The following is a 112,786-nucleotide window of genomic DNA, read 5'->3' as shown; positions in this document are numbered from 1 at the left end:
ACAACCAAAGACCACTGTCATCACTCATGTGCTGGCCACCAGGAAGGCAATTGCGAGGGCTTCGATGATCGTACCTGCGGTCAGCGCCGCCAGCAGCATCTTCCACTGCTGCACCGGCACGCTGCCCATGGTTTCACCGGTCCGGCCGTTCACCGCGATGTAGTGCAGCATGCCGCCGTTCCTGCCGGGCTGGTGGTACGAGTACAGCCACACCGGCAGGTACATGGCCACCCAGCGGGTGCCGTGCACTTCCAGTTGCTCCTGTTCCCAGCGCACGCCACGGTCGTAACGGCGCACCGTGCCTTCCACCTGCGCGCGGGCGATCGACAGCAGCTGGTCTTCCAGGCGCGGCCGCAGCTTTTCGACGTCCAGGTTGCGCTTTTCCGAAGTGAACCCGGCCAGGTACGATGCGTTCCACTTCACCGCGTTCTTGGTGTCGAACGGCAGAATCGTGTTGATGATGTTGTTGGTGTTGGCGCGCGTGTCCAGGTTGCCGCGCTCGGCAGAGGATTCCAGCGGCAGGTCGTCCACGGTGAAATCGACCTGGCGTTCCACCTGGTAGACATCCGCGTCGTAGTAGGTCTGCTTGTTCTTCTCGGTGCCACGGGTGTACTCGCGGGTCTTGATCTCACCCTTGCCAGCCACCGCTGCGCTGACATTGCCGTCGACGATCATGTAGGGCAGGTACACGCCCACCACGTTCTCCGGGGTGAACTGTTCCTTGAACGCCTTGAGCGCGAACATCCGGCGCTTGTCGACGAACTGGCGGATGCGCGCGACCGCATCCTCCTTCTTGATATGGAACGGCAGCACGGCGTCGGGCACCGCGCCGTTGGCGATCTGTTCGTTCACGCCGAACACATGCCGGCACCAGTGGCAGCGCGCTGTCATCGTGCTTTCGGTGTTGACCGTGACTTCGGCGCCGCAACCGGTGCACTTGAAGGTCATCAGTGCCGAGGTGTCGGCATCGATATCGCGTGCGCCCGATGCGATGACGGTGCCACGCAGCTGGTCGATGGCTTCGCCCAGCCCGAATTCCTCCTCCACCCGCGCGCCATGCCATTGGTGACGGCAGTACAGGCAGACCAGGATGTCGGTGCCCAGCTTGGGCCGTATGTCGGTGGCGCCGCACTTGGGGCAGCGGTTGAGGCCGTCTTTCAGTTCGGCCGCAGCGGTGTCGATGGCGACCGGGTCGGGCGCCTCGACTTCGTTGCGGATGGCCTCAGGCAGCTTGGAAGTATCCAGCGGGAAGCTGCCGGGCAGGGGAGGAACATCCTGCGGCGAACCGGGGCCGTCCAGCACCGCCGCCGGCAGGGGCGGGGGTGCTGAAGCGGAACCGGGCAGCGGCGGAGGCGTGTTTCTGGGATCGGACATGGCGGTTGCGCGTCCTGCGTCTTCTTACAGTCCCAGCGCCTTGGCCTTCAGCGCGTCGTAGTCGGTCTGGGTGATCAGGCCCAGGTCGAGCATTTCCTTGGCCTTCTTCAGCTTGGCCACCGGGTCGTCGGCGGCAGGGGCGGCCGGGGTTGCCGGCTGCTGCAGGTTGCCCGCGCCGAACATGCCCGATGCCATGCCGACGCCGACAAGCCCGGCGGCACCGCCGTTCTCACCGGCGGACTGGATGCCCTGGGCGACACTGGCCTGCAGGTTGGAATTGCCACGCGAGCCGGACAGCGCATCGGCGCGCTGCACGGTCTTCAGCAGCTCGCGGGTGTTGGCGTCGTACTCGATCGAGACGATGGCGGTCTTGACGATGGCCAGGCCACGATCGGACTTCCACTGGTAGCCCTGTTCGACGGCGGCCGACAGGCTCTGCGCAAAGCCCAGCGAATCCTGCTGCAGCTTGGTGATGCGGTTGCCCTTGCCCGGATCGTTGGTGTACAGGCTGAACGCCGGTGCCAGCGAACCCACCACTTCATTGAACAGCTGGCTGGCAGCAGCATTGTCCAGGTCGGTGAAGTCGAACACCTGGCCCGGCCGCAGGTAGCTGGCCGGAACGAAGTTCTTCACGAACAGGATCGGGTCGACGATCTTCAGCGTGTACGAACCACGGGTGACCGCGCCGACCTGGGTGTTGAGGAAACCGTCGTCCCAGTAGATTTCCGACTGGGTGCCGAACCGGTTGTCCGGCAGTTCCTTCAGCGAAACAAAGAAGGCGGCCTGCTGCGAGCCCGGCTGGCCGCCGAACTTGAAGCGCTCCCAGCTCTGCTTGATGAAGGTGCTGACCAGGCCGTCGCCGGCGAAGATCGACTGCGAGTTCAGATCGTCCGAACGCCACTCGTAGCCACCCGGCTCGGCCACGAAGGCAGTGATCGCGCCATCCTGCAACAGCAGCAGGCCGTAGCCCTCGGGTACGACGATCTTCGAACCGTTGCTGATGATGTTGGAGGAGCCGCTGGTGTTCGAACCGCGCCCGGCATTGGTGCCCTGCGGCACCGCCGCGAACAGGGCTGCCGTGGACGGCAGGCCGGTCGGCACGGTGTAGAAGTCCTTCCACTGGTCGGCCAGCACACCGCCGACTGCACCCTTCACCGCTTGTACCAGACCCATGACCCACTCCCTGTAGTTGCCGGACAGGCACCACGCCTGTCGTGCTCGGCTGACTATAGAGGAGGCAGGCTGCATGCGGCTAGCCGCCGGGTGGACCCCCATTCATCTCGCGTCACAGGCCAGGGTGCGGTTGATCAGGCCTGGGCCGATCAGCGGCACCCGTTCCGGAGCCATCGCCGCAATGCGACAGTCCGGCCTGGGCACGGCCCCGCAGCGACTCAAGCCTGCACAGTGCTGGCAACCCGGGGTTCCGGAGCCGGTGCCGATGATTGCTCCATCACACATTCCAGGCCTGAAGCATCTGTGTCCAGCAGGCAGGTGGCGAACAGCAGGAAGCGATACGCATCGGTGAAATTCGATCCCAGCCCGAACGAAATCCTGACCGCACCGCAATCACCCTTCTCCAGGATCTTCTCGTCGAATGTGGTGCAGTCGAGAATCTTCCCGGTCTTGTCCAGTTCACAGTGCTCGGCGCCTGCGGTAGCGTAGGTCGCCTGCTGGACGGCGCCCAGGTTGCAGAAGCAGCCATTGCGCAGGGTGATGCCGAACCGGTCTGCGGCGCGCTTGATGCGGGCGTGCGGCAGGATGGAGCCATAGCAGTCGAAGAAGTTCAGCATCAGCGTCGCGCCCCGCTGCGCAGCCGGCGGACCATAGATCTGGCACAGCGGCAACGCGCCGCCGATGTGGTGGCGAAGCGATGACAGCTGCGCCTGCAGCCACTCGGCCAACGCACGCGAGCGCAACGCGACCGCTTCCACTCCGCCCAGCGCGGCCACGAATTCGAAGCCTCTGGCGATGGCCGGGAAGGCGGCGTAGTTGGGCGTGCCGACTTCGAATCGCTGGCCCGCATCGCGGTACAGCAGGCGATCGGTGGGTGACCATGGCCCGGAGTAGTAGCACACGCCACCACCGGCAAACGACGGCGGTTTCAGCAGGTCAAGTGCGGCCCGCCGGGCGAGCAGGCAACCGGCGCCGGTGGGGTAACCGAAGATCTTGTAGAACGACGCCACCACGAAATCGGGATGATGACGGGAGCAGTCAAGCCGGTATTGCGGCACCAGGGCCGCCGCGTCACACAGCACCGTAGCGCCATGCGCCTGGGCCCGCTCGATCCAGGCCAGATCGTGCCGGGCGCCGGTCGCATTGGATTGCGCGGGAAAGGCGAGCAGATGCGGCGCGCCGGGCTGCAGCCGCTGCAACGCGCGCCACATCAGCCCTTCATGCAACAGCAGCTCGTCATCCAGCGGAATGTACTTCACCTGTGCGCCCTTCGCCGTGGCGTACTCGCGCAAGCCGTGTACCGAGGTGTGATTGTCCTTGGTCAGCAGTGCCTGCGACCCGGCCTGGAACGGGAATGACTCGGCCACCAACCGGATTGCGCTGCTGGCATTGGCGGTGAACAGTATCTCGTACTCCTCCGGCGTGGTTCCGAAGAAGGCGTGGATCTGCTCACACGCCCCATGAAGTGCGTCCTGGGATGCTTTCGATCCGCTGTGCGGATTGCCGAGAATCGTCCGCTTGAGTGCCTGGTAATCCTGCTCAAGCAGGCTGTCGGGTGGCAATGTTCCGCCCACGTGATCCAGATAGGTCACCTGTTGCTCATCCAGCCGCGCATATTCCTGCTGGCGCATGGCCTCGACCTGATCATGGGGATAATCGGGGTGGTCTGCGAGGAACTGTGCACGAGCGCTTTCGAAGCCGCGCATCGCGCGCGCATCCTGCTGCAGCGGCAGGTGGAACGCCAGCAGGGGTGAGAAATCCGGCGCCCGGAGGGCGGCCTGCGCAGGGGTGTGTGCAGCATCGACACAGCCGCGCAACAACCAGGCTTCCACCTGGTAACGCCGGTCTGGCACTGCTGCATGCACGGCGTCCAGCATCGCGTCCAGATAGCGCTCCCTGCTGGGGGCGTCGCACTGGTTGAACTCCTCCAGAAGGATGCAGGCGTTGAACAGGAACTCGCGCACATCGGCGTCGCCCATGGCAAACGCGAGGGGCCGCAGTTCAGCCATCTCGCCCTCGCGCGGGGAAAGTCCTTCGATCGCGAACGCGCGTGTGATGGGCGACGGGTCGGTCAGGCTCAGGGCTGCATCCATCAGCCGCGAGGGCATGCCGAAGTGCTGCCGTGACTGCTCGCGGGCCAGCTCGAACAGCTGGTTGTAGTGGAATGCCGTGGCGTAGACCCGTCCGCCAGGGCGGAGCACACGCCTGAACTCACGGGCGACGCGCGCCTTGTCCGGCGGGAACATCAGGCCGAACCCGCAGACGATGACGTCGAAGCTGGCGTCGGCGAAGGGCAGCTCCGCCATGTCCACATCGGCAAGGAGGGGCACGTTGCGCTGCACCTCATCGCTCAGCACGCTGCGTGCCACGTTCACGGCGATCGCCGACAGATCGGTGGCGACCAGCCGTAGGCCGAGCGGCCTGCTCAGGTGCTGGTAAAGGTTTGCGGTGATGACCCCGGTGCCGCAGGCGACCTCCAGGACGTCGGACGCGTTGAAACCGGCCCGGATGTCGCCAGCGATCTCCTCGGCCAGCAGCTTTCCGTAGGGACCGAAAATGCGCTGGCTCAGTACGCGCTCATAGAACTCCATGAACGTGCTGAGCGACCATTTCCGTTCGGATACAACCTTGCACTGATGCGGCGCGACATCCTGCATGGCACGCTCCCTGTGGCCGGAGGCCGGTGAATCTTCGCCGCCTTTATTGCATGGGAGTAAATGTCTTTAAGTGATATTAATCACATAAAGCAGGATTGATAATCCGTGAAAGGCCGGGCAGCCCCATACTCCCCCATTCATGGGGCAACGGCCCGATTCGGCGCTTGCGACTTTCTGTTCTGCAACATCACCTCGCGCGGGCTCAGCGCACCGACTGCGGCACACGGCGCAGCTTGCCGGTGTCGTAGCCCATTGCCTTGATGCGGGCGACCGCCTGCTGGTAGTCCGCCTCGCTCACCTGCGGCGTGCGCGCCATGTACCACACGTAGTCACGCTTGCTGCGAGCCACGATGGTCTGGGTGTAGCCCTCATCCAGCCAGGCAATCAGGTATTCGGCCTGGATGGGCCAGATGAACTGCATTCCCCAGACCGCACCATTGCCGTGTTTTTCCACACGGCCCACCGGGTGCATCGACTTCTGTGGCGACTGGAAGCTGCCCTTGCGATAGGTGAAAGTGGTCTGGATGCGGCCATCGGCCTGCAGCGCGTAGCTTTCCACCGCGTCGAAGGCCTCGCGCTCGGGCCGGGACGGAATATGGGCGATGACGTACCAGTCGCCCATGAAGCGCGGCACGTCCACCTTCGGAGGCAGCGGGATGGGGCGGGTGTCGTGGCTGCTGCAGCCTGCGCCGAACAGGGCAACGGCCAGCAGCGGGAACAGCGATGCGATACGCATGAGGGCGGTCTCCTTCAACGCGGGCGGAACAGGTAGTGGGCGACCAGCCATTGCTGGCCGTCGTCGTAGCCGAACAATTCGGCGCAGGCCATCCAGAACATGCGCCAGCGCTGCCACCAGATGCGTGCCGCCGCTTCGTCGCCATAGGTCTGTGCCAGCACCGGCAGCAGCTGTTCACGGGCGGCATCCTGGTTGGCCAGCCAATGGTTGGCCGTGCGCTGGTAGTGCGTGCCGTCCAGCAGCCAGCGCTGGTCCAGCACCAGGTCGCGCTGGAAGTGCAGCAGCGTGTCCGCTGCCGGCATCAGGCCGCCGGTGAAGAAATGCCGGCCCATCCAGTTGTCGTCGCCCTCGGTCTCGAACGGATACATCAGCGTGCGATGGGCGAAAATGTGCACGAACAGCGCACCGTCCGGCTTCAGCCAGCGGGCAATGCGGCCCAGCAGGCGGTCGTAGTTGCGGACATGCTCGAACATCTCCACCGACACGCAGCGATCAAATGCAGCGGCAGGCAGCTCCAGCTGGTTGACGTCCCGGGTGAGTACCTCGACGTTGCCGAACCCGCGCGCCTCGCACTGCGCCAGGATATGGCTGCGTTGGCTGTGCGAGTTGGACACCGCGGTGATGCGCGCGTTCGGGTAGCGCTCGGCCATCCACAGCGTCAGCGAGCCCCAGCCGCAGCCCAGCTCAAGAATGCCCTGGCCGTCGGCCAATCCGGCGCGCTGCCCGTACAGCTCCAGCATCGCATCCTCGGCCTGGTCCAGCGTCTCGCGGCCGGTGCGGTAGTAGCAGCTGCTGTACTTCAGGCGACGCCCCAGGCAGCCCTGGAAGAAGGCGGCAGGCACTTCGTAATGTTGGCGGTTGGCCGCATCCACGTGCAGTGCCAGTGGGCTGCCAGCGAGCTCGGCGATACGGCGGCTGAAGCGCTGCGCCTGCTCCTCCATGCTGCCGCTCGACTCCTCGGCCAGGCGTTGCGCACACAGGCGGCGTATGCCCGCGCGCAGCGCCGCATCGGGCAGCCAGCCACGCTCGGCCCAGCCGGTAAGGCCGGCTTCGGTATCGACAACCGGAGCGAGGGACGGGGTGCTGTTCATCGGGATCACTCCTTGGGGCTGCGCGGAAACCAGGGGAAGAACATGGGGGTGCTGCGCTGGTAGTCGCGATAGTCATCGCCTCGACTGCGCAGCGCCTGTTTCTCGGTGAAGGGAACGCCACTGAGGTAGCGCAGGAACACATACATCAGCACCGGCCCGGACCAGGCCAGCCACCACAAGGGCGAGCCGGCTGCCAGCAGTACATAGGTGAACCAGTGCAGCCACTCGAAGAAGTAATTGGGATGGCGCGTGTACCGCCACAGTCCTTGGCGGCAGGTCCGGCCTCTGTTCGCCGGGTCGGCACGGAAGCGCGCCAGTTGACGGTCGGCCAGTGCTTCGCCGCCCACGCTGAGCAGCCACACGACGACCGCCGCTGCGATCCAGCCAGGCATGTCGCTGTGGGGATTGCCGGCCACGGCCGTGAACGGCAGCGCAAACAGCACCACCAGCAGCGCCTGTGCCATGAAGAAGCCGAAGATCCTGCCCTGGTGGCCGCGCCAGTGTTCGCGCAGATAGCGGTAGCGACCGTCTTCTTCCTCGCTGCGTACGCGGCGCCATAGATGCAGGGCGAGACGACTTCCCCACAGGCCACCCAGTACCGCCAGTGCGATGCGTGGCTGCAGCGCGCCATCGCCCAGCCATGCAAGCAGCAGCGCGCCTGCCGCCACGCCCTTTGCCCACAGCACATCGACGATGCCGATGTTGCGGTGCCTGCGCTGCCAGGCCCAGCCCCAGGCCATGATCAGCACGGCGTACAGCAGTACCCACCACAGAATGTTCATCAGGCGGCTCCGATCAATGGGGTGTCACGATTGCTGGGCGTTCCGCGACGGGCGACGGCGCACAGCAGCGACAGCGCCACGCACCAGCCCAGCGCCAGCGTTGCCACGCCCAGCCAGGCCGGGGCGGTGAAATGTACGGCCTGGAAACCCCGCGCCGCGGACAGATACGCCAGCGGCGCCAGCAGGCCCAGGGCCACCGGCAGCAGCCAGTGCCGCTGCAGGAACGCCATCGACGCCGTCAGCGTCATCGCAAAGGCCGCCCACAGCGCGAAAATCCACGGTGGCGGCACCCATCCAAGCGGTGCGGCGGCGTACTGCACAGCACCGCTGGCTGCAGCGCTGCCATCCACCAGCCAGGCACACCCCAGCGCGAGCAACAGCAGGCGCAGCTCCAGGCGTGGCCGAGGTGAGGCAAGCAACTGGCTGCCTACATACAGCGTGGCCGACAGCAGGGCCGGCCATTGCCAGCCGCGGCCGGCACCGGCAACGGCGCACAGCCATACCAGCTGGTTGCCGATCACGTTGACCCAGGTGCGGCGCATGTCAGCCGTCCCGTTGGCCATGGACGTCCGTTTCGGGACGGTAGCCCGGCCGTGCCAGCAGCAGATGGGACACGCCGATCGAGCGCTCCAGGAAGCCACCCTCGCAGTAGGCCAGATAGAACTCCCACAGCCTGCAGAAGCGGTCATCGAAACCCTGCGCACGTACCGCCGGCAACTGCGCCAGGAAGCGCTGCCGCCAGGCGCGCAGGGTGAGGGCATAGGAGTGGCCGAAATCCTGCTGGGCGATCAGCTGCAGGTCGCAGGCCCGGGTCTTGGCGGCCAGGATGGCGTTGATCGAGGGAATGAAGCTGCCGGGAAACACGAAGCGCTTGATGTAGTCCACGCTGCGACGCGCCTGCTCGTAGCGCTGGTCCTCGATGGTGATGGCCTGCAGCAGGGCCACACCATCGGGCTTCAGCAGCCGCTGCAGGGTGGCCATGTAGGTGTCCAGATACTCGGCACCGATGGCCTCGATCATCTCGATCGACACCAGCTTGTCGAACTGGCCCTGCAGATCCCGGTAGTCCTGCATCAGCAGGGTCACGCGCTCCTGCAGGCCCGCCTCGGCCACGCGCTGGGCGGCAAGCGCGTGCTGTTCGGCGGAGATGGTGGTGGTGGTCACATGGCAGCCGTAGTGCTGGGCGGCATGCAGGGCGAACCCGCCCCAGCCGGTACCGATCTCGACGACGCGATCACCGGGTTGCAGCTGCAGCTGCTGGCAGATGCGGTCCAGCTTGCGGCGCGAGGCGGTTTCCAGCGAGTCGTCGGCACCGCTGAACACTGCCGAGGAGTACATCAGGTCCGGCGACAGGAACAGCGCGAAGAAGTCATTGCCCAGATCGTAGTGAGCGGCGATGTTGCGGCGACTGCCTTCGCGGCTGTTGCGCCGCAGGCGGTTCCAGCCGCGCAGCAGCCAGCCACCGATCCGCGCCGGCCCGCGTTCCATGCCATCCAGCAGGTCGCGGTTGCGTACCAGCAGCCGCACCAGGGCCACCAGGTCATCGCAGCGCCAATCGCCGTGGATGTAGCTCTCACCCGCGCCGACGCTGCCCTGCGCGGCCACCTTGCGGTAGAACGCCATATCGCTGATGGTCACCGTGGCCTGCAGTGCGCCCGCACGATCACCGAGGATGACCTCGCCCAAGGGGTCGCGTACCCGCAGCCCGCCTTCGCGCAGCGGCGCCAGTACCGCCAGCAGCCTCCGGCGCAGGAATACGTCCACCGCGCCGGGGCGGGGCAGGGCAACGGAAGGATTCAGCTCGTTCATCGCGGTTTCTCGGCAAGAGCGGGGTGGTCATGCACGGGATTGCGCTTCAGCCACAGGCGCAGTGCCTGCCAGTGGATGGCGGCTACCACCTGCACGGTCATCAACGGGTAGAACGCCAGTACCCGGGCCAGGCCGCGGCCATCGAGCGGGCGTCGCTGCAGGGCTTGGGTGGCATCGAACTGTCGGACACCGTCGCGCCAGACCTGCATATGTACGCGCAGATCATCGCCGGGCGCGGTGAAGCGCCAGTCGTAGCGGCAATCCATCGGCATGAAGGGGGAAACGTGGAAGGCTTTGTCGAACTGCCAGCGCAGGGCGCGCCCCTGTGGCTGTGCACTTTCAACAGGCAGCACATAGGCGTGCCGTTCCTTCCACGGTGTGTTGGTGATGTCGGCGACGATGCAGTCCAGGGTGCTGCCATCGGCCCGGTAGCAGTAATAGAAGCTGACCGGATTGAACACGTGGCCACCGAAGCGCAGGTGCGCCAACAGCCGCACCGGGCCGTCCGGGCGCCGCCCCAGCACGGTCGCGGCATGGTCACGCACGGCGTCTGCAAGCGATGTCTTGGGATCGCCGAGATAGTCGCTGCGGCGGAACTCTGCCAGGTTGCGGCGCCCGACCGACCACAGCCAGCGCCCGGCAAATACCTGGTCCAACTCGTCCAGGTCCAGCAGCAGCTGCGCGATGGGGTAGCGGAAGGCATGCGGATGCGGATGGTGCCGGCGGTGCACCACCTGCCCGAAGTAGAGGGCGCTGGCGCTCATGCAGCCACCTCCACCTGCAGGGGAGGCGGCGCGCCGGCGTCGCGCATCTGCAGTGCATCCACAACGCGGCGGGCACTGCGGATTCCATCTTCATGGAAGCCCCAGCCCCAGTACGCACCCGCAAACCAGGTATGCCGCCGGCCCTGCAGTTCGGCCCAGCGCCGCTGCGCGTCCACCGCAGCCGGATCATGCACCGGATGCGCGTAATGCAGACGGCGCAGCACCTTGGCCGGATCGATGGCCTCGCTGCGGTTGAGGGTCACCACCAGCGGCTTCTCACCGGGCAGCCCCTGCAACAGGTTCATGCAGTAGCTGACCGTGCAGGGTGCGGTGGGGTCGCGCGGTACATGCGCGTTCCAGGCCGCCCACGCCTTGCGGTTGGCGGGCAGCAGGGAGGCGTCGGTGTGCAGCACGGCCTCGTTGGGCTGGTAGCGGATCGCGCCGAGCACCGCATGCTCGATCGGATCGGCGTCGGCCAGCAGGGCAAGGGCCTGGTCGCTATGGCAGGCCAGGATCACTTCATCGAAGCCTTCAATGCCGGTTGCGGTGTGTACGCGTGCGCCCCAGGGCATGCGCTCGACCGCATGCACCGGGCATTCCAGCCGCTCATGCACCCGCCAGCGCGCACGCAGGGCGTCCACGTAGCGCGCCGAGCCGCCCTTGACCACGCGCCAGGGCGCGCGCCCGGTCATCTGCAGCATCTGGTGGTTGGCCATGAACTGCACCAGGTAACGCGCCGGGAAGTCCAGCACCTGCGCGGTCGGCGAGGACCACAACGCCGAGGCCATCGGCAGCAGATGCTCCTGCACGAACGCTTCGCCATAGCGCTGGCTGTGCAGGTACTGGCCCAGCGTGGGGCCGTGCTCCTCGCCCAGCAGCAGGGGCGCGTCGCGATAGAAGCGCCGCAGGTCGGCCAGCATTCCCCAGAAACGCGGTGAGAGCAGGTTGCGGCGCTGGCAGAACAGGCCATCGAGCGATGTGGCGTTGTACTCCACGCCGCTGCGCTCGCTGTGCATCGAGAAACTCATCGTGGTGGGCTGCGAGTCCACGCCAAGCTCGTCGAACAACGCCGACAGCAGCGGGTAATGCTGCGGATTGAAGACGATGAACCCGGTGTCGACCGCCATCCTGCGGCCGTCCACTGTCACCTTGTGGGTGTGGGTGTGGCCGCCCAGATAGTCGTTGGCCTCGAACAGGGTGACGTCATGCTCGCCGTCCAGCCACCACGCGCTGGCCAGACCCGCGATGCCGGAACCGATGACCGCGATACGCATGTCAGTGCCTCGCCTTGGCCAGTACCCAGGCCGGGATCGGCTTGAGGCCCTTCACCAGGCCCAGCGCAGCCATTGCGCGCAGGCCATACCAGCTGATGTCGATCTCCCACCAGCGGAAGCCCTGGCGGGCGGTGCCGGGAAAGAAGTGATGGTTGTTGTGCCAGCCTTCGCCGAAGGTCAGCAGCGCCAGCCAGAGGTTGTTGCGGCTGTCATCACGGGTCTCGAAGCGGCGCCGGCCGAATCGGTGCGCCAGCGAATTGATGGTGACCGTGGCGTGGAACAACACCACGGTGGAGATGAAGAAGCCCCAGACCAGCAGCTGCGGGCCGGAGGTATGCAGGCCCGGCGCCACACGCTCGAGCACCGCACCCACACCATACAGCGCAGCGGCCAGCAGCACCGGAACCACGGTGTCGAACCGATCCAGCCAGCGCAGCTCGGGGTAGCGGACCAGATCGGGAATGCGCTGCAGATCGGTGGCAAAGGCGCTACGGGTGAGGAACCAACCCATATGGCTGCGCCAGAACCCGCCCTGGCGCGGGGAATGCGGGTCCTGCGGTTGATCGGCGTGGCGGTGGTGGTGGCGGTGGTGCGCTGCCCACCAGAGGGGGCCACGCTGCACGCTGGCGGCGCCGATGACCGCGAACACGAACTGCACGGTGCGCGATGCCTCGAACGTCCGGTGCGAGAAGTAGCGGTGATAGAACGCGGTGATGGCGAACATCCTGATCGCGTACAGGAACACGGCGACGGCAACCGCTGTCCAGGATACGCCCACCCAGATCACCCCGAGGCAGGCCACGTGCAGCAACGCGAAGGGCAGGGCGCGCAGCCAGTCGATGCGGTCGCCCTGGCTGCCGTCGATCGGCGCTTCGCTTCCGGCATCGGTGTCGAACCAGCGCTGGAAGGTGCGCAACAGGCGCGAACGTCTGCGGAGTCGGGGCGCTGCGGATGCCATGGACGGAAGCCCGAGGGAGTCGATTGCCTACCTCTACGCGTTGCAGTGCAGGTTGGATGCAGTGGATTGCAACCGGCTGCATGTTCACCTGGCCGTAACACCGCAGCTCGCCACCAGTGGTCGCTGCAGCTCAGTGCGCCAGCGCTGCTCCGGCTGCTCGCTTGCGGGCGCGGCGAAGCGCACGGTCACCTGCGGATAATCGCCACGTGCATCGCGCAGGTTGCTGGTACCACGGAACTCCAGCAGGCGGCGATCGGCATCGGCGTAGACCAGCGACAGACGTGGGGCCACCGCGCCGAACCAGGTATCAAGGCGGACGTTCACCGCATGGGCGGAAAGCCCCTGCCAGCGCACCTGGCCCTGGTACTGCACCTGCACGGGGTAGAAGCGTTGCCGGCCGGGCACCAGGAAGGGCAGGCTGACCGGTGCTCCACCCTGCAGCGCGCGCCAGTGGGCCCGCACGGCGGCATCGAAGCCGGCATCGATCACGGCATCGGCCGGCAGCGGCAGCTGCCTGGTTCGGGAAGGCGTGGACGTGTCCTCCTTCCAGTCGACCCGGACCACGCCGGGGTCGACCCTCACATCGGCCGCTTGGCCGCTGCGGGCGTCCTGCAGCACATAGCCCCGCATCTGCGGCCGGGTGGCGGCGGGCATCCGCTTGCGGGCGAAAGGTTGGCCCGCAGGGCAAAGGTATTCCACCCAGCGTTCGCTGCCATCGCCGGCGCCGCGCTGCCAATGCACTTCGCGGTAGGCAATGACTCCGTTGGCCAGGGTGGCCACGCCCTCCGAACGCAGAAGAGGGGCGGCCGAAGCGGCGCAGGGCATGCAGAGCAGCAACCAGGCAAGACGCATCGGGGCGATCCATGGGAGGCTTGCGGGCCTGTACGCGCGACGGCGCCGGCTGGATGCACGTTGGCACCCATCCCGGGTGCATCCAACAGGCGCCACCGTGCGTAGAGGGAAGGACTCCTCTTCACCCAACGGCAGCCCCCGCCGATGTACCGTCCTCCCGCCAGTCCCTCCCATCCCTTCGACACCGCGCGGATCGTGTCCAGTTCACAGCAGCCCAGCAACGAGCCAACGAACTGGAACGGCGAGATGGATGGCGTCGCCCGGCTGCGCGATCGTGACTGCTTCATGCGCATCTACGACCATTTCATGCCGCGCCTGTGCATTTATCTGCGTGGCCTTGGCGCACCCGCAGCGGTTGCCGAGGAGCTGGCCCAGGAATGCCTGCTGCGCCTGTGGCTGCGCGCGGCCGAGTTCGATCCTGCCCAAGGTGCGCTGAGCACCTGGTTGTATCGCATCGGCCGCAACCTGCACATCGACCGCGTGCGCCGCGAACGCAGCTGGATGCAGGTGCAGGAAGCGGTGGAAGACGCCGCTGCCGCCTACGTCGGCGAGCGCAGCAGCGCCGAGCAGTTTGCCGACCATGCCCGCCTGCGCCAGCGCATCAATGAACTGCCGGCCACGCAGGCGCGTCTGGTTCGCATGTCCTACTTCGAGGCCAAGAGCCACAGCGAGATCGCGCAGGCGCTTGGGATGCCGCTGGGCACGGTCAAATCACACCTGCGACGAGCGTTCCTGCAGTTGCAGTCCAAGGTCGGGGGTGCACCATGAATCCGCACCACCACCTGCATGAGTCGACGCTGATGAGCTACGCCGCCGGTGCTCTGCCGGCACCGTTGAGCATCGTCGCCGGCACCCATCTGGAGCAGTGCCCGCACTGCCGCCAGCGGCTGCGCGAAGCGGAGGCCATCGGAGCCGCACTGCTGGAGCAGACCCAGCCCGTGGCGGACGAGGCGCGGCGGGCGGGCCTGCGCGAAGCGATGCTTGCGCAGCTCGTCGAGGTCCAGACCGACGCGGTGCCAGGCCCGCTACGGTCGATGCCGCGCGAACGCCCCGAGGCGGATCCGGATCATCTGCCGACGTCGCTGCATCCGTACTTCGGCGATTCGCTGGGCCGGCTGCACTGGCGCTGGATGGCGCCGGGAGTGCATTGCATCCGTGCCGAGCAGATGCCGTCGCTGATCATGCTGAAGATCGCGCCGGGCAAATGCCTGCCGATGCACAGCCATGGACGCAGCGAACTGACACAGATCCTGCGGGGTTCCTACAATGATGCGCTGGGGCTTTTCGCGCCCGGCGATGTTGCGGACCTGGACGAGGACGTCGAGCACCAGCCGGTAACGGCGCCGGGCGTACCGTGCATCTGCGTTTCCGCGCTGGATGCGCCGCTGGTATTCAGTGGTTGGCTGGCCCGCCGGATCCAGCGCTTCGTGAAACTCTAGGCTTCCTCAAGGTCAACGCATGTACGAAACACGCCCGCTGCGGATTCTGCTGACCGGCGCGACCGGACTGGTCGGGCAGGGTGTTGCCCGTGCCTGCCTCGCTTCGCCGCAGGTGGCGCGCACCGCCGCCCTGGTCCGCGGCAAGGCCCCCCTTGACGCGCGTATCGAGCAGATCGTGCTGGCCGATTTCCAGCATGCCCGTGGTTTGGGCCCGCAGCTGGCCGGATTCGATGCGTGTTTCTATTGTGCCGGAGCACCGCCGGTCGGCACCGCCGAGGACGAGTATCGGAAGGTGACGCTCGATGCCACCCTTGCCGTGGCTGCAGCATGGGCCGAGGCGAATCCGGACGGCCGGTTCCTCTATGTCTCCGGCGCCCATGCCAATCCCCACAGCCGGATCATGCCCCTGCGCATCAAGGGCGAGACCGAGGCCGCGTTGGCGCAGCTCGCGGTGCGCACCGTCATGCTGCGTCCCGCCGGGGTGCGCCCGGTGGCGGGGACCGGCACCCGTCATGCGGCGTTGAAGCCGCTGTATCGCTTTGGCGGTCCCCTGATGGCGGCGGCGGGCCGCGTCCTGCCCTCACTGGTGACCAGCAACGAAGCCATCGGCCGCGCGATGATCGTGCTGGCGACGATGCCGGAGCCGCCGCCGGTGCTGGAATGTGCGCAGATCAATCGGCTGGGTGGCGCTGCTGCAACCTGATGGGTGCGGTGCACATCTGCTGCACATCGCGCCTACTACAGTCGTCGCTCATCCTTCTGTGACGCATCGACGTGAACCTGCAGCCATCGTCTTCCCTGCTTCGCCCATCGCGCCCAGCGCCTGAAAACGGCCGTTTCGACCTGCTGGATGTCAATGCACTGCAGGATCCCGGCAGCGGCCGCATCGTCCATCTGTATTCGCTGGTGGCGCGTTGCCTGTGCTGCGAGGTCGTATTCAAGGCGCAGGAGGGCGATGGGCTTGTCAGCACGTCTGCCGCGCGTGTACTGCGCTGCCCGACCGGCTGCGGTGAGCAGGCCTTCAGGGGCAGCGCGCTGCGCCAGTGGCGGCCCGCAGCGCAAGGCCCTCAGGCATTGCCCGGCTAAAGCACGGCCGGATTGGCCTGCCACACTGCGTAGTTGAGCGCGCAGGCGAACGTCACCCATGCCAGGTAAGGCAGCAGCAGCCATGCCGCCGCCGGACGCACGCGATGGAAGGCGACGATCGTGGCCACGATCAGCGCCAGCAACAGTGCGATGTCAGCGAACGCCAACGCCCCCTGTTTCCAGCCGAAGAACAGCCAGCTCCACAGCACGTTGAGGGCCAGCTGCAGCAGATAGAGTGCCAGCGCAGGCGCGGCCGCGCGCCATCCGCCCTGGCGCCATACCAGCCACGCCGCCAGCGCCATCAATGCGTACAGCACCGTCCACACCGGACCGAACACGCTGCCAGGCGGTGCCCATGCCGGCAGCGCCAGGCTGGCGTAGAAATCCGCTGCCGAGATCGAGGCACGCGCGCCCAGTGCGGCCGCCAGAAAAGTGACGATGGCCCAGCCCAGAAGGCCAACTGCTTGCCTGCGGACATTCACGGTGTCTTTCCTCCTGCACTATCGCCAACTGCGGTAGTGCGTTGTACGTAAAGGCGTCGCAACTGGATGCAACCTGCGGCTCAGTCGGCCGTTCCGCCGACGCCAGCCTGTGCCGGGGCCGGCAGCAGAGCGGGCCGACCGTCAAACCATTCCCGCGCGCCGGCCAGGTGCCACTGCCGGCGCTGCCCATCCAGCTCGATGCCGGCACCCAGCAGGCCCCAGCGAAGGTAGAGGTCGCCACGCTTGCGCTGGTCCAGCAGATCCAGCCGCGCACGCAGCGAAAGGCGCTCGTTCTCAGCCTGCAGTCCATCCAGTACCAGATGCCCGGCGCGCCAGCGCAGGCGGGTATGCGCATCCACCTGGCCGGAGTCGAGCAGCGACAATGCCCAGCGCGGGTAATCGCTGCGCTCGGCAAACAGCGCCAGCAGCGGGCCCGCGTCGCGCATGGCAAGATCCGCGCGTGCGTCCACCTGGAAGGGTGACTGCGCATCGATGTCACCGCGGGCGATGGTGACCCGGCCCCACCACGGCTGTGAACGCTGCTGCTCACCCACCTGCACGTTGCGCAGCTCGATCACGCTACCGCCCAGATCGAAGCGGCGCTGGCTGAAATCGCCACGCCGCAGCCTGCCATCAACGCGGGCGTCGCCCTGCAGGCCAAGCCCGGCCACCTGCAGGCGTGCGCGTTGGCTGCGCAGGCGGACACTGCCATTGCCAACCCGGCCCTGGGTATCCAGTTCAACGTCGCCGCTCACCTGGCCAGCGCCTCCCAGCAGCCGCACCTGGCCGTTGCCCAGGTAGCGGTTGTAGGCGGTGAGGTCTGGAATGCTTGCGTCATCGAAGCGCAGCTGCGCGCGTACGCCCTTGTGCAGCTCGCGCAGGCGACCGTCACCGGTGAGCGTCAGTGCCAGGTCGCGCCCATCGAACAGCGTGGCACCCTTGGCGCCGCCTGCACGCGCATTGAACGTGGGAAGCTTCACTGCCAGTACGGCGTGCGTCGGCGTCCCGGCCTGCAGTTGGCCATGGGCGCTGGCCGTTCCCTGCATGTGCACGCCGGCCACTTCGGCCACCGCCCGCGCTGCAGGAATGTCGACGCTGCTGCCAGCGGCCAGCTCGCCGTTCTGCAGGCGCAGGTCGGCGCGCAGCACGCCACCGCCCTGCAGCTGGAACCAGGGTTTCTGCACGAACAGTGCGGGAATCCAGTTGAGCGAGGTGAAGGTCCATTCGCCCTTGACCGTTCCGGAGGTACGGCCCAGCATCTCGCTGGGTTCGGCGAATGGAATGTGCCGCCCGGTGATGGTCAGATCCGCGTCCAGCGCAGCGCCTGTGCCCTCGCGCTGCGGCAACCGCGCCTGCAGGCGGATGTCGCGGGCGGTATCCAGCTGCACTGCCAGCGTTCCGCGGTCGGGGGCGCCAGCTCCCATCTGCAGGGGAACGCGCCACACCGCATGGCTGCCGGGCTGAAGCGCGCCCTGGTCCAGGGTGATCGAGGCCTGCAGCTGCCCCGGCACTGCGGCGCTGGCAATGGAAGGACGTTGCGTGTCCGTATCCAGGCGCAGGCCCTGGCTGCGTGCCTGCACCTCCAGCACGGCATGCAGCAGCCCCAGCTTTGCCAGCCCGGGTGCCTGGTCGCGGTAATGCCGTGGGTAGGAGAACTGCGTCTTCAACTGCATGTCGCCGAGCAGCTGGGTGCCGTCAAGGCTGACGTCGGCATCAGCGAACGCCACCTCCGAGTCCAGCAGTTCGGAAGGGCCACCACGCAGCTGCTTCACGAAACCGACCGTGCCGCTGCCCTGGCCAACGATCAGCAGCTTGCCCACGCGGACGCTGCGGATGGTTTCGCTATGAATGGCATCGAACCGCAACGTCCAGCCGCGATCGCCGCGCGGTGGTGAGGGAATGGCCTCCTCCACGCGCGCGATCTCGGCGGCCACCCCGGTCGCGTGCAGCGACGGCACGCGCACCTCGCGCTGGAACAGCGGCAGCAATGCCAAGCGTGCACTGGCGCGGTCCGCGCGCAGCACATACACCGTGTGATTGACGTGGCCGCGCATCTGCACATTCCAGGCGATGACATGCCCCGGCAGCAGCGTGAACGCCGGGCCAGTGGTCATCACGAACTTGTGCGGTTTGCGATTGGTGACCTGATCGAACAGCGGCGTATTGAGGAAAACATTGCCCGCCAACAGGTACAGCAGATACAGGCCCAGCAGGTACGGCAGCAGCTTGCGGCCGTGACGGCGCCATCGCTGCGGGCGGGCGAGGGAGTGGGGCATGGACCCTCGGCATGGAATGGGATGGCCATCACTATCGTAGATGCGGCTGTGGCGCGATGTGAACGTGCTGCGCGGGCCGCGCCTGTAATGAGCGTGTCTTTGCCAAAGCAGGTCCTGCCATGCTGATTCTTGCTCCGGCCTGGACAGGCGCCGGCCTACCTCTGGGTCCTGCCCGGCGAGGTGATGCTCTCGATCTCGATCTTGTCTGGCTCAGGCATGGACCTCTCCTTCAATGCGGATATCCGGGCTGCGCAGGCCCATCGCAATCCAGGCCTTCATCAACCGGGCATAGAAGCGCAGCGAGTGTTGCTTGAGGTTGGGTACATCGGCGGGCAGCACGGAGGGATCGGGCAGATCGCCCACCATGGTGCGCATCTGCAGCGGCGGCCGGGCATCCTCCGGCCACAGCCCGCCATACAGGCTAAGCCAGTGGCCGCCGGTCAGTTCAAGAAACAGTGGCGTGCTGCAGCAGGTGGCCAGCACGCGACGGGTGCCGGCATCGGCTGAGAGGCGGAACGCGGCCAGGCGCTCCACTCCTGCCAGGAACTCCACCCGGTCCTTGCGATACATGACGAACCGGGTAGTCCCATGCGGTCCGAGCAGCCGCTGGGCGCCGGGCAGGCGCTGCAGGCGCAGGCCTGCGGCGCGGCAGCTGTTGCAGCAGCAGTCGACGCAGGCGATGGGTGTGCCGGTCAGGTTCAACGTCACTTCGCCACAGCGGCAGGCAACCTGTTGTGCGGAAGGCATGTGGATGCTCTCTTCGGGGTCTCTTTTTCTATCGACGAACCGGGGGCCCCGGAATCGACAGGGACGGTGGCAGCCGATAGCTCACCCGGTACAGGTCCAGGCTGGCGCCATCGCCGCGACGCGCTGAATAGGTGAGCGTGCCAGGGCGGGACCAGTCGAGCATGGCCCCATAGCTGTCGCTCGCACCGTCGTTGACGGGTGCGGGCAGTCGCATGCCGGGCGCGTAGCGGTCACCGAACGCGCGTGCCGCGAACTGCTCGACCCGCGAACTGCCGAAGTCCTGTGCACGTGCGAAAACGAGGGTCCGGCCATCGCCCAGGAAGGTGGCGTCGAATTCCTGCGCGGCCGTGTTGACCGCGCCTGCCACCGGCTGCGCAGGTTGCAGTTGGCCGTCGTCCACCCGCGCGACATACAGATCGTGGCCACCGGCGCCACCTGCTCGGTCGCTGGAGAACAGCAGGGTGCCACCGTCGGGCGCGAGCATCGGCGCAAACTCGTTGGCGGGACTGTTGACGGCAGACCCGAGATGCTCGGCGGCACCGAACTGCAGGCCCTGCACGGGCACCCTGTACAGGTCATCGCCGCCCAGGCCACCGGGGCGATCGGAGCAGAACAGCACGAAGCGGCCATCGGCGGTGAACGCAGGGTCGAAATCGCGGCCGGGTGTGTTGAACGGAACCGGGCGCGCGGCACTCCACTGGCCGTGCTGCAGATGCGAAACCCAGATGTCATGGCCACCTTCGCCGCCAGGCCGGTCACGGCTGAACCAGAGCGCTGTGCGTCCATCGGGGCTCAGCGTCAGGCGGATTTCGCTGTATCGGGTCGACGCGATGCCTGGTGCGAAACGCTCTGCGTGAGGGTCCAGTGCCAACGCCTCCCGGCTGGCATCACCCCCCGGCAGTCCAGCGACCGCGACCGCAAGCGCGACCAGTGAGGCAAGCGCGTTCATGCCTGCCGCTCGAAATCGCTGATCCAGTTGGTCTCCCAGGTCGCTCCGCCGTCTGCGGATGCCGCCTGTTCCCAGCGTGCGGAACGCGGGGTGATCCGCGACCAGATCACCCGCGTTCTGATCGGTTGTCCCCGCAGCTGGTCGTCTCCCATGAACGTGCCGACGCCATCGACGAAACCGCCGCGGACCGGTGCGCCGATCCGCGTGGGATCGCGGCCATCCAACCACCAGCTCGACCACTGGCCACTGCTGGCATCCCATGCGCGGATGCCCATGCCGCGTACGGTCGCAGCGGGGAAGTTCATGACGTTGTCGCCAACGTTGCCGAAGCCGCCCAGCACCGGCCAGTTATGCAGCGTGCCATCGAAGTGGTCCCAGCGGTTGCTGCCAGACAGGCGTTCGCGCAGTCGCTGATGCTGCACGCTCCAACGGCCGACCAGGAAGTCGAAGTCGCGGGGTGCATCCGACTGCAGCGGCAACGGCGAGGGTATCGCTGCCGTGCGGGTGAACCAGTTGCGCCAGTTCACTTCCCAGTGCACGCCGTTGTCCGCGGAGAAGGCCTGCTCCCACCACGGCTGCGCAGCGTGGATGTCGTGCCAGCGGAACCAGACCTGGATGGGCTGGCCCTTGAAGGAATCCGCGCCACGGAAGCTGCCGCCTGTACCGCTGAAGCCGCCACGCACCGGTGCTTCGAAGCGGCTGGGAGCGCGGCCATCCAGCCACCAGATTGCCCAGGTGGCGGAGGCCGGATCGAAGGCACGTACACCCAGGCCGCGGTAGGCGCCACCGGGCAGCTGCATCAGGTTGTCATCGATCGTGCCCAGCCCGCCCAGGGTCAGCCAGACCGCACTGGTGCCAGTGAAATCCACCCAACGCTGGTCGGCCACCAGGCGTTCCTGCAGCCGGCGGTGACGCACGTTCCAGTTGCCCTGCAGCCAACGCCAGTCATTGGCATGGTCTCTGCCGGCATGGGCAGGGCTGGCGCCCAGCGGCAGGCACAGCCCGAAGGCGCCGGCACCGTACAACGCGGCAAGGCCGCCCAGAAATCCACGTCGCTGCATGTCTGATCCCCGTTGTCCGAGGTCTCATCCTCGGTGCCGCACGGGGGATTGACCACGCGGATATCGAGGCTCAGGCTAAGCCACACTTATGGTCGCCCACCGCCACCTGCCGTCGCTCGTTGCCATCCGTGCCTTCGAGGCCGCGGCGCGGCTGGGCAGCTTTGCGCGGGCCGCGGAAGAACTGGACACCACGGCGGCATCGGTCAGCTATCACGTCCGGCGCCTGGAAGAGCAGACCGGTGCACGACTGTTCCTGCGCCACGCCCAGCACGTCGAACTGACCGAGGCCGGTGCCAGCGTCGCAAAGGAGGCTACCCGCGCCTTCGATGCCCTGCGTGCCAGCTTCATGCGTGCCGCCGACCTGGATGCCACCCGCCTGCGCCTGACCGCACTGCCTACGTTGGGCACCAGTTGGCTGACGCCGCGGCTGGGTGGCTTCCGCGCCCGGCATCCGCAACAGGTGCTGGAGCTTGATCTGTCGGCGGAGCCGCAGGACCTGGCAGGCGGGCGCTTCGATGCGGCCATCCGCAACGGTCACGGCGACTGGCCGGGGCTGCACGCGGTGGAGCTGTTCCCCAGCGTGTTCACGCCACTGTGCGCGCCCGCGCTGCTTGAAGCCGCCACCGGCCTGGGCGGCGCGCGGCTGCCGGATGTGCCATTGCTGGGGCGTCCGGACTGGTGGGCGCTATGGTTCCAGGCATTCGCGCAGACACCGGCACCTGGGGCGGAGCGCTTCGCCACCAACTTCGCTGCCGAGCATCTGGACGTAGCCGCAGCGATCGCCGGCCAAGGCATTGCCATCGGCTCGCCGATCCTGTTCAAGGCCGAGCTGGATGCGGGGCGCCTGGTGCAAGCCCACGAAGGCGTGGCCAGCGATGGCCGCAGCTTCTGGTTTGCCAGCCCGGCAGGACGCAGCAACGCCCCGAAAGTCGCGCACTTCCGTGAGTGGCTGTGCACCGAGGCAGCGGCGGCCCGGCATGCTGCACGACCCTTGCTGCGCAGGGTGGCCACGCCATGACCCAGAGCCCGGAACTGCTGCGCCGCCTGCTGCGTGCAAAAGACCACATGGACCGGGCCAGCCATGAAGACTGGCCGGTGGCGCGGCTGGCCGGGATCAGCGCAATTTCCGCGGCCCATTTCGCGCGCTCCTTCAAGGACGCCTTCGGGGTGCCGCCGCACCGCTATCTGCTCAGCCGCCGCATCGAGCGCGCTGTCGCTCTGCTGCGCGATACCGACCTGCCGATCACCGAGATCGCACTGCAGACCGGCTGGACCAGCCTGGGCACCTTTGGCCGCATCTTTCGTGACATCACCGGCGACAGCCCCGGTGCCCTCCGCGACCGCGAGCGGACCGATGCCCCGGCGCAGGGTCCGGTGCCGGAGTGCCATGCGCGTGCCGCACGGCGCCCGGACCTGAAGATCGCAGTTTTGGAGAAGCGCCGCCGCACCGGCCTTGTTAGCGTAGATCGCACCTGAGGGAGGATCCTATGACTGGCATGGTGAATGTGGTCGGCCTGTATGTGCACGACCAGGATGTGGCACTCGATTTCTACGTCAACACGCTCGGCTTCCAGGTGCATACCGATGTCGGCAACGGCGACTATCGCTGGCTCACGGTGCATTCGGGCGGCGAGGGCGGTTTCCAGCTCGGCCTGTTCAAACCGGGGCCGCCGGTACACGATGCGGCCACTGCGCTGACCCTGCAGCAGATGGTGGCCAAGGGTGCGATGCCGCCGCTGGTGCTGGCGGTGGACGATTGCCGCGCCAGCTACGAACGGCTGCTGGCACGTGGGGTGGAATTCACCCAGGAGCCGGTGGAGCGCTATGGTGCAGTGGATGCCGGATTCCGTGATCCGTCCGGCAATGGCTGGAAGATGATCGAGCGCCCGGCGAAGACTGCCGCGAGGACGCGGCAGTGAGGGTCGGCAGCTGGACGCGTCCGGTGCACCGCTGGACGTCAATCGTCTTCACCCTGACAGTGATCGCCAACTTCGTGGCGCGCTGGATGGGGCAGGGCGAACCAGCGGACTGGCTGACCTACTCGCCGCTGCCGCCGTTGTTCCTGCAGCTGTTCAGCGGGTTGTATCTGTTTGCGTTGCATTACCGCCGCAGGCCGGATGCCGCTCGCGCCGGCGTCGCACCCTGACGCGGGGCGCGCTGGCACATCAAGCGAAGGCGTGGGGGCTGTGGCCCGCCAGCAGAGCGGGAAGCAGCTGCATGGATTCGAAGATCACCTGGGCGCCAGCGGCGCGCAGTGCCTCTGGCGAGCTGTGGAAAGGCCCACCCGGGCTGAAGCCGAAGACGGTGGCCCCGGCGGCAACGCCTGCGGTGGTGCCGGTCACCGTGTCCTCGATGACTGCACAGCGTGTGGGATCAACGCCCAGCGACGCTGCGGCGGCCAGATACACACCCGGGTGTGGCTTGGTCTGCGGTAGATCCTGGCCGCTGAACATGCGTCCTGCGAAGACCTCATGCAGGCCGATCCTGCGCAGTTGCAGTTCCACCTTCAGCAGGTCCGCGCCGGATGCGCACGCAATGCGCCCATCAGTGGCAGCGTGGATGTCGCGCACCGCTGCAGGCGCGCCAGGAATTGCAGTCAGATCGCGCTCCAGCGCGATATTGCGGCGTGCGCGGAACTCATCCAGCCACGCCGGCGTAAACGGCTTTCCCGTGCGCGCCTCGATCAGGTCGGCCTGGGCAGCCACGGACTTGCCGAGGAACACTGCACCGGCCTGGCGGGCCGTCAGTGGCCAGCCGCGCTCGGTCAGCATCTCCGCGAGTACGCGGGAGGTCAGAGGTTCGGAATCGACCAGGACGCCGTCACAGTCGAACAGGACAGCGTCAAACGGGAAGCGTGACATGTTCCGTCCCCGCATCAGTTGTCGCGCACGCGGGCCGCTGCCGCGTTGGCGCGTTTCAGGCGCTCGTTCCGGGCCTGGCGGTCATAGGCATCCCTTGCCTGCATTGCTTCGCCTGCGGCACTGATCCATCCGCTGGTGCTGCATCCCGAGGCAAGGGTGGAGGCTGCGAGGGTGGCGGCGACAAGCAGTGATTTCATGGATGTTCCCGGGGGTGCGGACGACAAGCGTCGAATACAAGAATGGTGAATCAGGCTGACGACCTTATCCACCCCGCACTTAATAGGCCTCGACCGGCCCTTTTTGTATATGCATGACAGAAGGCGGTGGGGGAGGGGCAGCGGCTTCATGCGCTCGCCACGCACCGAAGACAGCAACGTGACCGCCTCCGCTCTACGTTCTGCAGGCCCCCTCCGTTCGGCCTGACATGCTCGATACCGTTTCCACCCCTCCACTCGCCGACCGGGCGCGCCACGCGCTGCTGATGCAACCTGCGCTGCCACAGCCCGGCGGCGGCAACACGTTGCAGCGATGGCGCGCGCTGGCCCGGCTGGGCGCTGAGGATCTGTGCCTGGCCAAGGTTCTCGAAGCCCACTACGATGCCGCCGCCATCCTGCACGACCTGGGTGCACCGGCACCGGCCGACGGCACGCTATGGGCGGTGTGGGCGGCCGAGGGCCCTGCCTGCACCGTGCGCGCCGATGCGTTCAACCGCCTGCATGGCGACAAGCCGTGGTGTTCGGGCAGCATGTTCGTCGATGCCGCCCTGGTGACGGTTCGCTCGCCCGATGCAGCGCAGCTGTACAGCGTTGCCGCTGCGGATTGGCAGTCGCTGGATGCCGATCCGTGGCCAGCAGCAGGCATGGCCGGAATCCGTTCCACCACCGTCCGTTTCAACGCCGCACTGGCGCAGGTGGTGGGTGGGCGCGATGCCTATCTGCAGCGGCCCGGCTTCTGGCATGGCGGTGCAGGCATCGCGGCCGTCTGGTTCGGGGCTGCAACCGCATTGGCCGAACGCATGCAACCTGCCTGCGCCGAGGGCCTGCGTGCGCGGCTGCTGGGCAAGGTGGACCTGGCATTGGCACCGGCGGCGGCGCTGCTGCGCGAGTTGGCAGTGAAGATCGACCAGGCACCTGATCTGCCACATCGCGAGGACGTCGTCCGTGTCCGCAGCGTCGTGGAACGTGCCGCCAGCGAGGTGCTTGACCTTGCAGGCCGTGCATTGGGCCCGGCGCCCATGTGCATGGAGGCCACGCACGCGCAGCGATGGGCGGATCTGACCGTCTTCCTGCGGCAGAGCCATGCAGACAAGGACTGGGCCTGGCTGGGCGCACAACGGGCGCTCCAGGAGGGACCGTGGAGCCTGTAGCCACTATCCACGGCACCGGGTCGGACGAGCACGCATGGCAGCAGTGCGACTGGCTGTGGAAGCAGCCCAGCATCGGCCTGGCGGACCTGTGCGGGGATGCGGCCCGGATTGTCGTGGTGGCGCCCCATCCCGACGACGAGATCCTCGGGTGTGGGGGGCTGCTGTGTGGTGCCGTCGAGCGTGGTGTGGCCGTGCAGGTCGTTGCCGTGACCGATGGCGAGGCCTGTTATCCGGACGAGCGCTGGTGGACGCCCCAACGTCTTCGCAACGCGCGCCGCGAAGAGCTGCGCGCGGCGTTGGCCGAGCTGGCGATCGGCGCCGATGCGATCTGCCATCTCGGCATCGACGATGGCGCCGTAAGCGCACACGAACAGGAACTGGAAGGCTGGTTGCAGCGCACTCTGCGCGACGACGATCTGGTGCTTGCGCCGTGGCGGTTCGATGGCCACCCCGATCACGAGGCCGCTGGCCGGGCCGCATGTCGTGCGGCTCACGCGGCAGGCTGCGCGCGCCTGGAATATCCCGTATGGGGCTGGCATTGGCTGGAGCCTGCGCATGCTCACATGGCGTGGGAGGCGCCGAAAGTGCTGGACATCTCCAACGCCATTGATTGCAAGGCACGGGCCATCGCCCGCTTCCGCACCCAGATCGGGAGCGTCCCCCGCCTGCGCGCGGAGCCGATCCTGCCAGCCCACATCCTTGCCCGATTCTCCCGGAAAAACGAGGTATTCCTGGCATGAGTGCGCAACCCTATTTCGACCAGCTGCATGCCGCTGAAGATCCCTTCGGCTACCGCAGCCGGTGGTACGAAGAACGCAAACGCGCGTTGCTGCTTGCCAGCCTGCCGCGTGCCAGGTTCAACCGCGGCTGGGAGCTGGGCTGCTCCAACGGGGTGCTGACCGAGGCGCTGGCGCCTCGCTGTGAACGCCTGCTCGCCACCGACATCAGCCCCCGTGCCACGTTCCAGGCGCGCCGCAACCTGGCCCACCTGCCGCATGTCCAGGTGCACTGCGCCAGCCATCCGCAACAATGGCCCGCTGGGCGCTTCGACCTGATCGTCTGCGGTGAAATGGGCTATTACCTTGCACCGGAGGCACTGCCCGCGCTGCGCAGCGGCATCCACGCGGCGCTGAAGGATGAGGGCCTGCTTGTTGCGTGCCACTGGCTGCCTGCCTTCCCCGGACGCTCCAGCGCCACGGCACTGGTTCACCAGCACCTTGGGCAGGGGCTGCAGGAAGCGTTCTGCTATCGCGATGCTGATTTCGTATTGCAGGGCTGGATGCGCCGGCCGCTGTCGCTGGCCCGGGAAGAGGCGCTGCGATGATCGGCGTGCTGGTGCCCGCGCATGACGAGGCCGCCACGATCGGCCGCTGCCTGCGCTCACTGCAGAAGGCGGCCCGGCACCCTGGCCTGAACGGATGCGAGGTACGCATCGTAGTGGCACTGGATGCCTGCAGTGATTCGACGGCGGCCATCTGCAGGGAGCTGCAGGTGGAAACCATCGAGCTGCAGGCGCGTTGTGTCGGCGCTGCCCGCGCTGCTGCAGCTGCGCGGCTGCTGCAGCAGGGAGCGCGGTGGCTGGCAAGCACCGATGCCGACGGCACCGTGCCGCCGCAGTGGCTTGCGGCGCAGCTGGATGCCCGCAGTGATGCGTTCTGTGGCGTAGTGGACGTGGCCGCCAGCGGCCGCCGCAGCCGCCATCTGCGCAGGCTGTTCCGGCGCAGCGAGCGCTGGGGCGATGGCCATGGGCGGGTGCACGGCGCCAACCTGGGCGTTTCGGCGCAGGCCTACCGTGCTGTCGGCGGTTTCGCCGCGCTGGGCTGTGGCGAAGACGTGGACCTGGTACGTCGGCTGTCGGCGGCGGGCGCCAGCGTGCGCTGGGCCGGGGCCCCGGTCGTGACCACCAGCGCCCGCCTGCTGGGACGGGCGCGCGGCGGTTTCGCCGACTATCTTGCCGGGCTGACGCTGGAACAGCAGAGCGCCCCTGCCGTCTGTCAGCTGACCGGCACCGGCTGATCGCTGCCTGCGCGCGGCTCAGTCGCCGGTCTGCGCGTGCGGGGCCTGCACCGGTTTCGACTGCGGCGAGTCCTTCTGCCGCAGGAAGATGGTCAGTACCACCAGCGACAGCACGGCCAGGAATTCACTCTGCCAGTTCTGCATCGACTCGAACCAGAACGTGCTGCCCAGCACATGCTCAAGGAAGCCCGGTGCCGGCAGCCCCTGCAATTGCTGCTCAACGCACTGCGAGCGCCAGCTGCCGATGGCGTGCAGGATGAAGCTGAGCAGGAACATCAGCCCGAATGCGATGGCCAATGAGTGGCCGTACAGCGCCTTCCACACTCCGCCACGTCGCACCGGCCAGGGCGTAGGGCCGTCTTCCACGCGCGCCTGTTCCTGTGCCGGGTCAAACGGGCGCGACTCGGCAGAGCCCCGTTGACGCAGGGAGACGGTCAACAGCACGTACATGCCCATCTGCAGGAATTCGCTTTCCCAGTTCTCGAACGTGGCGCTCATGAAGTGACCGCTGTGCAGGTACTGCCACAGATCCAGCGGCGTCCTGCCATGCTGCTGCAGTTCCTCGTTGTGGACCTGCAGTCCCGCAGCCACCTGTCCCCCCAGGAACAGCAGCATGAGCGCCAGCAACACCAGTGACAGACCATTGCGTTTCCACATGCCCTTGCTCCGCTTGCCTACATGCCGCGTGAGAGCCTGCGCGGAAGACGTCGAAACGACTGTGAACGATCTGCCTGATGGATGTGAGGGGCCCGGCGCTTGACGTGGTGTTGCATTGATATGGACAGGACGCACACCGGACAGTCACCGCCTGCGAGCGCGGCGCGTGTGAGTCTGGACGCTCCGCAACGGCAGGAGACAGAAGATGCAGGCACTGACCTATCACGGCCGCAAGGACGTCCGCGTGGAAACCGTTCCCGACCCCGTGCTCGCCGCCGACGACGACCTCATTCTGCGGGTGACCGCCACGGCCATCTGTGGATCGGATCTGCATCTGTACCGAGGCAAGATCCCTGACCTGCACAGCGGAGACGTGCTCGGCCATGAGTTCATGGGCGTGGTGGAAGAGGTGGGCGCGGGTGTCACCCAGGTTCGCCCCGGCGACAGGGTGGTCATCCCGTTCGTGATCGCCTGTGGCGACTGCTTCCACTGCCGCCTGGCGGAGTACGCAGCCTGCGAGACCACCAACCCTGGAAAAGGCGCGGCCATGAACGCCAAGGGCATGCTGCCGCCGGCAGCGCTGTTCGGATACAGCCACCTGTACGGCGGTGTGGCCGGTGGCCAGGCCGAGTTCGTGCGCGTGCCCAAGGCCAACGTCGGCCCGCTGCGCATCCCCGATGGCGTCGCCGACGAGCAGGTCCTGTTCCTGTCCGACATCCTGCCAACCGGCTACCAGGCGGCGCTCAATGCCGGGGTGAAGCCTGGCTCGACCGTTGCGATCTTCGGCGCAGGCCCGGTAGGCCTGATGAGCGCGGCGTGCTGCCGCCTGCTGGGCGCCCAGACGATCTTCATGGTCGATCATCTTGCCTATCGCCTGGACTTCGCCCAGCGCACCTACGGCGTGACACCGATCGATTTCAGCAAGGTGGATGATCCGGCCGACTACATCGTCGGTCAGACCAGCGGCCGCGGCGTGGACGCCTGCATCGAAGCGGTCGGCTTTGAAGCGGAAGGCAGCGCACTGGAAAGCGCGTTGACCGCTGTCAAACTGGAAGGCAGCAGCGGGGTCGCGATCCGTCAGTGCATCGCCGCCGCCCGCCGAGGTGGCGTGGTCAGCATTCCCGGCGTCTATGCAGGTTTCATCCACGGATTCCTGCTGGGCGATGCCTTCGACAAGGGCCTGACCTTCAAGATGGGCCAGACCCACGTCCAGGGGCTGATGCCGGAGCTGCTGACCTCGATCGTCGAGGGCAGGCTGGACCCGGGCAACATCATCTCCCACCGGATGCGCCTGGCGGACGCGGCACAGGGCTATGCGATGTTCGATGCGAAGGATGATGAATGCAGGAAGATCGTGCTGACCCCATGATTGCGGCGGCGTGTTTCGTACCTGCCGCCAAGGGGCGCGCCGGTCCGGACGGCGTGCCACCGGGCCTCCCGCTGTGCCTGCACGCAACGGCCATCCATTCTTGACGGCGCCTTGGCGCCGGACGTGGATACTTCCGCCGTCATTGGCCGAGGAGGACTGAAAAATGGGTAGCACCGAGACCACCAGGGCGCCGCGCATTCTGCGCGTGGAAGTGATGCCGCTGGACTGCGGGGAAACCGCGGTGGTGGTGGAACTGGCATCGCCCCCCGGCAGGGCCTGGGAGAAGGCGCTGAAGCGCGTGATTGCTGAAACCGAGGGGCTTGAATCGGCGCAGTCACGCTGTGACGGCCGCTTCGTCTACATCATCGGTATCGAGCCCGGTGGCCGTGGCATGCTCCATCGGGTGAACCAGGTCTTGGCCGCCACCCAGGAACGCGTTGCACCGCGCGACGGGCATTCCATGCCGATGCCACAGCAACGGGCAGGCGGCATGGTCAACGCCAGCCTCTGAGCAGCGATGGCCGATACACGGCAACCGGCCGGCTGCAGGCCCGCCACGCCCGGCGGCACAGGCTTCACGCCGCAGCCAACGTATGTTCACCATGTTGCTACGAGCCTGTCGCCACCGTAGCGCCATGGCACGTGAACTCCGTCATCCGCGACCGGGCCACCCGGTCGCCGTGGGCTGCGCAGGGTGGTCGCTGCCCACGGAGATCGCCCACGCGTTTGCGGCGGGAGACAGTGCACTGCAGCGCTATGCATCGCGCTTTCCGATCGTGGAGATCAATTCGTCGTTCTACAGACCACATCAGCCCGCCACGTATGCGCGCTGGGCGGCCAGCGTGCCCCACGGTTTCCGTTTCTCGGTGAAGATGCCGCGGGCCATTTCCCATGACGCGCGCCTGCGCGGTGCTGCGCCGTTGCTCGACACGTTCCTGCACGCGGCGGCGCATCTGGGTGATCGGCTGGGCGCCCTGTTGCTGCAGCTGCCGCCGAGCCTGGCCTACGATGGCCGCACGGCCTCGGCCTTCTTCCGGGCGCTGCGCCGGCGCAGCGCCGTGCGGGTCGCCTGCGAACCACGCCACCCGAGTTGGTTCGACGACAAGGCCGACGCGCTGCTGGATGACCACGGCATTGCCCGGGTCGCGGCCGATCCCGCCCGGGTTGCAGGGGCTGATCAGCCGGGCGGAGCCAGACACTGGAGCTACTGGCGGTGGCACGGGCAGCCGCGCATGTACTACAGCGCCTACCAGCAACCGCAGCTCTCCAGTCTGGTGGCGGCCGCAGTAGAGGCCGCCCAGGCGGGGGAGGCGTGGATCATCCTTGACAACACGGCGCACGGCCACGCTGTGCCCAATGCACTGCAACTGCAGTCGATGCTGGAGCACGCCAATGCCTGAAGGTCCTTCCATCGTGCTGCTGCGCGAGGCCGCCGCCAGGTTCAAGGGAAAGACCGTCCGTGGCGTCAGTGGCAACAGCACGCTCGACCTGGCCTGCCTGGAGGGACGCCGGGTGCGGGCCGTGCGCAGCTGGGGCAAGCATTTCCTGCTGGAGTTCAGCCACGTCAGCCTGCGCATACACCTGATGATGTTCGGCAGCTGGCGCATCGACGAACGCAAGGAGACGCCAGCGCGGGTATCGCTGCGCTTTGACAACGGCGAACTGAACTTCTACACCTGCTCGGTGAAGCTGATCGATCAGCCGTTGGACGAGGTCTACGACTGGCGCACCGACGTGATGAGCGACCTGTGGGACCCCCGGCTTGCCCGCCGTCGCCTGAAGTCGATGCCCGATGTCCTGGTCTGCGATGCCCTGCTGGACCAGACGCTGTTCTCCGGTGTGGGCAACATCATCAAGAACGAGGTGCTGTTCCGCATCCGGGTCCACCCGGCCAACCCTGTTGGTGATCTGCCGCCGCGGAAGCTTGCCGAACTGGTCAAGCAGGCCCGCGAATACAGTTTCGACTTCCTGAGGTGGAAGCGCGGGTTCGAGCTGAAGAAGCACTGGCAGGTGCACACCCGGCGGACTTGTCCCTGTTGTGGTGGTCCGGTCAGCAAGGTCTACATGGGCACCACGCATCGGCGCACCTTCTTCTGCCCGGTATGCCAGGTCGATTATCGCGCTGGGACGCCGCGGCCGCCGGCGAAGAAGCGCACGCTGGCGAGAGGCCCGGTTCAGCGCGGTGGTGCCAGGCCCGTGCGTTGACATGAGGGCGTGGATGACAGCGAAGCGATGATCTGGCGGTTGCTGAGTACTTCGACGGCGCCCGATCGCTGTAGGGTCTGCAGGGCCGGCTGGCGGCGTTCCGGCAGGGCGGCGACCGCTTCCCGGGCGACCACCGTCGCGTACTCGCGCGAGTTGGCATCGATGGCAGTGGCCAGCACGCACGCGTCCAGTGCCATGCCGGCCAGCACCAACCGCCGGGTGCCGAGCTTGGCCAGCAGCACCGGCAGTGGCGTGGCGAGGAAGGCGGAGTGCTTCGGCTTGAGGATGAAGTAGTGTTCCTTGCTGGGGGCAAGGTACTCGACGATCCGCGCCGAGGCTCCGCCCTTCTGCCGGCAGGCCTCGACCAGCTGCGGGAAGTCGCGCTGCCAGTTGCCGAAATTGTCATTGGCGTAGATCACCGGGCAGCGGTGCGCGTCGAATGCAGCACGCAGGCGGACGGTGCGCTGGGCTGCACGTACGGCGTACGGAGCCAGTTGCCGCCCCTGTGGAAAGTCGAACAGGCTGAAAAGATCGATGATGAGCAGGGCGGTGGGCTGTTCCATGGCGGGCTCCGAGGTGTCAGGCCTCCACTGCCTGTTCGTCTTCGGCACCACGCACCAGCGCGCCGGAGCCGCCTGACGGGCGCGGGCTGCCCGGCCCCCTCGGCGGGAGCGCAGGCCCGATCACTGGCCAGCTCCGTCGTCCCCCTCACCCTTGTCGTGCCGAGCGGGCGCCACGCGCTTGCCAAGCCGTTGCGCCTGCTCATCCGGCGTGGCGGCGGCGACGAAGGGAGAGATCGGATCGCTGGCCGGGAACGTCTCCGTCAACGCCTGATCATGATTGGCACTGTTGTGGGCCTTGGCCTGTCCAGCGCTGGCAGCAGGCACCGCAGCCGTGTCGTCATCCGGATGGGGCAGGTCTTTCTGATCGCGCTGCATGACGTTTCCTCATTGATTGGACCGCATGGTCCGGGGGGCATTGCAACGGTAAACGTGAACGCGTGAGTGCCCGCATCAAGCCGGCGTGGACGCAGCGTCAACAATCAAGGCGTCCTTCCAGATGAGCTCGAAGCCGTTGCACGGTTGCGGCGCCACGCCAGCAGCTGTCCGATCAGCGCGGTTGCCAGCAACAGCAGGTTGGTGACCACGAACACGGTGGCACCCAGCAGCGCGCTGTAGATCGTGAACAGCGTAGACGCGGTCATCTGCCCGATGAAAAGCCACTTCGAGACGGTTTCCGGGTGCGGCGAGTGCCATTGCTTGACCATCTGCCTGACCAGCGTGGCCATCAGTACGGCTGTGGCGGTCCATCCAAGTAGATCAGGATGCATACGTCATCCTCGTGCAGAAGCGCGCCGCCCCCTGGGGAGCGACGCGTGGGCTGATCTGCGGTGCACCTGCGATCACGCGGCCTGGGCGGCCTTGGCGTTGCCGCCGCTCTTGGCCAGCAGGGTCAGCTTCTCGTCCGTGGCCTTTTCCTCTTCCAGCGTTTCCAGCAGCAACGGCACAGCGTCCTTGTATCCGAGCTGCTTGGCCAGCGCGGCGATGGTGCCGTAGGAAGCGATTTCGTAATGCTCGACTTTCTGCGCGCCGCCAATCAGTGCTGCATCGCGCACCGGGCCCTTTTCAATGCTCTCGATGACTTCCTTGCCTTCTTCCACCAGGCCTTCCATCGCCGCGCACTTGATCCGCTTCAGGCGGATGCCCAGCACCTCCACCACCTGGTCGATGCGCTCGATCTGGCCCTGGGTCTCCTCAAGGTGTGTCTCGAACGCGGCGGCAAGTGCGGGGTTCTCTGCGGCCCGGGCGAGGCGCGGCAGGGCCTTGGTCAGCTGCTTCTCGGCACTGTAGATGTCGGACAGTTCGTGGATGAAAAGGTCTTCAGCGGTCTTGATGGCCATGGTGCGCTCCAGCAGGGAAGGAGCGACGAGGCTATCCCGGCCAGTGTTGGGGTGCGGGGTAGATGCAGTGAACGGCGGATGCGCATCGAGCGCGCAGATGCATGCATTCCCCTCACGCCGGGCACTGGGCGCGCGTCGGAACCAGGCTCAGCGTGGGTCGGCCGCTGCTGCAGAGTGGCCGGTTGCCGCCAGATGTTCGCCGTCCACCAGGCGCGCATTGCTCACGGCCTGGTGCGATCCGCATTTTCCACAGGCCAGCAGCGTACCTCCCGTCATCCGCTTGAGCTCCGCGTCGGCGCGGGACACGTGGTGGCACTGGTTGCAGCGGAAGGCGATAGCGGTGACCTGATCGATGCAGCCTCGCGCATCGGTCGCGTAGTCCACTGAAAAGACGTAGAAGAGTCCGGTGTCAGGCATGAAGTCGATCTCGCGGGCGGATCTGATTCATGCCACGGTTCAGCAGTGCATGGCGTGAACCCTCTTCGGGTTCATTTTCACATTTCACTGAACTGTTCTGTTTCAGGCTGCGCCTGCTGCGCTGCCTCAACCGGCCTTCTGCTAGGGTTGGGAGCCCAATGCAGGGAGGTCGAACGTGCCCATCAGAGCCGTTGTGTATACCAGCGAGGCGGCAGCGGATATTGCTGCCAGCCGGCTGGGCCAGACCGGGGGCAGGCTGTGCGGAATCGTGGATGACGCAGCACGTTTCAACCGTGATGCCGGCGTCACCGGCGTACTGCTGTTCGATGGCGCGCGCTTTGTGCAATACATGGAGGGCCCGGAAGATGGCCTGCAGGTGGCATATTCCCGGGTGCTGGGTGCCAGCAGCCACAGCGGCCTGATCGAACTGCAGCGCGGCAGGGTGGGGCAGAGGCGGCTACCTTTCTGGCCCATGCGTTGGCTGCCGGTGGAACCGACGGAGCTGAGGCGGGTGGCCGGCGCGGACTGGACCGGTTTCGTCCAGCGCGAAGGCACCGGCGCGTCCACCAGTGCCACGGGCATGGAGCTGCTGCGCGCCCTGGTTGAACCCTATACCGCAGCGTTGTGAGTACACTCCGCATCGGCACGCAATGGATGGTGGAGGGCACGGCACCCGACGAGGTGGCAGCCGTATTGCCGGAGGCCACGGAAAGCGGCAGGCTTCGATTGCAGCCTTCCGCCAGCATCGGTCCCTCCACCTCACCCCGTACGGAGTCGCCATGACACAAGCCACTTTCCACAGCGGACACCACCGCCGGCTGGACGTTCTTGCCGGAGCGTGGGAGACCACCCTCATCGCGCTGCAACCCGACGGCAGCACGGGCGGGGTGTCGTTCGCATCGGACGTCTACACGTGGATGCCCAATGGTCACTTCCTGGTGCATGAGGTCGACGCGATGATGGACGGGCAGCGTGTGCGCTCCATGGAAATCATCGGCGTCGATGTTGAATCCGGTGGTTTCTTCAGCCGCAGCTACGACGCTGATGGTGGCACCAGCGATTTCACTTCACGACTTGATGGCGACAGGTACACCATCCAGGGCCAGTCCCAGCGGTTCGACGGCGTGATCAGCAGCGACCGGCAGTTGCTGACCGGGGAATGGGAGCATCGGGTCGGCGATGACTGGATCCCGTTCGTCCGCATCGTGCTTGAACGGGCCAAGTAGATTCGCTTGTTCCGCAGGCGCCCCCGGATCGGGGGCTTCGCGGCTGGCCGCCCCTAGCGCTTGGGCGGCGGGGGCGCGCCTTCTTTCCCACGTTCGGCCTCCGGCCCCGAGGCCTGGTCTTCGGAAGCGGCGGTGCCGCTGCCGCCGCCGGGCACGTTGCGCGCCGGCGCGCTGGCCGCTGGTGGGGTTTGCCGAACCGCATCGGCATGTTGTGCCTTATCGGTCGGTTCGCCTTGGTTGCAGGCCGACAATGCCATCGTCGCCACGGCACACAGCAGCAGTAGCCGCATGGCCACCCTCCAGAGTAGGAAACCCCTTGTTTCTAGCGTTGAGCGCGTTGTGCCGGCGTGACGGGGGCGGCAGCGCACCGGCTGAAATCTACCTCTGCTGGTGCCGGGAAGAAGGGCGCTTCGCCGCGCAGCGGCGCTTCCTGCTCACTCCGCGACGACGTTCAGGTGCGTTAAAGTTGCCCGCGTAGGTGCCCCCCGCGTCGCGGTCAGGGGCAGCCGAAGAAGTGACGCATCAGGAGTCCACATCATGAGTGTTCCCGAGGGATTGGAAGGGAGTGGGCAAGGCCTGACGCGCAGAACCTTCCTGCTGGCCGTTGGCTCCGCTTCGCTGCTGGTTGCCTGCAACGGCAAGGCGCCAGCAACTCATGCCGGTGCCACGCCAGCGAAACGGACGGACGGGCGCTTTCTGCAGCTCTGCCAGGCACTGACCGGCAAGTCCGACCTTGATCCGGCAACCGCCGCGCGCATCGAAGCGGCCTTCGCCAAGCTGCATCCCGACATGCACGCCCAGTTCCCCGCACTCGCGGCGAAGGCGCAACAGGTGCAGGGCGCTGAAGCACTGCTGGCGGCTGTTGGCGATGCACGGCCGACAGCGCTGGCCATCATCACTGCCTGGTACACCGGCAGCGTAGGCAAGGGGCCGCAGGCCATCACCGTTTCCTATCGCGATGCGCTGATGCAGCGCCCGGTGGACGATGGCCTGTTCCCGCCCACCTACGCACAAGGCGGTCCCGCATGGTGGACGGCCGAACCGCCGGCGGCGGTACGCGCGCACGGCTGAGCCTGCGCTTCCAGCTCTTTCCCGTAATTGTTATGGATTCCCCTCATGAAAGCTCCGGTTTTCCGTGATGGCGACGCCGATGCCGATGTTGTGATCGTCGGTTCGGGCGTCGTCGGCGCATTGATCGCCCACCAGTTGGTTCGTGCCGGGAAATCGGTTCTTGTGCTGGAGGCGGGCCCCCGCCTGCATCGTTCCGACGTGGTCGAGAACTGGCGCAACGTCAGCTTCGAACGGCGCATCGGCAGTGATTTCCAGGGGCCGTATCCGCAGTCACCGCTTGCCACCGCGCCGCTGTACTTCCCGGCCAACGACTACGTGGGCCTGACCGGCCCCGACGCCAGCAGCTTCCATCAGGGCTTCATCAAGGCCGTCGGTGGCACCACCTGGCACTGGGCCGCCTCCTGCTGGCGCCACCTGCCGGTGGACTTCAGGATGCAGAGCACCTACGGGGTGGGGCGCGACTGGCCGATCAGCTACGACGACATCGAACCTTATTACTGCCGCGCCGAGGAGGCGATGGGCGTCTCCGGGCCGAATGATCCGGACAAGCAGAGCCCCTCCGAGCGATCCAGGCCCTACCTCGCCGACATGATTCCCTGGGGCAACGGTGACAAGGTGTTCGCCGAGGTGGTCAATCCGCACGGCTACAACCTGGTGCCCATTCCGCAGGGTCGCATGGTCACGCCCTGGAATGACCGGCCCGCCTGCTGCGGCAACAACAACTGCCAGCCGATCTGCCCGATCGGCGCGATGTACAACGGCATCCATACCATCGAAGCGGCCGAGAAACTGGGTGCGCAGGTGCTGGCCGAAGCAGTGGCCTACAAGATCGATACCGACGCGCAGAACCGGGTCACGGCCATCCACTGGTATGACAACAACAAGGTCAGCCACAAGGCCACCGGCCGCAGTTTCGTGATTGCGTGCAACGCACTGGAGACGCCGCGTCTGCTGCTGCTTGCCGCCAATGAGCAGAACCCGAACGGCATCGCCAACAGTTCCGACCAGGTGGGGCGCAACATGCTCGACCATTCCGGTTTCCACTGCTCGTTCATTGCCGACAGGCCGATCTGGCTGGGCCGTGGACCGGCGCAGTCCAGCTGCATGGTTGGCCCGCGAGACGGCGCTTTCCGCTCGCAGTACTCGGCCACCAAGATCATCCTCAACAACATCAGCCGGGTGGCGATCGCCACCGACCAGGCGCTGAAGAAAGGCCTGGTCGGCGACGCGCTGGATGCGGAGATCCGCCGCCGTGCGGTCTTCGGCGTGGATCTTTCGATCAGCCTGGAACCTTTGCCGGATCCCAGCAACCGGTTGACGCTGTCGAAAACGCGGGTGGATGGCCACGGCCTGGCCTGCCCGGATATCCACTACTCGCTGGGCGACTACGCCCGCAAGGGCTATGACGAGTCCTGCAAGCAGTTGCGTCACATCGGCTCGCTGTTCAACGCCGAGGAATTCGTCATCACCACGGCGCTCAACGCCAACAACCACATCATGGGCTCGACCATCATGGGCGCTGACCCGCGCGATTCGGTGGTCGATGGCGATTGCCGCGCACACGATCATCCCAACCTGTGGCTCCCGGGCGGCGGCCCGATGGTGTCGGCCAGCGTGGTCAACAGCACCTTGACCATGGCCGCGCTTGCGCTGAAGGCGGCAGATGCCATCGAGCGTGCCGCATGAAGACCTTCGCCTCGGCTCTGCTGATGCTGCTGGCCGCAGCCAGTCAATCCGCGCGCGCCGACGAGGTTGCCGAACGTGGGCGCTACCTCTCGGTCGCTGCGGACTGCGTGGCATGCCACACCAGCCCCAGGCAGGGCAAACCCTACGCAGGCGGCTACGCGATTGCCTCGCCGCTGGGTGAGATATGGGCAAGCAACATCACGCCCTCCAGAAGCCATGGCATCGGCCTCTACAGCGAAAGTGATTTCGCCAGGGCGGTACGTGAAGGCGTGCGCAAGGATGGCGCCCATCTTTATCCGGCGATGCCCTATACCTCCTATGCCAAGCTGACCGACGAGGACATCCACGCGCTGTATACCTACTTCATGAAGGAGGTGGCGCCGGTCGATGAGGAAGCTCACGCGACCGAGCTGCCGTTCCCCTTCAGCATCCGCCAGTCCATGGCGGTGTGGAACCTGCTGTTCCTGGACAAGGAAACGTTCACCCCCGATGCGGGCAGGAGCGCGCAGTGGAATCGCGGCGCCTATCTGGTGGAGGGCCTGGCGCATTGCTCCAGCTGCCACAGCCCGCGCGGGCTGATGATGCAGGAGGTGGACGGCAAGGCCTTCGCCGGCGGATCGCTGGGTGACTGGTACGCCCCCAACATCACCTCCCACCCCACCAGCGGTATCGGGGGTTGGAGCGATGCCGAGCTGGCCCAGTACCTGAAGACCGGCCGCGTCGACGGCAAGGCGCAGGCCGGCGGCGGCATGGCCGAAGCGGTGAGCAACAGCCTGTCCAAGCTGCAGGACGAGGACATCGCCGCCATCGTCGACTACCTGCGCACGGTGCCGGCCGTGGCCGATCCTGAGGCCACCCGGCCAGCCTTCGCGTGGGGAGACGCCGCCACGGCGCCGGGTGAGCAGCCGGTACGCGGAACGAGTGCTGCATTGGCCTCGGGCGGTGTGCTGTATTCGGGCCTGTGTGCAAGCTGCCACGGTTCGCGCGGCGAGGGCAGCAGGGACGGGTACTACCCCTCCCTGGTGCACAACACCACCGTCGGCATGACCCGCCCGCAGAACCTGATCGCCACCATCATCGGCGGCATTGACCGCGATGTGCACGGCGAACACGCGTTGATGCCGCACTTCTCGAAAGGCTCGTTCGTACAGGACCTGAGTGACGCCGATATCGCAGCCGTTGCGACCTACGTGCGCACGCAGTTCGGGCCAGGCGACCAGGTCACCGAGGCGCAGGTTGCGCTGACCCGTGCCGGCGGCGAGAAGCCACTTCTGGCGAAGATTGCACGCTTGTGGCTGCCGATGCTCATCCTTGCCGTGCTGGCGTTGGTAGGCATCGTGCTGCTGGTGCGACGCGCCTGGAAGACCCGAAAGGCACGGAGGGCGGTCGCATGAATTTCGTATCCTTGACCGGCATCGGGCTGCTTGCCTTCATCGTCAACGGGTCGGTGTCGGCTGCCGAATCCAGTGCCACCGCCAAGCCCAAATCGGTCGACAGCGTCGCGCAGACGCCGCTGAGCGCAGATTGGGCGGCGCGCCTCTGGCTGCAGGACCGCGGTGTCACGCCGAGTGCGCGCATCGTGATCGGCAGCGGCGTCAACAGCGATGGATACAAGGGCAGCGGCTGGTCCACCGCCGAGCACATCGACCTGGGCGCGACGATCGACACCGGCAAGGCATTCGGCTTCGACGGCACCCTGCGCGTGGTGTTCTCCGATCGCTTCGGCAACGCCATCAACGAACGATCCACCGGTTCCTACATCCAGAACCAGGCCTTCTATGGCCAGGGCCAGAACCTGCGTTTCAACGAGCTCTCCTACGAGCGTTTGCTGCTGGGCAAGCGGTTGAGCCTGAAGGGTGGCTTCTACTCGATGGGCAACGACTTCGGTGGCTTGCCCTACACCTGCAATTTCAACAACAACGGCCAGTGCGGGCATCCGCTGGGCCCGATCTACAGCTCCGGGTGGCTGGACAACCCGACGGGCCAGTGGGGCCTGCGGGTAAAGTGGAACGATCCCTCGGGCTGGTACGCACAGACCGGCATCTACGACGTCAACCCGACGCGCAAGCAGGCCAACAGTGGCTTCCGTGTTTCGACGAAGGGAAAGACCGGCCTGTTCCTGCCGGTCGAGCTGGGCTACAGCCATGGCAAGTCCGGCGAGGACTATGGCGGTACCTACAAGGTCGGCTACTACCTGGATACCTCCAACGCCGATGACATCGGTGACCCGACGGCACCTCGCGCTTCGCATCGCAGCGGTTCGTACGTGCAGGCCGCACAGCGGGTGTGGAAGCCCGAGGGTGACACGGTGCGCGGCATTTCGGTGTTCGGCGTGGCTACCCGTGCCGACGCAAAAACAGGGCTCATGCGCTACTCGTGGGAAGCGGGCGTGAGCTGGCGTGGCGTGATCGCATCGCGCGAGGATGATGTGCTCAGCCTCGCCTGGAACCGGCTGGACATCTCCGACCGGCTCGCCCGCCATCAGCAGCTGACCGGAAAGGATGTGCAGAGCAACGAGCAGTTCGTCGAGCTGAACTACGGCGTGCAGGTCGCCCCGTGGCTGGTGCTGCGGCCGGCGGTGCAGTACGTGGCACGGCCCGGCGCCTATGCCAGCCGACCCGACAGCTGGGTGTTCACCCTGCAGGCGCAGGCAACGCTGTAGGCGCATCTGGGCCTGCAGCATGGGGTGCCGAACGTGCGCCCCATGCTGCAACGCAAGGTGTAAGCCACCATTCGCACTGGTACGGTCCTGCCCGTTGCACCACCAACGACGGGGAGAGACGACGATGCGCAAGGTATTGCTGCTGTTGATCCTGCTGACCGGACTAGCGCCCACCGCCTGGGCTGCCACGGTCAAGACCACCCACCGCACCCTTCCCAGCTGGGACGGCACGCCCCTCGGGGTCTTTGTCATCGAACCCCAGGACGCAGGTGGCGGCAAGTACCCGCTGCTGGTGATGCCCAGCAGCTGGGCCGTTCCCAGCGTGGAGTACGTGGGGGTGGCACAGTCGCTGGCCAAGCGCGGCTACGTGGTCATCAGTTACAGCTCGCGCGGCTTCTGGGAGTCCGGCGGGGCCATCGATATTGCCGGGCCGGCCACGGTCGAGGATGTCAGCGCATTGATCGACTGGGCGCTGGACAACACCCAGGCCGACCCGGCGCGGATCGGCGTCTCGGGCATCTCCTACGGCGCCGGCACCAGCCTGCTGGCGGCGGCACGCGATCCCCGCATCAAGGCGGTGGCCGCCCTCAGCGGATGGGCCGACCTGCAGGCGTCGCTGTACGCCAACGACACCCCCAGCGCACAGGGAATCGCGCTGCTGGTGGCCGCCGGCCTGGTCACCGGCCGACCCGGGGCAGAGCTGGCCACGATCAACCGCAACGTGGTGGTCGGCAACTACCAGGGTGCAGTGGAATCGCTGCTGCCCGTGGCCGCCATCCGCAGCCCCGCTGCGAGCATCAGCGAGATCAACGCCAACCAGCCGGCCGTGTTCCTGGCCAACGCCTTCAACGACAGCCTGTTCCCGCCGGGTCAGCTGGTGGACTTCTTCAACCAGCTGAAAGGCCCCAAGCAGCTGCAACTGCGCCACGGCGACCATGCCCTCAACGAGGCCTTGGGCGCGCTGGGCATTCCCAACGAGGTCTACGACTCGGCAGGCGACTGGTTCGACCACTACCTCAAGGGCGTGGCCAACGGCATCGACCGCGAACCGGCGGTGCAGCTGAAGTCGCAGAACGGCAGCTGGAGCAGCTACCCGAACTGGCAGGCCACCAACAGTGGTGCGGTCAGCTACGCGTTGACCGCGCCCGGCGGCCTGCTTCTGCCCACCGGGGGGCTGGTTGAGAATGGGCGCAGCAATGGCTGGAACTACCGCATCGGCAGTGGCCTGGCTACCGCCGCCAATTCCGGCGTGGCGATGGTGTCCGGCTCGCTGCAGATGATCAACCTTCCGCCGGGTGCGTACGTGCCTTTCATCGGGCGCAACGCCGCAGGTGTCTGGCAGGGGCCGGTGTACTGGAACGCACGCCGCCTGGACGGCGCGCCGGAAGTACGGGTGACCGTTACCCCCAGCCGCGCCAACACCACGCTGTATGCCTATCTGTACGCGGAAGATGTGCTGGGCAATGGCCAGCTGATCAGCCACAAGCCCTACACCCTGCGAGGCGTTGCGCCGGGCCAGGCGACCACCCTCGATCTGCGCCTGGAAGCGAGCAGCTGGAACATTCCGGCGGGCAGCCGGCTGACGCTGGTGGTCGATACGGTGGACCTGCGCTATGCAGGCATCAGCCAGTTGGGCGGGGCGGTGACCTTCAGTTCGCCCGCGTCCGCACCATCTGTGCTGAAGGTGCCGTTGCATTGAATCCATGCCGCGCCCGCGGATGCGGGCGCGGGCACTCCCTGTGCGCACGGTCGCCACCACGTGCTGGAGTCAACGCTTGCCGGCCGTCCTGTATCGGGACGCTCCTTGTCCGCTCAGCGTACTCCTCAGGGCTGCACGTGCCGTGTCTGCACCATCTGCACCACCACCTTGCCCTTGGCGCGGCCGCCGTCCATGTAGGCCAATGCTCTGCCGGTTTCCTCGAAGGGAAAGACCGTGTCCACCACCGGGCGCAGGGCGCCTGACTCGACCATTGCCGTGACCTGTTCCAGCTGTTGCCCATCAGCACGCATGAACACGAAGCTGTACCGGATGTTCCTGCGCGCGGCCTTGCGGCGGATGCGAAGACTCAACAGGCGCAGCACCTGCCGCAGCGGCCAGGCCAATCCTCTTGCCGCACCGAATGCCGGCGTGGGTGGCCCGGAAATGGAAATCAGGTGCCCGCCGGGCTTGAGGATGCCGAGGGATCGATCGAGTTCCTCGCTGCCGAGGCTGTTGAGGACCACGTCGTAGTCACGCAGCACGGCAGCGAAGTCCTGCTGCCGGTAATCGATGACGACGTCCGCACCCAGTGCCTTCACCCAGGCAACGTTGGCCGTGCTGGTGGTGGTGGCGACGAAGGCGCCCAGGTGCTTGGCAAGCTGGATCGCAATCGTGCCGACGCCACCGGAGCCGGCCTGGATGAAGACCCGTTGTCCCTTCTTCAATGCTGCGGTTTCGACCAGCACCTGCCAGGCGGTCAGTGCCACCAGTGGCAGGGAGGCCGCCTCGACCATGCCAAGGTTCTTCGGTATTGGTGCGACCGAGGAGGCCTTGACCGCGATGTACTCCGCAAATCCGCCGATGCGATCATCGTCCGGGCGGGCATACACCTGGTCGCCCGGCTTGAACCGGCCTGCGCGATCGCCGACCCGCACCACCGTCCCGGCCACATCGTTGCCCAGGATCAACGGAAAGCGATAGGGCAGGATCTGTTTGAACTCGCCGTGCCTGATCTTGCTGTCCAGTGCATTCACGCCTGCGGCATGAACCCGGATCAGGACATCGTCGTCGCCCACATGCGGCTCGGGCACGTCGGCGATGCGGCCGATGTCCTTGCTGCTGTAGCGGTCAATGATGAAGGCTTTCATGGCGGGCGGTTCCTGCAGTGATGGGGCCGGGTGGATGCAACGGAGGCCGGCCTCAGGCGCCGGTGCGGTAGCGCTCTGCGGCGTGCGCCTGGCGGATGTCGCCGAGCAGGGCCTGACGTGCGCCATCCAGCGTGTCCCAGCGTTCGGCCACGTGCAGCGGCGGAATGGTCACCGTTTCGCGACGATCGAAGCCGACCAGCGCTGCATCGACCAGTTCGCCCACGTCCATCACTTCAGCAAGCGTGGTGATGTCGATACCGGCGCGTTCCCAGATCTCGGTGCGCGTCGCAGCGGGCAGCACGGCCTGCACATGGACGCCCTTCGGGGCCAGTTCCTGGCTCAGGCCCTGCGACAGGAACAGCACGTACGCCTTGCTCGCGCCGTACACGGACATGCCGAACTCCGGTGCAAGGCCAACCACCGATCCGATGTTGACGATCGCGCCGTTGCCGGCACCGACCAGCCGCGGCGCAATGGCGGCGGCCAAGCGCGTGAGCGCGGTGGTGTTCAGGGTGACCAGGCGGTCGATGGCGTCGGCCGACTGTGCGAGGAAGTCGCCGGACTGGGCGATACCGGCATTGTTGATGAGGATGCCGATGCGCGCATCGTCGCGCAGCCGTGCCTCGACCGTGGCCAGCGCGTCAGCCTGAGTGAGATCGGCCGGCAGTATGTCCACCGCCACGCCGGTCTCTTGGCGCAGTCGCGCGGCGAGTGCTTCCAGTCGGGCGCTGTCACGCGCGACCAGGACGAGGTCATGCCCGCGCCGCGCGAAGCGGTCGGCATAGGTGGCACCGATGCCGCTGGAAGCGCCGGTGATGAGGACGGAAGGGAGGACGGACATGATGGACTCTCTGGACGGGGGACGTGTCGGATGCGGGCGGCCGCGTTACTGCGCGTGCGCTTCAGCCAGGGTGGGGTAGTCGGTGTAGCCTTCGGCGCCACCGCCATACAGCGTGGCCGGGTTCAGTGCCGCCAGCGCTGCGCCGCGCTTGAGGCGCTCGACCAGATCGGGGTTGCTGATGAACGGGCGACCGAAGGCGACCAGATCGGCCTTGCCTTCGGATACACGGGCGCTGGCCAGCTGCAGGTCGTAGCCGTTGTTGGCCAGGTAGGTGCCGTTGAAGCGACGGCGCAGCCCATCGAAGTCGAACGGTGCCACATCGCGCGGGCCACCCGTGGCGCCCTCGACCACATGCAGGTAGACAATGCCCAGCGCGCTGAGTTGATCTACGATGTAGTCGTACTGGGGCTGCGGATCGCTGACGGTGGAAATGGCGTTGGCCGGCGACACCGGCGAAATGCGCACGCCGGTGCGGTCAGCGCCGATTTCGCGCGCCACCGCAGCGGTCACCTCAAGCAGGAGGCGGGCACGGTTCTCGACCGAGCCGCCATACGCGTCGGTGCGCTGGTTGGCCCCGTCCTTGATGAACTGTTCGAGCAGGTAGCCGTTGGCGCCGTGGATCTCCACGCCGTCAAAACCCGCTGCGATGGCGTTGGCAGCGGTCTGGCGGAAATCGTCGACGATGGCGGGCAGCTCGTCGATGTGCAGGGCGCGCGGCTCGGACACATCGACGAAACCATTGTTGACGAAGGTCTTGGTCTGCGCGCGGAGGGCCGAGGCGGAAACCGGCGCGGCGTTGCCGGGCTGCAGGTCGACGTGCGAGATGCGGCCGACGTGCCACAGCTGCACGAAGATGTGCCCGCCGCGTGCGTGCACCGCATCGGTGACGGTGCGCCAGCCGTCGATCTGGTCCTGCGTGTACAGCCCCGGGGTGTCCTGGTAGCCCTGCGCCTGCGCCGAGACCTGGGTGGCTTCGGTGATGATCAGGCCTGCCGATGCGCGCTGGGCGTAGTAGATGCTGGCCAGCGGACTGGGTACCAGGCCTTCGCCGGCGCGGTTGCGTGTCAGCGGTGCCATCACGATGCGGTTGGCCAGCGTCAGCGGGCCGAGGGGATAGGGCTGGAAAAGCGTGGCGTCGGACATGGGAGGGTGGGCTCGTCTACGGAGGAGGGGTCTGAATCAATGATGATGACCATCATCATTGATGTCAATAGTTTGATGATGAATATAATCTATGTGTGTTAAAGTGCCCTCCACACGCGACAGGACTCCCAAGGGCGAAGGCTCATGAAGGTCACCAAGGCACAGGCGCAGGCCAACCGTGCACACATCGTCGAAACCGCCTCCACGCTGTTCCGCGAGCGCGGCTACGACGGCGTTGGGGTGGCCGACCTGATGGCCGCCGCTGGCTTCACCCATGGCGGCTTCTACAAGCATTTCGGCTCGAAGGCCGACCTGATGGCCGAAGCAGCCGCCTGCGGCCTGACCAGCTCGGCCGCAGCGGTGGCTGATCTGGATGTGCAGGCATTCGTGAGCGAGTACCTGTCCCGCGCGCACCGCGACGGGCCCGGCCAGGGTTGCACGCTGGCGGCGCTGTGCACCGACGCGGCGCGGCAGACGGACGCGGTCAAGGCTGCCTTTGCGGCCGGCATCGAGGCCAGGCTGGCAACACGGGCCACGCAGGAGGGGCAGGCGCAGCGCGATCCGGACGATGCGGCGCGTGCGCGCAGGATTGCGCTGATGGCTCAAGCGGTCGGCGCGCTGGTGCTGTCGAGGTCCTGCCCGGACGAATCGCCGCTGGCGGACGAAATCCTGGATGCATGCCGGGCGGATCTGCTGGCCCGGTTGCCAGCTGCGTCCAGCCGCTGAGCTGCGCCTTCCAGCGCCAGGACGTGCTGGAAGACGCTGCGCTGGAAGGCAATGGCCGGTGCTAGCCGGACGTGCGCAGCAGCGCCGCAACCGCCTTTGCCGTCGCCTTGGCCGACTGCGGATTCTGGCCGGTGACCAGCCTGCCATCGACAACCACCTTCGGCACGAACGGCAGTAGTCCCTTCTCGTACAGGGCGCCTCGCCGGGACATTTCCGCCTGCGCGTTGTACGGCATCTGCCTGGAAACACCCGCCAGGATTTCCTCGGTCCAGGAGAATCCTGTTAGCCGCCGGCCCTGCACCAGCAGCTGCCCATCGCTCAGCCGGGTATTGAGCAGGCCGCAATAGCCGTGGCAGACCGCCGAGACGATTCCGCCCTGCTCATGGATGTCCCGGGTGATTTTCTGGATGCCCTCGCTGTCCGGGAAATCCCACATCACCGCATGCCCACCGGTGAAGTAGATCGCGTCGTACGCGGCAGCGTCGACGTTGTCGGGGGCGAGCGTGTTGTCCAGCAGTGCCATGCGCGCCGGATCCTGCAGCCATGCCTTCGCCGAATGGTCCAGCGCCGGCCATTTCAGCGAGCGCGGCTCAAGTGGTGAGTGCCCGCCACGTGGGCTGACCAGGTGCTGTTCATGGCCTTGCCCGGCGAACAGGTCGTAGGCATGCGTCAGTTCCGACAACCAGAGCCCGGTCCTGTGGTTGGGCTCATCGTAATGCGCGACATTGGTGACAACATGGAGGATGCGACGGTTCATCGGATACGCCTCTGGCTCATTTTCGGGTTTCCCATTCGTGCTTGATCTGCCGCAGTCCTGCGTCGTAGCTGGTTACGGGAAAGTCGGGAAAGCGCTGCTTGAACTTTCCGGATTCGAAGCGATTGTCATGCTCATAGCGCGGCAGCAGCTCCCGAATCTCGCGCGCACCTTTCGAGAACAGGCCGGCGATGTACAGCGAAGTCCTGCCGAGGGTGGCATGGGTGTCCGGCCTGCCGAACACAGTGCAGGCCAGGGTGGCGAACTGGGCATAGGTCAATCTCGGCTCACTGCAGGGCAGATGCCACGTCTGGTTCTGCGCGTCGGGCGTATTGCCCAGCAGTGCGAGCGCGCGACTGGCGTCGGGCGTCCAGATCAGCGTTCTGAGGGTATCGTCGCGCAGTGGCACGCGCGGCGACTTGCCAGCCTTCAGCCTGTCGATGATCAGGGCATTGGTGAAGCTCTGCGTGCTGCCCGGGCCATAGAATTCCGGTGCTCGGGCGATGGTGACGGCGATGCGCCCGGCTGCCATCTCATCCAGGACCATGCGCGCCATCTCTGCGCGCACGCGTGCCTTCCTGCCGGCCGGCGCGAACACGGTGTCCTCGGTCTGCGCAGCCGCCGTCTGCGGATACATGTAGGTATTGTCGAAGTACGCAAATGCAGCGCCGGTGGCGACGGCGGCATCCAGCGCGTTCTTCAGCATGGAAGGAAACTGCCGCTCCCAGAGCCCTGAATCCGGCGGCAGCCCTGCGGTGAAATAGACGATGTCGCTGCCTTCAACGGCTTTCAGCGTCTGCTCTGCATCCAGCAGGTCCGCCGGCACAAGCTGGTCGCCCGTGTTGACCGGCCGCGGCGTGCGGCTCACCAGGCGAAGGTCGTCGGTGTAGGTGCGCTTCAGCGCGCGCGCCAGTTCCTGGGCGATCTGGCCGTTTGCTCCCAGAATGGTCTGCATCTCTTTTCCTTGGGCGTCTGGGCCTCTGATCGCTCGGGGTGGAAGTTCAGCCCAGGGCGCCCGCATTTCAGTGCCGCGCGGGTGCTCGCCAGACCGCCGTCGGCAACCTCTCACGCTGACGGTCGCGGCAGTGTATGTTTAAAGTCAACTTGAAGGTCAAGGGGCAGTGTCAAGATGAAAATCGGGGATCTGGCCAAGGCCACGGGCCTGGCCCCATCGCGCATCCGATTCTATGAGGCCGAAGGCCTGATCAGCGCGCCGCCCAGGGGGAGCAACGGCTACCGGATCTATTCCCCGGACGTATTGGGCGTGCTGCAGATCATCGACAACGCGCAACGCGTCGGCTTCTCACTTGATGAGATCCGGCATTTCCTGCCTGGGGGCACGCAGGCGTGCGATCACCAAGGCCTGGTCGAGTCGCTGGGCAGGCGCCTGGCCGAGATCCGGCGCTTGATCCTGCAACTGCAGGAGAACGAAGCGCGCCTGCTGGGCATCATCGAGGGTGTCACCCAACGCCCTGAGGGCATTTCCTGCACCGACAACCAGCTCAGGCTGATGGATCTGCTGGATCCTCCACGGCGCCAGCGGGACGGGCGCGCAGGGCGACCACGTAGAGGAATGAAGTGACCCTCCGTTGGCCGCAGGCCGCAGCGTCAACCTGCGTCGGTGGCTGCGCCCACATCATGCAGGCTGCGCAGCTTCTTCTTGTTGATCTTGCCCACGCTGGTGCGTTCCAGCGAATCGACGAAGCTGACGCGGTCGGGGATCGCGTAGCGGGAGATATCACCGGAGCGGCTGCGTGCTGCGACCAGTTCGATGATCTCCGCCTCGGTCACATCGCTGCCATGCTGCCGGACCACCAACGGCAGCGGTCGTTCGCCCCATTTCGTATCGCTGATGCCGATGACCGCGACCTCGTTGACCGCCGGATGCAGGGCGATGATGTCCTCCAGGGCGAGCGAGGAGATCCACTCGCCACCGGTCTTGATCACATCCTTGATGCGGTCGGTCACGCGCAGGTAGCCGCTGCCATCGATGTTGCCGATGTCCCCGGTGTGCAGGTAACCGCCGGCCCATAACGCCGTCGAAGCGTCCGGATTGTGCAGATAGCCCTGGGTGAGCCAGGGCGTGCGCACCACCACTTCCCCGGTGGCGATGCCATCGTGGGCAACATCATTCATGCGTTCGTCGACGATGCGCAGGTCAACCAGCGGCACCGGAATGCCGGCCTTGGTGCGCAGGGACAGCTCCTCGTCCGGGCCGTCCACGGCGTCGGCATCGATCTGCGCGAGGGTGAGCAGCGGGCAGGTTTCGGACATGCCGTAGCCACCGAAGATGTCGATGCCACGGGCCAGTGCCTGCTGCGCCAGTGCCCGCGGTAGTGCTGCACCACCGATGATCACCTTCCAGTTGCGCAGGTCGGTATCGGCAGCGGTGGGATGGCCCAGCAGCATATGCAGGATGGTCGGCACGCAGTGCGAGAACGTCACCTTCTCGCGGGCGATCAACGCCAGCAACGCGCCCGGCAGGTAGCGACCGGGGTAGACCTGCTTGATGCCCAGCAGCGTGGCCACGTACGGCATGCCCCAGGCATGGACATGGAACATCGGCGTGATCGGCATGTAGACATCGTCGCGGTGCAGGCGGCCCTGGCTGGACGCGCTGCCGAGGGCTGCCATCGCCGCAAGCGAGTGCAGTACCAGTTGCCGATGGCTGAAGTACACGCCTTTGGGCAGGCCCGTGGTGCCGGTCGTATAGAACGTGGTGGCGCGGGTGTTCTCGTCGAAGTCCGGGAAGCGGGTGATGGGCGTGGCCTCGCGCAGCCCGGCCTCATACTCGGTCGCGAAACCCGCTGGCAGCGGGCCCTCATCATCATCCAGCAGGATGCGTGTGCGCATGTCCGGCAGCTGTTCTTCGATGGCGTCCAGCACCGGCAGGAACTCGCGGTTGGCCAGGATCACCCGCGCACCGCTGTGATTGAGCGTATAGGCAATCTGCTCGGGCGCCAGGCGGATGTTCACCATCATCAGCACCGCTCCGATCATCGGCACGGCGAAATAGCTCTCCAGGTAGCGGTTGCTGTCCCAGTCCATCACCGCCACGGTATCGCCGCGCTTTACCCCGAGCGAGGTCAGCAGCCCGGCCAACTGGCCGATGCGCGCCTGCAGGGTGCGGTAGTCGAAGCGGACCTTGTCGCCGTAGACGATTTCCTGCCGTGGACGCACTGCCAGAGGTGTCAGCAGCAGCTGCTTGATCAGCAGGGGGTAGGCCTGAGGCTCGGCGGCGGGCGCGTCTGCGGCGGTGGCGAATGACATGTGATCTTCCTGATGGGGCGGCGCGTCAGCGGCCGGGGGGCGCGGGAATGGACAGCTGCTCGCGCAGCAGCGGCGCCTCCGCGCGTGGGCTCGGCTGGATGAGTGCATCCTGCGGCAGCGCTCGCGCTGGATCTTCAAGGTGTTCCCACACCTGGTCCATCGCCGCGAACAGGTAGGGCAGCAGCGGGACGTAGCGCTTCCGGTAGTCCGGGAAGGCCAGCAGCGAGTCGAAGTGCTGTGCCTTGTTCACCCGCCAATAGGCGATCTGCGCCCCGGCCTTGCGGGCAAGTGGCACGTAGCGATCACTGGTCATGCTGATCGGTACCAGCCCGTCGTCCAGGCCATGGATCACCACGATCGGCAGGCCGCGACGCGGCGCCTTGGCAGTCGCTGCGGTGATGCCGGCGCGTACCCGTCGGGCGTCGGCGCTGTCGCCCTCGCCGAGTGCACGCAGGCAGTTCAGGCCACGCAGCGGATCAGCTGCTGCCCCGGTGGCATTGCCGTCCACCAGAACCACGCCGCTGCCCGGCGGGATGCCACTGCCCTCGCTCCACCAGGTTGCACGAACCTCGGCCGTGGCCGCGTGGGGTCTGCCGTCGGTGCCGGCGGCCGAGAAGCTGTACGCGCAGGGATGTTCGCCCGTGGCGTAGCGTCCATAGGCTGACGAGTAAGTCGCTGCGATGGCGCGCCACAGATCGAAGCCGGTGGAGAATGCGCCGGCGCGAAGTGCATCGGCGCTCAAACCCGCGTCGAGCAGCTGCTGCCGTGCCGACCGTGCCTGTGCTGCAGTGTCATCGCCTTGCACCAACCCAGCGGATTTCAGCGTGGCACATCGCTGGGTCCACCCTGGCACGGCCTGCGCCCGCATCGGCGGTTGTGGTAGATCGTCCTCGGTCAGCAGGGCACAGGGCATCAGCAACGCGGCCTGGGTGACGAAGTCATACAGCGCTGGTGCGCCGGCCACCGAGACATTGGGTTCGCCGGCCACCATCGCATCGAACCAGTCGCCTTCGATCTCCGCGGCGCGCAGCACGGCGCCACCGCCATTGGATACGCCCACGCCCAGCGTGCGTGTATTGGCCGCAGTGAACGGGGCCGCTTGCGGATAGGCGCGGTCCAGCGCCTGCAGGCCGAACTGCAGCGCCTGCAGCAGATGGCGGCCCCAGTCCGCTTCCGGGTTGTCACCGGAATGGGCATGTTTGAAGGCGATTCCCTGCGTGGCGGTCGCACCCGCAGGAATGAAGGCCAACGCGCCTTGGCTGGCTGGCGTGCCGTCTGCCTGGAAGCCGGCCTTGGTGTCCAGATCGTAGTAATCACTGCCGGCGCCCTTGTCGGTATAGGCGACCGCGCAGCCATGTGTCAGGCCCCAGCTGCCGGCAACCGCGATCGCGCCATGGATGCCACGCGAGCCGGAAGATGCCGCGACGACCAGGCAGCGCCGCGCGGCGTCGAAGCTGTCGGGCACCTGCACCAGTACCCGATGGGGATGGCGGGCGCCGGGAACGTGCGCATAGGCGGAGAACTCGCGCCCGGGTACCGCCTGCAGGCTGCCGTAGACATCGCCAAAGCCGCCGCCGGGTGTCAGGTCGGCGATGCCGCGCCAGCTGCTCCAGATCGCACGACGCCGTGCTTCCTCGGCTGTGGGCTGGGCCGGGTTGGCAAACGCCGGCGCGGTGGCCGAGCGCAGGGCGTCGATGCCCAGGCCTGCGGTCAGCAGTTCGTCGCTGTCGCGATGCTGGGTTTCCCGCCACTGCTCGAACACCGGAACAGCGGTAGTGGGGCGGGGCGGGGCGGCGTGGGTGCTGGAGATGCTGCCCAGAAGCAATGGCAGCGCGGCGCACAGCAGCATGACGGGGCGGTGGATGTTCATTGCTCCACCCTAACCATCCGGGCGGCGCACGCCAGCGTACCTTGGTACCCGTGCCCAGGCGCGGGCGATTTGCTAACCTCGGCTGGACATGCCGACCCTGCTCATCGCCGATGACCACCCCTTGTTCCGCGCGGCGCTGCATCGCGCCGCCGAAGAGGCGGTGGCTGACCTGCAGATCAGCGAGGCCGATTCGCTGCACGGCGTGCTCGAAGCGATCGAGAGCCAGCAGATCGATCTGATGCTGCTGGACCTGCACATGCCGGGCAACCACGGCCTGGCCGGACTGGCGACCATACGTGCGCTGCAACCGGGGCTGGCGATCATCATCGTTTCGGCCAATGAAGAGCCGCACGTGATCCGCCGCGCCATCGACCTGGGCGCAGCCGGGTACCTGCCCAAGAGCTCCGGCCTGACTGACCTGCAGTCCGCACTGCAGACCGTGCTGGAAGGTGAGCGCTGGATACCGGCGCTGCTGCGCGAGCCGGTGGCGCGGGTGGCCCCCTTCAGCAAGGACGCCGATCTTGCCGCGCGCTTGTCCAGCCTGTCCGCGCATCAGTACAAGGTGCTGAGCCTGGTGGCCGAAGGGCTGCTCAACAAGCAGATCGCCGACCGGCTGGGCGTGCAGTTGCGCACGGTCAAGGCACACATGACCCGCATCATGGGGCGACTGGGCGTGCGCAATCGCGCGCAGGCCATCCGCGTGCTGCACGAGATGGGGTTGACCGACCCATCCCGGCAGATCGAAGACGCGCAGGACGCCTGATCCTTCGTCAGGTCCTTTCCGTGCTGGCCGTTGCCAGCAGATGGTTGATCGCCCAGCGCAGCGCCAGTGGCTTGAACGGTTTGTTCAGCAGCGACAGGCCCACACTGCGTACCGCCTCGCGCGTGTCATTGCCGGTATCGGCGCTGAGGATCACCGTCGGCCGCGCACCATGCACGGCGACGAGGCGCTTCCACAGTGCGACGCCGGTATCGCCCTCATCAAGGTGGTAGTCGAACAGCCACAGTGCCGCCTCATGTGCGGACGCGCCCAGCGCAGCGACATCACGCGCCGCGATGACATCGCAGCCCCAGGCAAGCAGCATCAGCCGCATTGCCTCCAGCGCCTCCGCATCGTTGTCGACCACCAGCACGCGGATGCCCTTGATGCTGCTGTTGCCAGCGGCGGGCTCAGTGCGTGGCGCCTCAGGCGGCGCTGCCCGCGCCACGGTGATGGAAAAGGCCGAGCCGCGATCCAGTTCGCTTTGCAGTTCCAACGGTGCATGCAGCAGGTCGGCAATGCGGTGCGCGATGGTCAGGCCAAGACCGAGGCCCTGGCCATTGCTGCGGTCGCCACGGTGGAATTCCTCGAACACCACGGCTTGTTGCTCTGGCGCGATGCCGGGGCCGCTGTCATGTACGCCGATCGACAGAGCCTTGCCGTGCCGGCGAACGCCCAGCAGTACGCCGCCACGGCGGGTGTAGCGGATGGCGTTGGCCAGGAAGTTCTGCAGTACGCGGCGCAGCAGCAACGGGTCGCTGTGCACCCACGCGCGGGTGCGCACATGGCGGAGCTGCAGGCCGCGTGCCGCGGCCAGCACGGCGAACTCCTGCGCAAGCGGCTCCAGCACGGTCGACAATGCGAACGGGCGCGGATCGGCCACCAGGCCACCGGCTTCCAGTCGCGAAATATCCAGCAGGCCCGACAGCAGATCGTCGGTGGAATCCAGCGCGCCGCGAATCTGGCGCAGGAAGCTGTCCAGGAATTCCGATTCAATGTGCTGCGACATGGCGTCGGTCAACAGCTGCGCCGCATGCAGGGGCTGGATCAGGTCATGGCCGACCGCGGTCAGGAAGCGGGTCTTGGCCACGTTGGCGCGCTCGGCTTCATGCACGGCCTGTTCAAGCCGGGCGGTGCGGTCCTGCACGCGGCGCTCCAGGGTTTCGTTGCTGCGCTTGAGCGCGTCCTCTGCCCGCCGGAACGCGGTGACATCGGTGAAGGTGGCCACATAGCCGCCACCGGGCATCGGGTTGCCTCGGATCTCAACGATGGTGTTGTCCGGGAAAATCCGCTCGGAAAGGTGCGGCGTGCCGCGCCGCATGTGCACCACCCGCCGCTGCAACGCCTTGTCACGCGAGTCACCAGGGGTGTCGCCGATCTTCAGCTGTCCCAACGCCCACGCCGTCAGGTTCGACACCGGTTGCCCCACCTGCAGCAGCTCCGGCGGGAACTTGAACAGCGCGGCGTAGCGGCTGTTCCAGGCCACCAGCTGCAACTGCGCATCGACCACGCTGATGCCCTGGCTCATGTTCTCCAGGGCAGCCTCCAGCAGGCGTTGGTTGAAGCGCAGCACCTGGGTGGCTTCGCCGACCGCGCGGGTGACGGCGTCCAGCGGCGCAGCGCCCCCATCGCGTGCCGCCTCCACCAGCAGTCGCGCCATGCCTGCACCGACCACGGCGGTCAGTTCGCGTTCGATGGCGGTCACCCGGTCGTCGTCCAGCATCTGCCCGGCGTGCCCGTCCATCAGCTGCCGTGCCCGCTCCTGGCCGAGGAAGCGACCAGCCGTCTTGCGCAACGATGCAGCGGCCACCGCGTCGCGCTGCCGAGGCATCGGTGGACGCACCGCGCGCGACACCAGCACCACGGTTACCAGGTTGACGGCCAGGCTGGCGCCCATGCTGATGGCGATATGGCCCGGCTGCATGCGCAGCGAGAACATCGCCAGCCAGTGCAGTCCGTCGGGACCGGCCGACGCCAGCGGGGCAGGGAGCACCATGGGCAGCAGCACCAGCCACAACCAGACCAGCGAGCCCAGTACGATGCCGGCGATGATGGCCGGGGAGGGCGTGCGCGGACGGTACACCGCCAGCAGCACCGCCGGTGCCAGCTGCGAGAGCGCGGTGAACGACATCAGGCCGAAATCGCTGAGCGCCTCGGTGCCGCTCATCGCACGGCTGTACAGCCACGACATCAGGAACACGGCGAGGATGCCGGCGCGCCGGAAGGCCAGCACCCGCGGTCGTAGATCCGCGCCGGTGTTGAAGCCATTGACACCGCTCAGCAGGCGCGAGCCCACACCGTGGTTGCCGAGCATGATCGACAGGGTCAGCCCGGACAGGATCATCATGCCGGTGGCGGCACTCAGGCTGCCCAGGTATGCCAGCAGTGCCAGCAGGTGATGGCCGCGCTCCTGCGGCAGGGCCAGCACGTACAGATCCGGCGTCATCGAGGGCGGCAGCTGCGCGGCACCGGCCAGTGCCATCGGCACCGACGGCAGGCCGATCAACAGCAGGTAGACCGGGAACAGCCAGCGCGCCGTCTTCAGGTCCGATGACTGGCGCAGCTCGACCACGCCCACATGGAACTGATGGGGCAGGGTGAACGCGGCCATGGCACCGAGCGCCACCATGGTCAGGTAATCCGGCACCACTGCCGGCGGCGGCAGGTGGGCCATCTTCTCAAGCAGCGGCGTGCCGGCCTTGTGCACCGATAGCGCGGCATACAGGCCAATGGCCAGCAGTGCCGTCAGCTTCAACAGCGATTCCAGGCCCAGCGCGACCACGATGCCGCGGTTGTGTTCGGTCGCCGACGCCTTGCGTGCGCCGAACAGGGTGGTGAACGCCGCCATCGTCAGTGCGAACCAGAACGACATGTCCAGCTGCCAGCCAACGGGTGCGAACTGATCACCGAGCAGGGCAGCAAGGCCCTGGCTGACCGCTTTCAGCTGCAGCGCGATGTAGGGAATGATGCCGAACAGCGCGACCAGGGTAATGGTGATGCCCAGCCCTTGGTCGGCACGCAGTCGCGCGACCACCAGGTCGGCGATGGTGGCGCTGTTGTGCTGCTTGGCCAGCCGCCCCAGCCGCACCAGGAACGGCAGGCCGAAGGCAAAAATGAGGGCCATGCCGATCAGTGTCGGCGGAATCGGGAAGCCCCATTGCACGCCCTGCGAGGCAGCCCCGTAGTAGGTCCACGCCGTGCAGTGCACGCCCAGGGACAGCGCGTAGATGCCCGGCCATGCCTTCGACAGCCGATGCCCCTGGCGTTCCCCCCACAGGGCGACGCCGAACAGCAGCACGGTCCACGCGATGCAGGCGAACAGGACGATGGAAGGCGTCAACATCGCTCCAGTGTAGAGAGAACCGCGGCCGGCGGGCAGCCGGCCCGCCCCGCGCGGGAGGACGGTGCGGCGCTAGTCGGCGAGCACGATCAGCGACAGCTGTTCGGCGACCACGGCTGTCTCGCCGGCGGGAACCACTTCCACGGTCTTGTGCTGGGCCAGCAGCCACTGCCCGGGCCTGCGCGCTTCCAAGGACATCAGCTGCGAGCGCACCCGTACCTCGGAACCGCTCGGCACCGGCGCCAGGAAGCGGACCTTGTTCAAGCCGTAGTTCAGTACGTGGGCGATGCCGGGAAAACCGGCCAGGGCCGCCACGTCGTCCTCTACGGTAAGCGAGAGCAGAAGGAAGCCATGGGCGATGGTCAGCCCGCCCGGCAGGCCGGTCTGTGCGCGGGCCGGATCGGTGTGGATCCAGTTGTGGTCACCGGTGGCCTCGGCGAAGGCATTGATGCGCGACTGCGCGATGCGCGTGCTGCCGCTCAGCCGTTCGCTTGCCGCCCATTGGTGCAGGGCCTGCAGGGCGGCAGGCAGCGCATCCCTCGACACGCCGGAACTCATCGCACGCGCTCCAGCAATGCCAGGATCGCGTCACGCGCCTCGGGCTCGGACAGCATCGGCGCATGGCCTACCTCCGGTACCTCAACGAGGCGGGCGTTGGGCGACGTGGCGGCCATCTGCTGCGCGACATCGGCAGGCAGGATGTCCGACAACGCTCCGCGGACCACCAGCACCGGCACGCGTGCGGTCAGCCCACGCACCGCACGCCACAGCACCGGGCGCAGCAGCCACAGCAGCCACGGCCGCGTGGTGCGGATCACCGCCGGGTCGTAGTCCAGTTCCAGCAGAGCATCGCTGCGCTGGCGGAACGTGCGTACGGCCATCGCCCGCCAGTCGTCGGCGGTGAAGCGCGGGAACGCGGCCTTGCCGATGGACTCCACATAGGTCGTGGCCTGTGCCAGGTCCATCGGTGGCACGGGCTTGCCGGCGTACTTGCCGATCCGCGCCAGCGCGTCGCGCGGCACCTTGGGGCCGGCATCGTTCAGGACTGCCGCGGCGATCAGCCCGGGCGCACGCGAGGCCAGGGTGATGGTGACCAGCACCCCCAGCGAGGTGCCGACGAATACCGCCTTGTCGATGTTCTGCGACCGCAGCAGCGCCACCATGTCGTCGGCATAGGTGCGCGGGTTGTAGCTGGACGGGTCCGATGCGCGTTCCGAACCTGCGCGTCCTCGCAGGTCAACCGCGATCACCCGCCAACCCGCAGCAGTCAGCGATGCGGCCAGCGCATCGAAGTCGGCGCCATTGCGGGTCAGGCCCGGGATGCAGACCACGGTGCCGCGCGCCGGCTGCGCGCCTGCAGGTGCATGGTCACGCGCATGCAGGCGCAGGCCATCGTCACTTTTCCAGTACAGATCATCGTAAGACGGTGTCATGCAGAAGCTTCCTAGAAATCGTAACGGACGCTGAGGCTATATTGGCGCGGCGGCCCATAGAAACCAATCAGCGTGCCGACCGCCGGAATGTTGTAACCGGTGGTGCGGTATTCCTTGTCGGCCAGGTTGGTGCCCTGCAGCGAGAAGGTCCAGGCGTCGTCAAGCTTCCAGGTCACGCCGGCATTGACCAGCCCGTAGCCGTCCTGGCGGATCACCGGGCTCAGATCGGTGGTCGGCCACACTTCACTCTGGTAGCTGTAGCTCACCCGTGCGGACAGGTTGCTGCCATTGGCCAGGTCGGTGCGGTACTCCACGTTCAACGCGCCCGAGAAGTCCGGTGCGTTGGTGAACTTCATCTGCTTGGCCACGTTGGCGCCGCGGTCCAAGTACTCGTCATACTTGGCATCCAGCCAGGCCAGGTTGCCGGAGATCAGCCAGTGCTGGCTGGGCAGGTACTGGTACTCGATTTCCAGGCCGTTGATGGTGCCGGCGCCGGCATTGGTGAAATCGCCGAAGAAGGCATCGTCGACACCGTCGCCGTTGGTATCGATGCCGGTGAACACCGACAGCTGGATGTCCTTGTACTTGTTGTGGAACGCCGACAGGTTCAGGAACAGGCGCTGGTCGAGGAAGGCCATCTTGCTGCCGATCTCGAAGCTGTCGACCGTCTCGTCATCGAACGGCTCGGCCGAGCGTGGCACGGCAACGGCATTGGCGCGGATGTTGTAGCCGCCCGACTTGAAGCCACGCGTGGCCAGGCCGTAGACCATGATGTCCGGAGTGATCTGGTAGTCCAGCGACACCTTGGGCGAGACGTTCTTGAAATTGGTCTTCTTGTCGAAATCGGCGGCGACCGCGATCGGACGGGTGAACGTCGCATCCGAATAGAAGCGGTTGAGCACGATCGCGCGCTTGTCCTCGTCGGTGTAGCGGGCGCCGACGTCCAGCTTCAGCTTGCTGGTCAGGTCGAAGGTCCAGTCGGCATACAGCGCGATGCTGTCGGTCAGCACCTTGCCACGGGTGTCGCCGAACTGCAGGTTGAAGAAGTTGTTGCGGATCTGTCCACCGGCCTCGCCACTGAACTGGTACAGGCCCACCACGCCGCGCACGCGGCCGCCGGCATCGTAGTTCAGCTGCACCTCGTTGCTGACCTGGTCGTCATGGTAAGTGCCACCCACATCGGCCAGCTTGACCGGCGTGCTGTCGAAGTCGATGTTCGCGTCGCTGTCCGATTCGCGCTTGGCCACCACGTATTTCAGCGCAACGTCTTCGCTGGGCCGCCAGTTCACCGTGGCCGAGGCGCCCTTGGTCTCCACGCTGTTGAGGTTGCGCATGCCCGAGCGGATGTCGTAGCGGTCATCCATCGGCGGGTAGGCGCGCACGAACGGGTTGGGTGCCAGCATCTTCGACCCACGCATGCCCGACTGGTCGTCGATCCAGTCCAGGGCGAACTGCACGTCGAAATCATCGCCCGCATACGCACCCAGGTTGAAGCGCGCAGCATTGATCTGCTTGTCACTGACCGGCTGGTCGGTGAAGGTGTTCTCGCCGAAGCCGTCACGATTCATGCTGGCCACCGCCACGCGCGCGCGCAGGCCACTGTCGGCCCCGCCGATCGGGCCGCCGATCGCCGCCTTGGCGTCCAGCTGGCTGTAATTGCCCACGGTGATCTGGGCGAAGCCTTCGGTCTGGGTGGGCAGGCCGCGCGAGATGTACTTGATGGCACCGCCGATGGTGTTCTTGCCGTACAGCGTGCCCTGCGGACCGCGCAGCACCTCGATGCGCGAGACGTCGAACACGTCCAGCAACGCACCCTGCGGACGGGCGATGTAGACGTCGTCCAGGTAGATGCCCACGCCCGGGTCAGCGCCCCAGGTGGGATCGGACTGGCCGATGCCGCGGATGTAGGCGGTGACCGTGCTGCTGGCGCCGCGCGCCGCGTAGATGGTCAGGTTGGGGACCTGTCCATCAAGGTCGCTGATGTCCTGGACGTTCATCTTGTCCAGGGCTTCGGACGTAAAGGCGGTGACGGCAACCGGCACCTCCTGCAGGGTTTCCTCGCGCTTGCGTGCGGTCACCGTGATGCTGTCCAGGTTGGTGGCCGAAGCGGTGCGGGCGGCTGCCGGCGCGCCCTGCGGTGCGTCCTGCGCCAGGACCGGCCCGGTGGCCAGCAGCGTGCCGATCATCAGGCTCAAGCAATTCCGTTTCATTCGGTCCTCCCCCAAGGCATGTACGCGGCGAATGGCCCATTGCCACCCATGGACGCTAGGCTAGCGGCGCGGTTGCGCACCGGCGAGTGGACCTAGGTCCAGTCGGCAGCGGTCGCCAGATCCGGATACTGAGCGCGTCCCCACCCGGAAGCGCCGTATGTCGTTACTGATCGTACTTGCAGCGCTGGCCTTCCTCATCCTGGTGGCCTACCGCGGTTACAGCGTGATCCTGTTCGCGCCCATCGCCGCGCTTGGCGCAGTGCTGCTCACCGATCCCTCGCTGGTGGCACCGATGTTCACCGGCTTGTTCATGGACAAGATGGTCGGCTTCCTCAAGCTCTACTTTCCGGTGTTCCTGCTGGGCGCCGTGTTCGGCAAGCTGATCGAACTTTCCGGCTTCTCCCGCTCGATCGTGGGTGCAGCGATCCGCTTGTTCGGACCGCAGCGGGCGATGCTGTCGATCGTGCTGGTGTCGGGCCTGCTGACCTATGGCGGCGTGTCATTGTTCGTGGTGGTGTTCGCGGTCTATCCGTTCGCGGCCGAGATGTTCCGCCAGAGCAACATCCCCAAGCGCCTGATTCCGGCCACGCTGGGGGTGGGCGGCTTCAGCTTCACCATGGACGCGTTGCCGGGTACGCCGCAGATCCAGAACATCATCCCGACCACGTTCTTCGGCACCGATACCTGGGCGGCTCCGGTGCTGGGTACGCTGGGCAGTGTGTTCGTGCTTGCGGTGGGCATGGCCTACCTGGAGTGGCGCCGTCGCGCGGCGGTGCGCAGTGGCGAGGGCTACGGAGACCCGGCCACCCTGGTGAACGAGCCGGCGCCGTTCGCAGGCACCCATCTGGCACACGCGGGCATTGCCGTGATGCCGCTGCTGCTGGTGTTTGTGTCCAACAAGCTGTTCACCCTGGGCATACCGCAGTGGTACGGCGCCGAACACAGCTTCGTGCCGTCGATCATGGGCAGTGCCGCGCCGGTGGTGCAGGGCGTGGCGAAGATCACCGCAATCTGGGCCGTGCTGGGGGCGCTGCTGGTTGGCATCCTGTCGGTGCTGGCGCTGGCCTGGCGCCCGGTGGTCACCCAGTTCGCCGAGGGCACCAAGGCGGCGATCGGGGGTGCCGTGCTGGCAGCGATGAACACCGCCTCGGAATATGGCTTCGGTGCGGTCATCGCCGCGTTGCCCGGCTTCATGGTGGTGGCCAACGCGCTGGGGGCGATCAAGGACCCCTTGCTGCATGAAGCGGTCACCGTAACCGGTCTGGCCGGTGTCACCGGCTCTGCATCGGGCGGCATGAGCATCGCCCTGGCGGCAATGTCGGAGACCTTCATCGCCAACGCGCAGGCTGCCGGCATCCCGATGGAGGTGCTGCATCGTGTTGCCGCGATGGCATCGGGCGGCATGGACAGCCTGCCGCACAACGGTGCGGTCATCACCCTGCTGATGGTCACCGGGCTGACCCATCGGCAGGCCTACAAGGACATTTTCGCAGTGACCATCATCAAGACCCTCGCGGTGTTCGTGGTGATCGGCATCTACTACGCCACCGGCTGGGTTTGACAGCGGCGTCGCAGCACCCTCTGGAAGGTCGGTCCACGAGGATTTCCGGTACCACTTCATCCACGACTCACGCATGAGGATCTGGTCATGAAATCTGGAATCGATTCAATCAAGGCGCTGTTGCTGCTGCTGTGCACCTGGCTGGCCACCACGGGCGCCGCCTCTGCGGCAGCCCCACCCGGGCATTGGGACGTCGGCCTGTACGGCAATCTGTTCGGCGCCCGCGAGTACCAGGTGTGGGTGCCGGCCGGCTACGACGAAACGCGGCCATTGCCCCTGTTGCTGGTGCTGCACGGCTGCGTGACCGGGCCGAACCTGATGGGCGAGGCCTCAGGCTTCAACGAGGTCGCCGACACCGAAGGCTTCATCGTGGTCTACCCGCGGCAGAACGTGACCTCCAACCCCGCACGCTGCTGGAACTGGCAGCTGCCGATCAACCAGGCGCGCGACAGTGGCGAAGCCTCCATCCTGGCCGGCATCGTGGACAAGGTGAAGGCGGGCTACAGCATCGATCCGCACCGGGTGTACGTCACCGGCATTTCCGCCGGCGGGGCGATGACTTCGATCATGCTGGCCTGCTATTCGGATGTGTTCGCGGCGGGCGCGATCCACTCCGGCGGCATGTACAAGGGCGCGACCACGATCTCCGGCAGCGCCTATGCGCTGTTGGCCGGCAGCATCTACTCACCGGACAGCAACGGGCGGCTGGCCTGGCAGTGCTCGGGCTCGCCGTCGCCGCGGCCGATCCCGGTGCTGGTCTTCCATGGCACCGCCGACGCCACGGTGAACCCGATCAACGGGCAGCAGGCCGTGCGCCAGTTCCTGCAGACCAACGACCTGGCCGACGATGGCGTGGACAACGACTCGGTGAAGTACGTGCCGACCAGCACCTTCCACGGCCAGGTGCCGGGTGGGCGTGCCTACACGGTTGACTCCTACACCTATGGCGGCAGGACGCTGGTCCAGCATTACGTGGTGCAGGGGATGGGGCATGCCTGGAGCGGCAGCCAGTCCGGGCTGCCGTTCACCGATCCCGAGGGGCCGGATGCCACGTTGATTACCTGGCTGTTCCTGAAGGATCAGCAGCGCTGAGTGTGGAGGCACAGGAGCAGGGGAGGCGGCGCCAGTGTGGGAGCGGTGGGCTCCCGCACTGGCGTGCGGCCTTTGCCTTGTAGCGTCGAGCCGACGGGACGGCTAGGCCGCGTGCTAGCCTTGTCAGCGGGAAACACGCCTGACAGGGGGGCATTGTCATCCACGCGAATCTCACTTTTGCGGTCGTGATCGCATTGGCGTTACCTGTCGGGGCGTTAGCGCACAGCGGCGGTCTCGACAAGAACGGCTGCCATACCAATCGCACAACGGGCGACTACCATTGCCATCGAGGTGGCCCGGTTGCACCTCGCAACTTCGACGCACCCCGCAACAATTTCACTCCAGGGCGTGCGCGCAGATCAGGTGCATTCGCAAACTGCGCCGAAGCCCGCGCAGCCGGTGCGGCACCTGTGCGCCGTGGAGATCCTGGATATGGGCCCCACCTTGATCGTGACAATGATGGGGTGGGGTGTGAGCCCTATCGTGGGCGCAGGTGAGGCGGGGGTACGGTTGCACGTCAGTGGTGCACGCTCGCCGGCAGCCGAGTTGAAGATGAATTGCAATAAGGTGGGGGCACCCCCCACCTGCATTGACTAGAGATCACGCGCTGGGCAGGGCGCCCGCAGGCGCGCCGTCCTGCTCAGCCGCGGGCCAGAATCTCGTCGCGGATGATCTGTGCGCCCGCGCTGAGCGCGCGCAGCTTGCCTCGCGCCACGTCACGCGACAGCGGCGCCATGCCGCAGTTGGTGCTGGGGTAGAGCTTGTCGGCATCCACGAACTGCAGGGCCTTGCGCAGCGTGTTGGCCACTTCTTCCGGCGTTTCGACCGTGCTGGACGCCACATCGATGGCACCGACCATCACCTTCTTGCCGCGCACCAGCTCGATCAGGTCAATCGGCACGTGCGAGTTGTGGCATTCCAGCGAGATGATGTCGATGCTGGACGTCTGCAGCTTCGGGAACGATTCTTCATACTGGCGCCATTCCGAACCCAGCGTCTGCTTCCAGTCGGTGTTGGCCTTGATGCCGTAGCCGTAGCAGATATGCACTGCGGTTTCGCACTTGAGCCCTTCGACCGCGCGTTCCAGTGCAGCGACACCCCAATCGTTCACTTCGTCGAAGAACACATTGAAGGCTGGTTCGTCGAACTGGATGATGTCGACGCCGGCCGCCTCCAGTTCCCTGGCTTCCTGGTTGAGGATCCCGGCGAACTCCCATGCCAGCTTTTCGCGGCTCTTGTAGTGCGCATCGTAGAGCGTGTCGATCATGGTCATCGGGCCCGGCAGCGCCCACTTGATCGGCTGCGTGGTGTGCCTGCGCAGGAACTTCGCGTCCTCCACGAACACCGACTTCGGACGACTCACCGCACCCACCACGGTGGGCACGCTGGCGTCGTAGCGGTCGCGGATGCGGACGGTTTCGCGCTTTTCGAAATCGACACCACTGAGGTTCTCGATGAACGTGGTGACGAAATGCTGCCGTGTCTGCTCACCATCACTGACGATGTCGATGCCGGCATGCTGCTGCTCCTGCAGGGACAGGCGCAGGGCATCCTGCTTGCCCTCCAGCAGCTCTTCATCCTGCAGCTTCCAGGGCGACCAGAGCTTTTCCGGCTGTGCAAGCCAGGACGGCTTGGGCAGGCTGCCGGCGGTCGAGGTGGGCAGTAGTTTCTTCATCGGGCTGTTTCTTGTGTCCAGGTGGGAAAGGGGGAGTCGACTGATCAGCGGGCGGCCCACTGCTCAAGCACGGCGCGGTACGGCTTGATGAAGTGTTCTTCGGTGAACCGGCCTTGCTTGACCGCCAGCTGGCTGCGCTCTTCGCGGTCGTAGACGATGCGGGTGGACGAATAGTCCTGGTGCTTCAGGCTGGGCTGGTAGACCTTGCCCGCTACGGAATTGGCGTTGTAGATCTCGGGGCGGTAGATCTTCTGGAAGGCCTCCATCGTGCTGATGGTGCCGATCAGTTCCAGGTTCGAGTAGTCGCCCAGCAGGTCACCCTGGAAGTAGAACGCCAGTGGCGCGACGCTGCCTGGCGGCATGAAGTAGCGCACCTGCAGCCCCATCTTGTCGAAGTACTGGTCGGTAGTGGAGAACTCGCCTTGCCGATACTCGACGCCCAGGATGGGATGGTGGTTCTCGGTGCGATGATAGGTCTTGCTGCTGGACACGCTGATGCAGATCACCGGCGGCTTGCTGAAGTGCGCACGGTAGGCGTCGGACGCCAGGAAGTGCTTGAACAGCTTGCCATGAAGATCGCCGAAATCTTCGGGAATGCCGAAGGTGGCGTTGCCTTCGTTGCTGGCGGGCAGCACGACGCTGAAATCGTAGTCGCGGACGTAGGAGGAGAAATTGTTGCCGACGATGCCTTCCGTACGCACGCCGGTACGCGTGTCGACGATGGTCGGCCGCAGTACCTCGATCAACGGGAACGTATCGCTGCCGTCGCTGCCATCGATGTGCATCTCCACCGAGATGATGTCCAGCTCGACCGCGTAGCGATCCGCGCTGGGGTTGTCCCAGTGCGCCAGATCGTTGAAGCGGTTGTTGATCATGCCGAGCGTGTTGCGCAGGTTTTCCTGGCGGGATTCGCCGCGGGCCAGGTTGGCGAAGTTGGTGGTGATTCGCGTGCCGTCAGCGGGCTGGTAGTCCTCGTTGAACGGAATACGGGTGATGCTGAAGGTGAAGTTCTCGGTCGTCATGGGCGGCGTTCCGGGTTGCGGGGTGACATCCGAATGCAGGTCGCTGGCATTCGGCATTCAGAGGACTGCAGCGGCCTCGGTAGCGGCAGGGGCTGCACGATGGGAGAGGGCAAGCAGGGGCATCGCTCGCTGCACCGCCAGCCGCGCCCGCTGCATCAGGGCCTCGTTATGCACGCAGCCGTCTGCGAAATCCTTGTCGGTTGCGTAGACACCCAAGGGCAGGGTTCGCGCCTGGAAGAAGCTGAAAAGCGGTCGCAGCTGGTGATCGATCACCAGCGCGTGGCGTTCGCTGCCGCCGGTGGCGGCCAGCAGGATCGGGGTATCGACCAGCGCGTCCTGGTCGATGAAATCGAAGAAGTGCTTGAACAGGCCGGTGTACGAACCGCGGTAGACCGGCGTAACCACCACCAGCACATCGGCCCGCTCGACAGCGGCCAACTGCCGCTCCGCGGTTTCGGGCAACTGCGAGCGCCGGAGCGCACCGGCCAGTTGTGGCGCCAGTTCACCCAGTTCAATCAGGTGCTGATCGCAGGGGACGCCTTCGCCGATCAGGTCCAGCAGGTGCTCGGCCAGGGTCGCGGCCCTTGAGGGGCGCTGCAGCCCGCCGGAAACGGCGACGATACGGAGGGGGCGGGTCATCTCTTCGCTTCAGCAGGGGAGGGGCTGCTTCGGGATGACCTGCAGGGGCGCAGTTCTGCGTGCCGGCTGGGTAGCCGCGCTGGCAGGGATCCGAAGGCATGAGCCGATGCTAGCCAGCCCTTCCCATGACGTAAAATGGTATTACTTCACCAATCCATGAGTGAGATTCATCGTCATGTTGGAGCGGATCCATCTCAGCATCGTGCAGCAGGTCGAACAGCAAGGCTCGCTGACCGCCGCCGCCGGTGTGCTGAACCTGACCCAATCAGCCCTGAGCCACAGCATGAAGAAGCTGGAGCAGCAGTTGGGCACCAACGTCTGGCTGCGCGAAGGCCGCAGCCTGCGCCTGACCCAGGCGGGCCAGTACCTGTTGGCGGTGGCCAACCGGGTGCTGCCGCAGCTGGACCTGGCCGAGGAACGTCTGGGCCAGTTCGCGCAGGGCGAGCGTGGCGCGCTGCGCATCGGCATGGAATGCCACCCCTGCTACCAGTGGCTGCTGAAGATCGTCTCACCCTATCTGGCCAGCTGGCCCGACGTCGATGTGGACGTCAAGCAGAAGTTCCAGTTCGGTGGCATCGGCGCCTTGTTCGGCTATGAGATCGACCTGCTGGTCACGCCCGACCCGCTGTTGAAGCCGGGCCTGAAGTTCGTCCCCGTCTTCGATTACGAGCAGGTGCTGGTGGTGGCCAAGGGCCATGCGCTGGCGTCGGTCGAGCACGTCAAGCCCCGCCAGCTCAGCCAGGAAGTACTCATCAGCTATCCGGTGCCGTTCGAGCGGCTGGATATCTACAACCAGTTCCTGCTGCCTGCCGGGGTCACGCCCCGGCGCCACAAGGCCATCGAAACCACCGACATCATGATGCAGATGGTGGCCAGCGGTCGCGGCGTGGCCGCCATGCCGCGTTGGCTGGTGGAGGAGTATGCCGCCCGCATGGACGTGGTACCGGTGCGTCTGGGCGCGCGGGGTATTCCCAAGCAGATCTACCTGGGCGCGCGTGAGGCCGATACCGGTATCGATTACCTGCAGGCGTTTGTCGAACTGGCACGGAACAGCTCCACACGCGCCGGCAACCTGCGTGGAGCCGGCTGATGTCAGCAGGCGTTGGCCGCATGGAGCCACTGGCGCAGACCTTCGTCAACGCCTTTTCATTGGAAGTCAGTGCCAAGGCCATGCCTGCGCTGCGCGCCGAAGCCGACCGCATTGCACGGGGGACGACGATTTCCATTCCCTACCTGCCGAGCGAGGACGATGCTGCGCGGCTGGCCGCGGCACGCACGGTTCGCGATCTGGGGTTCGAGCCGATGCCGCACCTTTCCGCACGCCGCATCGGCTCGCGGGCGGCGCTTGAGCACTTCATCGAGCGTGCCGTCATCGACGCCGGCATTGAGCGCTGTATCGTGATCGCAGGCGATCTTGCCACGCCTGCCGGGCCGTTCGCCGACAGCACATCGATCATCGAGAGCGGCATTCTCGAGCGCGCCGGCATCCAGGTCGTGGGTGTGGGCGGGCATCCGCAAGGCCATCCGGTGATGACCAGCGCCGAGACGTGGCGCGTGCTTGAAGACAAGTGCCGACGTATCGAAGAGCGAGGCATGGCACCGCTGGTCATCACCCAGTTCGCATTCGACGCCGATATCGTGCTGGCCTGGTTGAATGAACTGCGCGCCCGTGGCATCACCCATCCGGTGCTGGTGGGCGTCCCCGGGCCGGCCAGCATCGCGCGGCTTGTACGCTATGCGGCCATGTGCGGCGTCGCTGCAAGCACCTCGATGCTGTCCCGCTACGGCATCTCCATCGGCCGCCTGCTGGGAAGAGCCGGGCCGGATGTGTTCGCGGATCGCTTGGTAGAGGGCTTGACCGAAGCCCATGGGCAGGTCAGCCCGCATCTGTTTCCCTTCGGCGGTATCGCACCGACCATGGAATGGGTGGAGCACTACCGGATGCGCGCAGGCGATGCGCACACGACCCGCCCACCTGTTGCCGATGAACCGTCATGACACGCATGGGCCTGTCATGGCCGATCGCTGCACTCCTCACCCAGCCATTGGCAGAACGCCTGCACATCGGGGCGGTCCTGAGCCATCTCCCGACGGATCACCCAGAATGCGTAACGGTTCTCCAGCTCCAGGCTGAAGGGTTTCACCAGCCTGCCTTGGCGGAGATCGTCTTCCACCAGCGGCGCCACGCCGAGCGCCACGCCATGGCCGGCCACCGCCGCTTCCTGCGCAAGATAGATGCTGGGAAAGACCGGCCCGGCGCTTGCGTTGACGTTGATGGCGCCGGCGGCCTCCAGCCAGTGTGACCACGCCGGCACGCCGGGGCGGTCCGTGGCACTTTCATCGTGCAACAAGGTGCAGTGGCGCAGATCATCAGACCGCTGCAGCCCGCCAGCAATGCCGGCCAGCAGCGCGGGCGAGCACACAGGGAATACCGGCGCCTTCAACAGCAGCTCAGCGCGCACGCCGGTGTAGTTGCCTGCACCGTAGCGGATGCCGACATCGAATCCTCCGCGCAGAAAGTCGGCGTGTTCATTGCCGGTGTCGATGCGTACCCGGACATTGGGGTGCGCATGGTGAAAGCGGTGCAGCCTTGGGGCCAGCCATTTCGCGGCGAACGACTCCATGGTTGTCACCCGCAGCTCGTGTGGTGCGCGCGTCCTGGCGCGCTCCAACGCCAGGTCCAGCTGCCCAAGTAGATCGCCGACCGTTGTTGCCAGCGCCGCGCCGTCTGATGTGAGCGCCACGGCGCGGTGATTGCGCTGGAACAGGCTTACGCCCAGATACGCCTCGAGGTGTTTGACCTGATGGCTGACCGCAGCCGGGGTGACGAACAGTTCGCGCGCCGCCTGATTGAAGCTGAGGTGGCGGGCAGCCGCTTCGAACGTGCGCAGCGCATTCAGTGGGGCAGTGGGGCGGGCTTTCACGGGCACCATCCAAAGCAGGGGCCCTGTCATCGTAGCGCATGAATTTTTCTAACGCGAAGCGTAGAACTACTCGTTTGCCGGGTGCCGCATGAGTTGGTGATGATGCCGATCCTCCCACCCGGAAAGCCCGCCGTGCGAATTCAGGAGCTTGCCCCAGATGTGCTGATGTTCGTCGGTGACCAGGTTGAATCGGTCGCTACCGCCTTCGTCAACGGAGACCAGGTGCTGCTGGTGGACGCATTGGGCAGCGAGGAGGATGCCGCCTGGTTGCGGGACGTGCTGCACGGGCAGATGGGCAAGAGGGTGCGACTGGTTGCCGCTACCCATTTCATGAGCGACCACATCTGTGGCATGACGCTGTTTCCCGAGGCGCTGACCCTGGCGCACCGCCATCACCGGCATGCCTTTCTTTCGCAGAACCAACCGGTGGCATCACGCTACCGCGATCCCGATATCGTGTTCGACAATCTCGCCATGCGCTGGGGGCGCCACCAGCTGCGCTTCCTGTACAACCCCGGCAAGACGATGGACCACATGAGCGTGGATGTGCCGAGCGCCGATCTGGTCTGCGTGGGCGACAACATCGTCGGCAACATCGTCTATCTCTCCCGGTCGGACCCGGCGCTGCAGCGCGCCGCCATCGGCCGTATCCAGCAGTTCGGGCGCAGCAGGGTGGTCGGCGGGCATATCGGGGTCTTCGATGCGGCGGTGCTGGGCAATGCACTCCACTACCTGCAGCGGATGCAGGAGATCGTCGTGGATATCCGGCTGCGAGCCGCGCCGACGGAAACCACAGCGCTGATGGCAACCATCAGACTGGAGGATTGCATCGCGTCGGGGGTAACGCCGACGGCATTCGAACGAGAATGGCATGGACACAATCTCACGGCGATCGTCGCGCAGTCGATCTTCTCCCTGGATGCTGCGCTGGCAGCAAGGGAGCAGGCCGCATGAAACACGATTCCGTCAGCGCATCGGCGCTGGGCAGTCGCAGACGCTTCCTTGCCCGTTGCGCCGGTGTGGCCGCTGCTGCGCTGGTCCCTGCCGGTGCCGCTGCGCCACCGGCGGCGATGCGCAGCCTGTGCGCTCAGCGATTGGCGTGGGCCGGGGTGCGGCTGCAGCTACCGGAGAGCACGCTGCTGATTGATCCGCTGGTGAATCCCGCAACGTGGGGCAAGGCGTTGCCGGACCGCCTGGTGCCGGTGAACGATGTGCTGGGCGAAAGCCACGTGCTGGTCACCCACACCCACTCCGATCACTTCGATGCAGATGCGGTTGCGGCGGCGCTCAGCAAAGGGGGAACACTCGCATATCCAGCCGGCCTGCAGCCCATGCCGCTACCCGCAGCCGTACGTGCACGGCCGAGCGCGCTGTGGGAGCCCCAACTGCTGGGCGACTTCACTGCAACGCCAGTACCGGCATCGGACGGCTACGGCGATACGCAGGTGTCCTGGGTGGTAGCAGCGGGCGGCCGACGCATCTTCCATGGCGGCGACACCCAATGGCACGGCCATTGGTGGCGTATCGGGCGCCAGTTCGGACCGTTCGATGCGGCCTTCCTCCCCATCAATGGCGCCACGTTCGGCTGGCGCGAGCCCGTAAGTGGCCAGCCTGGCGTACTGACGCCGGAGCAGGCGGTGGCAGCGGCGGCAATCCTCGGCGCACGCACGCTGGTACCCATTCACTATGGCATCAGCGGAATGGACAACTATGCGGAAGTGGACGACCCGCTCGGGCGGCTTCGCAAGGCAGCGGGTGACCGTGCCGTGGCCGTGCAGGTCGTCGAGCCGGGCGCGTGGCTGACATGGCCGGCGTAGTCCCGTATCCGCGCGTGAATCATTCCTGGCCCTGGGAGAACCCATGAATCGAGCACACTGCATTGCAACCGCCATCGCGTTCTCTTCTTTTTCCATGGCCGCCTTGGCGGCGGAAACCACCAGCCCCAAACGCCCCTCGGTCGAGCAGCTGCAGAAGGTGATCGTCAGCACCTCGCCGCAGACCCGCGTGGATGCTCCCGACAAAGAACGCATCACGGCGCGGCGGATCGATATCGTCGACGAGAACGGGGTGATCCGGATGACGCTCTCGGGCCAGACGCCACCGCCCATCATCGATGGCATCCAGTACAAGCGAGCCTTCAATGTGGCGGGCATGGTGCTGTACGACCACAAGGGCAGCGAGCGAGGTGGCTTCGGAACCGCAGACGTCGAGGGCGGCATGGCAGTACTGGCGCTTGACCACCCGGCCATGGATGCAATTGGCTGGCGTGTGTCGCCCGACGGCGACGTGCGGTTCTCGATCAACCAGGCGCCGCCGCTGATTCGCGAGCCGCGGCTGGACAATCGCCTGATTCCGGGGGTGCAGACGCCAACACGCATCGAGATGGCGGTGGCAGCCGATGGCACCCCCGCCATCGCGCTGAACGATCAACAGGACCGCGCCAGGCTGCGCCTGACCGTAACGCCGGAAGGCTACGGGGCCATCGAGTTCCTGGACGCGCAGGGCAGGGTGATCCATACCCTGGCGCCCGAAGCCCATCGGCAGTGATGGCAGGTTGTCACTGACGCAGCAATCGCCCAACTACCATGGAGCCGGCATGGACACTGAAATACGGCAGCTCGAAGAAGCGCTGCGCATCGCGATGCTCACCAGCGACGTGGCCGCGCTGGATGGCCTGATTGCAGACGCCCTGATCTTTGTGGGGCCTTCGGGCGAAGTGTTTGGCAAGCAGGATGATCTGGCCCTGCATCGTTCAGGGCGCCAGAAGCTGAGCGTGGCCGAATGGCAATCGGTGGAGATTGCCCTGCATGATCAAACCGCTGTTGCACTCACCACTGCGGACCTGGCCGGAACCTTCGATGGCGCAGCCTTCTCTGGCCGCTTCAGGTACTGCCGCTTCTGGGGGAAGACGGCCGGTGTCTGGCAGGTGCTGGGCGGCTCGGTTGTCGCTCTGCCCGCAGCAATGGAGACAATCGCCTAGACAGCCGGCGGTGGCTCATGGCCCGGGGTGGACGTTGTTCTCCGCATCCTCCATTCCCGGGCTGACCCGGATGCTGGCGGCGACCAGCATCGAGCGTGCGCCGGCCTGCAGATCTCGGCGACGGACAAGGTTCGGCATCAAGCGTGAATCGGGCCCCGCCATCGGCTACCTAGGGAACCTTTCTCCATAATGAGGGTATTTCCCAGCTGTCCGGTGTGATGCCGAACAGTGTTGGCACCCCAGGCAGGAGCATTGCGCATTGATCACCCGTACGTTGAACAGGATTCTACTGCTCGCAGGCTTGTGGCTTGTCATTGCGCCGAACGCCCCGGCAGCAGAATCGATCCGCGACACCGTTCCCAGGCAGGATGAAATCGATCAGGCGCTGGCACTCGTGTCCTGCAAGGCGGATCGCACCGCATTCCGGGCATTGGCCCATCAATTGCGTGACATCGCAACCCGCGGGAAGCCATCGGGTGGCTGGCAGCCGATCGCCGGCAAGGATGGGGGTTACAGCAATGCATTGGGCGACATACCCGGCGTCGTCGCGGAAATGAAGCTTCCAGCCCCGGCTCTGGTCTTCGGTCATTCGTCCACGCGGCTGATACTGTCGCGCAGTTCCGTGGTGGCTGTCTTCGATGCAGCCCTTGCTGCAGACCTCACCAAAGCGCTTTCCCTCGATGGGCCGGGAACGCAGGGCGAACCCGGAGGAATGCGGGTGGTCCAGTCAGCACCGGAAGCCGACGGCGATGGCATCGAAGTGATGGCACTGGTGGCCCAGCGCATCGAGGCCGACCCGATGCCGATCGCCGTGGCCGGGTGTCTGTACTTCACCCGGTGAAGTGCGCGACGTTTTCTCATGGACGGGGGCCTTCCTGGTTCCCGATCTTCGCTCCGGGGCTGTGAACAGAGCGATTCAAGGACGCGAACCAACCTCGAAATCCTGCGCAAGTACGGCCTGTTCGATCCGCAGGAATGCAAGGCTCACCTTGCGCGGTGAACACCAAACGTCTCGGCGCGTCCCGGTTTCAGACGTGATTTCCATCCCTTCGTCGGCCACCACTGGAATTGGTCGCGCGTCCATCAGCAGTGTCGATGCCTTTGCTAGGCTGGATCGATCGACCCCAAGGATGAATGCTCTCGATGAATCGCTGGCTCTTTCTGCTGCTTGCCGCGCTCCCGTTCGCTGCCGGGGCCATCGTCATCCGTGATGATGTCGAAGATGGCAGGTACCGCATCGAACGATCTGACTTCCCGGCGCTGGCGGACATGCCAGGAGAGGGGCACGGCGTTCTCATCGCCCCGCGTTGGGTGCTGACCGCAGCGCATGCAGCGCCGATGGAAGGGATGGGAGCAACGATCGCGATCAATGGCAACGCGTATGGCGTTGAACGCGTATTCCTGCATCCCGGCTACCGGAGGATGCCCGAGGCCTTGGGCAAGGAGGCGATGGCAACAGGAAGTCCTTCCCGGATCCATGCCTTCCTGGCGGCCTCGGATGACATCGCGCTGATCAAGCTTGCCGCGCCGGTGACCGATGCCACGCCCGTGGCGCTGTATCGGGGTTCAGCAGAGGTCACGCAGGTCGCCGTCCTGATAGGGAAGGGCGCCACCGGCAACGGCGCGGTTGGCCAGTTGCCGGATGCGCCGCACCGTACATCCCTGCGGCGGGCCCACAACACGATCACCGGCGGCAATCAGCGGTATCTCTGGTACCGGTTCGATCCGCCGCCGCAGGGCCTGCCGCTTGAGGGCGTACTGGGAAGCGGAGACAGCGGTGGTCCGCTTGTGGTCAACGACCACGGCAGCTGGCAATTGGTGGGACTGGGGTCCTGGATCACGGCCGTACCCGAGCATGCCCTTGAAGCGGGCTTCTATGGCCAGATGGTCCACAACGTTCGCGTGTCACGCTACGTCGACTGGATCGAGGCCGTCATGCGGCAGGGGGACGATAGCCTGCCGCCCAGTAAAACCGGACACGCCAATGGCTCACTTGGAAATGGACGCCCGTAACAGGTTCGATCGTGAAATCCCGCACAAACTGTTCCGAAGCGGTGGGCGCGCAGGATGTGCCGCGCTCAGCGCACCGCGCATGTCGCTGAGGTGGCCCGCGGGGCGGGCACCCGCCACACCTGTTCACCATCCTCGTCGTCGCCCACGTAGAACGCGATGCGCCCATTCTCCTCGCGGCGAAGTGTGGGACTGAACGTGATGGTATCCATTTCGCCGCGCTTGCCGACGAAGCGCATTTCACCGCCGCAGACAAAGTTCGAACCGGCCTGCTCTCCCAGCGCGCCACAGTTCAGTGGCGAGGATTCGGCGCGGACCAACGGCTTTACCCGAGGCTGGATGCGCCCCTGGTCGGCGAGCTCGCAGAAGTAATCGGCGACGGCATTGCGCGCCTCGGCCTGTGAGGGCATCCATGCGGGGCAGCGGGAGGCGTCGTCCTGGCAGCTGCTGGCCGGGGCGGTGGAAGCGGGCTGTGAGGACGGTGCTGCGATCGTCCCGGAAAGCGGCAGCAGGGAAGCGGCGATGGCAAGCAACAGGCGAGTGGAGACGGGCATGCGAATCTCTGGTCAGTTGGCCAGGCATCGTACCGTACAGAGCTGGCCATCACTCTCCTGATGTCCCTGGTGGCAGGCTGTCATCACGTTCGTACCAGGACGGAAGCTCCAGCGCGTGGCTTTTGAGCATGGCCTGGATGCACGCGTGCGCCTGGCCCCTTTCTGCGTGCTCGCATTGGTCCAGAATCTCCGCAGCCAGCGTTTCAAACTGCGGCCAGAACTGCGCCGGATGGCGCGACCGCGCCAACCAGTGCACCAGCATCTCGGCCAGCGCATCAAGCTGCACCTGTATTTCAGGGCGCACGTTCATCCCGGGGCGGCACCCAGATCAAGCGCGACGCGGTAGTGATGGCCGTCGTCGCGCAGCAGGACGGTGAGGTCCGGCTGCAGCACGCCATCCACGTGCAGCGTGGGCTGGTCCTGCGCAGTGCGGGTCACCACGAACTCGTAGAAGCTGCGGCCGAAGCGGTAGCTCAGTTCGAATGACGGCCAGTGATCGGGCAGGCACGGTGCCAACGAAAGACGATCGCCCTGGCGACGTATGCCCAGCAGCGATTCGACCAGCAGGCGATACATCCAACCGGCCGAGCCGGTGTACCACGTCCAGCCGCCTCGCCCGACGTGCGGAGGCACGGCGTAGACGTCGGCTGCCAGCACATAGGGCTCGACGCGGTAGGTCTGGATCGCCTCCGGGTCCAGCGTGTGACTGAGCGGGTTGATCATGCCGGCGAGCTCCCAGGCACGCACCGCATCGCCCTGCTGTGCGAATGCCATGGCCGCCCAGACGGCCGCGTGGGTGTACTGGCCGCCATTCTCGCGCACGCCCGGTACGTAGCCACGAATGTAGCCAGGGTCTTCCGGGGTCTGGTCGAAGGGCGGATCGAGCAGCTGGATCAGCTTGGCGTCCTTTCGCACCAAGTGCGTGTACAGCGAATCCAGCGCTTGCGAGGCACGCTCAGGCGCGGCGACGCCTGACAGCACCGACCAGCTCTGCGAAATCGAATCGATGCGGCATTCTTCGTTCTGTGACGAGCCCAACGGGGCGCCGTTGTCGAACCAGGCGCGGCGATACCATGCCCCGTCCCAGGCATGCTGTTCCAGGTTCTGGCGCAGGCTTTCGGCCTGCTGTTGGCACCACTCCGCACGCGGTGCATCGCCATGCGCACTGGCCAGCCCGATGAAGCGGCGGAGCGTGTCATGCAGGAAGAAACCGAGCCACACGCTTTCACCGCGCTGCTGGTCGCCGACGCGGTTCATGCCGTCGTTCCAATCCCCGCTGCCCATCAGTGGCAGGCCACGTTCGCCGAGCAAGCGGCAACCGCGCTCGAGCGCGAGCACGCAGTGCGCATACAGCGTGCCGCGCTGCGTCGAAGGCGTGGGCATGTCGTAATACCCTTCCTCTTCGGGTGTCACCGCGCGCCCCTCGATGTAGCCGACCACTTCGTCCAGCACGCTGGCGTCGCCGGTAACCTCCAGGTAGCGGCATGCGCCCTGCGGCAGCCAGAGGTAATCGTCCGAACAGCGGGTGCGCACGCCGCGACCTTGCGGAGGGTGCCACCAGTGCATCACATCGCCTTCGGTGAACTGGTGTGCAGCGCATAGCAGCAGGTGCTCGCGGGTCAGGTCCGGGCGAGCGTGTACAAGGGCGAGTGCATCCTGCAGCTGGTCGCGGAAACCGAACGCACCGCCGGATTGATAGTAGCCACTGCGCGCCAGGTAGCGGCAGCCGAGCGTCTGGTAGACCAGCCAACCATTGGCCAGTGCGTCCAGCGCCGGGTCTGGCGTGCGCACCTGCACTGTGGCCAGCACGTTGCGCCAGTGGATGCGCACAGCGTCCAGCGCATCGATGGCTTCATGGGCGCCCTGGCGGCTTCGTGCCAACGCCAGCGTTTCCTTGCGGTTGCGCCCGGCGCCAAGACGGAACGTCGTTTCGCTGCGGTCGCCTGCAGCCAGCAGCAACGGCACCTGGATCGCCGCGCACGGATCCAGGCCCGCACCCAGCCGCGAATCCAGGCGCTCGCGACGCAACGCCGCCGGTGCGTGCAGGCTGCCGTTGCGGCCGATGAACTCCAGTCGGTCACAGGTCCAGCCGCAGCCATCGGCATCGGTGTCGAAGAAGGCCATCCGGCCGCCGAAGTCGGTGCTGTAGGTGTTGCGCGCCAGCAGCGCGCCACTCTGCGGGTCACGCTCGGTGAGTACGTGCATGCGCGACTTCGCGCGCAGGTCACCCATCACCCATTCAACGTAGCCGATGGCCGACAACCGCCGTGGCCGGCCCGACAGGTTGTGCAGCCGCAGGACCGAGAACTTCAGCGGCGCGGCGACGTCGACGAAGACCCACAATTCGCTGGAGATGCCGTCTTCAACATGCTCGTAGACCGTGTAGCCGAAGCCATGGCGCGTACGGTACGCGCCGGTGCCACGGCGCGGCAGCGGCATCGGCGACCAGACACGACCGGTGTCTTCGTCGCGCACGTAGAAGGCTTCGCCGCCAGTGTCCGACACCGGATCATTGAGCCAGGGCGTCAGGCGGAATTCGTGTGCATTCTCGAACCATGTGTAGCCCGGTGCACTCTCGCTGACGACCGTGCCCAAGCGGGCGTTGGCGATCACGTTGGCCCATGGCGCCGGCGTCGGCGCGCCTTCGCGGACCACCACCACGTACTCGCGGCCGTCCTCGCTGAAACTGCCGGTGCCGTTGTCGAATCGGCCGGTGCCGCGGTAGGGAAGGAAAGGCCACGGGTCGTCCACTTCTTCGTCGTGCTCGGCGCTCGGCGGCAGTCCGGGCTCCGGGCCCAGGTCGGCAACGATGGCCAGCCCGGGCGTCGCCTCCATCGACAGGGCCAGCTCCTGCTGCAGCGCTTGCGGCACCAGGGCCGGGATCCGTCGCGGAGGCAACGGCTGACGCCCCACCTGCGCGACCAACGTACCGTCTTCGTCGCTGATGACTGCCCGTGCCACCGCCTGCAACAGAATGCGGTCCTCGTGGGTCATGTTCTGCACCGGCCGCACGAAAATGCCGCCGGGGCGGTCGAGCAGGCCGGTCTCCGAACTGGCGGCCACCATCCCCAGGATCTGGTCCTGCAGCTCCTGCCGATAGCCGGCCTTGCTGTCGTTCCAGATGACCAGGTCGGTGTTGAGGCCCTTCTGGCGCCAGTAGGCATGCGCCTGCACCAGTTGCCGGACCAGTTCCACGTTGTCCGCGTCGGTGACCTTCAGCAGCACGATGGGCAGGTCACCGGAGATGGCATGGCCCCACAACCCGGATTGTCCTCGCTGGTTCTGCTGCAGGACGCCTGCACCGGCGCGCAGCAGCGGACCGGCATACAGGACGTGGCTGGCCAGGCGCTCGTACAGCGATGCCTCGGCCTGGCTTGCGTTGATCTGCCGGCGCACCACCTGGCTGTGTGTCCAGGCCAGGTCGAAGACGCGGTCAGCCAGGCGACGATCACGGTATTTGTCCACCAGTGCTTCGCAACCGCCGCGACTGGCGCCGATGCCATACACCATGTCCAGCTGTACGGTCTGCTCGGGCTCAAGCACCACGCGGACGCGGATGGCCACGATCGGGTCCAGCACCGAGCCATCGGTGCCGGACAGGTCGGCATCGGTGGTCAATGCCTGCGGCGTCCGCGGCGTGTTGCCACGGCCCAGGAAGCGCGCACGGTCGGTTTCATAGGAGATCGCCACCACTTCCGCATCGTGCACCGCCACCAGATGGAACATCCACGGCGGTACCTCATCGTTCGAACGTGGCCGGCGCGTGCACAGCACCGCCTGCTTGGCGGCCAGGATCTCGCTCTGCACGAAGAGGTTGCTGAAGGCCGGGTGCGCATCGTCGGCCGCGGCGGGTGCCAGCACCACTTCGGCATAGGTGGTGATCTCCACCGTGCGCGGGCGACGGCTGCGGTTGGTCAGGCGCAGGCGCCTGAGCTCGATGTCGTCCTCGGCGGAGATGGCGACCTGCAGGTGGCTCTCGCAGCCGCGGCGCACACCGCGGAATTCCGCCTTGGCGTCAGAGAAGATCGCCTCGTAATTGTCCACTGCCACGCAGGTGGGCTGGTAGGCGGCAGACCAGAACTCGCCGCTGTCCACGTCGCGCAGATAGCAGAACGTGCCCCATGCATCGGTGGTACCGTCCTCGCGCCAGCGGGTAAGCGACAGGTCGCCGTGGCGACTGTAGCCGCCGCCGGCATGGGTCAGCATGCCGTGGTAGCGACCGTTGGACAGCAGCTGCACTTCCGGGCGCGGCCCACCCGGGTCGCGCAGGACGCGCAGGGACGTCTCGTGCTCGGCCAGGGCCGAGTGCTCGCCAAGCGCTTCGACCTCATGGGGATGGAACACGCCCACGCGCGGGATACGTTCCTGCAGCAGCAGCAAGGTCGCCTGGAACTCGACATCGGCAAGGAAGCGGCGCTGCATCGGCTGGTCGCGCAACAGGTAATCCAGCGACAGCAGGCCCATGCCCTGGTGGTGGGCCATGAACGAACGCAACAGGACGTGATCCTGTCCCGGCGGCACCCGGGTGGGCGTGTAGTCGATCGCCTCGTACATGCCGAAACGCCCGCAGAACCCCAATCCTTCCAGCACCTGGAGGTTCTGGCAGGCCGCTTCCGGCGCCACCATCAGTGCCATCATGCTGGCATAGGGCGCGATGACCCGATCCTGCCCAAGGCCGCGCTTGAGCCCCAGTCCGGGCACGCCGAACGCCCGGTACTGGTAGTTCAGGCGGGCATCGACGGCGTTGTAGCCGGACTCGGACACGCCCCATGGCAGGTTCAGCGTACGGCCGTAGACGATCTGCGCCTCGACCGCGTGCCGTGCGGTCTGGTCCAGCAACGTGTCCGGATAGCTGGGCATCACCAGCTGCGGCATGAGGTACTCGAACATCGAGCCACTCCATGACAGCAGTGTCGGCGTGCCGTTGACCTCGGTGAGCATGCGGCCGAGCGCGAACCAGCTTTCCTGTGCCAGCTGGCCCTGCGCAATGGCAACGAACGCGCCCAGCCGCGCTTCGGAAGCCAGCAGGTCGTAGAAGCTGTTGTCGAGGCGGTGGTCGTCTACGTTGTAGCCGATCGAAAGCAGGTTGCGGGTACGGTAGAACAGGAACCCGTATTCCATCAGCGAGAACTGCCCCGCGCGGTGCGCCAGGTCCTGCAGCTGCTCGATGCGCGCGCGCGCGTCCGCGCCGGCCGTACCGGGCAGGGCGGCCAACTGACGCAGGCTTGGCACCGGTGCGTCGACGGCCGCGCTGGCATCGGCAGGGATATCGGCAAGCGAGGCGTGGGCGGCATGGCATTCGGCGGCGAACAGGGCCGGCCAATGCAGCTCACCGTCCTCGGGCGAGGGCGGTGCCGGCCATTCCAGCAGCACGGCGTCGGCCAGGCCGGCCAGCTCCTGCAGGCGGGCCAGCGACTGCGCCGTCCCGACCGGGCGGTCGACACGCGTAGATGCCAGACGCTGGCGAAGATGATTGAGCGCCTCGACCAGCGACGCATCGTCGGCGCGATGACGCTGCCGCTCCTCTTCCAGCACGCCCAGCGTATCGGCCAGGCCATCGAACGTGTGCGGCGCCAGCACCGGGGCGTCCACCAGCGCGAGCAGGCCTTGGCGCAGGGTAAGCAGGTGGCCGGCAAGGTTGCCGCTGTCCACCGTGGAGACGTAGCGCGGCGGCAGCGGCGCCAGGGTTTCGGTGTCGTACCAGTTGAGGAAGTGGCCGCGATGGCGCGGCAGCTGGTCCAGCGTATCGAACGTGCGGGCGGTACGTTCAGCCACCGCGCCCTGCTGCAGATAGCCGAAATCCCACGCAGACAGATTGGCCAGCAGGGACAGGCCGATGTTGGTCGGCGAGGTGCGTCGCGCGACCACCAGCGCCGGATGCTCCTGGATGTTGTCCGGCGGCAGCCAATGATCCTGCTCGCGCACCCAGGCCTGGAAGAAGGACCAGGTGCGCCGCGCAAGCCGGCCCAGGAACGCCCGTTGCGTGACGGACAACTCGGCCACGCTTGCCGCCGGCGGGCGGCCCAGCCACGCCATCAATGCCGGCGCAAAGGTCCATGCCAACAGCAGGGGCAGGGCGATCGGCAGTGCCTGCGGACGCACGCCGGCCACCACAGCCACCAGCGCGAGCGCCAGCAGCGAGGCCGGCGCCATCACCCGCCACTCCGCGCCGCGATCACTGCCAAGGCGGCGCTCGACTTCGCTGGAGGGGTTCCATTGCAGCAGGTGACGGCGCGTGACGGCCATGCGCCAGAGCGTGCGCAGCACGGCGTCACTGGCCAGCAGTGCTTCGTAGGGCAGGCACGCGATCTGGGTGGACGCGCGCAGCAACGACTGCAACGTACCGCGCCCGACCTTGATGTAATGCGCTTCCAGCGGGGTGTCTTCCGGAACGCTCAGGCCATCACGCAGCATGCCTATCAGCGGAGGCGCGAACCACAGCGCCAGCACCCACGCGGTCCACGCAGCAGGGTTGCGCGCGTACAGCCAACCGGCTACCAACAACGCCAGGGCGGCGATCGGCACCACGCTCCGGCGCAGGTTGTCCAGCAACTTGCCGCGCGAGAGCAGGCTGAGCCGGTTGCGTTCCCACCCCGGGCCCGGGCGCGGTGTCCACGGCAACAACCACGGCAGCAGCTGCCAGTCGCCACGGATCCAGCGCGCACGGCGCTTGGCGTCGGCGGCGTAGCGCTCGGGATAGTCCTCGTACAGGCGCACATCACTGACCAGGCCTGCGCGTGCATAGCAGCCTTCCAGCAGATCGTGGCTGAGGATGCGGTTCTCGGGCAGGCGGCCCTCCAGCGCATGCTCGAAGGCGTCGACGTCATAGATGCCCTTGCCCACGAACGAGCCTTCGTCGAACAGGTCCTGGTAGACGTCCGAGACCATGCGCGTGTATGGATCGATGCCGGGCTCGCTGCCGAACATCCTGGCAAAACGCGAGGTGCGGCGCCTGCCCAGGCTGGTGCCGACGCTGGGCTGCAGGATGCCGTAGCCCTCCACCACGCGTTGCAGCTGCGGATCGAAGCGCGGGCGGTTGAGCGGGTGCGCCAAGGTGGCGACGAACGCGCGTGCCGCATCCCGCGGAAGCTGCGTGTCCGAGTCCAGCGTGATGACGTAACGGACGCCGATCAGGGCCGCCGCGTCTCCAACGATGCGCATGAACGCCGCCGCATCGCCTTGGCGGAGCAGGGCGTTGAGCGCGGCCAGCTTGCCGCGCTTGCGCTCGTGGCCCATCCACACACCTTCGCCCGGGTTCCACTGCCTGGGCCGGTGCAGCAGGTAGAAGCGGTCGCCGCGCTCGGGCGCGTAACGATGGTTCAATTCCTCGATCCGTGCCACGGCGTGCGCAAGCAGGGCGTCGTCCATCGGCGCCTGTGCGGCTGGCGCGTCGAGAAAATCCGTCAACAACACGAAGCGCAGCTGGGGATCGCGGTTGGCCAGGAAGCGCACCTCCAGCGCTTCGACCAGAACGTCGATGCCGTCGACGCTGGACAGCATCGAGGGGACTGCGACCACGGTGGCGCACGCGGCAGGAATGCCTTCGCTGAAATCAAGCTTGGGAAGCGGCCTGGGCGCGACCAGCACCGTTGCAGTCCAGTTCACCAGCACGATGCCGAGTTCACTGAACACCAGCAGCCCGAGCAGCGCGGCCAGCCAGACAGGTACCGAGCCGCTGCCGGTTGCCAGCAGGCCGCTGGTGGCCAGCACCGCCAGCAGGCCGATCGGCAGCAGGTACAGCGCAAGCGGCACGCGATGCGCCAGCCGCCGTGCCTTGCGGTGGCGCGGTGCTGCCTCGGCCACCGCCGCAACAGTGGTCTGCAGGCCTTCGCCGACCAGCCAGTAGCCCACGTGCGTGCGTGGGCCGTCCGCCGGCGTAGCCGCCCGTGCCAGGTCCAGCGCGATGGTCGCAACCCGCTCCTCGGCGATGCGGCTGCCGCGGGCAATCTTCTCCACCACGTGGCGGTAGGCATCGCGGGTGCCGAAATCCATCTGCGCATAGACGGCCATGGGGTCTTCCCGCAGCCGCTGCTCGACCACACTCATGTCTTCGACAAAGGTGCGCCAATCCATGGTGGAGAGGAAGCGCAGGCTGCCGATGCTGTTGCCGATGGAGACCTGGTCGGCCGCCTGCTGCTGCCCCTCGGCGGCAACCAGTTCGTCGATGCGCTGCCCAGCCGCTGCCGCCCACTGTTCCAGCCACGCGATGGGCATGGCCCACGCGCCGCCGCGCCCCTGCAGCGAGCGCGTCAGTTCGGCGATGAACGCGCCGGTCAGCGGCGGCGCGGACCGCGCCATGTCGGCAACCACCAGGACCACATCAGTAGGGGTGTCGGACGCCGCGCGATTGAGCTGGTCGGCCCACTGCGCAGCCAGGCGGCGGTCGGTCCCATCGCGCATCACCCGCGCGGCCATGCGCCGCAGGTTCTCCAGCAGCGCCAGGCGCAGCATGATCGGAACGGCCCACAGTTCGCCCAGGCTCAGCGGCGCGAGCGACTGGTACGAGGCGATGAAGCGGCCCAGCGTATCGGCGTCAATGCGGCCGTCACCGTGCGCGATCGCCTGCATCGACAGCTCATACACCCGTGGCAACCCGGCCGATGGGCCGGAGGCAAGTGAAGGCAACTGGCGGCTGTAGCCACGCGGCAGGTGGCGTCGCGCGGTCTGGATCTGTTCTTCGACCAGGTAGTAGTTGTCGAGCAGCCATTCCCCCGCCGGGGTCACCGGCCGCTGTTCGCGCACCACGCTGCTCAGCAGCGTGTTGGCGTCTTCCAGCACGCGCTCGTTGGCCTGCAGCCGTTCGAGCAGGCGCTCCGGGCTGGGGCGCAACCGAACGCGATGCTGTCGCGCAAGTGCGCGGCCGTACTCCTCCATCTGTTCAACGTTGTACAGCGCGGCACGCAGTGGGCCCTCGGTGGCCTCGATGGCCGGGGCCGAGGCCTGGTGCTCACGCCAGCGCCAACGCACACGACGACGCAGGCGCAGCCAGCGGCCAAAAAGACGACGAAGGTGGGGCATAGGTTACCGATGGGGGCAGGGCGCGTCCTGCATGGTTGCATTGCAGGGGCCGTGGTAGCTGTGAAGGCCGGGCCCGGTTGGCGTGCTTGCCGCTCAATGCGGTCTGATCCTGAGGCGACCCGGAGTCAGCAAGGCAAGGGTAGTGCCGGCCGCTGGCCGGCAACGCGCCATCCATCGCGCTCCTCGGCTACGATGGATGTCAGCCTGCCCGGCGCACTGCTGGTCTTCGGGAACGTAGCGCGCATTGATGATGAAGCGCGCTGCAGAGCTGCAGCGGCGATGAACCGCACAGTGCGAGACGATTGTTCGGAAGCAGGGCGGCAGGTCTTTCTATGTCGAGGCCAAGGCGCGCCCGCGCCGGGTCGTGCCAGGCGAGTGCCCGATGACGCGCTTGTAGGCGCGACTGAAAGCGGCCTGCGACGCGTAGCCGAGGCGCTCTGCCACTACCTCGATCGGTAGGCTCTGGTGGGTCAGCCATTGACTTGCCAATTGCATCCGCAGCTCAGTCACGTACCGCAGGGGCGCGGTTCCAACAACGGTCTGGAACCGGTCTGCAAAGACAGAGCGTGAGATGTTGGATTCTGCGGCCAGCGCTTCGACGGTCCAGTCACGCCCGGGGTCTCTGTGCAGGGCAAGCAACGACAGCGATAGACGCGGGTCGCGCATGGCCATGACCAGGCCGGATGCGCCGTCGCAACCGCGCTCGACCCAGTCACGAACGATCATGGCGGCCACTGCATCCGCCAGCCGGGAGAGTATTCCTGCATATCCGATACGTCCGGAGCACACCTCGCGCTTCATCGCGTCGACCATGGGCAACAGCCCAGGGAACTGCGTGCCGTTGCCATCGGCCAACATCACCGCCGGCATCACCTTGCTCAACCCTTGCATGCCGCCCAGATCGAACACCATGCAGCCGTGGAAGAGCACTGCGCTCGGCACGGCGTGCGTGCTCGGGCACGTGTCTATGCCGCTCACCGCGTCACCCAGCGGGGCTGCGTCTATCGTTTCCAGGCACTGGACGGGGTGGTCGTCGCCCGACAGCAACGCGTGTTCTTCTCCGCGGGGAAGAAGCACGACATCCCCGGCAGAAAGGCGGTGTTGGCTACCGTCCGCGCCACGAAGAATGGCAGTGCCCACTGCCAGGTAATGGAAGTAGGCATGGCCTGGCTTCGGAGAAAATCCAAGCCCAAAGGTCGGCCCGGTCTGAATGCGTCGGTATTGAACGCCATGCAGCCGCATGCCGGTCAGCAGCTCGCTGATCAGATCGGTGGGCTGGGATGGAGCGTGGCTCATGAGACGACCCGGGGTTTCGATCAAAAATACAGGTCAGGCAATCATAGATCATCCGGGCGTGGCTCCCTAGACTCTCGGCTGCACGATTGCACTGGGATCTTTGATGAGTAATGACGTAGCTGATGCCGCAGACGCACCTGATTCTGTGGCCTGGAGTAGCGGGGAACCTTCTTCGTCGGCATGGGTAGCGGTGTTTTCGCTGGCCATGGGTGTCTTCGGGCTGCTCACGGCCGAATATCTGCCTGCCAGCCTGTTGACGCCGATGGCGGCGGACCTGGCGGTGTCGGAGGCGCTGGCTGGTCAAGCAGTGACGGTCACCGCTGTAGTGGCCCTGTTCGCTGGCCTGCTGGTGCCGCGGCTGACCCGTTCGATAGACCGGCGCCTGGTGCTGTTGAGTTTCACGGGTCTGATGATCCTCTCCAACGCCCTGGTGGCATTGTCGTCCAGCATGGGCGTCCTGCTGGTGATGCGCGTCCTTCTGGGCATCGCGCTGGGCGGTTTCTGGAGCATGGCAGCGGCCGTGGCCATGCGGTTGGTGCCGCCGCAGCGCGTGCCTCGCGCGCTTTCCATCATCTTCAGCGGCATTGCGGTCGGCACCGTGGTTTCCGTTCCTTTGGGGAGCTACCTGGGAGGTCTGCTGGGCTGGCGCAGCGCCTTCTGGGCTGCGACGGCGGTAGGTGGACTCACGTTTGCGTTCCAGTGGTTCACGCTGCCCCGAATGGCCCCGCGCAAGGCGGCAGTCCCAGAGTCGGTGGTGGGGCTCCTGCGCCGGCCAGGCGTTGCGGTCGGCATGCTGGGCTGCGTTCTGGCGCACACCGGTCAGTACTCGCTCTTTACGTACATCCGCCCAACGTTGGAGAGCCTGGGGCAGATGAGCGCGGATGGCCTGGCGCTGATTCTGCTCGGATTCGGTGTGGCGAATTTCGTTGGCACCCTGCTGGCCGGCTGGCTCATGGAGCGCAGCTTGAAAGTCACGTTGGTGATCATGCCCGCCTTGGTTGGCGCAGCCGCGCTGGGCATGCTCCTGTTGCCGGTGGGCGTTGGCGGGCTGTCGGTCCTGGTCGCGCTCTGGGGCCTGGCCTTTGGTGGCGTGCCCGTGGCCTGGTCGAGCTGGGTTGCACGTGCGGTGCCCGATCAGGCCGAGAGCGCCGGCGGGATGGTGGTCGCTGCTGTGCAGTCTTCCATCGCCGCGGGTGCCGCTTTGGGCGGCCTGGTGTTCGGGTTCGGGGGCATTGTTGCCGTGCTCACCGTTGCTGCGGCGGTGATGCTCATCGCGAGCCTGCTCATTGCGTTCCGTGTCAGGGTGAGTTCGGCGACGTTGTCGGCGGGTCCGGCGTTTCACATCTAGCCGTCATCTGTCCTGAGCGTCCTGCCGAAGCTGAAAATCAAACAGCCGCCGGGTGGTTGGTGGACCGATACCCAAACGGTCACCATTTGCCGGCGTGATGGCGCGGCGCTACGCTTCCACGATGTCTACTTCGACCTCCGCAGCATTCGACGGCGGGCGCGGCCCCGCCGAGCACGACGTGCGCACCCAGATCATCGTGGCCGCCACCGCGCATTTCAGCCATTACGGCTACGACAAGACCACGGTGTCCGACCTTGCCAAAGCCATCGGTTTTTCCAAGGCTTACATCTACAAGTTTTTTGCCTCCAAGCAGGCCATTGGTGAGGTGATCTGCGCCAATTGCCTCGGTCAGATCGAAAGCGAGGTTCGTCAGGCCCTGCAGGGGGTGCAAGCGCCTGACGATAGGCTGCGTGTGTTGTTCACCGTCATTGTGGAGGCCGGTCTTCGCCTGTTTCTGCAGGATCGGCGCCTGTATGAAATCGCCGTCGCCGCCGCGACGGATCAATGGCCATCAGCGAAGGCGTATCAAGACCGGATCGGGCAGCTTGTTGAAGACATCATCAAGGAGGGACGTGCCTGCGGAGCCTTCGAGAGCCGGACATCACTTGAAGAGACCGGCCGCGCGGTCTATCAGGTCCTGCTTCCTTATCTGAACCCGGTGACGCTGCCGCACCTGGCGCCCTTGCACGAAGAAGCGCCCAAAGCCTTGCAGGAGCTGGTCCTCAGGAGCTTGCAGCGACACCGGTAGTGACTATTGACGCAATGAGTCACTAGGAACACAATGCGGCCGGACACCCCACTCCGGAAGGCCGCATGCGTCGCCGTTCTGTACTCCCAGCCATTTCCTGTGTTGTTCCGTTGCTCCTTGTGGCCTGCAGCAGGGCGGGTGATAGCGACCCCCGAACCGCGCCGCCCATCGTCCGGGTCGCCCAGGTGCAGCCGGACACGGGAAACGCGCGGACCTTCACTGGCATCGTCGCCGCACGGGTGCAGAGCGATCTGGCCTTCCGGGTGGGGGGCAAGATCACCGAGCGCCTGGTCGAGACGGGGCAGACGGTCAAGCGCGGCGACGTGCTGTATCGAATTGATCCCATCGATCTGAACCTGGCCGCAGCGTCCCAGCAGCAGGCCGTCATCGCAGCCCGTGCGCAGAATGTGCAAGCCACCGCGGACGAGGCGCGCTATCGCGACCTGGCGGCCAAGGGCGTTGTATCCCGGTCGGCCTACGATCAGATCAAGGCTGCCGCAGACGCGGCGTCCGCGCAGCTCAAGGCAGCCGAAGCCCAAGCCCGTGTCGCGCGCAATGCCAGTCAGTACACGGCGCTTGTTGCCGATGCCGATGGGGTGGTCATGAACATTCTGGCCGAGCCCGGCCAAGTCGTTGCAGCGGGGCAGATCGTCGCCCGGCTTGCCCGTGCAGGCAGTCGCGAGGCCGTCGTCCAGCTGCCCGAGACACTTCGGCCGCAGATCGGCTCGGCGGCGTCCGCTTCCCTGTTCGGGGCAAGTGGCAGGATTCCGGCACGGTTGCGTGTGCTCTCTGAATCGGCAGACCCCGCAACCCGCACCTTTGAAGCCCGCTACACCCTGGAGGACGGCAGCACGGCATTGCCGTTGGGGTCCACCGTGGCGGTAGCGGTTGAAGGCACCGCAGCTGCAGGCAGGGTGGGGGCGTTGAGGTCCCATTGGGCGCGGTGTTCGATCCCGGCAACGGGGCCGGTGTCTGGGTCATCGGGGGCGAGCCACTCAAAGCCCGTTGGACGCCGGTAGTGGTCAAGCGATTGGGTGACGACCAGGCCCTGGTTGAGGGCGCGTTGAGTGCATCCGACCGCGTGGCCGCGCTGGGCGCGCACCTGCTCCGCGAAGGGCAGGTGGTTCGTCTGGCCGATACCGCCACGACTACCGCTGGCAAGGGAGCCCACCCGTGAGTGGGTTCAACCTGTCGGCGCTTGCGGTGCGCGAGCGCGCGATTACCGTCTTTCTGATCTTCCTGGTCTCGGTTGCCGGCATCGTGTCGTTCTTCCAGCTGGGCCGCGCAGAGGACCCGGCGTTCACTGTCAAGGTGATGACAGTGATCACGGCGTGGCCGGGTGCCACGCCCACGGAGATGCAGGACCAGGTGGCCGAGAAGCTGGAAAAACGCCTGCAGGAGCTGCGCTGGTATGACCGCAGCGAAACATATACGCGTCCCGGCCTGTCTTTCACCACGCTGACCCTGCAGGACGGTACGCCTCCTTCCGAGGTGCAGGAAGAGTTCTACCAGGCGCGCAAGAAGATGGCCGACGAAGCCGCAAACCTGCCCGCAGGTGTCATCGGCCCGATGGTCAATGACGAATACGCCGATGTCACCTTCGCGCTGTTCGCGTTGAAAGCCAAGGGCGAGCCGTTCCGCGCGCTTGCACGCGACGCCGAAACCCTTCGCCAGCGCCTGCTGCATGTCCCGGGGGTAAAGAAGGTCAACATCATCGGCGAGCAGTCCGAGCGGATCTATGTGGAGCTTTCCCACCAACGTCTGGCCAACCTGGGCATCACGCCGCAGGCAGTGTTCGCCGCGCTGAACGGGCAGAACGCGTTGACGCCCGCCGGCTCCGTGGAGGCCAAGGGCCCGCAGATCTTCATCCGCCTCGACGGCGCGCTGGATCAGCTGCAGAAGATCCGGGATACCCCCATCGTTGCACAGGGCAGGACGCTGAAGCTGCAGGACATCGCCACCGTCAAGCGCGGCTATGAAGATCCGTCGACCTTCATGATCCGCAACGGGGGCGAGCCCGCCATGCTGCTCGGGATCGTCATGCGCGACGGCTGGAACGGCCTGGATCTGGGCGCCTCGCTCGACGCTGAGGTCAGGAAGATCAACGACGGCCTGCCGGTGGGGATGGTCTTGGAGAAAGTCACCGATCAGGCGGTGAACATCAGCGCGTCGGTCGACGAGTTCATGATGAAGTTCTTTGTCGCACTGCTGGTGGTGATGGTGGTGTGCTTCGTCAGCATGGGCTGGCGCGTCGGCATCGTGGTGGCAGCTGCCGTACCGTTGACGCTGGCCGCGGTGTTCATGGTGATGGCCGCCACCGGAAAGAACTTTGATCGCATCACGCTCGGTTCGCTGATCCTGGCGCTGGGCTTGCTGGTCGATGACGCGATCATTGCCATCGAAATGATGGTGGTGAAGATGGAAGAGGGCTACAGCCGGATCAAGGCATCGGCCTATGCCTGGAGCCATACCGCGGCGCCGATGCTGGCCGGCACCCTGGTCACGGCCGTGGGTTTCATGCCCAATGGCTTTGCCCGCTCAACTGCCGGCGAATACACCAGCAACATGTTCTGGATCGTCGGCATCGCGCTGATCGTGTCGTGGGTGGTCGCGGTGTTCTTCACGCCCTATCTCGGCGTGAAGCTTCTGCCTGAACTGAAGGCCGTGGAGCGCGGCCACAGCAGTCTCTACGATACGCCGCGCTACAACCGCTTCCGGTCGATCCTGGCGCGCGTGATTGCGCGCAAGTGGCTGGCCGCCGGTTCGGTGATCGGCCTGTTCGTGCTTTCGGTGGCAGGCATGGGGTTGGTGAAGAAGCAGTTCTTCCCCATCTCTGATCGCCCGGAGGTACTGGTCGAGGTACAGATGCCCTACGGCACCGCCATCGAACAGACCAGCCTGGCGGCCAGCAAGGTGGAGAAGTGGCTGTCCGCGCAGGAGGAGTCGAAGATCGTCACGGCCTACATCGGCCAGGGCGCGCCGCGCTTCTACCTCGCCATTTCGCCGGAGCTCCCCGATCCCGCGTTTGCCAAGATCGTTGTCCGCACCGACAGCCAGCAACAGCGCGATGCGCTGAAGGCAAGGCTCCGCCAGGCGGTGGCGGAGGGACTGGCGCCTGAAGCACGCGTGCGCGTCACGCAGCTGGTGTTCGGGCCTTACTCGCCTTATCCGGTGGCCTATCGGGTCAGTGGCCCGGATCCGGATGTCATCCGCGGCATTGCGGCCAAGGTGGAGCAGATCATGCACGCCAGCCCGATGATGCGCACCGTGAACACCGACTGGGGCGTTCGCACGCCAACGTTGCACTTCACGTTGGACCAGGACCGCCTGCAGGCGATGGGCATGACCTCTGCGTCTGTCTCGCAGCAGTTGCAGTTCTTCCTCAGCGGGGTGCCGGTCACTGCCGTTCGCGAGGACATCCGCACCGTCGAAGTGGTTGCCCGATCTGGCGGGGATACGCGCCTGGACCCGGCGCGCATTGCCGATTTCACTTTGGTCGGCGCCGGTGGCCAGCGCGTGCCGTTGTCCCAGATCGGCGCTGTCGAAGTGCGCATGGAAGAGCCGGTACTGCGGCGGCGCGATCGCGTGCCGACCATCACCGTGCGCGGTGATATCGACGATGCCCTGCAGCCACCGGACGTATCGGCGGCCATCAGCAGGCAGCTTCAGCCACTCATCGCCTCGCTTCCCGAGGGATATGCCATTGCCCAGGCCGGCGCCATTGAAGAGTCCGGCAAGGCGATGAGCGCCATGCTGCCGCTGTTCCCGATCATGCTGGCGATCACCTTGCTGATCATCATCCTGCAGGTGCGCTCCATCTCGGCAATGATCATGGTCTTCATGACCAGCCCCCTCGGCCTGATCGGCGTGGTCCCGACCCTGCTGCTGTTCCAGCAGCCGTTTGGCATCAACGCCCTGGTTGGACTGATTGCATTGTCGGGCATCCTGATGCGCAACACGCTCATCCTCATCGGTCAGATCCACGAAAACGAAGAAGCCGGGATGGAAACATTCCACGCGATCATCGAAGCGACGGTTCACCGGGCGCGCCCGGTGATCCTGACCTCCCTGGCAGCGGTGCTGGCCTTCATTCCGCTGACCCATTCGGTGTTCTGGGGAACGCTTGCCTACACGTTGATCGGCGGCACCATCGCCGGCACCGTGATGACGCTGGTCTTCCTCCCGGCGATGTATGCCATCTGGTTCAAGGTCCGAGCGGACAGGACCCGCGTTGCCTGAAAGTGGCCTGGATCTCTTCTACATGGGAAGTGAGTCATGAACATTGCCGACAAAGATCGCATCGTAGTGACCGGAATGGGTGTGGTGAGCCCGCTGGGCTGCGGCGTGGAAACGGTCTGGTCCCGCCTGCTGGCGGGACGTTCCGGAATTGGCCCGCTGGGCGATGCGCTTTCCGCCGGAACGGGCTGCAACGTAGGCGGCCGCGTGCCCGACCGGGTGCAGGATCCTGAGGCGGGCTTCGACTCCAGCGACATCATCGCGCCGAAAGATCTGAAGAAGATGGACCGGTTTGTCGAGTTCGCGCTGGTAGCCGCCCACGAAGCGCTTGCGCAGGCCGGGTGGCGTGAGGCTGATGAGCGTGGCCTGCTGCGAACGGCGACCGTGATTGCGACGGGGATCGGTGGCTTTGGATCCATCGTCAATGCGGTGCACACCACCGAAAGCCGTGGGCCTGGCCGGTTGTCGCCTTTCACTGCGCCTACTTTCCTGGCCAATATGGCGGCAGGGCAGGCGTCGATCCGGTACGGGTTCAAGGGGCCGCAGAGCGCACCCGTCACGGCATGCGCGGCGGGCGTCCAAGCCATTGGTGATGCGGCGCGCCTCATCCGGTCCGGCGAGGCGGACATTGCACTGTGTGGCGGCGCGGAAGCTGCGATGCATCGGGTCAGCCTGGGCGGCTTTGCGGCGGCCAAGGCACTGAGCACGTCGTTCAACGACACGCCACAGGCAGCGTCCCGCCCGTTTGATGAGCAGCGGGACGGCTTCGTCATGTCCGAAGGGGCAGGGCTGCTGGTGATCGAGCGGCTGGATCATGCGCTGGCGCGTGGCGCCACCCCGCTGGCCGAGCTGGCCGGCTACGGCACCACCTCTGATGCGTATCATCTGACTGCGGGCCCCGACGATGGCAGTGGTGCGCGCAGGGCGATGGAGATCGCGCTGGCGCAGGCGGGCATTGCCGCCGGGCAGGTCGACCACATCAACGCCCACGCAACCTCGACCCAGGTGGGGGATCGGGCAGAGCTTGCGGCCATGCGTGCCTTGTTCGGTGCCCGCCCAGATCTTCTGATCTCTGCCACCAAGTCCAGCACCGGGCACCTGCTCGGGGCAGCTGGCGGCATCGAAGCCATCTTTACCGTGCTTGCTTTGCGCGATCAGGTCGCACCAGCGACACTCAACCTCGGCCGCCCCGATCCGTTGGCCGAAGGGCTTTCGATCGTCGCCGGCGTGCCGCGCAAGGCTGGCATCGAGTTCGCGTTGACCAATGGATTTGGTTTTGGCGGCGTCAATGCCAGTGCACTGTTCAGGCGCATGTGAGCGTGGCTGCCTCCAGCGGCTCCCCAAGCAAAACCGCCCTGCGCTGGGAAGGTGCACGGGCGTTGAGCCGGCGCTGGATGCTGGATGCCGCCGGCACTGTGTTTGCTGAAGAAGGGTTCGAGAACGCGACGATGAAGCGCATTGCCGAGGTCTGTGGCGTTACCAAGGTCACGATCTATGCGCACTATCGTGACAAGGCGCGGCTCTACAGGGCGGTCATGGACGGCCATCTGGCATCGATACCGGATGCCCGGCTCGACGCGCACGGAGCAATGGATCTTGGTGATGTGCTGATGCGCATCAGTGACGGCATCGAACGGTTGGCAGCGGACCCGGCATGCCAAGCCTTCTGCCGGACGCTGTCGCGTTCTGATCATGCGCGTGATGTCTACATGGAACACTGGAACACGAAACTGGAACCGTATCTGGACCTTGCGACACGAGCGATGGCGAGCGCCCCGGTCCGCTCGAGCCACCCGGGTGATAGTGAGAAGTTCCTCAGGCTCATCCTCACAGAACATGGCCTGCCTCATGGGGCGATGCCCGTGTCCGGGAGTGAAGCAACCGTGGCGCTCTTCATGCGCGCCTATGGGATGACGCTGCCGGAGGCCTGAAAGACTCCCCGGGAACATTGAGTCGATGCCTCAAGGCCATCCGGCTTTCGCCATGGCCCGACCAGGCATTCAGCGCACGCCCGATTCCGGTCCAGCAAGCATGACTTCATGCACTGCAGATTGACTACAAATGTAGTCATTGTCTCTGTGTCCATTGAAGGAGCCCGCCATGAGAGCATGTCTGCTTGCCTGCATAGTCTTCCTGGTATTACACCCGTTTGTGGCCGCAGCCAACACGCCTGATGCCTTGGCAGCGATAGAGCGGAATGCCCGCAACGCGCATTCCGACGCGGTCTACATTGAAAGCGGGCGCGGGGTGCTGCTGCAGATCGCGCCGGCAGCCGGGGAAGACCGCATCCACCTGATGTCGGCGACCAAGTCCGTCGTCGCCCTGGCCATCGGGCTGCTGCTCGATGACGGCAAGCTCGCATCCATCGACGAACCGGTCAGCACGGTGTACCCGGAATGGCGCCAGGGCAGGAAGCGGGACATCACGATCCGGATGTTGATGGACCACACCTCCGGCCTGCAGAACGTGGCCAACGCGGGGGTGGAACTGGAGGGCGCGCCGGATCTGGTGAAGCTGGCGCTGGCGGCCGAAATTTCCAGCGATCCAGGCACCACCTTCGCCTACAACAACAAGGCGACCAATCTTCTGCCAGACATCGTGCAGCGGCTTGCCGGCAAGCCACTGGATGTCTATCTGGACGAACGGTTGTTCAAGCCGCTTGGCATCACCGGCCATGCATGGATGAAGGACCAGGCCGGGACGCCCATGGGCATGGCCGGGTTGTCGTTGTCGGCGGTTGATCTTGCAGCGATCGGACGATTGATGCTGGACGGCGGCGTCACCCCGGACGGCAAGCGGTTGCTGAGCGAACGCTCGGTAGCGTTGATGACCGCCGAAAGCGCGCGTTCCCCCGACGTCGGCCTGTTGTGGTGGCGCATCCCCGCATGGGAGCACTACCGATTGAAGGCCGGTGCAGCCACGCTTCTGAGCGCTCGCAGCATGGATGCCGTGATGCTGGACGCGCTGCTGGCCGCCGACGGCCAGGTATTTGACAGCAAGTCAGCGCTGATCAGCTTTCTGGCCGAACGGCTGGGACCGAGCTGGCCACAGCGCTACGCTGCGGAAATCACCGGGCGTGGACTGAAGCTCGGCGATATCTTCGACATCGACCGAGGGCCGGTAGCGGCCTACGCCGCCAACGGCTATCTCGGCCAGCACCTGGTCATTGTTCCCGACAAGGGCGTGGTGGCGGTAAGGCAGATTCAACGGCGGGATAGCCACAGCGCCCCGCTCGACGACTACGCCGCGTTTCCCATGGATGTACTGCGGCTGGCAGAGACGCTGTGACCGGCCAGCACGCTAGGGAATGCGGCAGCCCGCGAACACATCCAGTCCCGGCTGGTAGATACCGCTGCTGATGGCGAACAGTCCCAGCAGGGAGTGGAAGAGATTGTCGTGGCTGTAGGAGCCGGTGCCTGCAGCATGGCTCAGGCAGGCCAGATCAAGGCGGGCATGGGTTGCAAAGCCCGGGGAGAACCACATCACCATCGGCACCCGGGTCTGCTCGCGTGGCGCAATGAAGTAGGGCGTTCCGTGCAGATACAGACCGTGCTCGCCAAGCGACTCGCCGTGATCGGAGACATAGATCAGTGCAACGTCACGCTGCTCCGAATAGGTCTGCAGCAGGTCGATGGCCTTGCCCAGCAGCCGGTCGGTATAGACCAGCGTATTGTCGTAGGTGTTGGTCAGCGCTTCGTTGCTGCACTTCTGTATCTGGTTGCTGTCGCAGGTAGGGCTGAATGCCTTGGAGTCGGCGGGATAGCGTTCAAAGTAGGTGGGGCCATGGCTGCCCAGCTGGTGCAGCACGATCAGACCATCACCCTGCATGGCCGCGATGCGCGTGTCCAGCTGGTGCAGCAGGATCTCGTCATGGCAGGTGCCGTCCTTGTTCACGCACAACCCAGGCACCTTCAGCGGCGGCATGTCGTCGGTGGGAATGCGGTTGCACACGCCCTTGCAGCCACCGTTGTTGTTGTCGCGCCAGAGCACGCTGGCGCCGGTGCGCTGCAGGATGTCCAGTACGTTCTCTTCCGATGCCGCAGCGACGCCCTCGTACTGCGACCGCGGCATCTGCGAGAACATGCACGGCAGTGACACCGCCGTTGATGTGCCGCAGGATGCAACGTCCCGGAAGCTGATGACGCCGTCCTTGCGTGACAGCTGCGGGTTGGTCGGGCGCGGATAGCCGTTGAGCTGGAAGTTCTTTGCACGTGCCGTCTCGCCGGCCACCAGGATGACCAGGCGCGGGCGCTCGCCGGGCGTGCGCGCGGCGTCTTCGCCGATCGTGCGCAGCGGCTGTGCCTTGGCGCTGTAGCTGCTCCGGAGGTAGCCATAGGTGTGACGCAGGACGTTCAGCGGCAGCACCTGCTCGCGGATGTAGCGGTTGTTGCGGAGCAGCGACGAGTACTCCTTGTAGAACGCCAGGCTTACCGCAGCCAGCACCATCAGCGTCGCCAGCACGTTCCCCAACCACACCAGTGCCGCCCGCAAAGGGCGTCCGCTGTTTCCACTGCGCATGATCAGCAGAACGCATGTGGGCAGCGCGCCCAGCAACAGCACCGTCAACAGCAACGGCAGCGACAGGTAGGAGGTCATCTCAGCCTGGTTGGTCTCCAGCGCGTTCTGCACCATGTCGCGGTCGATCAGTACGTTGTAATGCAGCATGAAGTAGGTGCACGCAGCGCTGACGGCAACCAGCAACGCCAGCACTGGTTTGCGCGCATAGGGGAGCATGCCGATGGGCGTGAACAGCAGATTGAACAGGCACAGCAGAAGCACCGGAAGGCTGCAGAAGAACAAAGCGCTGCGCAGATCATGGATATCGATGAGAGACCAGAGCGTCTTCCAGAGAGCGATGTTTCCCAGCGTGGTGAAGAACAATGCCGTGCACCAGACAAGCATGATCGGATGTTGCGGGACAGACCTGAAGCATGAACGCACGTGCAGAATCCGCTGAGCCAGAAGTGCGCGCAGTATCTGGACGCGTTCATCAGGAAGTTGTCAGGTTCCTTGCTCATCCCATCAGGACCACGGCCCACACCGTAGCCACCATCAGCAGGGCCGTGCTCTGTGCGGCACTGCCCATGTCCTTGGCGTTCTTGGAAAGCGGATGGTGTTCCAGAGAGATGCGATCGACCACCGCTTCGATGGCCGAGTTGAGCAGCTCCACCAGCAGGCTGATGAAGCAGACCATCAGCATCAGGGCGCGCTCGCTGCGGCTGACCTCCAGCAGGAGCGCGACGGTTGCCAGCGCGGCATGCAGCAACAGCAGCTGCCGGAACGCGGCCTCACCCTTGAATGTCGCGACGAAACCGTCGCGGGAATGGATCATGGTATGCAGGATGCGGCGCAGCCCGGTCTTGCCGTGCGCGTACTTGCCGTTGCCCTTGGGTTGCCCTGGCTGCATTTCGTACCTGCCCTCATGAAGAGATCCGGCAAGGGTGGAAGGAGCAATGTCAGGAAGCTGTCAGGTATCGGCTGCGGCTGGGCGCATCTGCAGGGTGAAGCAGCAGCCTCGCACCGAGGTCTCGACCGTCATCTGCCAGCCAAGATGCTCGACCACGCGCTGCACGATGGACAGGCCCAGACCTTCGCCGCTCTGCCGGGCGCTGGTCACGAAGCGCTGGAACTGCTGCGCGTCGATGCTGGACGGCAGCCCCGGGCCGGTATCGGCAACCCGCAGCGTGGTGCCACGCAGTTCCACCCGTACCTCGCCTTCCTCCGTGTACTGGCACGCATTGCGCAGCAGGTTCCAGATCACGCTCTGTGCCAGCACGTCATTGGTCAGCAGCTGCTCGTCCTGCGCAGCGTCAAGGGTCAGGCGCACCGGCTTTCCTGCCAGCCACGGCACGCATCGCGCCATGCATTCCTCGATCACCGGGCGCAGCAGCAGGTTGCTGCGTGGCACTGTCCTGGGGTCGCGGGAAAGCAGCAGCAGGCAGGTGAGCTGGCGCTGCATTTCCTGCGTGGTCCGCACAATGCGCTCGGCACTGGCCAGCAGCCGGCTGTCGGCCGGCAGCTGGTGCTGCAGCGTTTCGGCGGCGCCACCGATGATCGCCAGTGGTGTGCGCAGTTCATGGCTGGCGTCGCCGGCGAAGCATTGTTCACGCTGCAGGAACTGCTCAAGTTCGTCGCTGTGCTGGGCAAAGGCGCGCGCCAGAACGCCGATCTCGTCGCGCGCGTCCTGGAAGGGAAAGGGCTTGTGCTTGTTCTGCACGGCATCAGCCAGGCGCGTAATGGGCGCGATGACGTGGGCCGACGTCCGGCGACCAATCCAGAACGCACAGAACACGCAGGTCAGGATCACCAGCGCAGCAAAGGCGTTGATCAGGTGCTCGAGGTAGGCGTAGTGATCACCGTGCTGCAGCAGGTAGTAGCGCTGCCCGTTGCTTTCGAAGACCCGAAGGTGCCATTCGTTCGGTGCGGCTTCACCGTGGTAACCCAGCCCGTACCGGCGCAGCACCTGCGGAACCGTATGCGGATCAAACAGCTGGCTGCCTTCCGGCAGGTCCGGTTGCACGCCTTGGGCCAAGGCCACCTGCAGCCTGCGGACCTCCCGGTCCTGACTCATCGAAACCACGGAGGCCCTTACTTCGTCATAGTCCACCAGTTCGACCAGTACGATGAAGCCCATGGCACCGGCCATCAGCAGCACGAAGGCAACGGTGATGCGCGTTCTCAGGGTCAAGCTTCGATAGAGGGACTTCAGCGAGCGGGCATTCATGGGTGGCGACTATTCCGCGTGTGCTGGCGCCGGCGTGCCCAGGCGCCAGCCGACGCTGTGCACGGTCGCAATGAGTGCAGGGTCGAACGGCCTGTCCACCTGAAGGCGCAGTTCATGGATATGCGTACGTAGCGCGCCGCTCTCCGGCGGCTCGTCGCCCCATATCAGGTACTCCATCTCCTGCTTGCGCACCACCGCCGGCGCGGCACGCATCAGGCACATCAGCAGCTTGTGCGTGGTCGGTGTCAGGTTGAGGGCCTGGCCCTGGCGCCATGCCTGTGGCGAACGGGTGTCGACCCGCAGGTCCGCCCAGGCCAGCACGCTCTGCACCTGCCGGCCCTGGGCACGGCGGACCAGCGCCTTGATGCGCGCGTCCAGCTCCTTCAGGGAAAAGGGTTTGACCAGGTAATCATCCGCACCCAGCGCGAGCCCCTGCACGCGGTCTTCCACCGGATCACGGGCGGTCAGCATCAGGATCGGCACCGGGTTCTGGAACTTCTCGCGGAGTGTCTGGCACAGTGCCATGCCATCAAGGCGGGGCAGCATCAGGTCCAGCAGGATGGCATCGTAATCATGCTGCGTTGCCCTGCGCAGGCCGCTGGCACCATCCCGTGCATCGTCAAGTACGTAGCCCAGTGGCTCGAAGAACGCGTAAAGGTTGGCAACCAGCTCGGGGTTGTCTTCAATGATGAGCAGTCGTGTCATGGGCTACGTGCATCCGTGCATGAGCAGCGGACTTTGGACGATCACCTGTGGTTTGCCAAGTGCGGGGAGGTGCCGCACGACCCCGCCAAGCTCAGGCACAGAGTGCTACATGAGCCGCTGTACGGCCAGCGCAGCAGCGACGCACCACAGCACCACCCACGCCGCCGAGATCCGCGCAACCGCCAGCAGAGCAAAGCCCACCGCGGCGATCGCAAGATCGATCGGCGCGCGCACGCCTTCCGTCCACACTGGATCATGGAACGCGGCGGCCAGCAGGCCGACCACGGCCGCACCGGCCCCGGCCACTGCTCTGGCCGCCCACGGTCGGCACACCAACTGGTTCCATATCGGCAGTACCGACAGCAGCAACAGGAATCCCGGCAGGAAGATGGCCAGCAACGCAATCCCTGCGCCTACCACCGCTGGCAGACCCGATGACGCCTCTGCACCAAGAAACGCCGCGAGCGAGAACATCGGGCCGGGCATCGCCTGCGCGGCACCGTAGCCGGCAAGGAACGTGTCTGGTCCTACCCAGCCGCTGTCAACCACCGCATGCTGCAGCAGCGGCAGTACGACATGGCCTCCACCAAAGACCAAGGCCCCTGCCTGATAGAACGCGCTTGCAATGCGTGGTGCCGTCGGCACGGTAGAGAAGGGCAGCACCAGGGAAGCCGCCAAACCGGCGACAAAAAGCGCCAGGCTGATGGCGGCACCACGTGCGCCGTACCGGACCGGAAACACCGCAGCAGCAGGCGCCCTTGCGTGCGTGCACAGCCCCATGCCCAGCAGGCCGCCCAGTCCGACGGCGATCAACGATCCCCATGCATTGCCTGCCACTACCGCTACGGCCAGGGCGAGGCAGGCAATCAACGCGTGCCGCACATCGGGAAGCAGTTGCCGCGCCATGCCTACCAGACCGTGGGCAACCACCGCCACGGCCACCAGTTTCAGACCGTGGACGACCGCCGGGTAGACCCCATGATGCAATCGAGAGACCGCGGCGGCAAAACCAAGCATCAGCAGCGCAGAGGGCAGGGTGAATGCGGCGAATGCCGCCAACGCGCCCCGCCAGCCGCCCCGGAACAGGCCGATGGCGAGGCCCATCTGGCTGCTGGCCGGTCCCGGCAGGAACTGGCAGACCATCAGCAGTTGGGCGAAGCCGGCATCATCGAGCCAGCGACGGCGCTGCACGAATTCACGGTGGAAATAGCCGAGATGGGCGATAGGCCCGCCAAAGGATGTCAGCCCCAGTTTGAGGAAGACCGAGAACACCTCCATAGCATTGCCGCGGCCTTTCATCGCGTCAGCGGCATCGGCTTCGGGCGGGGGCGGCGATCCGGTCACGGGCCGAGGATACACAGTCCCGATGTAGCTGATTGCAGGCGCCTTTTCGGACCAGGGAACGAGGCGGGGGCACGCTGAACCGTTACCGGCCGGGCGCATGGATTCGTTCACAGGCGCTGCTCTATATTCCGAGCCACGACGCCGCATACCGCGGCTGGACCGGGAGTATCCCCATGAAAACCGGACGTTTGCTTGGCATTGCCCTGGGTGCGGCAGTCTCCCTGGTGGCCGCCCCCGCTTGGGCCGATCCGCCGCACCATGCACGGGGCAACGGACCGCCGCCCCATGCAGGCGGCCCCCACAACCGCGACGCACCCCCGCCGGGCTGGCAGAAAAAGGCATGGCGCCGCGGTGACCGCTTGCCCTGGGCCGAGGTTGACCGCCGCTACTGGGTGGACGACTACGCGCATTACCGTCTGCGCGACCCCGGTCGCGGTCAGCGTTGGGTGCGGCAGTCGGATACGGAATACCTGCTGGTGGAGATCGCCACCGGCGTGATCATCGACGCCTTGCGTCGCTAGGGATTCCGGCACGGGCCCCCGGGCGGCACGCAGCCGCCGCGGGGGTAATGGCGGCACGACCGCCGGTGGCATCGCGCTCTCACCCCGGCAACTCGCACTTCATCTTGCCGTCCACGTAATACGGCTTGGGTACGTTCGGGTTGTCGCTGGTCTTCTCAAAGACCACTTCGAACGACGCTGCGTCGGGCGAGCCCCTGCGATCGGTACACGCGTCGTGGAGTCTTTTCTTGACTGCGGCAATGCCGGCCTCGCGGTTGGCACCGTCGGCGCTGTTGGTCAGGTTCACGGTTTCAGCCAGGGCCAAGGGGCTGAAGGCACACAGGCAGCCGGCGATCATCAGGGTATGCAGCTTGGTCAAGGGGTGCACCTCGCGGAAGTCCAATGAGGCGGTCAGCATAATGCGGGAGCGTTAACAGCACGTGCCCGGTTGCCGCAGTTGGCTTGGCTGACGTTGTTTGGTACAAGCCAAGCTGTCGAAGATCAGAGAATGGGCGCGAGCCATGTCCGAACCCTATTCGGCCCTGCTCAGGCTGCAGCTGCCGCGCGAGCGTCTTGCACGCTGGTTGGCGGCCCCGGTGCCTGCAGCATCGAGGTGGAATGACTGGCGATCCATCGCCGGCCGGTGGCGCCTGCCCGGCGGCGTCGATCTGGCTGCGTCCAGTGATGTGGAGCTCGGTGAATTCCTCTCCGATTGCACTGCAATGCTGGCCCGGCACGCGGACAATCGCGCAGCGTTGGCCGCCCTCCTGGAATCGGCGCAGGCGGAGAACATCAAGGTTGCGGCCTACGATCAGGCTGGCGCGTACTTCGTGGCAGGATCGCTGACGTATTCCGAGAACCTCTATGATCTGGTCGTGTTTCTGGCGATGGCGCGGGGCGCCGCCGATTTTCTTGAGCCTGGCGAGCACGGCGTGGCACTGGTGCACGACTACCTATGGGCCGAGGACGGTGAGCGGGAGACGGTTGCTGCGGTCCAGCTCGCCGGCAAGGGCGATTCCGGCTTCATGACGCCGGCGCAGTCCGGTGAGACCGCTGCGACCTTCGATGCAATGGTCGAGCTCATGCTGGACGGAGCGGACGACCCGCAGTTCACTCCACGCAATCAGTTCGACCGTATCCAGGAGCGCGGCCATGCGGCCCAGGAGAACTAGATGACAAGCACAGGCACCCGCAGGGATCCAGTCAGCAGGAGAGCACGCTGCTTGCCCGGCGCCCTCGTTCTCTGCTTCTGCATGCTGGCCGGATCTGCGCTGGCGCAGACAGCGCCGGTCACGCGCACCTGGTTCGTGAGCGGAGCAGAGTTGGCCAAGCTCCTGCAGGGCAGGGGTGAAGACGGATTCTGCAGCGGCGATCAGTGCCGGAACCTGTCGAGCGTCCGCGCGGGCGCCTACATCCAGGGCGTTGCGGATACAGGCCGAGGGCAGTGGTGTGGCCAGGGACATATTCTTCCCCATGAACTGGTCGACCGTGTGTCTTCGCACATCCGGCAGCTACCCGCCGAACGACTGCATCAGGATGCCGCATCTCTGGTCATTGAAGCGTTGGAGGCTGCGCTTCCCTGCCAGCAGGCGGCGTCCAGCGGCGACCGCGCCCACGCCGCGCAGAGTGGGCGATGAGCCCCTGCCGCCGCTGCAGGTCGCCTGACCGGAACAAAGCGAGAGCTGCCGCATGCGAGTGATGGAGACAGCGCTGTCTGCCGACGTGCTGGCCCTGCTGGAGGCCAGCGGCCTGCCTACGGAGGATCTGCGCGCAGGCAGGCCGATCACCTTTCTGGCAGCGTCGTTGAACGGAGAGCTGCTCGGTTGCGTGGGCTATGAGTCGAGCCGCGGCGTCGTGCTCCTGCGCTCGTTGGCGATCCAGCCGATGTCGCAGGGCAGGGGCCTGGGGCGGCAACTGGTGGTGGAGCTGGAGCGGCATGCCAAGGCGGCGGGTGGCAGGACCGTGTTCCTTCTCACGACCACGGCAGCACCGTTCTTCGAGCAGCTTGGCTATGAGCGTGTCGCGCGCGATGCAGCACCGGGATTCATCGCTGCGTCGACGCAGTTCAGTGAACTGTGCCCAGGCTCGGCCCAGCTGATGATGCGTCGGCTGTAGGCCGGCCGGGACCCGGCGGGTGCTTCAGCCGCCTTGTCCATCGATGTCCGGGGCTTGCCGCGTTGCGATCCGGGATGCCCGGCGTGCAGAGGACCGCTGCGGTGTCGATACCGAGGCCCGCGTGATCAACTGGTGCGCAAGCACGTGGTTGACTGTGGCGCGCCTTGAAGACGCGGGGCGGCGCATTTCCCGCAGCAGGATGTCTATCGCGTTGTCCGCCATCTCTGCGACAGGCTGATGGATGGTGGTCAGTTCCGGCCACACCATGGTCGCGGCGGAGGTGTCGTCGAAGCCAACCACCGAAAGATCCCCCGGCACCTGCAGGCCGCGGCGGTGGGCCACTGAAACAACCGCCGATGCCATGTCATCGTTGCTGGCGAAGATCGCACTGGGTGGCGGGCCCTGGGCCAGCAGCCGCTCGGCTGCCTCCAGGCCGGAACGGTAGGTGAAGCAGCCGGGTTGCACGAGCGCGTCGTCGTAGCCGATGCCGGCGTTGGCCAGTGCATCCTGGTAGCCCTGCCAGCGGTGTGCGCTGGCAGTCTGGTTCGGGTCGCCCTTGATATAGCCGATGCGGGTATGCCCGTGGGCGATGAGGTGCGACACCATGTCATGGCTGGCCTGGCGGTCGTCGATGCGCACGCAGGAGATCCTGTCGCTGAAGCGGCTGGAGGCGATGGAGACGACGGGAACGCCCGCGTTGACGAATACCTCGACGATGTCCTTCGATTCACACAGCGGCGGCGGAAGAATCACGCCGGCCACGGTGGTCGCGAGTTGCCGTGCCGCCTCGCGACGCGCCGGGGTGCCCAGCTCATCCCATGCAGCGATGACCAGCTGCGCCGCCGACCGGGTGGAACCGCGCAGCGCGCCGACCAGCAGTTCGCGCAGGTAGCTGGAGCTGGGGTTGGTGTAGATCAGGGCGATGCAGGTGTGCTGCGCCGCAGCCAGGGCGGAGGCAGCAGGGTTGGGCCGGTAGTCCAGCGCCAGCACGCTGCGCAGGACGCGTTCGCGGTTGCCTTCGCGTACCCCGGCATGGCCGTTGATGACGCGTGACACCGTCATGGCGGAAACACCTGCATGGGCAGCGACGTCATCGATGGTGACGGCGCTTGCTTTTCGACGGACCGCTTTATGGCCGTTTTTCAAGGCTGGATTCCTTTGCTGCGCTGCATGATGACAAGCGCGATTGCGGATGAGTAGTCTGCGCCGTGACGCGATGGTAGCGCTACCACTGAGCCGGTGTAAGGTCAGCGGATGCCCCCCCCCTTTACCGCGCGGCTGTTCCGGCAAGTCTGAAAGCGAGTTTGAGTCGCAGTGGGTGCAAAGCGCACTGCGAAGTTCGGTGTGGAAGACGGGCGTCGCCCGTACGTGCCCCCAGGAGGGGCGGTGCATCCATTCGATCGTATGTCAGAGGGGAGAGTCATGAGCGCAGTTGCTTGCCGTCGTACCCCTGGCCGGAGGGCTCGTCCATGAGCCGGAGGCTGGCGAAGTTCACATCCCGGGCCATGTTCACCTTTGTCGGTGGCGTCCTGGTCATCAATCCCGCATTCGCACAGGAGGCGTCAACGCCGGCACCCGTCGCCGGGCAGCAGAACCCGCCCAGCCCGACACAGCTGGACACCGTGCAGGTCACCGGCATCCGCAACAGCCTCAGCCAAGCCATGGACATCAAGCGTGATTCGGCCGGCGTGGTGGATGCGATCAGTGCGGAGGACATCGGCAAGTTCCCCGATACCAACCTGGCCGAATCCCTGCAGCGCATCACCGGCATCTCGATCGAACGCCGTGATGGTGAGGGTGCACAGGTAACGGCACGTGGTTTCGGCCCTCAGTTCAACATGGTGACGCTCAACGGCCGCCAGATGCCGGGCGCCGATGCGTTCGGTGCGTCGGGGCAGGTCGCCATCGGTGGCGTCGACGGCGGCACCCGTGCCTTCAACTTCGCCCAGCTGGCCGCTGAAGCCATCAATGGCATCGAGGTCTACAAGACCAGCCAGGCCAATGTCCCCAGCGGTGGCATCGGTGCCACCATCAACATCCTGACCTCGCGGCCGTTCGACCACGAGGGCATCGTCGCCAGTGCCGGGGCGAAGGCCGTCTCCGACCGCAGCCAGCCGTTCGGCGACGATCTGACGCCGGAACTGTCCGGCATCTTCAGTTACACCAACCCGGACAAGACTCTCGGTGTTGGCGTGAGCGCCAGCTACCAGAAGCGCAAGGGCGGTTCGGTGCAGGCCACCGACAACTACTGGAACGTGCAGCCGTGGACCGGCACGATGCCGGGCAACCCGACGGTGGTCAATGCACCGGCCATCGGTGCGCTGTATGCGCGGCCGAACGACCTGCGCTATGCCTTCTCCGAATTCGAGCGTGAGCGCATCAACGGCCAGGCCGTGCTGCAGTTCGCGCCGACCGATGCGGTGACCTTGACCCTGGATTACACCTATTCGACCAACGAGATCACTGAGAATCGTGGCGAGCAGGGCATGTGGCTGCAGAACAGCAACTACACCGACGTCGAATTCGATACCAGCGGTGCGGTTGCCACGCCGATCTACATCCGTGAAATCGCCGGCACCAAGGATTTCGGCCTTGAGCAGCAGCGCAGCATGCAGAAGTACAAGCTGGGTTCGCTCGGCCTGAACGCGGTCTGGAATGTGACCGACCGCTTCAAGCTCAGCTTCGATGCGCACAACTCGAAGAACGAAAGCCGCCCGAACGATCCGCTCACCGGTGGCGGCTCCATCTTCAGCAGCATCGCCGGCACCAACAACTGCACCACCGGGCCGCATTGCGGCGGCTCATGGGTGCAGGAAATGGTCTTCAACAATGGCCTGCCGATCGGCACCCAGGTCTGGTTCCCGAGCACGGCCGATGCCATCGCCAACACCAATGGCGTGGTCAATCCGGGCTTCGCGCCGGGCGAGATTGGTTCGCAGGTGTTGCGCATCAACTCGCAGACCCAGATCAGCGAGATCAAGCAGGGCCGTGTCGACGGCGAGTGGAGCTTCGACAAGGGGCGCTTCCAGTTTGGTGTGGACTCGAGCAAGCAGACCACCCACCGCATCCAGGCAGCAGAGAACTACAACACCCTGGGCGATTGGGGCGTGGCCAATGTTGACGGGGATGTTGCCAACGGCCTGATGGACCTGCTGCAGCCGGTCAACATCGTCGGGCTGTTCAACGACTTCAATGCCAACAGCTTCACGGCCTGGCGCGGCGATGCAGGTCGCCTTGCGCAGTGGGCGGCGGACAATTATGGGGCCAACCTCGGCGTGAGCCCGCAGCGCGCCGCCGACAACCTGGTGGAAGAGAAGACGAAGTCGGCCTACTTCCAGGTCGAGCTGGATGGTGAGCTGGGTGGCCGACGCACCAGTACCCGTCTGGGCGTGCGCTATGAGACCACCGATGTGGTGTCGACCTCGGTCATCGCCATTCCTGAAGCCATCGAGTGGCAGTCCAACAACGACTTCCGCGTGGTGTTGTCCAACGAGCAACAGCCGTTTACCGAGAAGAACAGCTACAGCTACATCCTGCCCAACCTCGACTTCAGCATCGACCTGATGGACGACCTGAAGGGGCGCGTCTCGTTCGGCAAGAGCATCGCACGCGCGCCGATCGGCAATCTCTATGCCGGCCCGGGTGCGCAGCAGCCGTTCGGCTCGGTGCTGATCGATCCGTCGTCGCGGGCCAGCGGCACCGCCCAGAACCCGCAGCTGAAGCCGCTGGAATCGGACAACCTGGACCTTGCGCTGGAGTGGTACTTCGCTGATGCCAGCTACGTGTCGCTGACGTACTGGAACAAGTCGGTCAACAATTTCATCGGCAACACCATCGTCCAGGAGAACCTGTACGGCCTGAGAGACCCCACCTCCGGCCCGGATGCGCAGGCGGCCCTGGCGTTCCTCACAAGTGGTGCCTGCCTCACCCAGGTCGGTGCAGCCAATGCAGCGGCGTGCTCGGCCAACGACACCTCCCTGTTCACCGCGCTGGCCCTGCTGCGCAACAATCCGGCCGGGCTGGGTGCCTACAATGGCACCGACGCACAGGTGCTGGCGACCGAAGCGGCCTATGATCTGTACGGTACCGCCGCTGACCCGCTATACCAGTTCAACGTGAACCGCCCCATCAACCAGAACAAGGCCAAACTGAATGGCTGGGAGATCGGCGGGCAGTACTTCTTCGGCGACACCGGGTTCGGCGTCCTGGCCAACTACACCATCGTCAATGGCGATGTCGGCTACGACAACGGCGGTGACCCGGGCATCGACCAGTTCTCGCTCACGGGACTGAGCGACACGGCCAATGCGATGCTGATGTACGAAAAATACGGTTGGTCGGTACGGCTGGCGTGGAACTGGCGTGACCAGTACCTGATCCTGGCCAACCAGGGCGCCAGCCGCAATCCGTACTACGTGGAGGCGTACGAACAGTGGGATCTCAGCGTGAACTACACCCTGGATGACCACTGGTCGTTCGGCCTGGAGGCGATCAACCTGACCGGTGAGGACGTGCGCTGGCGTTCGCGCACCTCGCAGATGATCGTGAAGCTGGCTGACCAGAGCCCGCGTTACATGCTGGGTGTGCGTTACAGGTTCTGAACCGTGGGGTGCCGCTGCCACGGCAGCGGCACCCGTTCAAGGCTGCTGGCGGATTGGACAACACCATGTCGCGTTACGAAATGCTCAACAACATCGCTCATCGGGACCTGCGTGTGGCCACCGGCTTCGGCGCCGAGTTCGGCGACGCGGTGGGCATGGTGCCGGCCTATCCGAGCGAGTTCGCCGAACTGCAGCGGGAATATCCCATCTTCCTGCGCAAGGACCCCGCCGCGGGCGGCTGGCAGGCGGTGGCCCTGCTTGGGTTCGAACAGCACGAGAACCTGTTCCTGCAGGACGGTCGCTGGAACGCCTCCTACCTGCCCGGTGCCGCGGCGAAAGGGCCATTCCTGATCGGCTTCCAGGAAGGCCACATCGATGGTGCGCTTACCCGGGAAGCGGTGCTGCACGTGGATCTGGATCATCCGCGCGTGACCGCGATGCACGGCGAGCCGGTGTTCCTGCCACAGGGGGGTAACTCGCCCTATCTGGACCATATCGCCGGGGTGCTGCGCGGCATCCACGACGGCCATGCCTTTGCCGCGGACATGTTCGCCACGCTCGATGCGAAAGGGTTGATCCAACCGATCACGCTGGACGTGCGGATCGACGCTGAGCATCGGATCGGCGTCAACGGCCTGCATGCGGTCGATCGTGACCGCCTCGCGCTGCTGGAGGGTGCGGCGCTGGCCGAACTCAACCGCGCCGGCTACCTGGAGGGTGCCTATCTGATGCTGGCATCGCTGCACAACATGCGCCGGTTGATCGCCGAGAAGCAGCGACGCCTGCGCGCAGCGGATACCGCTGTCGCGGCCGGCAGGAACTGACCGGTGCTGGACGGCGTCGCCATGCGCACACTGGAAGGGCTGGATCCCACGGCGCTGCCGCTGCAGGCACTGGTGGCTGCCGGCGAGCCGGTGGTGCTGCGCGGCATCGCGCGCGACTGGGGACTGGTGCAGGCCGGGTCGCGTTCCCCGCAGGAGGCCATGGCCTACCTGCGCGGGTTCGAAGCAGGCGTGCCTGTTCCCTATTCCTTCGGCGGCCCCGAGATCGAAGGGCGTCCGTTCTACAACGCGGACTTCACCCGCTTGAACTTCGAGGTCCGGCGTGGCCTGCTGACGGAGGTGCTGGACGCAATCGCCGACCATCTCGATTCGCCGAGCCCGCCCACCTATTACGTCGCTTCGCTGCTGATCGCGCGTGCGCTGCCCGGGTTCGCCCAGCACAACGACGCCGGACTGGCGGGGCAGGGCATCGATGCTTCGGCCAGCATCTGGGTCGGCAACCGGGTGACGGCTTCCTGCCATTACGACATTCCGGACAACCTGGCGTGCTGCGCGGTGGGCCGGCGCCGCTTCACCCTGTTTCCGCCGGAGCAGATCGACAACCTCTACCCGGGGCCGATGGAGCCCACCCCGGGTGGGCAGGTGGTCAGCGTGGTGGATGTCGACCAGCCGGACTTCGACCGCCATCCGCGCTTCCGTGATGCATTGGCAAGCGCGCAGACCGCCACGCTTGAACCGGGGGATGCCATCTTCATCCCAGGCCTGTGGTGGCACCACGTGCGCAGCCTGGAACCGTTCAACGTGCTGGTGAACTACTGGTGGCGCAGTGCGCCTGCCCATCTCGGCTCACCCCTGCCGGCGCTGCAGCATGCGATGTGGGCCCTGCGCGATCTACCGGCGCGCGAGAAGCAGGCTTGGGCAAAGATCTTCCAGTACTACGTGTTTGGTCCCGGCGAGCAGGCAGGGCAACACCTGCCCGAAGCGGCCCGGGGTGAGCTGGCACCGTTCGACGAGACGCAGGCGCGGCGCATGCGCGCGCAGCTGCTGGGTCGACTCAACCGCTGATGGGGAGCATCGCATTGAACGCTGCGGACACTACACAAGGGCCGATCCGGAGAGTGGTGATCGCCGGTGGCGGCACCGCCGGCTGGCTGGCCGGCTGCGCACTGGCGCACCAGTTCCGCCAACAGCTGGACATCACCCTGGTGGAGTCCGAGCAGATCGGTACCGTGGGTGTGGGCGAATCCACCGTGCCGCCCATCCGCACGTTCCACCGCTTCCTGCAGATCGATGAACAGGAGTTCCTGCGTGCGGTCGCCGGCACGTTCAAGCTGTCGATCTCGTTCGAGAACTGGCGTCGCCCCGGTGAACGCTTCATCCATCCTTTCGGCACGATCGGGCAGGGCACCTGGGCCACGCCGTTCCATCACTTCTGGCTGGACAGCCTGCGTCGCGGCATGCCCTCCGAGCTGGGCGACTTCTGCCTGGAAAGCGCCGCGTCCCTGGCCGACAGGTTCTCGCTGCAGACCCAACCGCAGGTCAACTACGCCTACCATTTCGACGCCGGGCTCTATGCCAGGTTCCTGCGCGGCAAGGCCGAAGCAAACGGCCTGCGGCGGGTGGAAGGCAAGATCCGCGAAGTCCGCCAGCATCCCCATGACGGCTCGGTTGCGTCGCTGGTGCTGGACGACGGGCAGGTCATCGAAGGCGATCTGTTCATCGACTGCACGGGCTTCCGTGGCCTGTTGACCGAGCAGACCCTGCATACCGGCTATGAAGACTGGAACGAATGGTTGCCCAGTGATCGCGCCGTTGCCGTGCAGACCGACTCGGCCGCGCCGCCGGTGCCCTACACCCGTGCCATCGCGCACGAGGCCGGGTGGCGCTGGCACATCGCGCTGCAGCACCGGGTCGGCTGCGGACTGGTCTTCTCCAGCCGCCACATGTCCGATGACGAGGCGCAGGCCAAACTGCTGCGTGATGTCGACGGGCAGCCCCTGCGCGATCCGTGGCTGGTGCCGTTCCGCAGCGGGCGCCGGTTGCAGGCCTGGAACAGGAACGTGGTGGCGCTCGGGCTGGCCAGTGGCTTCATCGAGCCGCTGGAATCGACCAGCATCCACCTGACCATCAGCGCCGTGGTGCGCCTGATCCAGCTGTTCCCGTCCGACGGCATCACCCCTTCGCTGGTGGCGTTGTACAACGACGTGAGCCGCCAGGAGATGGAGCACGTGCGCGATTTCATCATCCTGCATTACCACGCCAACCAGCGCGACGAGCCGATGTGGAAGGCCTGCCGCGAGATGGCGCTGCCTGAATCGCTGCAGGTCCGCCTGCGCGCGTGGCGCGAGCGGGCCCATGCCTGGCAGGACCCTGGCGAGCTGTTCCGGGTCGACTCCTGGACCAGCGTCCTGATGGGCCAGGGCATCCAGCCCGGACCACCGCACCCGCTTGCGCGGGCCATCGGCGATGCGGACCTGCGCACCCTGTTGCATCGCATCCGGCAGCCGGTGCAGGAAACGGTGGCGAAGATGCCGACGCAGGCAGCGTTCATCGAGCACTACTGCAGGGCGGCGCCGGACGCATGGCAAAGGGGCAGGGCCGTGGCGTAGCCGCAGTGCGCGCTGTTGCATCGAATTGGTAGCGCTACCTTCAAACCACTACGGGGTGCAGTGAATGGAATTGGTTGCGGGAATCGACGCTGGTACGCAAAGCCTGAAGGTGGTTGTCTACGATCCTGAAGGGCGCAGTCTCGTGGCCAGCGCCAGCGCGCCATTGCAGCTGACCAGTGCTGCAGACGGCAGCCGGGAACAGCGGCCGGCCGATTGGGTGACGGCACTGCACGCCTGCTTTGCTGAGATCGATCCGGCGGTGCGCTCCCGGATTGCCGCGCTGGCAGTCTCAGGACAGCAGCATGGGTTCGTGCCGGTCGATGCGGCCGGGAAGGTGCTGGCACCGGCCAAGCTGTGGTGCGACACCAGCACCTCGGCCGAATGCGTGCAGATCATGGACGCCGCAGGCGGCACGGCGCGCACCATCGCGTTGGCCGGCAACCCGGTGCTTGCCGGTTACACAGCCTCCAAGCTGCCGTGGACGAAAACGCACCGGCCCGACACCTACGCGCGGCTTGCCACCATCCTGCTGCCGCACGACTACCTCAATTTCGTGTTGACCGGCGAGCGCTTCTGCGAATACGGCGATGCGTCGGGCACCGGCTGGCTGGATGTGCGCACCCGAACCTGGTCGGCCGAGCTGCTGCACGCGACCGATCCGCAGCGCGATCTCGCCGACTGCCTGCCGCGCATCGCCGCGCCCGAAGAGATGTTCGGCATCACCCCCGCCGCAGCGGCGGCGTTGGGCCTTCCCGCATCGGTGAAGGTGGCCGTCGGCGGTGGCGACAACATGATGGCGGCTGTGGGTACCGGCTGCGTCGTACCCGGTCGCCTGGTGATGAGCCTGGGTACGTCCGGCACCCTGTTTGCCTTCTCGGACACGCCCGTGGTCGACCCGGGCGGAGCATGGGCCGCGTTCTGCTCGTCGACCGGCGGCTGGCTGCCGCTGATCTGCACGATGAACTGCACCGTGGTGACCGGACAGGTCGCCGACGCCTTCGGCTTCAGCAGCCGCGAGGGCGACCGGCACCTGCAGGCCACGCCGCCCGGTGCCGACGGCCTGGTGATGCTGCCGTTCCTCAACGGCGAACGCACGCCGGACCTGCCGCAGGGCAAGGGGGTGCTGGCGGGCCTGGACACGACGAACATGACGCCAGCGCACATCTACCGCGCGGCCATGGAAGGGGCCACCTACGTCCTGAAGTATGGCTACGACGCATTCGTCGGCGCGGGCATGCAGTTCGAACGCATCGTGCTGACCGGCGGCGGCAGCAACAGCGCGCAGTGGCGGCAACTGGTGGCCGATGTGTTCGGCCTGCCGGTGGAGGTGCCGGCCCAGTCCGAAGGCGCGGCATTCGGTGCGGCATTGCAGGCCCTGTGGGCGTTGGGCCACGACCGTGGCGATGCCGCCTCCATCGCCGACGTCGCCGACCGCCACGTTGCGCTTGACCCGCTGCGTTCGGCACGCCCGGACCCCGCACGCGCCGAAGCCTACGCCACGGCCTACGCCCGTTTCCTCCGACATCTCGACGCGATCACGCCGCTGTACCGCGGCTGATCTCCTTTCCGCACCTCGCACAACGACAGGAAGACGCACCATGAGCACGCAACCTTTCATCGGCGCCAAGGAATACTTCCCCGGCATCGGCCGCATTCCCTTCGAAGGCCGGGGCTCGGACAACCCGCTCGCGTTCAAGGTCTACGACGCGGACAAGGTCATCGGCGGCAGGACCATGCAGGAACATCTGCGCTTTGCAGTCTGTTACTGGCACACCTTCTGCAATGCCGGGCACGATCCGTTCGGTCCGGGTACCCGTCATTTCCCCTGGGAGGCCGGCTCGCCGATGGCGACCGCCGAGGCGAAGGTGGACGCGGCATTCGAGTTCTTCACCAAGCTGGGCGTGCCGTACTGGTGTTTCCACGATATCGACCTGGCGCCGGACGCCGAGGATGTCGGGCAGTACGAAAAGAACCTGAAGCACATGGTGGGCCTGGCCAAGGCGCGCCAGGATGCAACCGGCATGAAGCTGCTGTGGGGCACGGCCAACCTGTTCTCGCACCCGCGCTACATGAACGGTGCGTCCACCAACCCGGATTTCGCAGTGGTGGCGCGTGCCGCCGTGCAGGTAAAGGCGGCGCTGGAGGCCACCGTTGAACTGGGCG

At 66.1% G+C, this 112,786-nt stretch carries 107 protein-coding genes and 1 pseudogene (2 of these 108 cut by a window edge); 54 read left to right on the top strand and 54 right to left on the bottom strand.

Annotation, left to right across the window (positions count from 1 at the left end; all coding sequences use genetic code 11):
- From LMF57_RS10660 to LMF57_RS10600, 13 genes are all read right to left on the bottom strand, one after another.
- On the bottom strand, positions 1-28 hold the 5' end (the start) of the coding sequence (locus tag LMF57_RS10660) for a hypothetical protein (protein WP_025874461.1). 233 nt of this gene lie to the left of the window's left edge; only the first 28 of its 261 coding nucleotides appear in the window; its start codon is at positions 26-28; its stop codon lies off the left edge, out of view.
- Positions 25-1,374, bottom strand: coding sequence for a TFIIB-type zinc ribbon-containing protein (locus tag LMF57_RS10655; RefSeq protein ID WP_132825011.1), 1,350 nt, complete (start codon positions 1,372-1,374; stop codon positions 25-27). Before LMF57_RS10655 ends, LMF57_RS10660 begins: the two co-directional genes overlap by 4 nt.
- Before the next feature lie 24 nt (positions 1,375-1,398).
- Positions 1,399-2,547, bottom strand: a complete 1,149-nt coding sequence (locus LMF57_RS10650) for an SPFH domain-containing protein (RefSeq protein ID WP_100436355.1) — start codon at positions 2,545-2,547, stop codon at positions 1,399-1,401.
- A gap of 218 nt (positions 2,548-2,765) precedes the next feature.
- Positions 2,766-5,204, bottom strand: a complete 2,439-nt coding sequence (locus LMF57_RS10645; RefSeq protein WP_229289822.1) for an aminotransferase class V-fold PLP-dependent enzyme — start codon at positions 5,202-5,204, stop codon at positions 2,766-2,768.
- 202 nt (positions 5,205-5,406) lie between these two features.
- Entirely contained in the window at positions 5,407-5,940 is a 534-nt protein-coding gene (locus LMF57_RS10640) for a lipocalin family protein (protein ID WP_033831173.1), read from the bottom strand.
- A 14-nt stretch (positions 5,941-5,954) separates the two neighbouring features.
- On the bottom strand, positions 5,955-7,031 hold the full coding sequence (locus LMF57_RS10635; RefSeq protein ID WP_229289821.1) for a class I SAM-dependent methyltransferase: 1,077 nt from the start codon (positions 7,029-7,031) through the stop codon (positions 5,955-5,957).
- A gap of 5 nt (positions 7,032-7,036) precedes the next feature.
- A complete protein-coding gene (locus LMF57_RS10630; RefSeq protein ID WP_117310492.1) occupies positions 7,037-7,816 on the bottom strand; it encodes a DUF1295 domain-containing protein in 780 nt (259 codons plus the stop codon).
- Positions 7,813-8,355, bottom strand: a complete 543-nt coding sequence (locus tag LMF57_RS10625) for a DUF2878 domain-containing protein (protein ID WP_117311913.1) — start codon at positions 8,353-8,355, stop codon at positions 7,813-7,815. Before LMF57_RS10625 ends, LMF57_RS10630 begins: the two co-directional genes overlap by 4 nt.
- 1 nt (position 8,356) lies before the next feature.
- Complete coding sequence (locus tag LMF57_RS10620) at positions 8,357-9,622, bottom strand: cyclopropane-fatty-acyl-phospholipid synthase family protein (protein ID WP_208082996.1); 1,266 nt, start codon at positions 9,620-9,622, stop codon at positions 8,357-8,359.
- Positions 9,619-10,386, bottom strand: a complete 768-nt coding sequence (locus LMF57_RS10615) for a DUF1365 domain-containing protein (RefSeq protein ID WP_229289820.1) — start codon at positions 10,384-10,386, stop codon at positions 9,619-9,621. Before LMF57_RS10615 ends, LMF57_RS10620 begins: the two co-directional genes overlap by 4 nt.
- A complete protein-coding gene (locus LMF57_RS10610; RefSeq protein ID WP_208082994.1) occupies positions 10,383-11,660 on the bottom strand; it encodes an FAD-dependent oxidoreductase in 1,278 nt (425 codons plus the stop codon). The genes LMF57_RS10615 and LMF57_RS10610 overlap by 4 nt, the downstream gene beginning before the upstream one ends.
- 1 nt (position 11,661) lies before the next feature.
- Positions 11,662-12,618, bottom strand: coding sequence for an acyl-CoA desaturase (locus LMF57_RS10605; RefSeq protein WP_208082993.1), 957 nt, complete (start codon positions 12,616-12,618; stop codon positions 11,662-11,664).
- Between the two features lie 84 nt (positions 12,619-12,702).
- Positions 12,703-13,470 carry a hypothetical protein gene (locus tag LMF57_RS10600; protein WP_208082992.1) on the bottom strand — a complete coding sequence of 256 codons (768 nt, stop codon included), beginning with the start codon at positions 13,468-13,470 and terminating at the stop codon, positions 12,703-12,705.
- Positions 13,471-13,614: 144 nt separating this feature from the next.
- Between LMF57_RS10600 and LMF57_RS10595 the strand changes: the two genes are divergently transcribed.
- The 4 genes from LMF57_RS10595 (at position 13,615) to LMF57_RS10580 (ending at position 15,995) form a co-directional block, all read left to right on the top strand.
- Positions 13,615-14,238 (top strand): sigma-70 family RNA polymerase sigma factor, encoded by a 624-nt coding sequence (locus tag LMF57_RS10595; RefSeq protein WP_229289819.1) that lies wholly within the window; start codon positions 13,615-13,617, stop codon positions 14,236-14,238.
- The gene (locus tag LMF57_RS10590) at positions 14,235-14,909 is read left to right on the top strand and encodes a ChrR family anti-sigma-E factor (protein WP_229289818.1); all 675 of its coding nucleotides are present in this window, start codon (positions 14,235-14,237) and stop codon (positions 14,907-14,909) included. The genes LMF57_RS10595 and LMF57_RS10590 overlap by 4 nt, the downstream gene beginning before the upstream one ends.
- 19 nt (positions 14,910-14,928) lie before the next feature.
- Positions 14,929-15,612: an NAD(P)H-binding protein gene (locus LMF57_RS10585; RefSeq protein WP_229289817.1), complete on the top strand. Its 684-nt coding sequence runs from the start codon at positions 14,929-14,931 to the stop codon at positions 15,610-15,612.
- 71 nt (positions 15,613-15,683) lie between these two features.
- Positions 15,684-15,995 carry a hypothetical protein gene (locus tag LMF57_RS10580; RefSeq protein ID WP_032974675.1) on the top strand — a complete coding sequence of 104 codons (312 nt, stop codon included), beginning with the start codon at positions 15,684-15,686 and terminating at the stop codon, positions 15,993-15,995.
- Here the strand turns inward: LMF57_RS10580 and LMF57_RS10575 are convergent.
- From LMF57_RS10575 to LMF57_RS10555, 5 genes are all read right to left on the bottom strand, one after another.
- Positions 15,992-16,477, bottom strand: a complete 486-nt coding sequence (locus LMF57_RS10575) for a TspO/MBR family protein (protein WP_208082989.1) — start codon at positions 16,475-16,477, stop codon at positions 15,992-15,994. The two genes, LMF57_RS10580 and LMF57_RS10575, sit on opposite strands and share 4 nt — an antisense overlap.
- 80 nt (positions 16,478-16,557) lie before the next feature.
- A complete protein-coding gene (locus LMF57_RS10570) occupies positions 16,558-18,753 on the bottom strand; it encodes a hypothetical protein (protein ID WP_229289816.1) in 2,196 nt (731 codons plus the stop codon).
- 210 nt (positions 18,754-18,963) lie between these two features.
- Positions 18,964-19,500: a hypothetical protein gene (locus LMF57_RS10565; protein ID WP_229289815.1), complete on the bottom strand. Its 537-nt coding sequence runs from the start codon at positions 19,498-19,500 to the stop codon at positions 18,964-18,966.
- Positions 19,501-19,528: 28 nt separating this feature from the next.
- Positions 19,529-20,449, bottom strand: coding sequence for a hypothetical protein (locus LMF57_RS10560; protein WP_229289814.1), 921 nt, complete (start codon positions 20,447-20,449; stop codon positions 19,529-19,531).
- Positions 20,446-21,510, bottom strand: coding sequence for a twin-arginine translocation signal domain-containing protein (locus tag LMF57_RS10555; protein ID WP_117310481.1), 1,065 nt, complete (start codon positions 21,508-21,510; stop codon positions 20,446-20,448). Before LMF57_RS10555 ends, LMF57_RS10560 begins: the two co-directional genes overlap by 4 nt.
- An 88-nt stretch (positions 21,511-21,598) precedes the next feature.
- Here LMF57_RS10555 and LMF57_RS10550 point away from each other — a divergent pair, with 88 nt between their 5' ends.
- From LMF57_RS10550 to LMF57_RS10535, 4 genes are read left to right on the top strand one after another with little or no spacing between them, the layout of a single operon-like run.
- The gene (locus LMF57_RS10550) at positions 21,599-22,528 is read left to right on the top strand and encodes a LysR substrate-binding domain-containing protein (RefSeq protein ID WP_229289813.1); all 930 of its coding nucleotides are present in this window, start codon (positions 21,599-21,601) and stop codon (positions 22,526-22,528) included.
- Complete coding sequence (locus tag LMF57_RS10545; protein ID WP_229289812.1) at positions 22,525-22,986, top strand: helix-turn-helix transcriptional regulator; 462 nt, start codon at positions 22,525-22,527, stop codon at positions 22,984-22,986. Before LMF57_RS10550 ends, LMF57_RS10545 begins: the two co-directional genes overlap by 4 nt.
- Before the next feature lie 11 nt (positions 22,987-22,997).
- Complete coding sequence (locus LMF57_RS10540; RefSeq protein ID WP_117310478.1) at positions 22,998-23,429, top strand: VOC family protein; 432 nt, start codon at positions 22,998-23,000, stop codon at positions 23,427-23,429.
- Complete coding sequence (locus LMF57_RS10535) at positions 23,426-23,656, top strand: hypothetical protein (protein WP_229289811.1); 231 nt, start codon at positions 23,426-23,428, stop codon at positions 23,654-23,656. Before LMF57_RS10540 ends, LMF57_RS10535 begins: the two co-directional genes overlap by 4 nt.
- Positions 23,657-23,675: 19 nt before the next feature.
- Here the strand turns inward: LMF57_RS10535 and LMF57_RS10530 are convergent, their stop codons facing one another.
- Entirely contained in the window at positions 23,676-24,371 is a 696-nt protein-coding gene (locus LMF57_RS10530) for an HAD family phosphatase (protein ID WP_117310476.1), read from the bottom strand.
- 14 nt (positions 24,372-24,385) lie between these two features.
- Positions 24,386-24,568: a hypothetical protein gene (locus LMF57_RS10525; RefSeq protein WP_117310475.1), complete on the bottom strand. Its 183-nt coding sequence runs from the start codon at positions 24,566-24,568 to the stop codon at positions 24,386-24,388.
- A gap of 227 nt (positions 24,569-24,795) precedes the next feature.
- Here LMF57_RS10525 and LMF57_RS10520 point away from each other — a divergent pair, with 227 nt between their 5' ends.
- Genes LMF57_RS10520 through LMF57_RS10505 form a run of 4 tightly spaced genes read left to right on the top strand, consistent with a single transcriptional unit; the run spans position 24,796 to position 27,753 of the window.
- Positions 24,796-25,737: an acyl-CoA dehydrogenase gene (locus LMF57_RS10520; protein WP_229289810.1), complete on the top strand. Its 942-nt coding sequence runs from the start codon at positions 24,796-24,798 to the stop codon at positions 25,735-25,737.
- Positions 25,725-26,477 carry a PIG-L family deacetylase gene (locus LMF57_RS10515; protein ID WP_229289809.1) on the top strand — a complete coding sequence of 251 codons (753 nt, stop codon included), beginning with the start codon at positions 25,725-25,727 and terminating at the stop codon, positions 26,475-26,477. The genes LMF57_RS10520 and LMF57_RS10515 overlap by 13 nt, the downstream gene beginning before the upstream one ends.
- Positions 26,474-27,061, top strand: a complete 588-nt coding sequence (locus tag LMF57_RS10510; protein WP_032974693.1) for a class I SAM-dependent methyltransferase — start codon at positions 26,474-26,476, stop codon at positions 27,059-27,061. The genes LMF57_RS10515 and LMF57_RS10510 overlap by 4 nt, the downstream gene beginning before the upstream one ends.
- On the top strand, positions 27,058-27,753 hold the full coding sequence (locus tag LMF57_RS10505) for a glycosyltransferase (protein WP_117310472.1): 696 nt from the start codon (positions 27,058-27,060) through the stop codon (positions 27,751-27,753). The genes LMF57_RS10510 and LMF57_RS10505 overlap by 4 nt, the downstream gene beginning before the upstream one ends.
- A gap of 18 nt (positions 27,754-27,771) precedes the next feature.
- On the opposite strand, the gene LMF57_RS10500 is transcribed toward LMF57_RS10505, so the two are convergent.
- Positions 27,772-28,410 carry a DUF6766 family protein gene (locus LMF57_RS10500; protein WP_117310471.1) on the bottom strand — a complete coding sequence of 213 codons (639 nt, stop codon included), beginning with the start codon at positions 28,408-28,410 and terminating at the stop codon, positions 27,772-27,774.
- 205 nt (positions 28,411-28,615) lie between these two features.
- Between LMF57_RS10500 and LMF57_RS10495 the strand changes: the two genes are divergently transcribed.
- The 4 genes from LMF57_RS10495 (at position 28,616) to LMF57_RS10480 (ending at position 31,984) form a co-directional block, all read left to right on the top strand.
- Positions 28,616-29,779 (top strand): zinc-dependent alcohol dehydrogenase, encoded by a 1,164-nt coding sequence (locus LMF57_RS10495; RefSeq protein WP_229289808.1) that lies wholly within the window; start codon positions 28,616-28,618, stop codon positions 29,777-29,779.
- A gap of 163 nt (positions 29,780-29,942) precedes the next feature.
- Positions 29,943-30,290, top strand: a complete 348-nt coding sequence (locus tag LMF57_RS10490; RefSeq protein ID WP_229289807.1) for a hypothetical protein — start codon at positions 29,943-29,945, stop codon at positions 30,288-30,290.
- Positions 30,291-30,414: 124 nt separating this feature from the next.
- Positions 30,415-31,179, top strand: a complete 765-nt coding sequence (locus tag LMF57_RS10485; RefSeq protein ID WP_229291385.1) for a DUF72 domain-containing protein — start codon at positions 30,415-30,417, stop codon at positions 31,177-31,179.
- Positions 31,172-31,984 carry a DNA-formamidopyrimidine glycosylase family protein gene (locus LMF57_RS10480; RefSeq protein WP_229289806.1) on the top strand — a complete coding sequence of 271 codons (813 nt, stop codon included), beginning with the start codon at positions 31,172-31,174 and terminating at the stop codon, positions 31,982-31,984. The genes LMF57_RS10485 and LMF57_RS10480 overlap by 8 nt, the downstream gene beginning before the upstream one ends.
- Here LMF57_RS10480 and LMF57_RS10475 read toward each other — a convergent pair.
- From LMF57_RS10475 to LMF57_RS10455, 5 genes are all read right to left on the bottom strand, one after another.
- Positions 31,954-32,547 carry an isochorismatase family cysteine hydrolase gene (locus tag LMF57_RS10475; protein WP_229289805.1) on the bottom strand — a complete coding sequence of 198 codons (594 nt, stop codon included), beginning with the start codon at positions 32,545-32,547 and terminating at the stop codon, positions 31,954-31,956. The two genes, LMF57_RS10480 and LMF57_RS10475, sit on opposite strands and share 31 nt — an antisense overlap.
- 120 nt (positions 32,548-32,667) lie before the next feature.
- A complete protein-coding gene (locus LMF57_RS10470; RefSeq protein WP_099842535.1) occupies positions 32,668-32,922 on the bottom strand; it encodes a hypothetical protein in 255 nt (84 codons plus the stop codon).
- 104 nt (positions 32,923-33,026) lie between these two features.
- Positions 33,027-33,314, bottom strand: coding sequence for a hypothetical protein (locus LMF57_RS10465; RefSeq protein ID WP_059064233.1), 288 nt, complete (start codon positions 33,312-33,314; stop codon positions 33,027-33,029).
- 72 nt (positions 33,315-33,386) lie between these two features.
- Positions 33,387-33,884: a DUF892 family protein gene (locus LMF57_RS10460; RefSeq protein ID WP_032974702.1), complete on the bottom strand. Its 498-nt coding sequence runs from the start codon at positions 33,882-33,884 to the stop codon at positions 33,387-33,389.
- Between the two features lie 147 nt (positions 33,885-34,031).
- Positions 34,032-34,301, bottom strand: a complete 270-nt coding sequence (locus LMF57_RS10455) for a hypothetical protein (RefSeq protein WP_229289804.1) — start codon at positions 34,299-34,301, stop codon at positions 34,032-34,034.
- Positions 34,302-34,476: 175 nt separating this feature from the next.
- On the opposite strand from LMF57_RS10455, the gene LMF57_RS10450 reads away from it, so the two are divergent.
- Complete coding sequence (locus LMF57_RS10450) at positions 34,477-34,929, top strand: BLUF domain-containing protein (protein ID WP_117310463.1); 453 nt, start codon at positions 34,477-34,479, stop codon at positions 34,927-34,929.
- A 151-nt stretch (positions 34,930-35,080) separates the two neighbouring features.
- Positions 35,081-35,527 carry a DUF1579 domain-containing protein gene (locus LMF57_RS10445; RefSeq protein WP_229289803.1) on the top strand — a complete coding sequence of 149 codons (447 nt, stop codon included), beginning with the start codon at positions 35,081-35,083 and terminating at the stop codon, positions 35,525-35,527.
- 53 nt (positions 35,528-35,580) lie between these two features.
- Here LMF57_RS10445 and LMF57_RS10440 read toward each other — a convergent pair whose 3' ends face one another.
- Entirely contained in the window at positions 35,581-35,817 is a 237-nt protein-coding gene (locus LMF57_RS10440; protein ID WP_229289802.1) for a hypothetical protein, read from the bottom strand.
- A 247-nt stretch (positions 35,818-36,064) separates the two neighbouring features.
- Between LMF57_RS10440 and LMF57_RS10435 the strand changes: the two genes are divergently transcribed.
- From LMF57_RS10435 to LMF57_RS10415, 5 genes are all read left to right on the top strand, one after another.
- Positions 36,065-36,598, top strand: a complete 534-nt coding sequence (locus LMF57_RS10435) for a sorbitol dehydrogenase family protein (RefSeq protein WP_229289801.1) — start codon at positions 36,065-36,067, stop codon at positions 36,596-36,598.
- A 45-nt stretch (positions 36,599-36,643) separates the two neighbouring features.
- Positions 36,644-38,284 carry a GMC family oxidoreductase gene (locus tag LMF57_RS10430; RefSeq protein ID WP_032974706.1) on the top strand — a complete coding sequence of 547 codons (1,641 nt, stop codon included), beginning with the start codon at positions 36,644-36,646 and terminating at the stop codon, positions 38,282-38,284.
- The gene (locus tag LMF57_RS10425; RefSeq protein WP_229289800.1) at positions 38,281-39,678 is read left to right on the top strand and encodes a c-type cytochrome; all 1,398 of its coding nucleotides are present in this window, start codon (positions 38,281-38,283) and stop codon (positions 39,676-39,678) included. Before LMF57_RS10430 ends, LMF57_RS10425 begins: the two co-directional genes overlap by 4 nt.
- Positions 39,675-40,946 carry a carbohydrate porin gene (locus LMF57_RS10420; protein ID WP_229289799.1) on the top strand — a complete coding sequence of 424 codons (1,272 nt, stop codon included), beginning with the start codon at positions 39,675-39,677 and terminating at the stop codon, positions 40,944-40,946. Before LMF57_RS10425 ends, LMF57_RS10420 begins: the two co-directional genes overlap by 4 nt.
- A 124-nt stretch (positions 40,947-41,070) precedes the next feature.
- On the top strand, positions 41,071-42,645 hold the full coding sequence (locus LMF57_RS10415; RefSeq protein WP_229289798.1) for a CocE/NonD family hydrolase: 1,575 nt from the start codon (positions 41,071-41,073) through the stop codon (positions 42,643-42,645).
- A 125-nt stretch (positions 42,646-42,770) separates the two neighbouring features.
- On the opposite strand, the gene LMF57_RS10410 is transcribed toward LMF57_RS10415, so the two are convergent.
- From LMF57_RS10410 to LMF57_RS10400, 3 genes are read right to left on the bottom strand one after another with little or no spacing between them, the layout of a single operon-like run.
- Positions 42,771-43,793, bottom strand: a complete 1,023-nt coding sequence (locus tag LMF57_RS10410; RefSeq protein WP_229289797.1) for an NADP-dependent oxidoreductase — start codon at positions 43,791-43,793, stop codon at positions 42,771-42,773.
- Positions 43,794-43,845: 52 nt separating this feature from the next.
- The gene (locus tag LMF57_RS10405) at positions 43,846-44,634 is read right to left on the bottom strand and encodes an SDR family oxidoreductase (protein ID WP_164279923.1); all 789 of its coding nucleotides are present in this window, start codon (positions 44,632-44,634) and stop codon (positions 43,846-43,848) included.
- Positions 44,635-44,679: 45 nt separating this feature from the next.
- Positions 44,680-45,777, bottom strand: coding sequence for an alkene reductase (locus tag LMF57_RS10400; protein ID WP_229289796.1), 1,098 nt, complete (start codon positions 45,775-45,777; stop codon positions 44,680-44,682).
- Positions 45,778-45,921: 144 nt separating this feature from the next.
- Here LMF57_RS10400 and LMF57_RS10395 point away from each other — a divergent pair, with 144 nt between their 5' ends.
- Positions 45,922-46,503: a TetR family transcriptional regulator gene (locus LMF57_RS10395; protein WP_025874512.1), complete on the top strand. Its 582-nt coding sequence runs from the start codon at positions 45,922-45,924 to the stop codon at positions 46,501-46,503.
- A 61-nt stretch (positions 46,504-46,564) separates the two neighbouring features.
- Here LMF57_RS10395 and LMF57_RS10390 read toward each other — a convergent pair whose 3' ends face one another.
- Both LMF57_RS10390 and LMF57_RS10385 read right to left on the bottom strand, forming a co-directional pair.
- Positions 46,565-47,260, bottom strand: coding sequence for a type 1 glutamine amidotransferase domain-containing protein (locus LMF57_RS10390; RefSeq protein ID WP_229289795.1), 696 nt, complete (start codon positions 47,258-47,260; stop codon positions 46,565-46,567).
- A 16-nt stretch (positions 47,261-47,276) separates the two neighbouring features.
- Complete coding sequence (locus LMF57_RS10385) at positions 47,277-48,212, bottom strand: NAD-dependent epimerase/dehydratase family protein (protein ID WP_229289794.1); 936 nt, start codon at positions 48,210-48,212, stop codon at positions 47,277-47,279.
- 174 nt (positions 48,213-48,386) lie between these two features.
- Here LMF57_RS10385 and LMF57_RS10380 point away from each other — a divergent pair, with 174 nt between their 5' ends.
- Complete coding sequence (locus LMF57_RS10380; protein ID WP_117310451.1) at positions 48,387-48,839, top strand: MerR family transcriptional regulator; 453 nt, start codon at positions 48,387-48,389, stop codon at positions 48,837-48,839.
- 26 nt (positions 48,840-48,865) lie between these two features.
- Here the strand turns inward: LMF57_RS10380 and LMF57_RS10375 are convergent, their stop codons facing one another.
- Positions 48,866-50,527: a fatty acid--CoA ligase gene (locus tag LMF57_RS10375; RefSeq protein WP_229289793.1), complete on the bottom strand. Its 1,662-nt coding sequence runs from the start codon at positions 50,525-50,527 to the stop codon at positions 48,866-48,868.
- Positions 50,528-50,552: 25 nt separating this feature from the next.
- Positions 50,553-52,397, bottom strand: a complete 1,845-nt coding sequence (locus tag LMF57_RS10370; RefSeq protein ID WP_229289792.1) for a D-(-)-3-hydroxybutyrate oligomer hydrolase — start codon at positions 52,395-52,397, stop codon at positions 50,553-50,555.
- A gap of 88 nt (positions 52,398-52,485) precedes the next feature.
- Here LMF57_RS10370 and LMF57_RS10365 point away from each other — a divergent pair, with 88 nt between their 5' ends.
- Positions 52,486-53,160 (top strand): response regulator transcription factor, encoded by a 675-nt coding sequence (locus tag LMF57_RS10365; protein ID WP_025874518.1) that lies wholly within the window; start codon positions 52,486-52,488, stop codon positions 53,158-53,160.
- 7 nt (positions 53,161-53,167) lie between these two features.
- Here the strand turns inward: LMF57_RS10365 and LMF57_RS10360 are convergent, their stop codons facing one another.
- From LMF57_RS10360 to LMF57_RS10345, 4 genes are all read right to left on the bottom strand, one after another.
- Entirely contained in the window at positions 53,168-56,500 is a 3,333-nt protein-coding gene (locus tag LMF57_RS10360; protein ID WP_229289791.1) for a PAS-domain containing protein, read from the bottom strand.
- Positions 56,501-56,569: 69 nt separating this feature from the next.
- Positions 56,570-57,055, bottom strand: coding sequence for a MaoC family dehydratase (locus LMF57_RS10355; RefSeq protein WP_229289790.1), 486 nt, complete (start codon positions 57,053-57,055; stop codon positions 56,570-56,572).
- A complete protein-coding gene (locus LMF57_RS10350) occupies positions 57,052-57,930 on the bottom strand; it encodes an alpha/beta hydrolase (protein WP_229289789.1) in 879 nt (292 codons plus the stop codon). Before LMF57_RS10350 ends, LMF57_RS10355 begins: the two co-directional genes overlap by 4 nt.
- An 11-nt stretch (positions 57,931-57,941) precedes the next feature.
- Positions 57,942-60,116, bottom strand: a complete 2,175-nt coding sequence (locus LMF57_RS10345; RefSeq protein ID WP_229291384.1) for a TonB-dependent receptor — start codon at positions 60,114-60,116, stop codon at positions 57,942-57,944.
- A gap of 181 nt (positions 60,117-60,297) precedes the next feature.
- On the opposite strand from LMF57_RS10345, the gene LMF57_RS10340 reads away from it, so the two are divergent.
- From LMF57_RS10340 to LMF57_RS20190, 3 genes are all read left to right on the top strand, one after another.
- Positions 60,298-61,701, top strand: coding sequence for a GntP family permease (locus LMF57_RS10340; RefSeq protein WP_229289788.1), 1,404 nt, complete (start codon positions 60,298-60,300; stop codon positions 61,699-61,701).
- Between the two features lie 87 nt (positions 61,702-61,788).
- The gene (locus LMF57_RS10335) at positions 61,789-62,793 is read left to right on the top strand and encodes a PHB depolymerase family esterase (protein ID WP_229289787.1); all 1,005 of its coding nucleotides are present in this window, start codon (positions 61,789-61,791) and stop codon (positions 62,791-62,793) included.
- A gap of 185 nt (positions 62,794-62,978) precedes the next feature.
- Positions 62,979-63,290 (top strand): excalibur calcium-binding domain-containing protein, encoded by a 312-nt coding sequence (locus tag LMF57_RS20190; RefSeq protein WP_208082879.1) that lies wholly within the window; start codon positions 62,979-62,981, stop codon positions 63,288-63,290.
- A gap of 143 nt (positions 63,291-63,433) precedes the next feature.
- Here the strand turns inward: LMF57_RS20190 and LMF57_RS10330 are convergent, their stop codons facing one another.
- The 3 genes from LMF57_RS10330 to msuE are packed head-to-tail and all read right to left on the bottom strand — an operon-like array spanning position 63,434 to position 66,129.
- A complete protein-coding gene (locus tag LMF57_RS10330) occupies positions 63,434-64,468 on the bottom strand; it encodes a methionine synthase (RefSeq protein WP_229289786.1) in 1,035 nt (344 codons plus the stop codon).
- A gap of 44 nt (positions 64,469-64,512) precedes the next feature.
- Positions 64,513-65,490, bottom strand: coding sequence for a DUF1852 domain-containing protein (locus tag LMF57_RS10325; RefSeq protein WP_229289785.1), 978 nt, complete (start codon positions 65,488-65,490; stop codon positions 64,513-64,515).
- 57 nt (positions 65,491-65,547) lie between these two features.
- A complete protein-coding gene (gene msuE, locus LMF57_RS10320) occupies positions 65,548-66,129 on the bottom strand; it encodes an FMN reductase (protein WP_229289784.1) in 582 nt (193 codons plus the stop codon).
- Positions 66,130-66,304: 175 nt separating this feature from the next.
- Between msuE and LMF57_RS10315 the strand changes: the two genes are divergently transcribed.
- Positions 66,305-67,219 carry a LysR family transcriptional regulator gene (locus LMF57_RS10315; RefSeq protein ID WP_229289783.1) on the top strand — a complete coding sequence of 305 codons (915 nt, stop codon included), beginning with the start codon at positions 66,305-66,307 and terminating at the stop codon, positions 67,217-67,219.
- Positions 67,219-68,127: a methylenetetrahydrofolate reductase gene (locus tag LMF57_RS10310; protein ID WP_229289782.1), complete on the top strand. Its 909-nt coding sequence runs from the start codon at positions 67,219-67,221 to the stop codon at positions 68,125-68,127. The genes LMF57_RS10315 and LMF57_RS10310 overlap by 1 nt, the downstream gene beginning before the upstream one ends.
- A gap of 14 nt (positions 68,128-68,141) precedes the next feature.
- Here the strand turns inward: LMF57_RS10310 and gcvA are convergent, their stop codons facing one another.
- Positions 68,142-69,053, bottom strand: coding sequence for a transcriptional regulator GcvA (gcvA, locus tag LMF57_RS10305; RefSeq protein ID WP_229289781.1), 912 nt, complete (start codon positions 69,051-69,053; stop codon positions 68,142-68,144).
- Positions 69,054-69,152: 99 nt separating this feature from the next.
- Between gcvA and LMF57_RS10300 the strand changes: the two genes are divergently transcribed.
- The 4 genes from LMF57_RS10300 to LMF57_RS10285 are packed head-to-tail and all read left to right on the top strand — an operon-like array spanning position 69,153 to position 72,033.
- A complete protein-coding gene (locus LMF57_RS10300) occupies positions 69,153-70,007 on the top strand; it encodes an MBL fold metallo-hydrolase (protein ID WP_229289780.1) in 855 nt (284 codons plus the stop codon).
- Positions 70,004-70,870, top strand: a complete 867-nt coding sequence (locus tag LMF57_RS10295) for an MBL fold metallo-hydrolase (RefSeq protein ID WP_229289779.1) — start codon at positions 70,004-70,006, stop codon at positions 70,868-70,870. The genes LMF57_RS10300 and LMF57_RS10295 overlap by 4 nt, the downstream gene beginning before the upstream one ends.
- A gap of 43 nt (positions 70,871-70,913) precedes the next feature.
- Positions 70,914-71,600 carry a hypothetical protein gene (locus LMF57_RS10290; RefSeq protein WP_025874533.1) on the top strand — a complete coding sequence of 229 codons (687 nt, stop codon included), beginning with the start codon at positions 70,914-70,916 and terminating at the stop codon, positions 71,598-71,600.
- Positions 71,601-71,649: 49 nt separating this feature from the next.
- On the top strand, positions 71,650-72,033 hold the full coding sequence (locus LMF57_RS10285) for a nuclear transport factor 2 family protein (protein WP_229289778.1): 384 nt from the start codon (positions 71,650-71,652) through the stop codon (positions 72,031-72,033).
- 15 nt (positions 72,034-72,048) lie between these two features.
- On the opposite strand, the gene LMF57_RS20165 is transcribed toward LMF57_RS10285, so the two are convergent.
- The gene (locus LMF57_RS20165) at positions 72,049-72,171 is read right to left on the bottom strand and encodes a hypothetical protein (RefSeq protein ID WP_264673941.1); all 123 of its coding nucleotides are present in this window, start codon (positions 72,169-72,171) and stop codon (positions 72,049-72,051) included.
- Between the two features lie 121 nt (positions 72,172-72,292).
- Here LMF57_RS20165 and LMF57_RS10280 point away from each other — a divergent pair, with 121 nt between their 5' ends.
- Positions 72,293-72,874, top strand: coding sequence for a hypothetical protein (locus LMF57_RS10280; RefSeq protein ID WP_229289777.1), 582 nt, complete (start codon positions 72,293-72,295; stop codon positions 72,872-72,874).
- A 302-nt stretch (positions 72,875-73,176) separates the two neighbouring features.
- Positions 73,177-74,046 carry a trypsin-like serine protease gene (locus LMF57_RS10275; protein WP_229289776.1) on the top strand — a complete coding sequence of 290 codons (870 nt, stop codon included), beginning with the start codon at positions 73,177-73,179 and terminating at the stop codon, positions 74,044-74,046.
- Between the two features lie 65 nt (positions 74,047-74,111).
- Here the strand turns inward: LMF57_RS10275 and LMF57_RS10270 are convergent, their stop codons facing one another.
- The 4 genes from LMF57_RS10270 to LMF57_RS10255 all read right to left on the bottom strand — a co-directional run bounded on the left by LMF57_RS10270 (position 74,112) and on the right by LMF57_RS10255 (position 84,911).
- Positions 74,112-74,597: a hypothetical protein gene (locus LMF57_RS10270; RefSeq protein ID WP_229289775.1), complete on the bottom strand. Its 486-nt coding sequence runs from the start codon at positions 74,595-74,597 to the stop codon at positions 74,112-74,114.
- A 49-nt stretch (positions 74,598-74,646) separates the two neighbouring features.
- A complete protein-coding gene (locus tag LMF57_RS10265) occupies positions 74,647-74,907 on the bottom strand; it encodes a hypothetical protein (protein WP_117310435.1) in 261 nt (86 codons plus the stop codon).
- On the bottom strand, positions 74,904-83,615 hold the full coding sequence (locus tag LMF57_RS10260) for a glycoside hydrolase family 94 protein (RefSeq protein ID WP_229289774.1): 8,712 nt from the start codon (positions 83,613-83,615) through the stop codon (positions 74,904-74,906). Before LMF57_RS10260 ends, LMF57_RS10265 begins: the two co-directional genes overlap by 4 nt.
- Positions 83,616-83,945: 330 nt before the next feature.
- Positions 83,946-84,911 (bottom strand): AraC family transcriptional regulator, encoded by a 966-nt coding sequence (locus tag LMF57_RS10255; RefSeq protein WP_117310433.1) that lies wholly within the window; start codon positions 84,909-84,911, stop codon positions 83,946-83,948.
- A gap of 103 nt (positions 84,912-85,014) precedes the next feature.
- On the opposite strand from LMF57_RS10255, the gene LMF57_RS10250 reads away from it, so the two are divergent.
- The 7 genes and pseudogenes from LMF57_RS10250 to LMF57_RS10220 all read left to right on the top strand — a co-directional run bounded on the left by LMF57_RS10250 (position 85,015) and on the right by LMF57_RS10220 (position 94,531).
- Positions 85,015-86,259: an MFS transporter gene (locus LMF57_RS10250; protein WP_117310432.1), complete on the top strand. Its 1,245-nt coding sequence runs from the start codon at positions 85,015-85,017 to the stop codon at positions 86,257-86,259.
- A 121-nt stretch (positions 86,260-86,380) separates the two neighbouring features.
- The gene (locus tag LMF57_RS10245) at positions 86,381-87,007 is read left to right on the top strand and encodes a TetR/AcrR family transcriptional regulator (RefSeq protein ID WP_117310431.1); all 627 of its coding nucleotides are present in this window, start codon (positions 86,381-86,383) and stop codon (positions 87,005-87,007) included.
- A gap of 65 nt (positions 87,008-87,072) precedes the next feature.
- Positions 87,073-88,184, top strand: a pseudogene (locus LMF57_RS10240) (efflux RND transporter periplasmic adaptor subunit).
- On the top strand, positions 88,181-91,246 hold the full coding sequence (locus LMF57_RS10235) for an efflux RND transporter permease subunit (RefSeq protein ID WP_229289773.1): 3,066 nt from the start codon (positions 88,181-88,183) through the stop codon (positions 91,244-91,246). Before LMF57_RS10240 ends, LMF57_RS10235 begins: the two are co-directional and overlap by 4 nt.
- Before the next feature lie 36 nt (positions 91,247-91,282).
- Positions 91,283-92,560 (top strand): beta-ketoacyl-ACP synthase II, encoded by a 1,278-nt coding sequence (gene fabF / locus LMF57_RS10230; RefSeq protein WP_229289772.1) that lies wholly within the window; start codon positions 91,283-91,285, stop codon positions 92,558-92,560.
- Positions 92,561-92,562: 2 nt separating this feature from the next.
- On the top strand, positions 92,563-93,174 hold the full coding sequence (locus tag LMF57_RS10225) for a TetR/AcrR family transcriptional regulator (protein ID WP_229291349.1): 612 nt from the start codon (positions 92,563-92,565) through the stop codon (positions 93,172-93,174).
- A gap of 169 nt (positions 93,175-93,343) precedes the next feature.
- Positions 93,344-94,531, top strand: a complete 1,188-nt coding sequence (locus LMF57_RS10220) for a serine hydrolase domain-containing protein (RefSeq protein ID WP_229291348.1) — start codon at positions 93,344-93,346, stop codon at positions 94,529-94,531.
- Between the two features lie 12 nt (positions 94,532-94,543).
- On the opposite strand, the gene LMF57_RS10215 is transcribed toward LMF57_RS10220, so the two are convergent.
- The 5 genes from LMF57_RS10215 to chrA all read right to left on the bottom strand — a co-directional run bounded on the left by LMF57_RS10215 (position 94,544) and on the right by chrA (position 100,016).
- Positions 94,544-96,145, bottom strand: a complete 1,602-nt coding sequence (locus tag LMF57_RS10215; protein WP_229291347.1) for a phosphoethanolamine--lipid A transferase — start codon at positions 96,143-96,145, stop codon at positions 94,544-94,546.
- Between the two features lie 112 nt (positions 96,146-96,257).
- Positions 96,258-96,650 carry a diacylglycerol kinase gene (locus LMF57_RS10210; protein ID WP_229291346.1) on the bottom strand — a complete coding sequence of 131 codons (393 nt, stop codon included), beginning with the start codon at positions 96,648-96,650 and terminating at the stop codon, positions 96,258-96,260.
- Between the two features lie 60 nt (positions 96,651-96,710).
- Positions 96,711-97,967 (bottom strand): HAMP domain-containing sensor histidine kinase, encoded by a 1,257-nt coding sequence (locus LMF57_RS10205; RefSeq protein WP_229291345.1) that lies wholly within the window; start codon positions 97,965-97,967, stop codon positions 96,711-96,713.
- A gap of 9 nt (positions 97,968-97,976) precedes the next feature.
- Positions 97,977-98,672 (bottom strand): response regulator transcription factor, encoded by a 696-nt coding sequence (locus tag LMF57_RS10200; protein WP_229291344.1) that lies wholly within the window; start codon positions 98,670-98,672, stop codon positions 97,977-97,979.
- A 105-nt stretch (positions 98,673-98,777) separates the two neighbouring features.
- Positions 98,778-100,016: a chromate efflux transporter gene (chrA, locus tag LMF57_RS10195; protein ID WP_229291343.1), complete on the bottom strand. Its 1,239-nt coding sequence runs from the start codon at positions 100,014-100,016 to the stop codon at positions 98,778-98,780.
- A 173-nt stretch (positions 100,017-100,189) separates the two neighbouring features.
- On the opposite strand from chrA, the gene LMF57_RS10190 reads away from it, so the two are divergent.
- Positions 100,190-100,537: an RcnB family protein gene (locus tag LMF57_RS10190; RefSeq protein WP_117310420.1), complete on the top strand. Its 348-nt coding sequence runs from the start codon at positions 100,190-100,192 to the stop codon at positions 100,535-100,537.
- A 79-nt stretch (positions 100,538-100,616) separates the two neighbouring features.
- On the opposite strand, the gene LMF57_RS10185 is transcribed toward LMF57_RS10190, so the two are convergent.
- Positions 100,617-100,895 carry a hypothetical protein gene (locus LMF57_RS10185; protein ID WP_208082861.1) on the bottom strand — a complete coding sequence of 93 codons (279 nt, stop codon included), beginning with the start codon at positions 100,893-100,895 and terminating at the stop codon, positions 100,617-100,619.
- Between the two features lie 142 nt (positions 100,896-101,037).
- Here LMF57_RS10185 and LMF57_RS10180 point away from each other — a divergent pair, with 142 nt between their 5' ends.
- The 3 genes from LMF57_RS10180 to arsN2 all read left to right on the top strand — a co-directional run bounded on the left by LMF57_RS10180 (position 101,038) and on the right by arsN2 (position 102,631).
- Positions 101,038-101,688, top strand: a complete 651-nt coding sequence (locus LMF57_RS10180; protein WP_140225095.1) for a hypothetical protein — start codon at positions 101,038-101,040, stop codon at positions 101,686-101,688.
- A 51-nt stretch (positions 101,689-101,739) separates the two neighbouring features.
- A complete protein-coding gene (locus LMF57_RS10175) occupies positions 101,740-102,153 on the top strand; it encodes a Rap1a/Tai family immunity protein (protein WP_229291342.1) in 414 nt (137 codons plus the stop codon).
- A 61-nt stretch (positions 102,154-102,214) separates the two neighbouring features.
- The gene (gene arsN2 / locus LMF57_RS10170) at positions 102,215-102,631 is read left to right on the top strand and encodes an arsenic resistance N-acetyltransferase ArsN2 (RefSeq protein WP_208082860.1); all 417 of its coding nucleotides are present in this window, start codon (positions 102,215-102,217) and stop codon (positions 102,629-102,631) included.
- A gap of 24 nt (positions 102,632-102,655) precedes the next feature.
- On the opposite strand, the gene LMF57_RS10165 is transcribed toward arsN2, so the two are convergent.
- A complete protein-coding gene (locus LMF57_RS10165) occupies positions 102,656-103,693 on the bottom strand; it encodes a LacI family DNA-binding transcriptional regulator (RefSeq protein WP_324255968.1) in 1,038 nt (345 codons plus the stop codon).
- A 407-nt stretch (positions 103,694-104,100) separates the two neighbouring features.
- On the opposite strand from LMF57_RS10165, the gene LMF57_RS10160 reads away from it, so the two are divergent.
- From LMF57_RS10160 to xylA, 6 genes are all read left to right on the top strand, one after another.
- Positions 104,101-107,232 carry a TonB-dependent receptor gene (locus tag LMF57_RS10160; RefSeq protein WP_229291341.1) on the top strand — a complete coding sequence of 1,044 codons (3,132 nt, stop codon included), beginning with the start codon at positions 104,101-104,103 and terminating at the stop codon, positions 107,230-107,232.
- A gap of 65 nt (positions 107,233-107,297) precedes the next feature.
- Positions 107,298-108,056, top strand: a complete 759-nt coding sequence (locus tag LMF57_RS10155; RefSeq protein ID WP_117311906.1) for a SapC family protein — start codon at positions 107,298-107,300, stop codon at positions 108,054-108,056.
- Between the two features lie 3 nt (positions 108,057-108,059).
- A complete protein-coding gene (locus LMF57_RS10150) occupies positions 108,060-109,079 on the top strand; it encodes a cupin-like domain-containing protein (RefSeq protein ID WP_117310415.1) in 1,020 nt (339 codons plus the stop codon).
- A 14-nt stretch (positions 109,080-109,093) separates the two neighbouring features.
- A complete protein-coding gene (locus tag LMF57_RS10145; protein ID WP_229291340.1) occupies positions 109,094-110,623 on the top strand; it encodes a tryptophan halogenase family protein in 1,530 nt (509 codons plus the stop codon).
- Positions 110,624-110,687: 64 nt separating this feature from the next.
- On the top strand, positions 110,688-112,181 hold the full coding sequence (gene xylB, locus LMF57_RS10140) for a xylulokinase (RefSeq protein ID WP_229291339.1): 1,494 nt from the start codon (positions 110,688-110,690) through the stop codon (positions 112,179-112,181).
- Positions 112,182-112,221: 40 nt separating this feature from the next.
- Positions 112,222-112,786 carry the 5' portion of a xylose isomerase gene (gene xylA, locus LMF57_RS10135; RefSeq protein WP_208082856.1) on the top strand. The gene runs 770 nt beyond the window's last position, so only the first 565 of its 1,335 coding nucleotides appear in the window; its start codon is at positions 112,222-112,224; its stop codon lies off the right edge, out of view.

This window comes from Stenotrophomonas sp. SI-NJAU-1, assembly GCF_020883215.1.
GTDB classification, from domain to species: domain Bacteria; phylum Pseudomonadota; class Gammaproteobacteria; order Xanthomonadales; family Xanthomonadaceae; genus Stenotrophomonas; species Stenotrophomonas indicatrix.
The sequence above is the reverse complement of the archived record's forward strand: the minus strand, read 5'-3'. Positions and strand labels throughout refer to the sequence as shown.

Excerpts from the sequence above, each read along its gene's own strand:
- LMF57_RS10395 (WP_025874512.1), top strand. The coding sequence starts at position 45,922 with ATGAAGGTCACCAAGGCACAGGCGCAGGCCAACCGTGCACACATCGTC.
- LMF57_RS10205 (WP_229291345.1), bottom strand. The coding sequence starts at position 97,967 with ATGAATGCCCGCTCGCTGAAGTCCCTCTATCGAAGCTTGACCCTGAGA.
- LMF57_RS10405 (WP_164279923.1), bottom strand. The coding sequence starts at position 44,634 with ATGTCCGTCCTCCCTTCCGTCCTCATCACCGGCGCTTCCAGCGGCATC.
- LMF57_RS10590 (WP_229289818.1), top strand. The coding sequence starts at position 14,235 with ATGAATCCGCACCACCACCTGCATGAGTCGACGCTGATGAGCTACGCC.
- LMF57_RS10435 (WP_229289801.1), top strand. The coding sequence starts at position 36,065 with ATGAGTGTTCCCGAGGGATTGGAAGGGAGTGGGCAAGGCCTGACGCGC.
- LMF57_RS10640 (WP_033831173.1), bottom strand. The coding sequence starts at position 5,940 with ATGCGTATCGCATCGCTGTTCCCGCTGCTGGCCGTTGCCCTGTTCGGC.
- LMF57_RS10220 (WP_229291348.1), top strand. The coding sequence starts at position 93,344 with ATGAGAGCATGTCTGCTTGCCTGCATAGTCTTCCTGGTATTACACCCG.
- LMF57_RS10165 (WP_324255968.1), bottom strand. The coding sequence starts at position 103,693 with ATGACGGTGTCACGCGTCATCAACGGCCATGCCGGGGTACGCGAAGGC.
- LMF57_RS10210 (WP_229291346.1), bottom strand. The coding sequence starts at position 96,650 with ATGCAGCCAGGGCAACCCAAGGGCAACGGCAAGTACGCGCACGGCAAG.
- LMF57_RS10265 (WP_117310435.1), bottom strand. The coding sequence starts at position 74,907 with ATGAACGTGCGCCCTGAAATACAGGTGCAGCTTGATGCGCTGGCCGAG.
- LMF57_RS10540 (WP_117310478.1), top strand. The coding sequence starts at position 22,998 with ATGACTGGCATGGTGAATGTGGTCGGCCTGTATGTGCACGACCAGGAT.
- LMF57_RS10350 (WP_229289789.1), bottom strand. The coding sequence starts at position 57,930 with ATGACACCGTCTTACGATGATCTGTACTGGAAAAGTGACGATGGCCTG.
- LMF57_RS10585 (WP_229289817.1), top strand. The coding sequence starts at position 14,929 with ATGTACGAAACACGCCCGCTGCGGATTCTGCTGACCGGCGCGACCGGA.
- LMF57_RS10505 (WP_117310472.1), top strand. The coding sequence starts at position 27,058 with ATGATCGGCGTGCTGGTGCCCGCGCATGACGAGGCCGCCACGATCGGC.
- LMF57_RS10295 (WP_229289779.1), top strand. The coding sequence starts at position 70,004 with ATGAAACACGATTCCGTCAGCGCATCGGCGCTGGGCAGTCGCAGACGC.
- LMF57_RS10275 (WP_229289776.1), top strand. The coding sequence starts at position 73,177 with ATGAATCGCTGGCTCTTTCTGCTGCTTGCCGCGCTCCCGTTCGCTGCC.
- LMF57_RS10360 (WP_229289791.1), bottom strand. The coding sequence starts at position 56,500 with ATGTTGACGCCTTCCATCGTCCTGTTCGCCTGCATCGCGTGGACCGTG.
- LMF57_RS10545 (WP_229289812.1), top strand. The coding sequence starts at position 22,525 with ATGACCCAGAGCCCGGAACTGCTGCGCCGCCTGCTGCGTGCAAAAGAC.
- LMF57_RS10340 (WP_229289788.1), top strand. The coding sequence starts at position 60,298 with ATGTCGTTACTGATCGTACTTGCAGCGCTGGCCTTCCTCATCCTGGTG.
- LMF57_RS10605 (WP_208082993.1), bottom strand. The coding sequence starts at position 12,618 with ATGGCATCCGCAGCGCCCCGACTCCGCAGACGTTCGCGCCTGTTGCGC.
- LMF57_RS10625 (WP_117311913.1), bottom strand. The coding sequence starts at position 8,355 with ATGCGCCGCACCTGGGTCAACGTGATCGGCAACCAGCTGGTATGGCTG.
- arsN2 (WP_208082860.1), top strand. The coding sequence starts at position 102,215 with ATGGAGACAGCGCTGTCTGCCGACGTGCTGGCCCTGCTGGAGGCCAGC.
- LMF57_RS10430 (WP_032974706.1), top strand. The coding sequence starts at position 36,644 with ATGAAAGCTCCGGTTTTCCGTGATGGCGACGCCGATGCCGATGTTGTG.
- LMF57_RS10570 (WP_229289816.1), bottom strand. The coding sequence starts at position 18,753 with ATGCCCCACTCCCTCGCCCGCCCGCAGCGATGGCGCCGTCACGGCCGC.
- LMF57_RS10330 (WP_229289786.1), bottom strand. The coding sequence starts at position 64,468 with ATGAAGAAACTACTGCCCACCTCGACCGCCGGCAGCCTGCCCAAGCCG.
- LMF57_RS10550 (WP_229289813.1), top strand. The coding sequence starts at position 21,599 with ATGGTCGCCCACCGCCACCTGCCGTCGCTCGTTGCCATCCGTGCCTTC.
- LMF57_RS10470 (WP_099842535.1), bottom strand. The coding sequence starts at position 32,922 with ATGCAGCGCGATCAGAAAGACCTGCCCCATCCGGATGACGACACGGCT.
- LMF57_RS10525 (WP_117310475.1), bottom strand. The coding sequence starts at position 24,568 with ATGAAATCACTGCTTGTCGCCGCCACCCTCGCAGCCTCCACCCTTGCC.
- LMF57_RS10475 (WP_229289805.1), bottom strand. The coding sequence starts at position 32,547 with ATGGAACAGCCCACCGCCCTGCTCATCATCGATCTTTTCAGCCTGTTC.
- LMF57_RS10375 (WP_229289793.1), bottom strand. The coding sequence starts at position 50,527 with ATGTCATTCGCCACCGCCGCAGACGCGCCCGCCGCCGAGCCTCAGGCC.
- LMF57_RS10190 (WP_117310420.1), top strand. The coding sequence starts at position 100,190 with ATGAAAACCGGACGTTTGCTTGGCATTGCCCTGGGTGCGGCAGTCTCC.
- LMF57_RS10310 (WP_229289782.1), top strand. The coding sequence starts at position 67,219 with ATGTCAGCAGGCGTTGGCCGCATGGAGCCACTGGCGCAGACCTTCGTC.
- LMF57_RS10335 (WP_229289787.1), top strand. The coding sequence starts at position 61,789 with ATGAAATCTGGAATCGATTCAATCAAGGCGCTGTTGCTGCTGCTGTGC.
- LMF57_RS10650 (WP_100436355.1), bottom strand. The coding sequence starts at position 2,547 with ATGGGTCTGGTACAAGCGGTGAAGGGTGCAGTCGGCGGTGTGCTGGCC.
- xylB (WP_229291339.1), top strand. The coding sequence starts at position 110,688 with ATGGAATTGGTTGCGGGAATCGACGCTGGTACGCAAAGCCTGAAGGTG.
- LMF57_RS10260 (WP_229289774.1), bottom strand. The coding sequence starts at position 83,615 with ATGCCCCACCTTCGTCGTCTTTTTGGCCGCTGGCTGCGCCTGCGTCGT.
- LMF57_RS10420 (WP_229289799.1), top strand. The coding sequence starts at position 39,675 with ATGAATTTCGTATCCTTGACCGGCATCGGGCTGCTTGCCTTCATCGTC.
- LMF57_RS10510 (WP_032974693.1), top strand. The coding sequence starts at position 26,474 with ATGAGTGCGCAACCCTATTTCGACCAGCTGCATGCCGCTGAAGATCCC.
- LMF57_RS10290 (WP_025874533.1), top strand. The coding sequence starts at position 70,914 with ATGAATCGAGCACACTGCATTGCAACCGCCATCGCGTTCTCTTCTTTT.
- LMF57_RS10365 (WP_025874518.1), top strand. The coding sequence starts at position 52,486 with ATGCCGACCCTGCTCATCGCCGATGACCACCCCTTGTTCCGCGCGGCG.
- LMF57_RS10355 (WP_229289790.1), bottom strand. The coding sequence starts at position 57,055 with ATGAGTTCCGGCGTGTCGAGGGATGCGCTGCCTGCCGCCCTGCAGGCC.
- LMF57_RS10565 (WP_229289815.1), bottom strand. The coding sequence starts at position 19,500 with ATGCCTTCCGCACAACAGGTTGCCTGCCGCTGTGGCGAAGTGACGTTG.
- LMF57_RS10655 (WP_132825011.1), bottom strand. The coding sequence starts at position 1,374 with ATGTCCGATCCCAGAAACACGCCTCCGCCGCTGCCCGGTTCCGCTTCA.
- LMF57_RS10595 (WP_229289819.1), top strand. The coding sequence starts at position 13,615 with ATGTACCGTCCTCCCGCCAGTCCCTCCCATCCCTTCGACACCGCGCGG.
- LMF57_RS10400 (WP_229289796.1), bottom strand. The coding sequence starts at position 45,777 with ATGTCCGACGCCACGCTTTTCCAGCCCTATCCCCTCGGCCCGCTGACG.
- LMF57_RS10410 (WP_229289797.1), bottom strand. The coding sequence starts at position 43,793 with ATGAAAGCCTTCATCATTGACCGCTACAGCAGCAAGGACATCGGCCGC.
- LMF57_RS10455 (WP_229289804.1), bottom strand. The coding sequence starts at position 34,301 with ATGCCTGACACCGGACTCTTCTACGTCTTTTCAGTGGACTACGCGACC.
- LMF57_RS10370 (WP_229289792.1), bottom strand. The coding sequence starts at position 52,397 with ATGAACATCCACCGCCCCGTCATGCTGCTGTGCGCCGCGCTGCCATTG.
- LMF57_RS10415 (WP_229289798.1), top strand. The coding sequence starts at position 41,071 with ATGCGCAAGGTATTGCTGCTGTTGATCCTGCTGACCGGACTAGCGCCC.
- LMF57_RS10490 (WP_229289807.1), top strand. The coding sequence starts at position 29,943 with ATGGGTAGCACCGAGACCACCAGGGCGCCGCGCATTCTGCGCGTGGAA.
- LMF57_RS10285 (WP_229289778.1), top strand. The coding sequence starts at position 71,650 with ATGGACACTGAAATACGGCAGCTCGAAGAAGCGCTGCGCATCGCGATG.
- LMF57_RS10445 (WP_229289803.1), top strand. The coding sequence starts at position 35,081 with ATGACACAAGCCACTTTCCACAGCGGACACCACCGCCGGCTGGACGTT.
- LMF57_RS10255 (WP_117310433.1), bottom strand. The coding sequence starts at position 84,911 with ATGAGCCACGCTCCATCCCAGCCCACCGATCTGATCAGCGAGCTGCTG.
- LMF57_RS10425 (WP_229289800.1), top strand. The coding sequence starts at position 38,281 with ATGAAGACCTTCGCCTCGGCTCTGCTGATGCTGCTGGCCGCAGCCAGT.
- LMF57_RS10315 (WP_229289783.1), top strand. The coding sequence starts at position 66,305 with ATGTTGGAGCGGATCCATCTCAGCATCGTGCAGCAGGTCGAACAGCAA.
- LMF57_RS10485 (WP_229291385.1), top strand. The coding sequence starts at position 30,415 with ATGGCACGTGAACTCCGTCATCCGCGACCGGGCCACCCGGTCGCCGTG.
- LMF57_RS10615 (WP_229289820.1), bottom strand. The coding sequence starts at position 10,386 with ATGAGCGCCAGCGCCCTCTACTTCGGGCAGGTGGTGCACCGCCGGCAC.
- LMF57_RS10495 (WP_229289808.1), top strand. The coding sequence starts at position 28,616 with ATGCAGGCACTGACCTATCACGGCCGCAAGGACGTCCGCGTGGAAACC.
- LMF57_RS10385 (WP_229289794.1), bottom strand. The coding sequence starts at position 48,212 with ATGCAGACCATTCTGGGAGCAAACGGCCAGATCGCCCAGGAACTGGCG.
- LMF57_RS20165 (WP_264673941.1), bottom strand. The coding sequence starts at position 72,171 with ATGCCGAACCTTGTCCGTCGCCGAGATCTGCAGGCCGGCGCACGCTCG.
- LMF57_RS10160 (WP_229291341.1), top strand. The coding sequence starts at position 104,101 with ATGAGCCGGAGGCTGGCGAAGTTCACATCCCGGGCCATGTTCACCTTT.
- LMF57_RS10245 (WP_117310431.1), top strand. The coding sequence starts at position 86,381 with ATGTCTACTTCGACCTCCGCAGCATTCGACGGCGGGCGCGGCCCCGCC.
- LMF57_RS10600 (WP_208082992.1), bottom strand. The coding sequence starts at position 13,470 with ATGCGTCTTGCCTGGTTGCTGCTCTGCATGCCCTGCGCCGCTTCGGCC.
- LMF57_RS10180 (WP_140225095.1), top strand. The coding sequence starts at position 101,038 with ATGTCCGAACCCTATTCGGCCCTGCTCAGGCTGCAGCTGCCGCGCGAG.
- LMF57_RS10480 (WP_229289806.1), top strand. The coding sequence starts at position 31,172 with ATGCCTGAAGGTCCTTCCATCGTGCTGCTGCGCGAGGCCGCCGCCAGG.
- LMF57_RS10465 (WP_059064233.1), bottom strand. The coding sequence starts at position 33,314 with ATGCATCCTGATCTACTTGGATGGACCGCCACAGCCGTACTGATGGCC.
- LMF57_RS10345 (WP_229291384.1), bottom strand. The coding sequence starts at position 60,116 with ATGATCGGCACGCTGCTGGCCACCGGGCCGGTCCTGGCGCAGGACGCA.
- LMF57_RS10555 (WP_117310481.1), bottom strand. The coding sequence starts at position 21,510 with ATGCAGCGACGTGGATTTCTGGGCGGCCTTGCCGCGTTGTACGGTGCC.
- LMF57_RS10380 (WP_117310451.1), top strand. The coding sequence starts at position 48,387 with ATGAAAATCGGGGATCTGGCCAAGGCCACGGGCCTGGCCCCATCGCGC.
- LMF57_RS10325 (WP_229289785.1), bottom strand. The coding sequence starts at position 65,490 with ATGACGACCGAGAACTTCACCTTCAGCATCACCCGTATTCCGTTCAAC.
- LMF57_RS10620 (WP_208082996.1), bottom strand. The coding sequence starts at position 9,622 with ATGAACGAGCTGAATCCTTCCGTTGCCCTGCCCCGCCCCGGCGCGGTG.
- LMF57_RS10530 (WP_117310476.1), bottom strand. The coding sequence starts at position 24,371 with ATGTCACGCTTCCCGTTTGACGCTGTCCTGTTCGACTGTGACGGCGTC.
- fabF (WP_229289772.1), top strand. The coding sequence starts at position 91,283 with ATGAACATTGCCGACAAAGATCGCATCGTAGTGACCGGAATGGGTGTG.
- LMF57_RS10610 (WP_208082994.1), bottom strand. The coding sequence starts at position 11,660 with ATGCGTATCGCGGTCATCGGTTCCGGCATCGCGGGTCTGGCCAGCGCG.
- msuE (WP_229289784.1), bottom strand. The coding sequence starts at position 66,129 with ATGACCCGCCCCCTCCGTATCGTCGCCGTTTCCGGCGGGCTGCAGCGC.
- LMF57_RS10300 (WP_229289780.1), top strand. The coding sequence starts at position 69,153 with ATGATGCCGATCCTCCCACCCGGAAAGCCCGCCGTGCGAATTCAGGAG.
- LMF57_RS10560 (WP_229289814.1), bottom strand. The coding sequence starts at position 20,449 with ATGAACGCGCTTGCCTCACTGGTCGCGCTTGCGGTCGCGGTCGCTGGA.
- LMF57_RS10270 (WP_229289775.1), bottom strand. The coding sequence starts at position 74,597 with ATGCCCGTCTCCACTCGCCTGTTGCTTGCCATCGCCGCTTCCCTGCTG.
- LMF57_RS10635 (WP_229289821.1), bottom strand. The coding sequence starts at position 7,031 with ATGAACAGCACCCCGTCCCTCGCTCCGGTTGTCGATACCGAAGCCGGC.
- LMF57_RS10520 (WP_229289810.1), top strand. The coding sequence starts at position 24,796 with ATGCTCGATACCGTTTCCACCCCTCCACTCGCCGACCGGGCGCGCCAC.
- LMF57_RS10200 (WP_229291344.1), bottom strand. The coding sequence starts at position 98,672 with ATGACACGACTGCTCATCATTGAAGACAACCCCGAGCTGGTTGCCAAC.
- LMF57_RS10250 (WP_117310432.1), top strand. The coding sequence starts at position 85,015 with ATGAGTAATGACGTAGCTGATGCCGCAGACGCACCTGATTCTGTGGCC.
- LMF57_RS10215 (WP_229291347.1), bottom strand. The coding sequence starts at position 96,145 with ATGCTTGTCTGGTGCACGGCATTGTTCTTCACCACGCTGGGAAACATC.
- LMF57_RS10645 (WP_229289822.1), bottom strand. The coding sequence starts at position 5,204 with ATGCAGGATGTCGCGCCGCATCAGTGCAAGGTTGTATCCGAACGGAAA.
- LMF57_RS10500 (WP_117310471.1), bottom strand. The coding sequence starts at position 28,410 with ATGTGGAAACGCAATGGTCTGTCACTGGTGTTGCTGGCGCTCATGCTG.
- LMF57_RS10460 (WP_032974702.1), bottom strand. The coding sequence starts at position 33,884 with ATGGCCATCAAGACCGCTGAAGACCTTTTCATCCACGAACTGTCCGAC.
- LMF57_RS10390 (WP_229289795.1), bottom strand. The coding sequence starts at position 47,260 with ATGAACCGTCGCATCCTCCATGTTGTCACCAATGTCGCGCATTACGAT.
- LMF57_RS10440 (WP_229289802.1), bottom strand. The coding sequence starts at position 35,817 with ATGCGGCTACTGCTGCTGTGTGCCGTGGCGACGATGGCATTGTCGGCC.
- LMF57_RS10155 (WP_117311906.1), top strand. The coding sequence starts at position 107,298 with ATGTCGCGTTACGAAATGCTCAACAACATCGCTCATCGGGACCTGCGT.